This window comes from Ruegeria sp. AH12 (assembly GCF_056541465.1).
On the sequence record NZ_JBQFYL010000015.1, the window covers coordinates 1 to 92858 of the forward strand.

Sequence of the window (92858 nt, forward strand, 5' to 3'; positions counted from 1 at the left end):
ACATTCAATCCGTCGAAACGAACCAAACCGCCCACATATCTCTTCAGTTATCCATCAATGTCAAAGAACAAAACACCCAAGACCCAAAAACAAGACCATCACGCCAAAACATCAGCGCAACCGCCCAATCAACAACCTCAGATGCCCCCAGTCTCTCCTGAGCGTCTCAACCGTCTCTCCGGCCCGTCTCCGCCATCTAAAGCGTCCCAACAACAACCTCAGCGCCGCCGGTGAAGGGGTATTTACGGATTAGGTCTGACACCTGCAACCCCCATTTTGAAAAAACTTCACATTTCTCGGCAGAAACTTGTTCAGTTTAATGAAAACAACAGGTTAGCTTCAGAAACTTCGCAGAAAACCTGCTGACCCATTGCTTCGATCCCAGCAAAGACCAACCATCCAGTGGAATCGTACCCAATGCTTGGTATGCACACCAGAGCCGGGTCAAAGAAAACGCCGCCCGAGTCTCCTCGGGCGGCACAACTCGCTTGAATAATAGTAGGCTTACTTCAGATCGAAGCGGTCCGCATTCATCACCTTGTTCCAGGCCGAGACAAAGTCACAGACGAATTTGCCCTCGGCGCCGACCTGACCATAGACCTCAGCCAGCGCCCGCAGTTGCGAGTTCGAGCCGAAGACCAGATCGACGCGGGTGCCGGTCCATTTGAGCTCACCGTTGGCACGGTCACGCCCTTCATAGACGCCTTTGCCAGACGGCTTCCATTCTGTGCTCATGTCCAGAATGTTGGTGAAGAAGTCTGTGCTGAGCGTTCCAACACGATCTGTGAACACGCCATGTTTGCTATCACCAAAGTTGGCGCCCAGAACACGCAGGCCACCCACAAGCGCTGTCATCTCGGGTGCTGACAGGGTCAGCAGCTGTGCACGGTCGACCAACAGTTCCTCGGGCGAAACAGTGTATTCAGCCTTCTGATAGTTACGGAATCCGTCAGCGGCGGGCTCCATCACGGCGAAACTGTCCACATCCGTCTGCTCTTGCGTCGCATCGGTGCGGCCCGGAGTAAACGGAACCTCGACCGCCTGACCACCAGCTTTCGCTGCCTGTTCGACACCTACAGCACCGGCCAGAACGATCACATCGGCCAGAGACACTTTCTTGCCCCCAGACTGCGCACCGTTGAACGCAGACTGAACGCCTTCCAGTGCGCCCAACGCCTTGGACAGTTTCATCGGCTCGTTCACATCCCAGTCCTTCTGCGGCGCAAGGCGGATACGGGCCCCGTTGGCACCACCGCGCTTGTCCGACCCACGGAAGGTCGAGGCCGAAGCCCAGGCGGTCGAGACCAGCTCGGGCACCGACAGGCCGGTGGCGGCGATCTTGGCTTTAAGGTCGGCAACATCCGCATCATCGACCAGATCGTGATCGACGGCTGGGACGTTGTCTTGCCACAACAGCTCCTCGGTCGGGGCCTCCGGACCGATGTAGGCCGCGCGTGGGCCCATGTCGCGGTGGGTCAGTTTGAACCAGGCGCGCGCGAACGCATCTGCGAACTCGTCCGGGTTCTCGTGGAAACGCTTCGAGATCGGGCCATAGATCGGATCCATGCGCATCGCCATGTCGGCGGTTGTCATCATGGTTTTGACCTTTTTCGACGGATCATGTGCTGCCGGGGCCATATCTTCTTCTTTGACGTTCACCGGCTCCCATATCCATGCGCCTGAGGGGCTTTTGGTCAGGTTCCAGTCATAGCCAAACAGCAGGTCGAAATAGCCGTTGTCCCATTTGATGGGATTCGCCGTCCATGCGCCCTCAATGCCCGAGGTGGTGGTGTCGTCACCCTTGCCTGATCCAAATTTGTTGATCCAGCCAAAGCCCATCTCTTCAATCGGAGCGGCCTCAGGATCCGGGCCAACCAAATCGGGGTCGCCTGCGCCATGCGCCTTACCAAAGGTGTGGCCACCTGCGACCAGAGCGACGGTTTCTTCGTCATTCATCGCCATCCGGCCAAACGTGTCGCGAATATCCCGACCCGAAGCCAGCGCATCGGGCTGTCCGTCTGGACCTTCGGGGTTCACATAGATCAGACCCATCTGCACAGCGGCCAGCGGGTTTTCCAGATCGCGTTCACCCGAATAACGACTGTGCGGATTGTCGGTCGGGGCCAGCCATTCGGTTTCCGAGCCCCAATAGATGTCTTCCTCGGGGGCCCAGATGTCTTCGCGACCACCAGCGAAACCAAAGGTCTTACCACCCATTGATTCAATCGCGCAGTTACCCGCCAGGATCATCAGGTCGGCCCAGGAAATCTGGTTGCCGTATTTCTGCTTGATCGGCCACAGCAGGCGGCGCGCCTTGTCCAGGTTGCCGTTATCCGGCCAGCTGTTCAGCGGCGCAAAGCGCTGGTTGCCGGTCGAAGCCCCGCCGCGGCCATCCGCCGTACGATAGGTCCCCGCGCTGTGCCAGGCCATCCGGATGAAGAAACCACCATAGTGGCCGTAATCTGCGGGCCACCAATCCTGTGAGTCCGTCATCAGCGCATAGAGGTCGTCTTTCAGCGCCTTCATATCCAGCTTCTGGAATTCTTCGGCATAGTCGAAGTCAGCATCCATCGGGTTTGAAGCTGGCGCATGCTGATGCAAGATCGACAGGTTCAGCTGATTGGGCCACCAGTCACGATTTGATCGTGTCCCGGCACCATGCATCACGGGGCATCCGCCCGTTTTGGGGTTATCACTTCCATCCATATCGATCTCCAATGCTGGCTAAGGACTTGCGGCTTTGCGCAGTAAAACTTGCAATCAACAAGATTACAGAAAGATGTCACCGATATCGTTTTCAAGCCTAAGCCCAGAATGATGATGCGGAAACTTCACTGATCTCTTGCGTCGCGCCCCGTATACCAAAGTGAAGCCATGAGAATAAGTTCTCTTTTCGGATGGCAACAATAGGTTTTTCTTATAGCTTAGCGGCTATTGAGGCAGACCCAATCCTCGCTTTTCAAAATGACCCTGTGTCCGAACTGAAATTGGCGATTGTGTTTCTACATCCTGCTCGGGCACAGTCGGCTGCATTACCACGCGCCGTTCCCCCTGATCCCCAATATCACGCGGCGCATCCAAAACGTTAAAGGCACTTATATGGAATTTGACTATGTCATTGTCGGTGGCGGCTCGGCGGGATCTGTCCTTGCCAACCGTCTAAGCGAAGATCCGAAAAAAACGGTTTGCTTGCTCGAAGCTGGGGGGCCGGGCGATCACCTTATTATTCGAATGCCCGCCGCCATCGTCGCTGCGTTACCGGGGCGCCCAAAGATCAGCAACTGGGCGTTCGAGACAGTTCCTCAACCCGGTTTGAACGGGCGCAAAGGCTATCAGCCGCGCGGCAAGGCCTTGGGTGGATCAAGCGCCATCAACGCGATGCTTTATGTTCGAGGGCAGCGACAGGATTATGATGGCTGGGCCGATCAAGGGTGCATCGGTTGGGATTGGGACAGCGTCCTGCCCTACTTCAAAAAGTCCGAGAATAACGAACAGGGCGCTGATGATTTGCATGGCGACAAGGGCCCGCTGCAGGTGTCACATCAAAAAGAACCACGCCCAGTGACCCATGCCTTTGTAGAGGCAGCAGAACAACTGCAACATAGACGCACCCAAGATTTTAATCGGGGCGATAATGAAGGCGTGGGTCTGTATCAGGTCACCCAGTTTCATGACCCGGACAGAAATGGTGAGCGCTGTTCGACCGCAGCTGCCTATGTCCACCCGGTGATGGATCGCCCCAATCTGACGGTGATCACCTATGCGCACGCAAAGGAACTGACCTTTGAAGGCAAACGCGCCACAGGTGTGATCTACAAACGAAAGGCGAAAGGCCCCGATCTTAGTGTATCTGCCAGGCTAGAAGTGCTGATCTGCGCCGGGGCGCTTCAATCGCCACAACTGTTGCAGCTTTCGGGGATCGGCGCCGAAGATGAGCTGCGCCAAAACGGAATACCAGTCCGGCATGCGCTGCCCGGCGTGGGCAAGAACCTGCAGGATCACCTGGATTTCATTCTGGCTTACAAAAGCAAGGACACGGATAACTTCGGACTTGGTCTCGTCGGTGCGGCGCGCCTGTTGGGCCACCTCTGGCGTTGGCGTAAGACCGGCGCGTCTATGGCGGCGACACCCTTTGCCGAAGGGGGCGCTTTCTTAAAAACCTCTCCGGATCTCGACCGCCCCGATATCCAGCTGCATTTCGCCATCGCGCTGGTCGATGATCACGCCAGAAAACTGCACTATGGCTATGGCTATAGCTGCCATGTCTGCAAACTGCGCCCCCACAGCCGCGGCTCGGTTGGGCTGCACAGCGCTGACCCGTTTTCCGCCCCTGCCATTGATCCCGGGTTTCTATCCGACGACCGCGATCTTGAAACCATGATCAAAGGCGCACGCATGATGCGCGAGATTATGCAAGCGCCTGCTCTGTCCAAGTTCAGGAAATCCGAAATGTTCGGAACCGACACCGCAACCACGGATGCAGATTGGGAACAGCATATTCGCGCCCGCGCCGATACGATCTATCACCCCGTCGGAACATGCAAAATGGGCCTGGATGATATGGCCGTGGTCGACCCCGAGCTTAAGGTGCACGGTATCGACGGACTAAGAGTTGTCGATGCCTCGATCATGCCGACGCTGGTATCGGGCAACACCAACGCTCCGACTATCATGATCGCTGAAAAAGCGGCTGACATGATCAAAGCTGCGGCGCGATGAACCAGGCTATTGCCCTTTCAGCAACGCCTCAAGACCAACGCGATAATTGGGGTACAGCAGTTGCACCCCAAGCTCATCCTTGATCCGATCATTCCGAACGCGCTTGTTTTCATTGTAAAAGCTGCGCGCCATCGGGGTCAGATCAGCTTCGTCATAGGGTACGGCTGGCGGCAGAGGCAGGCCTTGTAACTCGGCTGCGTAGCCGATCACATCCTGCGGCGGCACAGGTTCATCATCACACACATTGTACACTGCGCCAGGATTGGGTGCCGTCATAGAGGTCGCCAAAACCTGCGCGATATCGTAGACATGGATGCGTGAAAACACCTGCCCTGGCTTGATGATCCGCCGCAACCCACCGCGTTTAAGCTTGGAAAACGGCCCCCGCCCCGGCCCGTAAATCCCCGCCAGGCGGAAGATATGAACGGGCAGCCCTGGAATGGCCTTCCATTGCTCCTCGGCCCGCAAACGCCAGCAGCCCCGCTTCGCCGTCGGCGCAGGTAGGGTCGCTTCGTCTACCCAGGCGCCCTGATGGTCGCCATAAATCGCCGTGGTAGACAGATAGCCCACCCAGGTGAACTGAGCCGCCCGCGCCGCAATCTCATCCCTCAACGCCGCCAGAACAGGATCGCCCTCTTCGGTCGGCGCCGTGGAAATCAGAACATGTGTCACACCGTCCAGGTCTGGCATCTCTCCGGACCAGACCAGGGGCACGGCCCCAGACGCTCGGATCGCAGCCATGCCATCCGCGTCACGCGTGGTCCCGATGATGTTCCACCCATCCGGCGCCAAGCGGCGCGATAGGGCCTGCGCCGAATAGCCGTGGCCAAAAGAGAAAAGCGTTCGTGTCATCCCCCCTAGATGATCTGGACGGAACCGGGATGCAAGCACCTCATGGACGACTTGATTCGAATCCCCTCCTGCGCCTTTCATGACAGCATGACCAACAAAACACCCGACCTGCATGCCGCCTATGCGCTGACCTCACCCGAGGACAATAAACGTCTCTATGCCGAATGGGCAGGCGACTATGATGACGGTTTCGCCATGCGCGAGGATTATCAGCTGTATATCCGCACCGCCCGCGCCTTTGTCGGCGCCTTCGGGCAGGGCCCGGTGCTGGACGTGGGCGCAGGCACCGGCCTTTGCGGAGCAGTTCTGACCCGCTTGGGCGTAGGACCAATCGATGCCACCGATATCAGCGCAGAAATGCTGGAACAGGCCATGCGCAAGGATATCTACCGTGATGCGATCGAGGCCGACCTCAACATCGGTATCCCCGTGCCGCGCCATAGCTATTCGGGCATCGTATCCTCAGGCACTTTCACCCATGGGCACCTCGGCCCCGAGGTACTGCCCAGCTTGCTACGCGTTGCTCGTCCAGGCGCTCAATTCGCGCTGTCGATTAATACGAAGCATTTTGAAAAACTGGGCTTTGCCAAAGCGCTCCGCCAGTTGGAACGGGGTCAGATCCAAAACCTCACCCTGCCCGAAGTCAAAATCTACGGCGATCTCGCCGCCGGCCCCAACAAAGACGATACCGCTTATATTGCACTGTTCGAGCGCATCTGATCCAAACTTCATCTGGCCAAAAATATCCCGGGGGAGGCGCGGCGTGCCGCGCCGGGGGCAGAGCCCCCTACCGCCCTTTCCAAACCGGATCGCGCTTTTCAGCAAAGGCGCGCGCGCCCTCCAGATTGTCCTCGGACCCGTACAGCACATCCACACTGGGCAGCTGCCGCTTTGTGATCCGGTTCATCGCGTCCTGGAACTTCGCATCCTCAGCGTCACGCACGATCTCCTTGATCGCTGCATATACCAGAGGCGGACCGCTGGCCAACAGCCGCGCTAGCTCCCAGGCGCGATCCATCAATTGATCGCCGGGCACAATCTCATTGACCAGCCCCCAACGATGCGCCTCATCCGCGTCGAACCAGCGCCCGGTCAGCAACAGCTCCATTGCGATATGATACGGGATGCGCTTGGGCAACTTGACGCTGGCCGCATCGGCCACTGTCCCTGACCGTATCTCGGGCAAGGCAAAACTGGCGTGATCTGCTGCGATGATCATGTCAGCGCTCAGCGCCAGTTCCAGCCCGCCACCGCAGGCGATACCATTGACCGCAGCGATCACAGGCTTGTTCAGGCCGCGCAGCTCCTGCAACCCTCCAAACCCGCCGACGCCATAATCGCCATCCACCGCATCCCCATCAGCGGCCGCTTTCAAATCCCAGCCGGGGCAAAAGAACTTCTCTCCGCCACCGGTCAGGATCGCCACGCGCAGCTCGGGATCATCGCGGAACTCCTGAAACGCTTCACCCATGATCCGGCTTGTGACCAGATCAATCGCATTTGCTTTGGGCCGGTCCAAAGTAACTTCGAGAATTGCGCCATCTCGGCGGGTTTTGATCGGACTCATTGGCTTGCCTTTCGGATCAGCGCATCCACTGCAACCGCGTCCTCGGTGGTGCAGATCAGCGGGTTAATCTCAACTTCTTCGACTGTTGCCGCATTGGCAATGACATAGTTCTGCACCGTCTCGACTGCGTCGAGAATGGCATCCATATCAGCGGCAGTTTTGCCACGATACCCGGCCAGCAGAGGTGCACAGGCCAGCTTGCCCAGCGCCGCCTGAACAGCGGCCCGAGAGGACGGGATCAGGACCGAAACCGTGTCGCGCAGGATTTCCGTCAGTACCCCTCCGGCCCCGAGGGTCAGAACATAGCCATGCGCCGCGTCGCGGGTCACGCCGATCAACATCTCGGCCACAGCACCATTTGCCATCTCCTCGATCAACACCGTATCGGTGCCAATCGATCTGGCGGTTTCGGTCAGATCGGATCGCGCAACGCCCAGCCGAACTGCACCATGTTCAGACTTATGCGCCAGCCCGACGCCTTTCACGGCAAAGGGCTCTTGCAGGTCGTTTGGAATTTGCTCCGCGTCTTCCGCCGCGACCTCGCAACTGCGCGGAATGCGCAGACCAAAATCCGCGAGGGCCGATTTCGCCTCTGCCTCGCTCAGAACCTGATCTGCGGGTGCATCCGAAGGCAGCAACACCGGATCAGACGCGGGCGGCAAAGGTCGCGCTGCAGCTTCAACGGCTGACAATGCCTCATGCAGCCCGGAAAAGGGCACCACCCCGCCATCTGACAATTGCTGCGCCACATGTTCAGGCATCAGCTCCGGCAAGGTCGCCGTCACCGCGAATGGCCGTCCTGTCGCAGCAACACAGTTCAACGCGGCCTGCGTGGCGCAAGCCCAATCTGTCGCATCGGTGTGCGGATAATCCACGATGGACATGGTCATGGCCTTGTCCCGCCCGGTCATCCCCGACCAGGCGCGGGTCATCGCCTCGGTATCCCGCCAAATATAGGTGTGATAATCCAGCGGATTTGCCAGCGCCACCATTGGGCCCAGGGCGGCACGTAGGTCCGTGCGCTGTTGATCGGTCAGGGGTGGAAAATACAGGTCTCGCCCTTCGGCCATGTCAGCGGCCAGGCTGGCCTCGCCCCCGGAACAGCTAATCATGCCCAAACCGTTTCCGTCCAATCGCCCCGCAACATGCAACAGCTTGAGGCATTCCAGAAAACTGGGGATATCATCCAGTCGCGCGATGCCCAGACGATCCAGAAACGCCTGCGCCCCTGCATCGCCACCCGCCAGTGAGGCTGTGTGCGAGATCGTCGCCGCCTGCGCATGATGCGACCGGCCCATCTTCAACGCTATGATGGGCACGCCACGGTTCTGAGCTTTTGCGGCCAAAGCCTCCCATTTCCGCAGATCACCGAACCCTTCGATATGAACACCAATCGCGGTGATCCGGTCATCATCCAAAAGGGCTGACGCAATATCGGCCTGATGCGTCTGCGCTTGATTCCCGCAGGTCAGCATGAAGGCCAGCGGCAGCGCGCGTTGCTGCATCGTCATGTTGATGGCGATGTTCGAGCTTTGCGTCAGGATCGCCACACCTCGGTCAACCGGCCGCATTCCGTGCTGATCCGGCCAGATTGCGGCGCGTTCCAACCCGTTGACGAAGCCATAGCAATTCGGTCCAAGAATCGGCATGTCCCCTGCCGCAGCAACCAATTGGGCCTGAAGATCAGCGCCCTGATCATCCTCGGCCTTGGCTTCGGTAAACCCGGACGCAAAGCAAACCGCACCGCCCGCGCCCGCTGCGAACAGTTCTGAAACCACAGGAATCGTGGCATGGCGATTGATGCCAATAAAGGCCACGTCCGGCGGACGCGGCAAATTCGCAATCGAGGGCACAGCACGCTCACCCGCGACCTGATCCGCCTTGGGATGAACCGGCCAGATATCCCCTGCGAACCCGAACTTTCGAGCCTGAGCGATAACGTCTGCACACCATGCCCCGCCGCCGATCACGGCCATCGATGACGGGTTCAGAACACGCCCCAGGGGCCTCATGCGCCCAGCGCCCTCAGCAGGTCCCGGCTGATGATATGGCGCTGTATCTCGCTGGTGCCGTCCCAGATACGTTCGACCCGTGCATCGCGCCAGAACCGTTCCAGCGGATAGTCATCCATCAGACCCATCCCGCCATGAACTTGAATGGCTGCATCGGTCACTCGTGCCAGCATTTCCGAGGCAAAGAGCTTGGCTGACGCAATTTCTCGGTTCGCGGGCAGGCCTTTGTCTAGCCGATCCGCCGCCGCCAAGGTCAACAAATCCGCCGCGTCGATTTCGGTGATCATGTCGGCAATCTGGAAGGATACACCCTGAAACTTGCCGATCTTCTGGCCGAACTGCTCGCGCGTGGCGGCATAGTCCAGCGCATAGTCAAAGGCCCGGCGCGCGCGCCCGACCGACATGGCGGCCACGGTGATCCGGGTGGCATAAAGCCAGGTATTCATCACCTCGAACCCGCCATCGACCTCGCCCAGAACCTGGCTGTCGGGCAAGCGACAATCATCGAAATCCAGAACCATGTTCTTGTAGCCGCGATGGCTGACCGACTTGTACCCATCCCGGATCGTGAAACCAGGCGTGCCGCGATCCACCAGAAAGGCGGTGATCCGCTTTTTCGGCCCTTTAGGCGTCTGATCCTCGCCCGTCGCGATGAAGACGATGATGAAATCCGCGTGTTCAGCGCCCGAGATGAAATGCTTGGTCCCGTTGACCACCCAATCGCCACCATCCCGAACGGCGGCACATTTCATCCCGCGCACATCCGATCCCGCGCCGGGCTCAGTCATGGCCAACGCATCCATCCGCTCACCCCGTACGGCTGGCATCAGGTACCGTTCGACCTGCTCGCCTTCGCAGGCCATCAGGATGTTCTGCGGACGTCCGAAGAAATGGTTCAACGCCATCGACCCGCGACCCAGTTCCCTCTCGACCAGCGCGAATTCAAGATGGTTCAAACCCGCACAGCCGACGCTTTCGGGAAAGTTACAGGCGTAAAAGCCCAGCTCGATCGTCTTACGCTTGATCTCAGCCGCGATCTCTTGCGGGACTTCGCCGGTGCGTTCGACCAACTCTTCATGCGGGTAAATCTCGTTCTCGACAAAGCTGCGCACGGTCGAGGCGATCATTTCCTGTTCGTCGGACAGACCATATTGCATCTGAATTCTCCAAATCTGAACCTGCGCGTATCGTGACCGGGCTTGAGAATCTGATCATGCAGAGATAGCCATTTACCATGCGAGTTTGGACTAAATCCGCTGCCGCAGCGCAGCAAATCGGTGTGCTTCTGTTCGATGGGTTCTCAAACCATTGCCTGGCCAACACGGTTGAGCCGCTGCGGGCTGCAAACATGCTGTCTGGGCGGGATCTGTATCGCTGGACGTTTCTATCCCTTAACAACGGGCCAGTGACATCTTCATCGGGTTTGCAGGTCGCACCGCATGATAGGCTGCAAAACGCAAGCGGTGACATGTTGATGGTGATGCCATCCTACGGGTTTCAGGCCCATAGCGGCTGGCATACTCTTTCGGGTCTCAGATCGGCTGCATCGCGTTATGAAACTCTGGCCGGGTTGGACACTGGCAGCTGGTTGCTGGCTTTGGCCGGTCTGCTGGATGGGCATCGCGCTACCATTCACTGGGAAGAACTGACTGGATTTACCGAGCGTTTCCCCGAGGTTGATGCAGTGCGCGAACGATTCGTGATTGATCGGAACCGCATCACCTGTTCTGGCGCGATGGCCGCGTTTGATCTGGTTTTGCACCTGATAGGACAGGCACAGGGCCAGGCATTGGCGCTAGAAGTGGCCCAGCTGTTCATGACCCGCGATTCAGCCCGATCCCATACGGGTGGCGCAGGCGCGACCAGCGGATATGTGAACAAGGCGTTGGCGCTGATGCAGGAACATCTGGAAGTACCCCTACCGGTGTCCGAGATCGCCCGCCGCGTTGGCCGGTCTCACAAGGCGCTTTCGGTGCGGATGCAATCCGAGTTAGGTGCAGGGCCGGCGCAGGTCTATCGGCGGTTGCGGCTGAACCTGGCCCGCAAACTTGTAACCGAAACGGACCTGACCATAGCCGAGATTGCCTTGCGCTCCGGGTACGAAGACCCCAGCGCCCTGACACGTGCGTTCAGGGCCGAATTCGGTATGGCTCCGCGTACATTGCGAGCGCGCTAGGTATACATTTGCTTTTTGTAAGCCCGCGTGCGGGTTGTCGCCTCAGCCGACCCGTCGTGATAGGTGCCAAACCACTTGTCGAACGGGATTTCCGAGGTGCCATAGTTGCACTCGAAATACCGGTGGTGCAGCTGGTGGAAAAAATCCCCAGCGCGCGCCGCCTCGGTGTCCCCGGCCTTGAGCTTTTCAAAGCCGGAATGCGAAAGAACCGGGCTGATCTGCTGGAAATACGTGTGGAACAGCAGATGCAACGGATGTGACGGAATGATCAGGTGGATGAAATAGGTGGTGAAGTACAGAAGGTTTTCAAACCAATGGTTCGAAATCCCAGACCACGGCCCGATATTCACATTGCGATGATGCACGGAGTGGACGTGTTTATACAGCTTCGGGTGATGCTCTAGCCGATGCACCCAATAGAAATGCAGACCTGACCACATGGGGATGAACAGCATCCATAGGACGAACCAAACCGGCGCGGTGGCCCAAGCTACGGTCGGGACATAGCCGTTGGCCATCGCCCAATAGATAACCCATTGATAGACGGTCGCCACTGTCATCGCGCTGCCCAGCGTCCACCAGATATTGTCCAGAACTTGATCGCGGAAGGTGAAGTTTCCGTTGTCGCGGGTCAGATCGCGGCGGTCGAATTTTTTGTACATGCCCTGCCCTTTGCGCATGTACAGCCACCAATGCAGGCCGCCCGCGACCAGGATTTGAGGCACCATGTTCAACAGCCAGATACGGACCATCCAACCGGGCGAAAAACTCTGCATCGACTCTAACTTTGGGAAAAACAGCGCATAGGCCGCGATGGCCAACCCCATGCATAGAGTCAAAGAGGTGATCTGCAACCACGCCCCGCTGTACCAATTCAGCACAGCAGCCGGTCGCGGCGGCCACTTGAACAACGGGTTCAATCCCACCGGGCCTTCGGGGTGATAATTCCAGCGGGCAGCTTCGGGGTCCTGAGCGGTGTCGGACATGGCAGTCACTCCGGGTATGAGGTCAGGTTGCGTAGTCCGAACCTTCGGCATCCAGCATCGCTTTAATCTCACGCAGATGCGCGGCGGCCTGATCGGGGTAGTCATCCAGTTCCTGAGCGGTCTTTTCGGCGATCTTGTCCGAGAGCACGCGCAAAGGCTGTCCGGTTTGTAGCGCGCGGATGTAGGTTTCGGCGGCGCGTTCGAAATAATAGAGTCTATTAAAGGCATCTGCCGGATCACTACCGATGATCAGAACACCATGGTTGCCCATGATCATGACCTTTTTCTTAGGGTCCGACAGCATTGAGGCACAGCGTTCACCCTCGCTTTCAAACGCGAGTCCGCCGAATTCCTCGTCAATGACATAGCGGTTGTAGAACGTGGCCGTATTCTGATCGATGGGTGGTAGATTGCTGTCTGCCAATGAGGCCAGCACAGTCGCAAAGATCGAATGCACATGCATCACGCATCGCGCGTGGGGACAGTGACGGTGGATCGAGCCGTGAAGCCCCCAAGCCGTTGGGTCCGGCGCGCCGGGTTGTGTCATCACGTCGGGATCATTCGCGTCCAGCAGCAACAGGTCCGAAGCCCGAATACGCCCGAAATAAATCTGATTGGGGTTCATCAGGAACTGCGTTCCATTCTCATTCACCGCCAGACTGAAGTGATTGGCCACGCCTTCATGCATGTTCAGACGTTCAGTCCAACGAAAAGTCGCGGCCATATCCACGCGCTGAGGCCAATGGTCGATATTGGGGCGAAGATTGGCAACACTCATGGCGTGACTCCCTAACGGCTGATACGTGTAAAGCCTGCCTCGCACGCAGAAGTTTGACCAACGAAAAAAACACCTCTATCTCATTAGTAAAACTTATGCTGAGGTTATGCACATGCAGAACTCCCTTCCACCTCTGGGCTGGCTGCGCACCTTCGAAGCAGCTGCGCGCAATCTCTCTTTCACCGGAGCAGCGCGAGATCTGAACATGACGCAAAGCGCAGTAAGTCAGCAGATCAAGTCACTGGAGGGTCATCTGGGTCAGCCTCTGTTCCTGCGTCGTCCCAAGGCGCTGGAGTTGACCGAGGCCGGAATCACCTATCTGCCCGTTGTGCGAGAGGCCTTTCGGACGCTGGTGCGTGGGACCCAGGCCGTGACGGGGGCGCAGCAGAATGCCGTTCAGGTTCAGTGCAACATCAGTTTCGCCGTGAACTGGCTGGCCCCTCGCCTGCCTGCGTTTCAGGCCGAACACCCGGATGTGCATTTGAACATCTTCACTGAATTGTGGGAGCCCCGGGAAATGGCCGAAGGCGCGTCGGTTGAAATCCGGTTCTCACTGCGCCCTGCCGATACTGTTCGAACCGAGTTGTTGCGGCAAGAATACTACTACCCTGTTTGCGCACCGGGTTTTCCGGCCACTTTGGATAGCCTGCAGAAACAGCCGCTGTTCGACTGTTCGAACCTGCTGTCAAACTGGGCAAGCTGGGCCGAAGAGCAGGGTCTAAATTGGCGGAAACCTACGATTACCTATGCGACGACATATTTAGTCTGCCTGTCGGCAGCGATGGCGGGGGGAGGGCTGTGCCTGGCTCATGACGCCATAGCGAGGCATCTGATCGAACAAGGGCAGCTGGTTGCCCCGTTCGATCATCGCGCACCCATGCCCGAGGCCTACTATCTGTTGCTCTCCCCTCAGGCCGAGGACAATCCGGGCGCGGTCGCTTTTGCGGATTGGATCAGGCGCGAGATCGGATAGCTCCCGCCCATCGTCGCTGCCCCTTGCGGGACATCTCCTCTGGTTGGGCCGGGCAGCGCTGGCGCGCTGCGGGCAGATTTTGTGATGATTTGATGACCTAAAATTACCGGGGTTGCACCCGACCGCGACTTCATGAAAGTTGAGCCATGGAATACACACCTTTCCCAAGCTGGCCCGATGTCGCCCCTCGTTTGATCGCCGTTGCCGCCGGGCGCGACGCCGCAGATATGGTTATTCGCGGCGGAGTATGGGTCAATGTACACAGCCGCGAGCTGTTGCCGGACCATTCAGTTGCCATTGCAGACGGGCGGATTGCGTTTGTCGGGCCGGATGCTTCGCATTGCATCGGCCCTGAGACGCAGATCGTCGAAGCAGAAGGGCGCTATATCCTGCCTGGTCTATGCGACGGCCACATGCATATCGAATCTGGCATGCTGACACCCGCCGAATTTGCGCGAGCCGTGATCCCGCATGGCACCACGTCAATGTTCACCGATCCGCATGAGATCGCAAATGTGCTGGGCCTAAACGGTGTGCGCATGATGCATGACGAAGCGATGATGCAGCCGGTGAACATCTTCACCCAGATGCCCTCCTGCGCGCCGTCGGCCCCGGGGTTGGAGACAACTGGCTACGAGATCACGCCCGAGGATGTCCGTGAAGCGATGGGCTGGCCCGGCATTATCGGGTTGGGTGAAATGATGAATTTCCCTGGTGTGATCCACGGTGACCCTAAGATGCTGGCCGAGATCGCAGCTACTCAACGCGCCGGGAAAACGGTAGGCGGACATTATGCTTCGCCTGATTTAGGGCCTGATTTCGCCGCATATGTCGCAGGCGGGCCTGCAGATGACCATGAAGGTACTTGCGAAGCCGATGCCATTGCCCGCGTGCGGCAGGGGATGCGCTCGATGATGCGGCTGGGCTCGGCCTGGTATGACGTGGAAAGTCAGATCACAGCCATCACCGAAAAAGGCTTGGACCCGCGCAACTTTATTCTCTGCACAGATGATTGCCACTCGGGCACTTTGGTGAACGACGGGCATATGAACCGGGTTGTGCGCCACGCGATTGCCTGCGGCTGCGATCCGCTGATTGCGCTGCAGATGGCCACGATCAACACCGCCACCCATTTCGGGTTAGAGCGTGAGATCGGTTCAGTCACTCCCGGGCGCCGGGCGGATATCATTCTCAGTTCCGACTTGACCACATTGCCGATTGAGACTGTGATTGCGCGCGGGCAGGTGGTCGCAGAGGGTGGTGAGATTACAGTTGACTGTCCACATCTGGACTGGCCTGACAACGCCCGCAATACCGTGCATCTGGGCCACGCGCTCAGCGCGGATGATTTCGAGATCAAACCCCCAGCGGGGGCCAACCGCGTACAGGCCAACGTGATCGGAGTTGTCGAAAACCAGGCCCCGACCAAAGCGCTGAAGGCGGAACTACCGATCATTGGCGGGCTGGTTGAAGGCGAAGGTGATGTCTGCCAGATCGCGCTGGTGGAACGTCACCAGGCAACAGGCGGGGTGACGAACGCTTTTGTCTCGGGCTTTGGTTATCAGGGCAAAATGGCCATGGCCTCGACCGTGGCGCATGACAGCCACCACATGATTGTGGTCGGCACTGACCGGGAACAGATGGCTCTGGCAGCCAACCGGCTGGCCGAAGTGGGCGGCGGGATCACTTTGTTCCGCAATGGGCAAGAGCTTGCGCTGGTCGAATTGCCCATCGCTGGTTTGATGTCCGACAGTCCCGCCGCCGAGGTTGCGGCCAAAGCTGAGAACATGGTCAAGTCTATGCAGGCCTGCGGCTGCACCCTGAACAACGCCTATATGCAGCACTCTCTTTTGGCGCTGGTTGTGATCCCGGAATTGCGGATCTCGGACCTTGGGCTTGTAGATGTGCGCACATTTGAAAAGATTGAACTTCTGGAACCACTGGCATGACAAAAATAAGAACACCTGATGCAATCGCACCGGAACAATTCACAGACCCCAAAGCTGCCGTAGCTCGGCTGGAAGTGCTGTACAAACAAGCCACCGAGTTTCTCTGCGACAACTTTGCCTCGGCCCTGCAAGATGGCGCGCCAGAGGAACGGATCAGAGCCTACTACCCGGAAATTCGCATCAAAACCGCGTCTTACGCGCAGGTCGACAGCCGGTTGAGCTTTGGCCACGTATCCGAGCCCGGCATTCACGCAACTACCGTCACCCGGCCCGATCTGTTCCGATCCTATCTGGTGCAACAGATCGCCCTGCTGATCAAAAATCATGGTCAACCGGTGACCATCAGCGCATCTGATACGCCCATCCCGGTCCACTTCGCAGTTGCCAACAATCCGAATTTGATGGTGCCACAACAGGGGGCCGCCGGTTTCACCCTGCGTGACGTATTCGATGTGCCCGATCTGAACACAACCAATGATGACATCGTCAACGGTGTGCTCGATCATGATACTGTCGGCCCGCTGGCCTTGTTCACGGCGCAGCGTGTAGACTATTCGCTGGCGCGACTGGCGCACTACACGGCAACGGATGCTGGGCATTTCCAAAACCACGTGTTGTTCACCAACTACCAGTTCTATGTCTCGGAGTTCGAGAAGTACGCGCGTGAACAACTGGCCGACCCCGAAAGCGGTTATACCAGTTTTGTTTCGACCGGGAATGTTGAGATCACGACCGCCGATGCAGACCTGGAACAACCCCTGAAATTACCGCAGATGCCGACTTACCACCTGAAACGCGCGGATGGGTCAGGGATCACGCTGGTCAATATCGGGGTCGGGCCATCGAACGCCAAAACCGCAACCGACCATATCGCCGTCTTGCGCCCACATGCCTGGCTGATGGTCGGGCACTGTGCCGGGCTGCGTAACACCCAGGCGTTGGGGGATTTCGTTCTGGCCCACGCTTATTTGCGCGAGGACAAAGTGCTGGACGACGATCTGCCCGTCTGGGTGCCGATCCCACCGCTGGCCGAGGTTCAGGTTGCTCTGGAACATGCCGTCGCTGAAGTGACCGAGCTGCAAGGCTACGAACTTAAGCGGATCATGCGTACAGGCACCGTGGCCTCGGTCGACAACCGAAACTGGGAGTTGCGCGATCAGTCCGGTCCGGTGCAGAGGCTCAGCCAATCCCGCGCGATTGCGCTGGATATGGAAAGCGCCACCATTGCTGCAAACGGGTATCGTTTCCGGGTGCCCTACGGCACATTGCTTTGCGTGTCTGACAAACCCCTGCACGGCGAATTAAAGCTTCCCGGCATGGCATCCTCGTTCTATACCACCCAGGTCAGCCGCCATCTGGCAATCGGAATACGGGCGATGGAACACCTGCGGGGCATGCCGCTAGAGCGTCTGCACAGTCGGAAATTGCGCTCTTTCGACGAAACAGCCTTCCTGTGACGTAAAAAAGCAACGAAATCCCCATATTTTTAGGGGTTTTGGCGCTACTATTCGTTGTGTTTAACCACAATATACCGTTACAGTTACGCGGTGAGGCCCAATTTATCGGGCACGTTAAGGAGACCAAGAAATGGCAAAGCCTATGACAAAGACTCAGCTGGTTGCTGCTCTCGCTGAGGAAATGGGGACTGACAAGAAATCAGCGAATTCCGCGCTGGAGGCCATCACCGGCCTGATCACACGCGAAGTTTCGGCTGGCGGCGCAGTCACCCTGCCCGGCGTTGGCAAAATCTACTGCCGCGAGCGCCCCGAGCGCATGGTGCGCAACCCCGCCACCGGCGAGCAGTTCAAGAAAGAGGCCGACAAGGTGGTCAAGATGACCATTGCAAAGGCGCTGAAGGACAGCGTGAACGGCTGATCCCAACTGTCACTGCGAAATGATCAAGGGCCGCCGTTTGGGGGCCCTTTTTCTTTTAGGCTAGATGCGGGTTCGAACTTTCTGGCATCGTTGCTCTTCCCTTTGGCCCGCTTAGTCCCAAATGACCCTATTGTAGTGCTTAACGTAAGAACCAACGGAATAGCTTAGGTCGATTTGATCAGAGAAGGGCCGACCTACATTAGCTGGAAAAGCACGACAAAGAGCTAGCGCAAAAAGCCAATCTTGAGATGTTGATGCACTACCATCTGCAGTTTGGAGCATCCATGATGCAATCCATTGGGTACTTCAAAGCATTGTCGATCACAAGCGACACGGATTCAAGCTTATTGGCGTCAATTCCGTTCACAGTCTGATAGTCAAACTGTAGGTTGCCGCCCTCCAGCTTCGGATTGCTGAGTGTGACGATCAATCCAACCTGTTTACCATCGCTCAGTCCGGTCAGAGCCGCATTGGGAGGATCAACCGCAAAACTGTTTTCGCCTTTGTCCCAGATCTCTACGATCGACTGCACAGGCGCATCCATTGCGTCGCGATAGGGGCGATCTGCAAAGACAACAACCTGATCGTCAACGCCTTCAAGCACCAATACACCATTGTCCAGTGTTGCGCTTTCAGCGACTTCCATAAGAAGCCAACTCTTGGGTTCTTCGGCGGCAGCTACAGAAGCACAAGCAACAAGGCCGGCAGCAAATCCCTTTTTGAGCAAGTCAAACTTCACAATATTCTCCTTCAACGAGGTCGCGGTCATCGCAGAAACAATTTCTGGTTTGAAAAACTATGGTACCAATTGTCCTATGGTTGCAAGTTAAGAAAGATTCATCGGATGGCATGATCAACGCTGCCCTGTTGCTCCCAATGACCATGGTCAAGCTTCGACAAAATTGTTTAATGATCGCGTCTGGCCACATTTAAGCACATCCGTCGCCTGCAGCTTTGCTCACATCCCTCTTTACACCGAATAAACAGCCGCTTGCACACCCTAGGAAATTCAGAAACAGTCCCGACAAATCGATAGGGGGCCGATATGGATTTACGCGCCATTGCCATGGGGCTGACATTTGCGTTCATCTGGTCTTCGGCCTTCACCTCGGCCCGTATCATCGTGGCCGATGCGTCACCTCTGTTCTCCCTTGCCCTGCGGTTTTTGATTTCTGGCCTGATCGGCGTCACCATTGCACGCGCTATGGGGCAAAGCTGGGCGCTAACGCGGGCGCAGTGGCGGGCGACTATTCTGTTCGGAATATGCCAAAATGCCCTGTATTTGGGTCTGAATTTCTATGCGATGCAAACGATCGAAGCCTCGGTTGCAGCCATCATCGCGTCGACTATGCCCTTGCTAGTGGCGCTGGCCGGTTGGCTGTTTCTTGAGGATAAACTTCGGCCCCTAGGGGTACTCGGCCTACTGGCCGGATTCGCCGGGGTCGCGCTGATCATGAGCAGCCGCGTTACCGCTGGGATCGACCTGTTTGGTGTGATGCTGTGCGGCATCGGTGCCCTGGCGCTGACTTTTGCCACGCTTGCGGTGCGGGGTGCGACCTCGGGCGGGAACTTCATGATGGTTGTTGGCCTTCAAATGCTGGTGGGGTCGGCGGTTCTATTCGTTGCGGCGCCTGTTTTCGAGAGCATCTATATCAACCCAACCGTCCCTCTGGCGCTGGCGTTCATCTACACAACCCTTTTCCCCGGCCTTCTGGCGACGTTGATCTGGTTCCTGTTGCTCGACCGTATCGGCGCCACCCGCGCGGCCACATTCCACTTTCTGAACCCGGTCTTTGGGGTTGCCGTCGCAGCGATCATACTCGGAGAGAAACTTGGGCCGTTGGACCTGTTGGGCGTTGCGGTCACGACCCTCGGCATCTTGGCCGTGCAGATGTCCCGGCAACCCGCTCAGCGCAGCAGCGCTTCGACTTGAGACAACAGTTTACGCGAGTCTGGCCTGACATTCGATCCGAAGGTCGCCGCAACCTCGCCGTTGGGATCAATCAGGATCTTGTTGAAATTCCAGTTGGGCACAAAGCCTGTCTGACTGGCAACCGCCTGATAGAACGGGTGTGCGTTTCGGCCTGTGACCGGTGTGATATCCGCCATCGGAAGGGTCAAACCATAGTTCATTTCGCAGAATTGTTTGACCTCATCTGCTGATTCCAGCTCCTGATTGAAGGAATCGGACGGAACGGCCAGAACCACAAGACCTTGGTCCGCGTAAGCCTCATACACATCTTGCAAAGCAGCATATTGCCCGGTGAACCCGCATTGAGACGCCGTGTTTACAACCAAAACCGGCTGCCCACGCCAGTCTTCGATCGACAGCGTGCCGCCATCTATCGACTCAAACTCACCCACCAGCGGGGCCGCCTGAACTACACGTCCCACCAATATCAAAGCCGTCAAAAGCAGTAGTCTCAACATTGACCATCCTCCTTTTAAGAATTCTACGTCCGAAACGGGCCGGCAGATCACTTGCACGAAGGCGAGAGGCCTCTGAAATATGACTTTGCTTTCCCGCGCTCAGACCCCAAATATTGGGCAAAAGACAAGAAAAGGAGACGACATGACCCGCTATACAAAAGACCCCGAGGCCATTGCCGCTCTTTCCCCTGAAGAGTTCCACGTGACTCAGCGCAATGGTACCGAACGACCCGGAACTGGAAAACACCTGAGCAACAAGGAACCCGGCATCTACGTGGATATCGTTTCGGGCGAACCCTTGTTTGCGTCGACCCATAAGTACGAATCCGGCTGTGGTTGGCCCAGTTTTACCAAACCCATCATCCATGAACATGTGGAGGAGTTTCGCGACACCACCCATGGTATGATCCGAACCGAGGTCCGCTCGAAACACGGTGACAGCCATCTGGGGCATGTATTCCCTGATGGCCCGCGTGACCAGGGCGGGCTGCGCTATTGCATCAACTCAGCCGCCCTACGGTTTATTCATCGCGATGAGATGGAGGCCGAAGGCTACGGCGACTACCTGAATCATGTGGAGGAAATCTGATGACCATTGAACGCGCCGTTCTGGCAGGGGGCTGCTTTTGGGGCATGCAGGACCTGATCCGCAAACTGCCCGGTGTATCGCGCACCCGCGTCGGATATACTGGTGGCGATGTGCCCAACGCCACCTATCGCAACCACGGCACCCATGCCGAAGGGATTGAAATCTGGTTTGACCCTGCAGGCATCACCTATCGGGAACTGCTGGAATTCTTCTTCCAGATCCATGATCCAACCACCCCGAACCGTCAGGGCAATGACCGCGGGATGAGCTATCGCTCGGCCATTTACTACGTCGACGAAGCACAGAAACAGGTGGCGCTGGATACGATTGCCGATGTGGATGCCAGCGGTCTGTGGCCCGGTAAGGTGGTGACCGAACTAGAACCCGTGGGTGATTTCTGGGATGCCGAGCCAGAGCATCAGGACTATCTGGAACGCATTCCCAACGGCTATACCTGCCACTTTCCGCGCCCCGATTGGGTCTTGCCCAAGCGCGACGCGGCAGAATAAACATCGGCCCCTCTCAGAGGTCTGAGGGGGCTACCCGGCCGCCACGCGCGGGCGGCCAGTGGCCTCAACGGTAAGCATCGCCTCGACAAACACGTCCCGTTCTTCAATCCGGGCTGTTCGGATGTCGCGGTCGACGACCACCCGAATATCGTCGGCCCCGGCATCCCTTACCGCACCCTCAGCCTCAGTACGCAGGACCTGCTCCAACAGCGCAAGCGCCTCATCGGATGCGCCGAAGTCCCGCGGACCATCTTCCAGATGAACGCGGTATCGCCCTTCAGAAGGCGATGTGACGGTGCCCGACCGCCGCAAGGTCAGCCGCCCGACCACCGCACCGATGGCATTGGCGACACCAGCATGTTCCGGCAACACCATCTGACAGCGCAACCGATCCCCCACAGCAGGGTAATAGCTGGGGGCGGACGCGCCCAGCCCCACCACATCCACATTCAACGCTGCGTCTAAAGCCAGCAAACCCCGGTGTTGTGCCAAACCTCGCTGGGTCAAAACATGGCAGGCAAGGTCTTTGGCGGGCAGGTCGAAATCATCAGCTTCTTCGGCAAAAGCGGTCTCTAACAAGGTCAAACTGGTCTGTTCGGTAAGTTGGTCGATGATCATCTGGGCCAACTGTTCAGGCGATGCCGCCAGCATATCACCGGACCCGACCCGCTTACGGGCCACCAGCTCCAGTGCCTTGCGCGCAGCATCGGCATCCCAGGCATCGACTCGCCCCAGCACATGGCTGGCATCTGACGGGGTAATACCCGAGATCTGTACAATCCCGCGATCCACCAGACGAGTCAGCGCCCCGTTCTCCATTCGCGTCCGCAACAAAGCGCTTAGCGGCAGAACCTGATCGCCAAGCCGATCGAGCAAAACCTCTTCTCGCGCGCCAACGCCATCCGCGTGAACCCCCGGCACGCGACGGGCAAACCGGGTATCATGCTCTCCAACCGTGGTTGAACGCAGTTGTTCGTCAAGCACCGAATGCACCACTTCAGGCGCCTCCGAAGCGATGAGGGAAACGGGCAGAACCCGTCGCGGCCCCAGGAAAACGCCACCGCCCAGCCCTTCGGTCACCACATGCACCTGGCTGTCGCCGCCTAGCCCATGGGTGCGCATTGCCACGGCCTCAACCATTGTGCGAAACCCACCAACCTGTGCCCCCGCGGGGTCAATCGCGGGCTTCCCATCGCGGATCAGTGCCACATCAGTCGTCGTCCCCCCAATATCCGAGACCAGAGCGTTTTCGGCCCCCGTCAACCAGCGCGCACCCACAATCGAAGCTGCAGGACCGCTGAGGATCGTCTCGATAGGCCTCTCACGTGCTTGTTCTGCGCTCATCAACGCGCCGTCACCGCGCACCACCATCATCGGGGCCGTGATACCCAACGCCAGCAACTGATCCTGCGCGCGCCCGATCAACCGGTCGATCATCCCGATCAGACGCGCGTTCAAAACGGCTGTCACAGCGCGTTTCGGCCCGTTCAGCTTGGCCGACAGATGATGAGAACATGTGACGGGCGCGCCCGTCTTTTCCGAGATGATCCGCGCTGCCTCCAGCTCGTGCGCCGGATTGCGTGTCGCGAACTGCGCAGCAACCGCAAAGCCGGAAACCCCTTTATGAGAGTCTAAGAAACCCTCCAAAGCCTCGATATCCAATGGCTGAGCCTCACCACCCGCGTGACTGTGCCCACCGGCCACAATCAGCGCTGGATCATCTTTCAACGCATCCCTTAGCCCATGCTTTTTAAGATCACTTTCCTTGAACCCGATATAGATCAGCGCGACCCGGCCACCTTGTCCCTCGACCAGCGCATTCGTCGCTAAGGTCGTCGAAAGCGACGCCATGGAGATCTGATCGGGCGTAACCAGCGCCTGATCCAGCACCGCCGAGATCGCCTTACCCACGCCAATCGCCAGATCAGCCCGCGTGGTCAGTGATTTGGCCGAGGCAACCACCTCAGCCTCATCCCGAATCAAGACCGCATCGGTATAGGTTCCGCCCGTATCCACCCCCAAAGCCAGCGCCATCGGGTCCTCCATTCGTTCGCTTTGGATGGGTGTAGCGGTTTGGACCGACACGTCCAGCCTGTTTGCGGCATTCAAGTCAATCGTTGAACCGCCCAGCGCGCCGCATCAGCCACTGTCGGATCAGGGTCCTCGGTCAAAGCCTTGGCAACCAAACGCAACGCTGGCTGCCCGGAGTTCCCAATTGCATACAACACATTGCGGACAAACCGATCCCGCCCGATCCTTTTGATCGGCGAGCCTGAGAACTTCGCCCGAAACCCGGCGTCATCCAGCACCGCCAGGTCCGCCAATACAGGAGCTTTCAGGTCATCGCGGGCCGCATACCGAATATCGCTCGCCGCAACGGCAAACTTGTTCCAGGGGCAGGCGGCCAGACAATCATCGCAACCGTAAATCCGGTTGCCCAGCTTATCCCTTAAATCACCGTCAACAGGACCTTTATGCTCGATGGTCAGATATGAAATACACCGCCGCGCATCCAACTGATACGGGGCCGGAAACGCATCCGTCGGGCAACTGTCCAAACACGCACGGCATGATCCACAGTGATCGACCTCAGGAATGTCCATAGGTAACTCCAACGTGGTAAAAACAGACCCTATAAAGGCCCAATTTCCCCAATCTCGACTCACCAGATTGGTGTGTTTACCTTGCCAACCCAGCCCGGCGGCATGCCCCAAGGCCTTCTCGGGCACCGGAGCCGTATCGACGAACACCTTCACCTCGCCGCCGGACTCGGCAATCAACCACCGCGCCAATCGCTTCAGGCGCTTTTTGACCAGGTCATGGTAGTCCTTGTTCTGCGCATAAACCGAAATCGCCCCGCGTTCGGGATGGGCCAAAACCTGGGTCGGATCATGCTCGGGCGTGTAGCTTTCGGCCAACATGATCACAGACCGCGCCTCAGGCCACAGCGCCGCCGGGTCTCCACGCCAATGGGTCCGTTCGGCCATCCAGCCCATCTGCCCATGATACCCGGCCTCCAAAAAGGCTTCCAACCGCGCAGGCACTTGGGGCACATCCCACGGCCGACACACCCGACAGGATACAAACCCCTCGGCCAGAGCCTGCTCGACCAGCTTGTCTTTTAAACCCGATCCACTCTTCATCTGGCTAGAAATATCCTCGGGGGTGAATTGGTCCGTAGGGCCAAGAGGGGGCAGACAGCCCCCTTACCACCTTATCAGAAATCCAGATCGGCGTAATGGGGCGGAGGCCGAAACCCTGGCACCTGATCCGCCAGGATCGACCGGAACGCAGGGCGCGACTTGATCTTGGCGTACCAATCCTTAACCGCAGCGCTGCGATTCCAATCCACATCTGAAATATAGTCCAAAGCGGACAGATGCGCCGCTGCCGCGAAATCCGCCAGGGTCATCTGATCCCCGGCCAGCCACCGCCGGTGATCCAGCAGCCACGCCATGTAATCCAGATGATACTTGATCGCCCGCGCACCTTCCTTGACGTTCTTGCTGTCCGGATAGCCCTGTCCGGTCATCTTCTTGTTCACCCGCTCATACAGAAGTTTCGATGTCACCTCATGATGAAACTTGTCATCGAACCACCCAACCAAGCGGCGCACTTCAAATCGCGCCTCGGGCGTTTTCGGCATCAGAGGCGGTTCGGGTCGCGTCTCTTCGATGTATTCACAGATTGCCGCGCTTTCTGACATGATCTGCCCATCCAACCGCAAGACAGGCACTTTACCCGCCGGATTACGGCGCAGGAAATCCGGGTCCTGTTCCCAGTATTTCTCTTCAACCAGTTCGACCTCGATCTTCTTTTCCGCCAGAGACAGCCGAACCTTGCGGCAATAAGGGGATAGGGGAACGTGAAACAGACGCGCCATGGGCTTCCAATCGAACCAGTGAGTACTTCTCAGCTTTAGCCCCGAGAGGCGATGAGTTTCAATCCTCGAAACAATCCGCGCGACCATCTGCGCGGATGGTGGCCGCCCCCTGCAGGATGGCCGCAGCCCGCCTGCGGGTAAACACCGATGGATCCGTGACCGACCGTTTGCGAGGTGAGGGCAAAATCGCCGCGACCCGCGCTGCCTGTGTCGGCGTCATGTTCGCCGCGCTGACACCGAAATTGCGCTGTGCCGCAGCCTCAACTCCAAACACACCTGTACCGGTTTCGGCGACGTTCAGGTACACCTCAAGTATCCTCTGCTTGCTCCAGAAAATCTCGACCACCGGCGTAAGCGAGGTTTCCATCGCCTTGCGCACCCAGCTGCGGCCCTGCCACAGGAACACATTTTTTACGACCTGCTGCGTAATGGTCGAGGCACCACGATTGCCGCCATCCTCCAATGCATCACGGATAGCGGCGACATCAAACCCCCAATGCAGGCAGAAATTCGCATCCTCAGCCGCAACGACCGAACGTGCCATGATCGGGTTGATTTCTTGGATGGGAACCCAATCCCGCTCGACTTTGCCCAGCCGCCGCCATTCGGACCAGATCGTATGGGTGATCGGTGGATTCACCACAGAGTAGAGCAACACCAGCGCAAAAAAGAAGCACACAACACCCAATGCTGCGCGCGTTACCCAACGGCGCAGCTTCTGACCCAATGGTTCTATCTTTTTGCGTGCCTTGCTTTTCTTACCGCTCGATTTGCGGGCTGCTTTCTTTGCCATATCCCAGCTATACGACGCGTGCCGCTGCTTTGGAACGGCCTATATTGCGATTGCCCGCGCCTCGCGCGGCGGAACCACAGGCCGGGCGGTATCAGGCAGTTTTGCATCGCGCGCATTCAGTTCTGGGAACAGCCGCAGGATTTCGGCCTGGGTGTCGCGTTCCGACGCCGTCAGCGCATGGCCGGGGTAGTAGCTTTCGCTTTTGGCCCCGTTGGCAATGACAATTTCATGCTGCTTGAACAGCAAATGGAAATAGACAACCTCGCCACCTTCGACACGTGTCACCGTATCGCCATTGACCAAGGTATGCGCGGCTACCAGCGCCTCGCTATAGCCAAACATGTAACCCGCTCGCCAATCGTCGATCAGCATCCGGTGCTGCGGAGAAACCAACAAAGGTCGTTCCAAGCCCAACACGCCCGCCGCGAACCGGATTGGGGCAAATTTACCCTGTGCCTCGACCTTGGTTTCGCCAACCCAGATCAAAGGCTGTGGACCATGATCCACCGTCATCACAAGATCACCAGCCGTCAGGCTTTCCACCGGGCGTTCGCCTTCTGGTGTTGCGATCATCGTTCCTGGCGTGAAACAGGGTGGGCCCAGATCACCAACATCCAGCGGTCCCTGCGTATTCACAAAGGTCGACGAGACAAACGTGCCAGGTTGCAACACCTGACCGTCCGTCGGTGTAAAGACCCGTGTTCCGTCAGCGAGATAAAAGGTTGTACCGGTATAGGTTACATTGCCAACACCAGTTACGTTGATCGTCACGGTATCGCCGGGCCATGACGCGGTGACGTCCTGACCGTTTACGGTATCCCCGCTAGGCGCGTCGATTTCGCCGTCATCATCCACATCGGTCAGGTTGAACTTGTCAACGACAACCGCCGTGCCACCTGGGGGCGGATTCGCAGGGTCAAACGAATAGAACTGATCAAGATATGTCGTTGGCATTTGATGCCTCCGGTGTACTCACGTGTGTTGAAACGCAATATGGCAGAAATTCCAGATCAAACTATGGCAAAATTTATATTTGGTTTATGAGGATGTGGCAAAATTGTGGCGAAAAGCCCTGATTGAGAAGAACCCCGCTTGTGTCAAAGCACACGCGGGGTCCTCAACCCAAAAAGGGCCACAGAACTATTCGGCCGGGACTGCGGTTGCCTCAATGCTCAGTGGATGGCTGAGCTTGTTCAGCATCTCTTTGGGGCAGACCTGAAGGAAATGAACCTTCTCTACATCCCAATGTTGCAAGATATCCGCGGCCTTACGACTTGAGGTTTCCCTAGCGTGACGTTCGATCAGCGATTTCAACTGATCTTCCCAATGGTCGACGGTCACCGGGCAAGTTACCAGCGTTTCCATGTTCATAAGCAATTCGGCCTTGCCCTCTGGGTCGTACAGATAGGCCATACCCCCGGTCATGCCCGCGCCAAAGTTGGCACCGATATCACCCAGAATGACGGCAACACCGCCCGTCATGTATTCACACCCGTTCGAACCGCAGCCCTCAATCACCACTTTGGCACCCGAGTTACGCACGGCAAACCGCTCACCCGCGCGGCCTGCAGCGAACAGATGGCCATCGGTGGCACCGTATAGGACGGTGTTGCCAATGATTGTGTTGTCATCTGCCTTCAACGGGCTGACTTGCGGCGGGCGCACGACGATCATGCCACCCGAGAGACCCTTGCCCACGTAATCATTGGCATCGCCCGACACTTCCAGTTTCAGACCGGGCGCCGCAAACGCGCCCAGCGACTGGCCTGCTGAACCCTGCAGTTTCACATGCAAGTGGTCATCCTGGAACGTGTTCCGCATGCCGAAATTCTGCACGATATGGCTGGAGACACGGGTGCCGACCGTCCGGTGCGTGTTCTGGATCGCGTAGGACAGTTGCATCTTTTCACCGTCTTTGAGGAACCGCGCCGCATCGCGCACGATCTCGGCGTCCAGCGTATCGGGCACCGCGTTGCGGTCCTTGTCGCGGTTGTAAACGATGTCATGCGCGCCATCGACGGTGATCAGCAGCGGGTTCAGGTCCAGATCGTCCAGATGAGCCGAGCCCCGGCTGACCTGAGCCAGAAGATCGGCCCGACCGATGATCTCATCAATCGAACGTGCACCAAGGCTGGCCAGCAACTCGCGCACTTCCTGTGCGTAGAAAGTGATCAGGTTGACGACCTTATCCGCATTGCCGGTGAATTTGGCGCGTAAGCTTTCGTCTTGGGTACACACGCCGACCGGGCAGGTGTTCGACTGGCACTGACGCACCATGATACAGCCCATCGCGATCAGCGCAGCGGTGCCGATGCCGTACTCCTCGGCCCCCATCATCGCGGCCATAACGATGTCACGACCGGTCCGCAGGCCACCATCGGTCCGCAGGGTCACGCGGTCGCGCAGATTGTTCATCGCCAGAACCTGATGCGCCTCGGTCAGGCCCATCTCCCACGGAAGTCCAGCATATTTAATTGAGGTTGCAGGCGAGGCGCCGGTGCCACCATTGTGACCCGAAATAAGGATGATATCCGCTTTTGCCTTAGCCACACCGGCTGCAATCGTGCCAACGCCCGAGGACGCCACCAGCTTCACCGTTACCTTGCAGCGCGGGTTGATCTGTTTCAGGTCATAGATCAGCTGCGCCAGATCCTCGATCGAGTAGATGTCGTGGTGCGGCGGCGGTGAAATTAGGGTCACGCCCTTGGTCGAATGCCGCAGACGCGCAATCAGGTCGGTGACCTTCATGCCGGGCAGCTGACCACCCTCACCGGGTTTCGCGCCTTGGGCGACCTTGATCTCCAGCTCTTCACACTGGTTCAGGTACTCGGCGGTCACACCAAACCGGCCCGAGGCCACCTGTTTGATCTTGGCCGATGGGTTATCACCATTGGGTTCCGGCACGAAATGGGCCGGATCTTCGCCACCTTCACCCGAGTCGGATTTCGCACCAATCCGGTTCATCGCCACGTTTAGCGTCTTATGCGCCTCGGGCGACAGCGCGCCCAGCGACATGCCAGGCGTGACGAACCGCTTGCGGATCGAGGTGATCGATTCGACCTCTTCAATCGGCACCGGCTTACCCAGCGGTTTGAAATCCATCAGATCACGCAGATGGATCGGCGGGTTCGACTGCATCTTGGCCGAATACTGCTTCCACAGCTCGTAGGACGCCTTGTTACAGGCCATCTGCATCATGTGCATCGAGGTCGCTTCCCACGCGTGGGTCTCACCCGACTTGCGCGCCTTGTAGAAACCACCGATGGGCAGCACGTCCAGACCGCTGTCCCAGCCTTTGGCATGGATTTCCTCGGCCTTGGTTTGAATACCGGTGACGCCGATACCCGAGATCCGGCTGGTCATACCGGGGAAATACTCGGCCACCATGGCGCGGCTGAGGCCCACGGCTTCAAAGTTCAGACCGCCGCGATAGGACGAGATCACCGAAATCCCCATCTTGGCCATGATTTTCAACAGGCCCTGATCGATGGCTTCGCGATACCGCGCCACGTTTTCGGTCAGCGAGCCGTCCAACAGGCCACGATCAATACGGTCGGCCAGCGAATCCTCGGCCAGATAGGCGTTCACCACGGTCGCACCACAGCCGATCAGAACCGCGAAGTAATGCGGATCGACGCATTCGGCGGACCGTACGTTCAGCGAACAGAACGTCCGCAGCCCCTGCCGCGTCAGATGCGAATGCACCGCGCTGGTCGCCAGGATCATCGGCATAGCAACACGACCCTGACCCGAGTTCAGATCAGTCAATACCAGATGCCCTGCACCCGAACGCACAGCCTCTTCTGCTTCGGCTCTGATACGAGCCAAAGCGGCATTCAGAGCACCACGCCCGGGTTCAAAGGTACAGTCGATTTCGGCCAGCGGAGAGTTGAAGTTTTCAACCAGCTTGTCCCACTGCGCGTTACCGACAAAGGGGCTTTCCAGCACGATGATCTCGGTCTGGCTGCTGTCTTCGTCCAGCACGTTCTTCAGGTTCCCGAACCGTGTTTTCAACGACATGACGCGATATTCGCGCAAACTGTCGATGGGCGGATTGGTCACTTGGCTAAAGTTCTGACGGAAGAAATGACTCAGCGGGCGATATTGCTTGGACAGAACCGCTGACGGTGTGTCATCCCCCATTGAGGCCAAAGATTCTTTGCCATCCTCGGCCATAGGGGCCAGGATTTGCTCCAACTCTTCGACAGAATAGCCCGCTGCGATCTGGCGCTTGCGCAGTTCTTCGCCCGAAAAGATCGGCGTCTCGGTCACTCCGGCAAGTGATTCATCAACATCATTGATCTTGCCGACCCATTCGCCAAAGGGCAACGCACGCGCCAGTTTGTCTTTGATCTGCTTGTCGCGGAACAGCTTGCCCTTTTTCATGTCCACAGCCAGCATCTGACCCGGCCCCAGAGCGCCTTTTTCGGTCACGCTGGCCTCGTCAATCGGCACCATCCCGGCCTCGGACCCCGCGATGACCAAGCCATCACCGGTGACGACATACCGCATCGGTCGCAGACCGTTGCGGTCCAGACCGGCACAAACCCAACGACCATCTGTCATAGCCAGAGCAGCAGGGCCATCCCACGGCTCCATCACCGAGTTGCAATAGGAATACATGTCGCGCCACGCCTGCGGCAGCTCAACCGCCTGCTTGGACCAGCTTTCCGGCACCAGCATGGTTTTCGCCATGGGCGCCGAACGGCCCGCGCGAACCAGAACCTCAAAAACAGAGTCTAATGCGGCCGAATCCGACGATCCACCTGCGATGATCGGCTTGATATCCTCGGCATAGTCACCGAAGGTTCCGCTGGCCATGCGGATCTCATGGCTTTTCATCCAGTTGATGTTGCCCTTCAGCGTGTTGATCTCGCCGTTATGAGCCAACATTCGGAACGGCTGCGCCAGCCACCATTGTGGGAAAGTGTTGGTCGAATAGCGCTGGTGATAGATCGCAAAGGCCGATTCAAAGCGTTCGTCCATCAGGTCGGGGTAGAACACCGCCACCTGCTCGGCCAACATCATGCCCTTGTAAATGATCGACCGGCAGGATAGCGACGCCAGATAGAGACCGGAAATCCCCGCTGCTGCAGCCGCTTTTTCGATACGGCGGCGGATCACATACAGCTCGCGCTCGAACGTCTCTTCATCGACGTCTTTCGAGTTCGAGATCAGAATCTGTTCGATCTCGGGCCGGGTCGCGTTGGCTTTGTCACCCAGACAGGTGACATCAACCGGCACGTGGCGCCAGCCATAGATATAGTAGCCCATACGCAGAACTTCGGTTTCCACGATGGTCCGGCATTGCTCCTGCGCACCAAAATCGGTGCGCGGCAGAAAGACCTGACCAACGGCAATCAACTCATCCAGGTTGGGTTCATGGCCGGTGCGACGGATCTGGTCGTAGAAGAACGGAACAGGGATTTGCACATGGATACCCGCACCATCGCCGGTCTTGCCATCGGCATCGACAGCGCCCCGGTGCCAAATTGCCTTAAGCGCATCGATCCCGGCATCCACCACCTTGCGCGATGGTTTGCCGTCAACCGAGACAACAAGGCCAACACCGCAGGAAGAATGCTCCTCTTCCTCGGAATAGAGACCGTGTTCGTCCATCCATTGACGTTTGGCTTCTTCGGCTCGGACCCAATCGGCATCATATTTGGTCACTGGCTGTCTCCTTCTTCCGGCAAGGCGTACATGGCTTCGACCTCTGCTTTGGTCATCTGCCGGCGTTCACCTGCGAACGCGTACCCGTCGGGCTTTTTGTCGATATAAAGTTCCAGTTGCAGCGCGTTGCCTGTGTCTGGGAACAGGCCTGCCGCCATTTGCGTTTGTCCGTGCATCTCGCCCGGCAGCGTGATCCGGTACCAGAGCGCCGATCCGCAGTCGGCGCAGAACGCCCGTTCGGCCCAATCGGACGATGTGAACGTCTTGACCGGGCCCAAAGCGGCATATCCGGTTTCGGCCGGAAACGTCACCAGCATTGAACTGGTCCACCGGCGACACTGGTCGCAATGGCACGCGCCAAGCGAATCCTTTGCTGGGGTGGCGCTGATCGTGACCGCACCGCACATACATTGGCCTTGCAATTCAGGCATCTGAACTCTCCTGTCGCGGGCGTTGGCTACTCGGCCGCAATCGCTGCCTTGGCGTTGAACCGTTCGATGATCGCGTCGGCACAATCGCGCCCATCGCGGATCGCCCAAACGACCAGAGAGGCGCCGCGCACGATATCCCCGATGGCATAGACACCGTCCATTTCGGTCTCACCCGTCTGGAACGTCGCCTTGACGGTGCCCCAGCGGGTCACGGGCAGATCGGGCTGGTCAAACAGGGTCGGCAGGTCCTCGGGCTCAAAGCCCAGCGCCTTGATCACGAGATTGGCGTCTTCGACATAGTCCGCGCCTTCGATAACCTCGGGCGCTTGGCGGCCAGACGCGTCCGGCTGACCCAAGCGCATTTTCTGTACCATCACACCGGTGACATTATCATCGCCGGTGAAGCCCTTTGGTGCGCTAAGCCATTCGAACACAACGCCTTCTTCCTCGGCGTTTTGTGTTTCGCGCTGTGAGCCGGGCATATTCGCACGGTCACGTCGATACAGGCATTTGACCGAAACCGCTCCTTGTCGGATCGAGGTGCGCACACAATCCATCGCGGTGTCGCCACCACCGATCACAACGACCTTCTTGCCCGCAGCGTTCAAGCGGCCATTGTCGAAGTCTTCGACGTCATCGCCAAAGCTTTTGCGGTTCGAGGCAGTCAGGAAATCGATGGCCTTTTCGATCCCATTCAGCCCGCTTCCCGGCATCGACAAATCGCGCGATTTGTATACTCCGGTAGCGATGATGACGGCGTCGTGCTGCGCCCGAATTTCATCAAACTTAGCTGCGTCCACATCGCAGTTCAGAACGAATTCAACCCCGCCATCGGCCAACAGGTCATTGCGGCGCTGTACGACATCTTTTTCCAGTTTAAAGCCTGGAATTCCGTACATCATCAATCCGCCCGCACGGTCATAGCGGTCATAGACTGTCACTTGAACACCCGCGCGGCGCAGCATATCCGCCGCAGCCAACCCGCCCGGGCCACCGCCGATAATGCCAACGCTTTCGCCACGCTCAGCAGCCGGTACAACGGGCTGTACCCAGCCTTTGTCCCAGGCGGTATCAGTGATGTATTTCTCGATCGTGCCGATGGTGACAGTGCCGTGTCCCGACTGTTCGATCACACAATTGCCTTCACACAAGCGGTCCTGCGGGCAAATACGACCGCAAATCTCGGGGAAGGTATTGGTGGCCTGACTGGTTTGGTACGCCTCTTCCAGGCGACCGGTTGCTGTCAGGTTCAGCCAATCAGGAATATTGTTGTGCAATGGGCAATGTGACTGGCAATAAGGTACACCACACTGGCTGCACCGGCTGGCTTGCTCTGCCGCTTTTTCTGCAGCGAATTCCGCATAGATTTCGTCAAAATCTTCTCTACGGTCATCGGCGGCACGCTTTTCGGGCATGGCGCGGTCGATCTGCACAAATTTCAGCATCGGTTGCTTGGCCACGGGTCAGACTCCATGAATTGGCTTGGTCGGCATTCTTTACGAGATGCGATTTCAGATGAAAAGTCAATTATACTGACCTAATTCAGAAAAAATGCTCGCAAGAAGAGATTCTGGCGAATTTTCGCGTTAATTTTAGTTCCGATTCGGACCTATCAACCTGCTTTCCTTTTTACGGACGCCGGAATACCCATGAACCTGAACACAAAACGGTAGCGGTACGGCAGGTTAAATGAGTCTCTTTCACTTGATTCTGGTGGCGGTCATTCAGGGACTTACAGAGTTTCTGCCAATATCTTCATCAGGTCACTTGATCCTGCTGCCAAACCTGACAGGGATGCAGGATCAGGGCCAAACCATTGATGTCGCTGTTCATGTGGGCACGCTGGGCGCGGTCGTGTTGTATTTTTGGAGCGACGTGAAAGACGCCATCCTCGGCTTACCGCGTGCCCTGTTGGGTCGTCCGGATACTCCGCAATCCCGGCTGGCACTTGGGCTTATCATCGCAACGATCCCAACGGTGATTGCTGGGCTGATCCTCTATCTAACGGGACTGGCCGAGGCATTGCGTTCTATCGCGGTAATAGGCTGGACGATGCTTTTGTTTGGCCTGTTGCTCTATTGGATGGATCAGAAGGGACCGCAAACCAAAACCGCACTGGATTGGGGCCTGCGGGATGCAATTGTCATGGGCCTGTGGCAGGCCGTCGCCCTGATCCCCGGCACTTCGCGTTCGGGCATCACGATCACCGGCGCACGCCAACTTGGATATACCCGAGAGGACGGCGCCCGGATCGCCATGCTGATGTCGATCCCGACCATCGTCGCCTCGGGGGTTTTGCTATCTGTAGATGTTATCCAGCAGGCGGATGCGCAGCTTGCAAAAGACGGAGCAATCGCTGCGGCCTTCGCCTTTGTCTCGGCACTGCTGGCCCTAAGCCTGATGATGCGCCTGTTGCGCAGCGTCAGTTTCACGCCTTACGTGATCTACCGCGTGATCTTGGGCTTCATCCTGCTGGCCATCGCCTACAGCTGATCAGGTCCGAAGATTGTTAGCTGAATTCTGAATGTCATCATACTGGCCTGAGGGACGGAATTTCCACAGATACTCCGGCAGTACCGACGCCAGTGTCGTAGGCTCGATGCCCAAATCCTCGAAGGACATAGCCCCATCCGAGACCATATTGTCGTGACGCAAGCTCTTGAGCTGGTCGCGGGTCAGGATATTGTTGGGGAACAGCTGAAAGCTGACGAATTTCACAATGTCCAACGCGCCGGCCATGATCTTTGCCACAAAGAAGGGCACACCCAAAATGATCCGGCGACGGTGGATCACCTCAAGCATCTGCTGAACCAATGCGCGGAAGGTTTTCACCTCGGGCCCGCCAAGCTCATAGACACCAGCCGCTGCCTGCCCCAAAACGCCCTTGACCGCCGCCTGCGCCACATCATCCACATAGACCGGCTGAAACTGCGTTCCCGCACCGACCAAAGGCAGGAACGGACCCATGCGCGCCATGCTGGCAAAGCGGTTAAAGAACTGATCTTCGGTGCCAAAGATGATCGATGGCCGCAGGATCACAGCACCGGGCATATGCTGAAGTACGCCAGATTCACCTTGCGCTTTGGTGCGGGAATATTCGCTCTCAGCCTCGGCATCCGCCCCAATGGATGAAAGATGCACCATACGGGAAATGCCCTGCGCGGCAGCCAATCGTGCGATCCGTTCGGCGCCTTCGGCCTGAACTGCCGGGAATTCGTTCTTGCCCAATTCGTTCAGAACGCCCACGCAGTTCACAACCGCATCCGCACCCTGCATCGCTTGCGCCACGGATGCGTCATCGCGAATGTTGCACAAGACCGGCTCGACCTGGCCAACGACGCCATAGGGTTTGACGAACATCGCCTCATTCGGGCGCCGTACCGCAACCCGGACACGCCACCCCTCACCCGCCATGCGCCGCGCGATGTAGCGACCGACAAAACCTGACCCGCCATAGATCGTGACCAGTTTGGACATGAGAGGCCTCCTGTTCGAAGTGTACGCCATAGACCTAACGCCCACATAGCCCCGGAACAAGGCGCTAAATCGCCACGCAACACCCATTGCATTTTGTCCGATCCAAGGCCTGGATCAGCGGGTTCAAAAAACTTTCAGGATTCTTCCCGAATCCGGTTGACGCCCCCCGTCGCTGGGCTTAAACGCCCCTTCACGACACCTGCCCAGGTGGCGGAATTGGTAGACGCGCTAGCTTCAGGTGCTAGTGTCCGTATGGACGTGGAGGTTCGAGTCCTCTCCTGGGCACCATTTCTTCCGAACATAGATGTTTGCGACTGCTCGGTTTCATTGAGCATTCTATTTGCGTTCCAAGTGCAGCCCATCCGAACGCCTGCTGCAATGCGCAGGCGTCAAGTTCCTCCACGTGCCTGCGCCTTGTGTAGCCAATCCGGGCGCATAGGGCTGTATAAAAGCCCGATTGAGACAATCCACGGCACCAGATACGCGCGATGGTAGATGTGGGTGAAGCTCACCATCAACGCAGCAAAGGTCAGCGTCGCTGTTATGACCGTCGTGCGCGCCGCGGTTCTATACGGCGTATCGGGACCCGCCAGCGTGGCATAGGTAACCGCTGCCAGATACAAAAACAGCAGACCCATCAGTGACATCAGGCCACCTTCGTTGGCCAGTAGCAGATACAGATTATGGACCGGCAGATCATGTGAACTGAGCTCTCGGTACTGCTCGGCCCCCATGCCCAGAACATAGTAGTCGGGTAGGAACCGCCAGGCCTCAATCATCAATTCAGCACGATCACTGAAGGTGCCGACACCCTCGATATTCCCTTGTTGAAGAGGGCTAAGAACGCGTTCGACAAATTTCTGCGGCAGGATCTTGTCGGCAAATGTAACGCCCACCCAGGCAGTCACGGCAAACACCGCCGACCAGATGAAGAAGATGCGGAATTTTCCTAGCAAGAACAGATAGATGGCGCCGCTGATCAACGCGCCTGCCAGATTCGAGTTGGAGCTGGTGAAGATGAGCCCGGTAAAGGTCAAAGCGAAGAAGCACGCAAATGTAATCATCTTATAGGCGCGCACCAAGCCGAGATACCAAAGCACCGGGAACCACAGCACAATGATCGCCGCAAAGGCGTTGGCGTTGTCGGTCAATCCTGTCAGTCGGTTGTTGCCAGCAACAAGCGCAAGCTGTCGTCGATGCCCGCCATTATACCCGATTGAATAGGCCCCAAGGCCGACAAGACAGCTGATGACAACGGACATAACGCCCATTTTGGCGAGCAATACCGCCTCTTTGTGCGGGCGGCCAAGAATGGCGAGTGGCAATGCGACAAATGAAAAGAAGTATTGGATCAGGACAACCACGGCATCCACCGGATCGCCATAGGCGATGCTGCCGATCAGCAGCCCGGTCATCAGCATCGCGATACCCAGCCACCACATCGAAGAGGCCGCCTGCATCGGGTATAGCGGGATGGCCCTGATAAATCGAAACAAAAGCCCGAAGGTGATGAAAAAGTCGCTGACCGTGAAGGAGGCGCCAGGATGACGCAAAGACGCAAAAGACGAAAACAGCACACCCAGGACGACGCAGAAAAACTCGGCGCTTTCCAGCGATGACCGAGGTCGCTTGAGTGTTTCGCTGCTGATCATCTTGTCATTCAACCTATGTGATCGCGTGGATGTCACCTTCCCCGGTCGAGCCTGCTAACCGCCGATCTCCAAGGCGCTATTTGTAATAGTCATAGTGCCCATAGTAGCCTTCATACCCGATCCAGCGGAACTTTTTGGGATCGACATCGTTCAAGATGGTTCCGATGACATTGACATCGGCCTGAGATAGGCGCCGCGTGACCGCCTGCACGGCATCCTGGGGCGATCTGCCCCAACGGACCACAAGGATCGCGGCGTCAATCAATGTGTTGTTCCGATAGACCTCATCCATGACTAGCGCGGGCGGGGTATCGATCACCACCAGATCGTACCTGGATGTCAGCGTGTCCTTCAGCTTGCGCAGCTTCATTTCGGCATCATCTGTCAGCTCGCGCGTTGGGGATTCGACCGTGATCAGGTCCAACTTACCCGGCGCATCCTGAGCACCAACAACCTGTTGCGGGACGATGTCATGGGAATAGAGATCCGAGCATTTGATATCGGCACTGTCCGGGATCAGAAGCTTGGTTGCCCCTTTGCGGTACACATCCAGATCAACAAGGGCGACATTCATGCCATCTGCGGCCGCCGTGGTCGCCAACACCGTACTGATGAACGATTTTCCTTCGTTGGGCAGCGCCGATGAAACCAGTACCACCTTCGAGTGTTGAAACTTGATGCAGTTGGTTAAAATCCCGCGTGCCGTTTCTGCCAGCGGAGTCCGCGGGTTCTCAATCGGCTCAAACACTGCTGCGGCACGCCCTTTGGGCCCGTATTTCTGCTTTATGAAATAGCCAAGGTTCTGCAGCCCCGTCGCATTGAAGATCTGTTTCTCGGTCTTGATTGTTCGATCAAGCCCTTCCCGGATCAGTGCCAGAACAAAGCCGATCATGATCGACATCGCTCCGGCCAGCGCAACGGTCAGCGCACGATTGGGCGCGTATGGCACTTGTGGAACGCGGGCGACCGACACCTGGCTTGTGCCAGCTTCGATCTGGCCGCTTCGGGTTTCCAGCAGATTCAATTCATCAACCGAGGCCTGATACCGCGATCTGAGCAGCTCGATTTCCCGCTCTTTGCGCAGCAGCGTCAGCTCCTGCCGGGTTCTGAGTTGAAGCCGTTCCTCAGCGGCGGCAAGTTCTTCACGCAACGCCAGTTCTTCTTCCGGCGGAACGTTTTGCTCCAGACCAATGGACAGGATGGTGCGGGCCCGCTCGGCCGCGCTGCGCAATTGATCCAACAGCTGCTCGTCATCCAGATTGTCCGAGCGGATGAAATTCGCCAGGTCCGCTTCGTTGCTGGTAAGTTCTTCGCCCAGCAAATTGACACGCCGCCGTACGTCATCGATGTTTTTATCCAAACGATCAATGCGTTCGCCAAGCTCGTTACTTATGTACTGCGTGATGACCGTATTGGCCAAAGCAGCAGACAGTTCGGCATCTGTGGACCGACCCTCCACCGAAATCGCTAAGCTTTCGCCAGCGCGGGACAGGCTGTATGAGCCCAGAACTTTGTCAATCACAGCCTCGCGATGCAGCGCCGCAGGTTGTTCGAGCCCGGTATCGGGGTTTATGCGAGAAACGAAACTATCATCCTCAAACAAGCCCAGTGTTTCCGCTACTTGACCCGCGAAATCGCGGGATTTGAGCTTTTCGATCTCGGTCTCGATACTCGATCGACCCAGTTCAATGGTTTCAAGACGCCCCGTCGTGTCACTGTATCGTGTCTCTGACAAAGACAGCACCATCTGGGCGACAGTGCGATACCTGTCGGGAACCGTCCGCATGTACAGAGACGTCAAAATCACTGCGATTCCAAACAGGAAGGCCACCGGAAGCAGATTGCGCCGGATCACCAGCCATATGCTGACGAACTCTCCCGGGTCGCTCTGACCACCTTGAAAACCATTGTTGGAAAGCACAGGAATACTCCAAAATTTCAGATACAATCTTCAACTGGCCCAGAGGCGCTGCGCGCAAGAAGATTGAAATACCGGGTGTTTGTAAAGCTACTTTAACGGCCTTGAATTACGATCTGTAGGCGTCATCAATCACCTGTCATGATGCCGCTATTCGGTTTGGTAGAACTTATTACAATACTGGGCGGAAATAGAAAGCTCTGCAGCGCAGCTTTTGAAACTGGCCGTCGCTGTTGAACAAAGATTGGGAACGCCAGATTTAAGAGAATGCGAAGCCGTGCACAGGTGCGGCGACCGCTAATCAAAAATCGGATATGCAGTGTCGAGTGTTCTCTGAGCGCGTTCGACAATCTTTGCATCAGACAACTTCGCCAGGTCCCGCGCAGGTTGTGCGCCGTTAAAGGCCATGATGATCGGCTGCCCGGTATAGGGATAAAGGTTTAGCCATTGGTTGAATTGGCCCTGCGGCAAACCGGTTTCCGGCGTTATGATCCATGTATTGTCGGCATCCCAAAAGACATCTTCATACCGCAGATACACCTTGTCTAACGTCCCCATACCAAGACTTTCGATGGCGCTTTGCTTTTTATTTGGTAAAGGCGGGGAAAAGGTGATCGAACCCTGTTTCAGCACACCCAACGGAACCGTCACGATGACTGTGTCGAACCTGTCCGATTGCCCGGTCTTATCTTCCAACCGAACCCCTTCGCCATCAAACTCGACACGCGCCAATTCGCGGTTCAACTGGATGTCGAAATCGCTGGCAAACGCATCGAGCAGCTGTGCATAGCCTCCCGGGAAGACCACCTCTTCCCCGCCATAATCGGTATCCCGCAGATAGGCCAAGACATTAATCTCGGCGCTGTCCGCGCCAGCGCTGTGCTGAACGGACACAACATTATCAATCCAATCAGGGGTATCATCATCCGGTATTTCGCGCCCATCACTGCCACGAATGATATAGCTATCCGTCGTTGCCAGGGTTGATACACCCTGTGATTTCGCAAGCTGGGTTAGCGGATTGCCATCGGTGCCGTGTATCCAGCTCGCGCCCAGATCAAGTGCTGCGCCAAGGCGATTGTCGGTCCAGATGCGCCCACCGATACGGTCGCGCGCTTCCCAGATCGTGACATCATATCCGTGCCTTGTTAGCGCATCCGCGGCGGCAAGGCCGCTCATCCCTGCGCTAATGATGGCTACGGTTTTGGCACCTGTTTCAAAAACCGCCTCTGACGCGATAATCCCGGATTCATAGGCGGCATGCACCGTGCTGTTATAGGATGGATGCGTGGCCTCGCCCGCAAAAAACAGGCGATCACCGACTGGACGGCCAAGGGCTGCGTGATCCTTACGCCACGATCCTTTGGCAAGATAGGTATAAGACCCAAGGCTATGTGGATCGCGGCTCCAATTTGTTCGGATGTATCCGGTTGCAGTACGTGTGCCTTGTGCAGCCCCGGCAATGGGCACAAAACCAGACGTCAAGGCACCCAATGCTGCGGCTATGAAATCTCTGCGATCCATTGCAACCCCGCGTCTGATCACTTGTTCGGCTCCCAGCCCGGCGGCCTGATCAAAGTAGAGAAAGCTTCTCGGATGCTCTTTGACCGGGCAATATCCCGGATCAGGTCCGGCCATTCCGAGAACCAGACTTTGATCGGGTTCTGGCTGTCAAAATCGCGTGTCAGGCCATAGCGGGGGGTCTCTTCCTCGATCTGGAATGTCCCCCAAATCCGATCCCAGATGATGAAGATACCGCCATAGTTTTTATCCAGATACTTGTCATCACACCCATGGTGGACACGGTGATGAGACGGCGTGTTCATCACATATTCAACCGGCCCCAGCTTGCCGATCAGTTCCGTGTGCAGCCATGTCTGATAAGCCAGCACTGCGATCACGCCAAACACAATCGCCTCGGGTGCAAACCCCATCAGGGCCAACGGAATATGGGCGATCAGGGACCATACACCTTCCAGCGGGCCAAACCGGATACCGGTGATGATGTTCATATCGCGTGAGGAATGATGCACCGCATGCTGGGTCCAAAGCAGGCGCACCTCGTGGGCAATCCGGTGTTCCCAATAATAGGTGATGTCGGCCAGCACAATCACCAGGATCACGCTCCACCACGTCACGGGGATAGCCCATGGCAGACCCTGAGAGATGATCCAGTACAGCCCGTAGGCCCCAGTTAGAACAAAGGTTTCGACCAACAGATACGGGATCTGGGTCGATGCGCTTGCTAGCATTTCGCCAAAGGTCTTGGCTTTGAAATCGCCTTTGAAAATCATCTCGGCGATTTCGATCAACAAGATCGCAGCGCCAATCAGAAAGAACACCTCGTCGATCTGTGTGGTCAGGGTTTCGAGGTTCATTGCGCCCCTCCTTTCAATCCTTGGGAAAGTGTCCGCCAGGCCAGATCGGCAGCTTGCTTGGCCGTAGCCTCACCAGACCGCACGAGGGACCAGGCGGCGTAGATGAGGTTTTCATAGGCCTCAACAATCCAGTCAGTTGGAACGTTCGGGTCAAACGCGCCTTCTTGTTTGGCCGCGTCGACATCGCGTCGAAGCTCCTGCAAACCTTTTTCATAGGCTGCGGCTATTTCAGGGTCTGCTTCCAATCCTTCATTGGCTAAGAACAACTGACGGTTTGCCAGTGGAACAATTGCGTGCAGTGACAGCCGAAAGCCTTCTTCATAGCTTGTTGCACCTGCCGTGGCCTGTTCAACGGCTTCATCAAGTTCGGCTATTGCGATCTTTGCTAAGGCGCGCATCAGTTCGGGCCGTCCGGGGAAATGCCGATGCAGCGTCGCACGGCCCACACCGGCATGCTGTGCGACATCGCCAAGTGAGGAGGCCTGGTTCTTCGAAAAAACCTCGAACGCGGCTTCGATTATGGCATCTTTGGTGGTTGGACGAATTACACTCATGAGACACAGATGTATCATATGAGACTTGAATTCAACCCCACCCTCGATCTTAAATGCTTACCCGGTCGGCAAGCCCGCAATCAGCATGGATTTTTTTGGAATCGAGCCAAAGAAGACCCCAAGCATGTCTCTGCCAGTCGCCCTTACCGGACACCCCTATCGCTGTTCGACATTCCCGATACGCGGCGCATGAACATGGGTGCGGATCACAAGGGCTGCAACGGCTCCGGCCAGGGCACCAAACAGATGCGCCTCCCACGAAATGCCGGGTTGGCCGGGCAAAACACCCCAGATGATCGAACCATAGACCAAAGCCACCAAGAGGGCGGCCCCGAGCGTAACCGGAGACCTGTCGACCACACCACGCGCAACAAGAAACCCGAACCATCCAAACACCAGACCAGATGCGCCGATATGGATGGCGTTGCTGCCAAAAAGCCAAACGAGCGCGCCGCCCAGGGCGATAATGACGGCATTCACCAACAGAAGCGCGCGCGTTGCGGTCAGCGCAAGCAACGTGCCCATCAACACAAGTGGCGGTGTGTTTGACATGAGATGAGAGAAGCTGGCGTGCAGAACCGGCATCCCAAAGATCCCGTCAATCCCGCCGATATGCCGGGGGATCAAACCGAAGGCCAGGTTCAAACGATAGCCTAGCGCCCAGTTGATGACCTGTATCGCCCATAGCGCTCCAATGAAGATTGCCAGCGCCCAAAGTCGTTTTCGAACCACACTGTTGTTGTTCTGAACTGTCATCTGGACCAGATAATTCCTTCGCAAAAACCGATCAAGAAGTGCTGGGTTTGACCGTCTCGTCCAACCGAATGGCAATCGCCAGATCGCTCATGGCGTCTTCAACAACACGTCTGGGTATCTCAGCCAAACACGGGCGAGCACCTGAACGCGGTTTGACAGTCCCGCGCAGGATTGCACGACAGGTGATACCCGGCACAAACGGGCCATCTCCGTCCTCGGCGATCAGAGTCCATGTACGGGTGATGCTCTGACCGTTCTTTCGCCCCGTGACATGCACCTGCATCCCCCCGCGATCTGTTCCGAACGGATAGAGCGCTTTCGACAACCAGTAGAGCGCGGAATAGGCCAAGTCTGGCAGGGAAAGACGCCAGCGTTGGCGGAACCAGGCCAATGCGGACAGCGACGCATTCATCACGGCCAGTTCCAAACCCGCCCGAAACATAACTGCTGAAGCCGCAATTCTATTAGGCAGCAGGTGTATGTCGGGGACGTCCACGAAATACCCAGCACGCCGCAACCCCGGCGCAAGCGAGTAGATTTTGCGATCTGTCCAGCCCCGCACGGTCTGCCAACTACCATCCCGAAGAACCTGTGAGGGGCGGCCAACGCCGCTGACAATGCTCTTGATCACCGACATTCCGCGCGGCGCCCGGTTGCCCGGCAGTATTGCAATGTCGATAAGGTCGATCTTGTCCAGCCCGTCGATCAAATCCTCAACGATTATCGAGGACAGGCCCGGTACGCTGGACGCGCCCGAAAGCACAAAGACATTTGCGGCTTCTGCGTGTGCGTTCAGCCCCGCGATACCCATTGTGAATTCTGAACTGTCGGACAAATCCAGATAGTGGCAGCCGTGCTGAATACATAAGCGCGGGACAAGATATGGATCCAGGCCATAGTGTTGGAACGGCCCCGCCGCATCGATGACAACATCCGGCGCGACGTCAAAAATGACCTCGGGCGATGAATGAATATCGACCGTCAGGGTCTCTGCCCCGAGTTCGCGGGCAAGGGCGCGACCCTTCGAAGGTTGCCGCCCGGCCAACCACAGTTGATGCCCGTCGCGCGCGAGCAAACGAGCAGTCAGCGCACCAAAGACACCATATCCACCGATGATCACAACCTTCATGGTGTGGTTTTTGAGGTCAGCCATCGGTCGCCTCAACGATCTCGGCATCGAAGAAGACCGCATCCTGATATACGACCGAGCCCAACAGCCGATGAGTCAGTGCCAGTGTGAACTTGAACTGCCCATCACCCAGTTCTTCATGCCCGATGACCAGATTGCCTGGGCACACCCATTTGGGCAAAGGAATGCGCCAGCGACCCAATTTCACAAAGTAGCTGTCACTGATGAACAACAAAGCGTTTGGGGTGCTTTGCAACCGCAAAGCTATTCCGATGCCATAGCCAATGTATTCCTCTAACCCGGTCGGGCCGTCGAAGCGTTTGGAACTGCTGACAATCTGCGGAAACCCCGAGGACCGGCCATATTGCCTAATCCAGAATTGACCCCCGGTTGCAACATCTTCGGTAACAACCACAACGGCAGAGCGCCCGGCAGATGTGCGATCAAACGGCAGCGGCGCGCCTATGGCTCGCATGACAAAAGCCAGGAAACGCCCAGCCAGATTCATCTGCATTTCGGACACGCGACCCTGATAGACAAGACTGGCACCGCCCGACAATCGTTTGCTAAAGCGCCGCCTGATCGCCGCGGGCAATCGGTTCCATCCGTCTTGCCCCAACAGCTCAAAGAAACGGGTATCCCTTTTGTGCCGATCACATGGCTGCGCTTTGACATCAGTCTCAATAGGCTGCACGTTTTGAAAGGGTTGTACTTCGTGTTTTTCGAACATTCTGTTATTTCCGTCAGAAGAGAAATTAGAGGCCAAAATTTTTAGCCGCTTGGCTTGCCCCCTGTAAGCTTCAGGAATGAGGCGACTTTGCTGCCCATCTTCATAAGCATGATCAGCTTAGGCCGAGGAACCGTCAGCATATCGTGATACCACTTGTCAGCCGTGCTCAGGAAATCCTGCATGGCCCGCATACGCTGCAGCACCTCCGGCTCTAGCCCACTTTCGCTTTCAGCCTGCGCGACACATGTGCGTATGGCTGCAGCAGCGGGGTCAATCTCTCGCTCTTTGCGGCCTTGCGCGATGCGGATCACCATCTCCCAAACGTCGGTCTCGGCCTCGAAATGTTCGCGCCGCTCACCCGGAATCGGCACCCGCCGGATCAGACGCCAGCTGACAAGTTCTTTCAAAGAGTTCGACACATTTGAACGTGCGATACCAAGCGCGTCGGAGATTTGTTCCGCATTCATCGGCTTGGTGCTGAGGAACAGCAGCGCGTGGATCTGCGCCACCGACCGATTGACCCCCCACTGAGTCCCCATATCGCCCCAATACAGGATGAACTGGCTGGAGGCGTTGGATTTCGATATGTCAATAATTTCTGTCATAACAGAAATATCAGATTAAATGAAACAAATGTCAAGCTTTTGATCTGATCTGTGATCTCTTTGCCGTGTTCTTTGATCCGGTATACTCTGATCAGACGAGCCGTTGCCGAAAGCCGTGCAATGGTCGATTTGAGTGAATGTATTGAGCTGAACCAAGCCGTGCTTACGGAAGTGTTCGACCCGCACCTGAGTCGGTGTGACCCAATTCTAGGCGGAACGCCCCATCCACCATTGCGCTTTGTAGATAACAATCACAGCGACGGCCGGAACATGCCGAAGCAATTTAAGGAGATTGGGTATGGAGATTTTGGACTCGGAATGGCGCAAAGATGAGGGCCGAGCATGAGGCAATTGCAGATTCACACGTGAAAGTTCTGGCGATCTTTGCAGACCAAGACAGCACCATACCCCATCCTGATGCGCAAAGGCGCCTTGACCGATGGAATCGGAACCGTGTGAGCCACGTGATCAAAGGCGCAGGCCATGCAGTGACCTATACCCACGCAAAGGAATTCATGACAGAGGCCGACAACTTCCTGTAGGTCTTCCGCCACCGCAAAGAACTACGGTGGCGAACAAGGTCGTTAAATCAGATCAAGCGTCAGAGTTTGATCCGGAACGCGGCAAACCCGTCTGCACCTTCGCCGGCATCCTCGATCGTGACCCCTTTGACATCGCCCATGTAATCGCGGGCTTTGGGGCCAGTTTCGAACAGGACCGTAGTGCCCTCAAGCGGCGCAAAGGACCAATTGGCGTCTGCTTTCGGATCGATGGTGCCCTGCTCGACGATGTAGCGCACGATCACATCGCGGTTGGTATCGGGCGCTTCGAACACGACCGTATCACCCAACGCGCCAGGGAAGGAACCCCCACCCGAGGCACGATAGTTGTTGGTAGCGATGATGAATTCCATGTCATCTGTGACCGGCTCACCGTTGAAGGCAAGGTTCACGATCCGGGCGGTATCTGGGTTGATCTCTTCCCCTTTCGGTCCAAAGCGCGAGGGCTGTGACAGGTCGATCTGATAGGTCACGCCGTCCATCACGTCGAAGTTGTAGGACGGGAATTCCGGGTTCAGCAGGATCGCATCTTCTGCACCAACTTCAACTTGATTGAACATGCCCGCCGACCGCTCCAGCCAGCCCCGGACCTGAGCGCCGTTCACACGCACCGCACGCACCGTGTTGGGGTACAGATACAGGTCAGCCACGTTTTTGATCGCCACATCACCGACCGGAACATCGGTGTAGTATTCAGGACCGCCCCGGCCACCGGCCTTGAACGGAGCCGCTGCTGACAGAATGGGCAGGCCTTCGTGCTCGGTGCCCTTCATCATCTCTTCGACATACCATTTCTGCGCGATTGAGACGATCTGGACGGACGGATCATCCGCGACCAGCGCAAAATAGCTGTGCAGCGGGGCCGAGGTTTTGCCAACAGCGCGCCGAACATAGGCCAGCGTTTCATCATGATCCTGCGCAACCGAGTCGAGCACTGTCTGATCGTCACCCACCAAGGCAGTGATGGAACGATCTTCGTTGCGTTTGGAAATCGGACGCGCCTCGGAGGTAGTGGTGACCACCCGCCATTCATTTCCATCCCGCTCCAACAGCAGATCAAGCAGACCAAGATGCGAGCCCCAGAAGCCGCCCATGACAGCGGGCTTGCCCATCAACGTGCCCTTTTCCACATCAATGCCGGGGCGATCTGCAAAGGTCGGTGATGGGAAGACAAGGTGATTGTGGCCGGTGACCAGCGCGTCGATGCCATCAACCCCGGCCAGCACGACCGAAGCATTCTCCATCCCGTCCGCATGAGCGGCCTCGCCAATCCCCGAATGCGACAGCGCAATGATCAGATCGCAACCCTGTTCTTTCATCTCGGGCACATAGGCTTGCGCGGTCTCGATGATGTCACGCGCCTCAACATTGCCCTCAAGGTGCTTGCGATCCCAGTTCATGACCTGCGGCGGGGTAAAGCCGATCACCCCGATCTTGATCGGATGCTTGGTGCCGTCACCCATTTCAATCTCACGATCCAGGATCGCGTAGGGTTTCATCAAGGTCTTGTCATCGCGCGGGTTTGCGCCTTTTTCCTTCGCAACATTGGCCAGAACAACCGGGAATTCGGCCCCGGCCAAGGCTTTGTCCAAAAACTCCAGACCGTAGTTGAACTCGTGATTGCCCAGGGTCGCGGCATCATATCCAACCGTGTTGAAGGCACTGATGATCGGGTGGCTGTCACCTTCTTTCATGCCGCGTTCATAGGCGATGTAGTCACCCATCGGATTGCCCTGCAGAAAGTCACCATTATCGACCAGCAGAGAGTTCGTCGCCTCTGACCGGATCTCATTGATGATCGACGCGGTGCGGGACAGGCCAACCGTATCGCGGGGTTTGTCCGCGTAATAGTCGTAGGGGAAGACATGGACGTGGATGTCCGTGGTTTCCATGATCCTCAGATGTGCCTGGTTGCTCGCTGCAGCCGCCGAGAACGGGTGCAACGTAATGGCCGCAACACTTGCTGTTGTCGTGGCGAGGAACTGGCGGCGAGAAATCTGATTGCAGCTGGAGAAAGACATAGGTCACCTTTCGAGTTTGTGAATCAACGCGCCTTTTCTGAACTTTTGACTTCACGCGTATGACAAGAACGGTCAGATTTTCGCGCAGGTCAAAAGCAAGGGCATTACTCTGCACCATATCTCAATATGACATGATTCCCAGAGCATCACGGGATGAAGAACGGAATTCTGCCGAGGGATCCCAACAACTCGGCAAAGGGTACAAACCGCCAGAGTGAGCCGGTTCCACACTAAGCCAGTTCGCAATCGTTCAGGCCCGGAATTGCCACGTCAAACATGTTCTTTGAAAAAGTGGTGAGCCGTGCAGGACTACGTGCAGAGAGAGAATTCAAAGGGTTACGCTGGCGAACCTCAAATTTCCACCCACTGAAATCATTAGCCATTCTGGGGCTTTGACGAACCTCGCATGGCTCCCAAGAAAGCAAAAAAACCGCTGAGGGGGCGGCCACCCACCTCAACGGCAATGCAAATCTTTCTGCTCCGTTAAGCTACCAAGTTTTCGCGCCAACCGCAATCGCGGGAGGTCTCGATGGCTAGACTAAATCGGTTTGAATGGCTCAAAGCTGTCATGCAGTGCAGCGAGGTAAACTCATCTACGAAGGTGGTAGCGTCGGCCCTAGCGGTACAGTTCGCAAATGACAAAACCGGCGACCTGAACCCGTCCCAGGAAACCTTAGTCGAATATCTCGGCAACTTGTCGTTAGCGACGATCAAGCGGTGCATCCGTCAGCTCGTTGAACTTGGCTGGCTGTTTCGTACCGAGGGGCGCGGCGCTGGCAACTTCACCAAATATGACCTTCGCGCGCCCTGCAAAATCATCCCGTTTCGCCAAAAGAAAAAGGGGTCGCCAGCGAGCCTTTGCGATGACGAAAAGGGGTCACTGGTGGCTCACAAAGCGGTCACCAGTGAGCTTTCCTATATAGAAGAAGAACAATCCCAAGAACAAAAGGCTGAGGTTGAACCGAATTTGCCCAACGAAAGGCAATCCGATCCATCGCAGCCATGCAGCGAGCAATTGATCTTCGTTCCAAGAGGCATCTGCTTTGTTCGGGATTGGGATAAGCGACTGGAATGCGCAGGTATGCAGACACTCGAACGCAGCCTGCCTTTGTCTCCACACAAGCATCATCTCGGATTTTGGCTGCCCGCCCACACCCCTGCACCAATGGGCAGCGCTGAATGGCAATCACAGCTCCGGTTTGTTCGGGCTGCGATAGCCGAGGCGTAGAGTATTGGCGCGCGGCGCTTGGCAGGCTGAGCGAAGAAAACCCGGGGCTGTCTGCCCCGGACCCCGAAGATATTTCCCGAAGGTGAGAGACATGTTGGAAGAGAAATCAGCGCTGGATGAAGCCTATCGTCGGCGCATTACCAAAACGAAAGGCGGAGGCGGCTACGGCAAGCCACGGCCTGCTGGCCCCGCCAACGGCAGTGGTTTTGTCATTCTGAGAACGACCAAGATCAAGACACTCGGGAACATGGGCGCAAGCCTCCAACACACGTTCAGAGAACGTGAAACACCAAATGCTGACGATGCGCGGCGAACGCAAAACCAGGTCGTCATCGGGCCTGACAATAGCCAAGAGATATTGGACGACTGGAAAGCGAACGCGCCGGAAAAAGTACGCAAGAATGCGGTTGTCGGTATCGAGTATCTGGTCACAGGCAGCCCTGACGCGATGGCGCGCATGAGCCGGTCAGAACAAGACGAGTACTTTGCCAAGAGCATTAACTGGCTGAAAACCCGACACGGGGCCGAGAACATCCTGTCGGCAGTTATCCACCGGGACGAGACCACACCGCACCTGACCGCCATGGTGATGCCCAAGGATGCGAGAGGCAAGCTGAATGCTCGCCATTTTCTCGGGGGCGCATCCAAATTGCGCGTAATGCAAAGCGACTTTGCCGAGCGCGTCGGAAAATCACATGGCCTAGTCAGGGGCGTTCAGGGCAGCAAGGCAAAACATCAACGGGTCAAATCCTACTATGCAGCGCTGAACCGCTCTGAGGCTGATACCATTCAGCTCCCAGCTCGGCAAAAGAGCAGCATGATGGGTCGCGGGGGCGAATCCGATGAAGAGTACCGTCAGCGTATATCTTCCACCGTCAACGCCATGGTTCGCGGCGCAGCCGACCGCACCCATGCTCTGATCGAGGAACTGAGAACGCGGGCAAATCAGGACGAAGCACTGCTTCGCGCCCTGAAATCCGAACGCGATGTGGCGCGCGAAGACACCGAGCACATCAAGCAAATGGGCACAACGATCTATGCCGTTGAACGCCTTCTCAACGCGTTCGAGCGTGAGACGAATCCTATTGAGCAAGAGGCTTTAGCGACGGTTGCGCAGGCGATCAGAAGCTTGAAGATCAAGCCGGCCGAGGAAGTCCAAAAAGATATTTCTCAGCGCCTCATAAGTCTTGGCTACCGAGAATTTTCGGACCGCAAAGCGGATCAAATCGACCAACGCAGAGACGAAGTGGGGCAAGCGCCGCCTCAGCGCAATGACCCAGGGCGGTCACGATAAAACAACTTTCAATTTCTTAGAGATCAAAATGCTTAGAAAACAAACTGCCTCCACGCGCAATTCCAGCGCCTCGGCTATGCCAGACGACCTCATTCTGTGGGCCGATATTGATGGTCAGAGAAAAGTTGTCGCTCAGCGATACCGCTCACCCAAAGGCAAACTCCGCATCGACTGGTTTGTGTCGCGCCCTCAACGTCAAAACCTTCTCAGCGTTTATTTGCAAGATGCGAACCCTCCGACATGACCATGGCGATGTGCAAGACCATTGTGACGCGACTTCGTTTGATGGCACGGGTCTGGTCGCGTCTGTGTGGCGGCTATGGCTTTTGGGGCCAATGGCGGGGCGTCATGCGATGCGTTTGGGTCAGCAGCATTTCATGGACCGCTCTTATCGCCGTCCCTAGCTTGTTTCAGCTCAGCCACCAAGGTGGCTGCCAGTCCGGTGGATGCACCCCGAGCGCTGATGATTTGCAGGCCCTGGTGGCGCTCTCGATCCCGCTAGCCGCTAGTCTCCTGATCACCGATGTTGAGGATACCCTGGCTGGCACAGAAAGCCGGATGCAGGTTAGTACGGCGCCCGTTTCCGACGAGGAAATTTGGGAAAATACGCCAAAGCAATGGCGACACTTGCTGCCTCCCGAAATTGTAGAACGGTTCGAAAAGTAAGCTTAGCAGTCTGCCAAAAAGCCAACTTTCGATCTGCATATGTTGAAAGTCAGAGATGATTGACTTTTTCGTCACGACATTGACCCAACAGAACGCTGGTGGATCTCTGCGATTCCCAGCATCGAACTTCGGAATTTATGCGAGTGGTACGGCTCTTCACGTCGAAGACTGCTCGCCAGAGGACTGGCATTGGCTCACAGCGCCTAGATTTCGAGTTGCACTCGACCAAGGCGTCTTAATGCTTGGAATCGGCTATGAGGCGCTCACTTGGATTGTAAGATTTGTCGAGGACGCCGAGTCACCGCCCGCTGTTCCGCATTCCATAATAGTTTCAGCTTTCATGCGGTGTGGGCCCGTAACCGCGGGTGAAAAACGCAATTCACCTACGGCACGCCAGTTTAGTCTATCGCCGTCGCCAACGGAACGCGTTTCTACGCTTTCGAACTTGTCGTCTCCGCGGTCGTGGCTTATCCGGTAGGTGATCCTGCACGAGACCGTGGAACCGGTAGTGTTTGTCAACCGCGCCGTGTGCGAACTTGTTACAGTGACCGTTTCCTCAATCTTTGCGGATGCTGGACCCGATTCTATCAGTGCTCCTGCGTTCGGTGGCATGTCTAATCTCCTTTATTTCATACGCTTTCAATTCTTAGATTTCGTTGACTTCGAACTGTGTCGAAAATGGCGGTTTTAAGAGTGGTTTATTTTAAGCTATAATGGTACCTCTTGATGTCTTGTTTTGACTGGGCAGCACTGTGGACGAGGCGGATCAATCTCGTCTTATCCTGCTATCCCACGACCCAAACGTAGCAAGTATCTCGATCCAATCGCTCGATAGCTAATGGCTGGTTTCAATTTGCATAGACTTCCAGCGTATTTCCTTCGTCTACCTTGTCGGTGTCCGAATGCGTGACAGATGAGTTATTCGTAGAAACCGCAGTCCACTCGAGGTGTGCCTGGTAATCGCCGTCAATTTCGCAGGTTAACGCTTGGGTATCATCTTCGTTTAGCCGCTTCTTGTCCCAAAGGATGTCATTTCCGGCCGTGTTCAGATCCTTGATGGTGACGTACAGATCCTCTGAGTCCGCATTCCTGACGTACACTGTACCTAGCGCCATGTTTGTCTCCTTTCGCGTCGCATATGATTAAGAGTCACTTTTTACCATTCTTTCCCGGCAAGGGAATGTCGGGGCCGACATCGTCCAGTTCGAATATCGCGGCTGTCCTTGTACTGCCCCTTACGACAGCTGACAGCCCGTCAGTGCTTCGACCGAATTCTTCGACCACGTATAGACCGCCATTCTTTTTCATCCTCGCATCAGCAAGCGGGTTACCGTCGGCCGGGACTTTTTCGAATTCCTCGATGGCCAGCGCGTATTCGAGGCGAGGGTCGAGTTCCGGCAGGTCAACATCGAATTCCCATAGGTGATTGGATATCGAGTTTCCTGGGTCGTCGGCTTGACGCTCGACGGGCGGGATATCCAGGCGCATTTTCCATCCGCGGCGGCTCGGCTTACCCACCACTGTTAAGCGTTTGCGCTCTAGAAATCTGACAATTAGCCAAGGTCGCGCTACCAGGTGAGCGTGCTCAGTCAACTCTATTCCGGGGGCCCGTGCGCGGAAAGCCGCCCCGTCAACCACAATGCGCAGGCGACCCGGTGCGGATGTACTACGTGAGACCGAGATCCACCGCTCGGGTGGTACTTGGGTGTCTATAACCATGGGCGGTGACAGCTCCAAGCCTCGCAAGCACTGCGCCTGATAGGCCGCAATTCCAAGGCGCACGAATGGCATGTAAGTTTCACGTGCCTTGATGCCGATGTCCGCGATCCAGATGTCTCTCGTGCGATCGGCGACCACGTCAAATATGGCTGCCGCGACCTCGACACTGTTCGGTCCACCTAAGTTCTTATTGGCCTGTTCGGGACCTATTGGCAAATACAATCTCGGGCGAACCATGCTTGGGTCGTGTCCGAATAAGTCGGCGCCATTCAAAAAATTCGGTAGACTTCCAGAAGAGTAGGTTGGATCGCGACCGCGCATGGTGACAATAGAGTGAAGCGGATTTCCTTGTAGTTCCTCGAGGCCAATCGCGTTGCCGCTTCCTTTTGGTGAGTTGCCGTCAAAAGGTTGAAACGCCTCGTTCTGAAACATAAGAAGAGCCAGCTTCTGGCCCTCACCACTGCCGAACCAGGGCCGGTTCAAGAAAACCCGGATCAAGGCCTGACGGTAAAGCTGTATGCCCACATAAGTCACGCCACTGGCGGGGTCTGTTAGAGTGGCCTGAGTTCTCTGTTCACGATAAAGCGGTAAAGGATCTTCGTCCTTCGAAAGGCTTGGCGGTCGCGCGGTCGCCGGGATTCGCAGGATGCGTACGTCGCCAACGTCCAATTCGTCCGTAGCATCGGGTCGTTCGAAGAAGTGCCGATTGCGTCCCTCGGTTGGCGCTTCTGCATCTCTGCTTTCATTGGTGGCGGCTTCTGGGTCCTTGTAGAACGAGTCGAAGCGCGAGGTACCGACAGGACGGAGGGAGACGTTTCGCGCCCGGGTGTCACCGAAGTCGATATACGAGCAAGCTGGAGTACCATCCAGCTTTGTCAGGAGATCGACGGGCTGGTCTTGATCAATGGGACTTTCGCTTACTGATCGACGGGTCGTTTCCACCGAACCCCATCGGCCGATACGCGGCTTGAAACGGCGCAACGGATCATCAACATCACGGCGCATTGGGCGGGTTGGCGAATCGTCGTACTCGTCCCACCTGGCTTGGAATTCGAGCTGCTCTGTTGAGGGGCGGTGCAGGTCGATCTCACCCCCAAACCAAGCGATCGTCGCTCCTGGATCGTGTGCCTCGCGCCAATCATTAGGGTGCTTCTCGACGAAATCAGCCCATTCATGGCAAGCGATCTCAGCAGGGTCACGTTGATCGCCGTTTTCGATCTTTTCTTCTACCTTTGCCGAGAAATCCTTCAAGACGTAGGATTGGGAATTCTCGCTCCCGCCTTTGGTGGCTTCTTCCCACCCGATCCCGAACGAAGGCGCCAACAACGGTTTTTGCAAGGCGTTGACGAGGCGCAAAGTGCGGTACCCGTTCAGAGCCGGTATGGGCCAATGTGTCATTAGGTCATGTATTTTCTCATGCCGCACGCCTTCTCCCATGTCGACGTAGGTCGATGACTCGATATCCGCCATCGTGAAAGCTTGTTCAAAAACAGGCCAAAGCCCATGCTTGGAAAGTGAATTCGCGCTTTCGGGCACAGACCAGCAACAGAGTGTTACTTCCTCGCCTCTTGGGACGCGGTAGATCAGTGTTTCGAAACCAGGCATCCCTCCATAAATGGCGGTTTTGTCACGATCAACGGAAAGCGGCTCCCCCTCGGTCGCGGAGATCATTCGAATTACTATCGGTAGTATTTCGTCACGCCTGTCCGGCCCTTCACCGGCCGCAGAGGGCGCATAAAGCACCCTTTGCAAGTGATCGAATAGCGGGACGTTCCGGCGGAAGGGCAGGACGCAGCAAACCTGCGCCATCGGGTCGGGGTAGTAGGGCTGGTCAACACCTCGAGTTCCGGGCTGGAGGACTTGACCTCGCGATGGCCTCTCGCTCCGCGCGGCCAGGTCCGGGTCTTCCCTAACGAGAGATCCGGGATTAAGAGCATGCTCTGCGTTGGTTTTTGTCGGCTTTGGCTTTCTTGTAGCGCCACTTCCGATCGCTTCAGGGAACCCACCGCTCCACCTGACCCTGTCGAAACCGCGCTTGTCGAACATGCCGCGCGGGACCAGCTCGTTTCCGGATGTACGGTCGAAAGTGCCGCCGATCTTGGCAATTGGATGCCCAACACGGGGCGGGACAAGGTAGCGCTCGACGCGGCGATTCTCACGGAGTGCGCGACTGCTTTCCAAAAAGTTGTTGTTGGTCTCGATGTTAGCTTCTCCATCTCGCAGAACCAGGGTCTGATCGTTGCTCCCAGGCATCAGAGCCATGTCCCTCGCCTGGAAAAGCGGTTCCCAGGGCTCTGATCTCAGCAGGATTTCAGGAGGATGGACTGGTTCCTTTGCACCGAATCTTAACGCTTTGTCCGGTGTCGATCCCATGCGCATTCCCGTATCGTAGAGCGGATACGCTTCCGCCAGGCTCGGTCCTCCGCGATGAACATAGACCGGGCGACCACCAACGAAGTAACCGAAGCGATCTCTTAGCAACGCGTAACCGCGCGCGCGTCCGACCTCGGGAGATCCTTTCCGGGGAGTACGCTTGCTAAACTTTACATGCATGCTCAACGGCAACGTGCCGCTTCCCTCTGGCTCGTAAGTGTCGTTGCTGTCGTGTTTCCTTCGCGCAGGAAGACCAAGGTTACCACCGTCCCAGGACAACACGGTTTCCTGGGCAACTATGCTCAGGTCTTCCTTGTGCCGGTTGCTGGGAACGGCGTAGCCATAGCTTCGCTCAATAAGACGAGCACCCGAGTTACGCGTGGAAAGATCGTAGGGCGGTGTTTTCCTGCCGTCAAAACGGTAATCGATGTCCCGCTCGTAAGGACAAAACCATTCAACTGGGTCATTTTCGTCAACCTTGATGCCTATATCAAAACGGATACCGACCATGAGCATCTCGGCCGTTAGGAAACCATCTCCGAGTTTATCAGCCACCACGGCCATGGCCTGTTGTGAGATTGCCTCAGCCCAACGTTCCGTGTCGAGAACTTCGAGTCCGGTCGTCCGCAGGGGCGGCAGGTTTCCATTGATTGCCTTGGTCAACTCTCCCGCTCCCACCGCGGTATCCGCGGCCAAGGCAGCGTTTGCAAAAGCGTTCAGGCCCTGCTTTCCGTCGACCGCCATCAGCCGGAAGCGTGTTCCCTCCTTGCTATCTGCGGCCTCCACACCCACGTGGACCAACCCTTCCTGGAGCGCGGCAGGCGACTTCAGTCCCAGTCCGAGATCGCCGAGGGAGGCCGGTCGAAAGGCCAGGCTCGGCAACCGGTCTGCCTTCTCTTCATCAACTTTGGCGACGGTCCACATAGCGGACGGTTTTTCTTCGGCCTGAAGCGTCACCTCCCCCAGCTTCGCTAGGCGAACGGCAATTAGGTCAGTTTCGAGCTCTGCGTCCAATTCCCATTCGAAGTCAATCACGAGACCGAAGTACTTCGCGAGAACAGGGTTACCGCGGATATCCATGAAGCGCCGATACTGGTCAGACGCGTGGAACTCCATGCCCGTAGCGGCATAGGCACTGCGCAAAGCTTCCCGCGAAGCCGGGGTTGCCCGCGATTGGGCCAACAACTCGAGTGCCAGAGCTGAACGAAACGAGGCGCTGGATTCCTCTGCACCGCTCAGGAGCGTCGCGGCATTCTCCAGCGTCTTGATGACGTCCAGTGCCACTTGGCCAGGGTTCGGGTTCGGGCTAACCTGCACCTCCTTTGACAGAAGTTTTTCGAGATCTCCCGCCAAGACATCCGCCCAAGCGGATTCCGCGAAGGTTCGCTCGGACTGTTCGTACTCGAAAATCAACTTCTCGCGCTCGATCAAAGTGCGAACAACGTCTTCGGGCACCCAGCCGACGCGCTTGCCATCAACGATCTCGAGATCACGCACCGTCTGGATAACCGTTTCCAACCAGGCCGGTGGATTCTCCTCCTCCAGGCCTATTCCTGCAAAGCGCCTGACCCGAACGTTTACGCTGTCACGATCACCAAGTACCCGCCAGTAGTCAGTGTCTCCGTCCCGCACCGTGTCTGGCGGCCGAGGGCGTGTCGCACCCAACAGACTTTCTTGCACGGTTCGGGCCAAAACGTCGGCTCCAAGTGACAAGGACAATGGATCCGCGATCAAGCCTAATCCGTGCTCTTGCGTGACTTTCACCAGGCGATCAGGAGACACCGAACCGTTCAAAACCTCATCCTGCACGCCCCGGCCAACAAGGCCAATCGCAAGCTCGGCAGCCTTCATGGCGCTGATCCCTTCGGTCAGCGCCGCTCGACCATCCGGTCGCACCCGGAACCATGGGCGTTTTCCAGTGTTCTTGTCGACCAAAGTCGTGAAGTTTACGGCCGCGACAAGCTCGCCAAACCCGTCTTTGAAAAGTTCGCTCCACCTTGCCGGCGCTTTCTTGTCGAGCACCCAATCAGTTTTCAGTTCACCAACGGCTCCTTGCTGTGTCGTCCACCCAGCCCCGTTTCTCGTCATGGTCCGCAATTCGAGCTGGGGCACCAATGAAGCTATTGTTTGAGGCCAATTCTCCAGCAACGCTTCCTTCGAACCCTCGCCGGGCTTGAAACATGCAGCCAGGTTCAAGACGGGCCTGTCATTGCGAATGGTGTAGCCGTCAGGCACCACAGTGATCTGGATGCCTTCGATCAAGTGTCCCACCCCCTGTTCAAGAGATTGGCACCGTAAAGACTTCGATACCGCGACCAGGCCGCGACCTCGGATGGTTGATCCACGGTCACGGTTCCCGTGGCATTTGGGCTTTCTTCACCTGAAACCGCGTGCAGGCGGTACTCGTTGCGTTCTGCTTCGCTACGACCGCTAATATTGTACTCGGCGTCGAACGAATAGTTGAACTCGACAAATTTCACCTTGAAAGTCAGGGAAATAAACGTCGTACCCGTCATCTCACCGTTCTTGCTCTCGAGTGCGATTTCAATACAAACGGCTAGGGAGAAGATTGCGATTGTTCCCTCTCCGAGAGCTCTGACGAAACCGCGGATGATGGTCAGGCCGTCGGCGGTTTTGGCAATGTATATACCTGCGGTAATCTGGCCGTATCCTTTGATCGGACCAAAGCTCAAACCGACCATCGCACCAAACTCGATCGAGGCTTCGAAACCAACAATGCCCTTCAGATTTGCAGTGCATCCCACGTGACCTCCGCCGCCGTATGGAGGTACCGAGATGATGAAGGGAAGTTCGCGCCTTGCGAATGTGAAACGGAACCGAGCATCGCGGTCGTCCAGCGGCAATTCGGCAGAAATGTTGAGCGAAATATTGTAGAAAATCAGAGCACCAAGGACCACCTGGTCAAGGGAAAGGCGGAAACCAACTTCGACAGTCGGCGGTAAGAGGGTAATCTCGTAGTAAGGCCCTTGCTCTCCCCCGCCCGAGAGAAAGCTGCCGAGCGCCTGAATGTAACTTAGGTCATCGCCGATTGTGACATCCACCGGCGTGGCTCGAAACTTGGAAGATCGGCCTGAACCGGCACCAAAGGTGGCGGCCGAGAACTTTAGGGTGACGATGTCGGCAAAGCCTGGCAGAATGTTGACTGTGAACGGATGCAGGTAGCCTTCCGCTCGTGCCTCCCGCTCTCCGTTAACGAGGTTAATGCCCGCACCCGCCTCTATTATCAGGTGATCTTGGGCCGGCTTGTCTTCGACTGGGTAGAACTTTTTGCGAAGTTGCTCGCCCGACACTGGCCCATCGACCTTCCAATACCTGTCGTCCAGTTCCTGTTTGGGGGTTATCAAAAACACCGGGTTCGAGGCTGGGTAGTTGCCGATCTCGGTCGCCCAGTCGTAGCTGAGGTTCACACGGGTCGGCAGGATGTCGAGTATTGCGCTCTCGAGTTCGTTTCTCAACCCGCGCAAGTCAACAAGTGCGGACAGCCTGCCGTTCAAAAGACTGTCAGCGAGCTTCTGCATGAGCGCGACGGCGCCAAGAACTGGCGGTGGATTCTCGACCCAAAACCCCTTGACGAACATACCTGCTGCGAAAACGTCGAAGGGACTAGTCGCTACGAGCGCGCTAATCCTCAATTCTTCGGCGCGCAGGCCCACGAGACTACTTGATAGCGCCTCGGTCACCTCGGCGCGGATCAAGATCTCGAGGCCCTGGTTTTTCTGGATCGCGTCCAAGACATTTTCAAGAACACTAATAGCGGTTCGATCGACCGTAAGCGCGATCTCCAAAACCGCCTTGGCCTGTTCCTCAGCCCAATTTGCCCAACCCTTCACAAGGTCTTGGACCTCGCCTCCGGACATTGTTAGCCACCCTGCTAGCGGCTTGCTATGTTTCGCTACGAAGTTGATCGTTTCCTGCGCAACTGCATTGACCTCGGCGACCGCAACTTCAGGATTCGTATGATCGATACTTCCGATACGATTGCTCAAGCTTTTGAACGCAATCTCAAATTCACTTAGAGCAAATCCGAGGTCAGACTTGTAGACCTCCAAGCCTGTCTTAAGGGCTGCGACTTCCGTCTTGAAATCTTCGACTTTGAAATCCGACGCTCCTATAAGCGCCTTAAGCGCTCCCTTGATTGCCAACAATGCATCTTTCAGCGCTTTTTCCATCGCGTCGAGTTCGCCTCGGACGAGCGATTCCGGCGCATTCACCGTTTGCGCAAACGCATCCTTGATCTGGCGTTGGATGTCCGCCATGGCAGATGCCAAATCGCGCACCCGGTCCAAGGCGCGGGACCGCAAACGAAAAAGCTGTGTCACTGGATCCAGTTCGCTGATACTAGCGCATGGTTTCCCCGCGATGGCTTCGCGCAGTTCTCCATTGAGCCCGCGTCCTTCGCCGACCAGTTCCATTACTTCGTTCGCTGCGATCAACGCCCGTGCTCGCGCGGCATCAAGATCGCCGAACTGCGCAGGAATACGTGGTCTTGCTAATGCAGATCGAACTTTCTGAATCTCCACTTCTGCTCGGTCGAACTCCGCTGTCAGCCCCTCGCTGCCGTCTACCAATATCTTTGTGGCTTTCTCGCAAAAGTCTTGTGCATCCTGCAGGAGCTCGGAGACCCTTTGAAGGTAACCAAGGTTGAGGATTGCCTGCGTCGCCTTGACGACGAGGTCAGTTAGTTTGCCGATCAGCGCTTCACGCGCTTCTGCCGACGAGTCCTTCAACGCTTTTTCGAAAGCGATCAAGGCCTCGATTGCTTTGGAAAGCGGCAATCCAAAGTGCTGGGCAACCAAGCTGTCGCCGTGATACTTTAGCAGCTGTGTGACCTCTTGTCCCAGCTCCTGACCATCTACCGAGACAAACGACGCGTAGTCCGCCTTAACTTCTTCTAAAAGCTGGGAGTTTCTCCGTTTTAACGCTTCCTCTTGCGCGGTGGAGTCAAGATAAGGTCGCGGAAATCCAAAGAAGACCGCATAAAAATGCTCCCATGTTGGATTGGCTTGGGACGGGACAGGCAACGTCTTGCGCAACTCGTTGAGTAGGCCATTCTTAACATGTCTCTCAAGATCGGCTTTAAGGTCAGAGAGCAGGTCTCCGGTCACTGTCGCGCGCAGGATGTTCCATTGTGCCGTTATGAGCGTGATCGTTTCTCCGACAATGGCAGGGACCGGATTGTCGATCACTGCTTCGGCAGCGTTGCGAACACTCTCAACGGCAGCGGCGAGTTCCCCGATCTTTCCGGTGATTTTTGTGTATTCCTTTGCCAGCCTTGTCTTGGCCTCGTTGGGATCGTCAATCTCGCCGACCTTCGAAATCGATTCATCAATCTGCGTCACTAGCCCAAGGCCAGCCGGTTCCACGGCATGTAAAGCCCGGTCGAGTTCGGGGTAGAAGTCAGACAAGGACAGGTCGCTGGACTGAAGTTTTGCAATTGCAGCATCCACACTCTCAAGAAAAGCGACGATCACCCTGTCCAGCGTAGCTAGTGTTTCCTCGGCAATGCGCTTGATGTTGGTCAGGTCAACCGCTCCTGCGGCTTCTCCGAACTCGTAGGCAACCGATTCAAGTAGCTTCGGCGCGCCAGTGGCGAGGCTGACAACCTTCAACACGTCCTTCAGAGAGATAAGCCCGAGTATCTTCGCGTCGTTCAGAGCCCCGCCCAACATGTCGAGTGGATCGAAACGCCCAGCTTCTGCGGGCGTGGTAGCAAGTGCGGTGCTTGAAGCGCGTTCGGCTGGATACGAATCCATGCCGCGCAACGCACCGGAAGAAGGAGTCGGCAATGGAAGTGCCGGACCGCCAATCGGTCCCACTGTGCGCGACAACTGCGCAATGCGCATGTTGGGCTTGGCTATGCCGCCCGAAGCAGTGCCGTCAGATGCAAGGTCTAGAAAAAGGGTTCGTGTTTTAACATTGAGGAAGACCTCGGAGGGATTGGCAACGGTGTCGAAACCGTGCGCCACGTAGAGCGGGTTCATACCCAGTTCTACTGTACCCGCAGACCGACTTAGGAGCCGGTTTACCGACTGCACGCGTGCCCTAGCTGTCTCGAGAACCCCATAAAATGGTGGCTGGTCAGCCCCTTCCATTACCCCATCCATCGCGAAATTCTCAACGGATGGTAGGCCTGGAATACTTCCTTGCTTGACAGGACTGGTTTCGTCGTCTGCTTGAGCACGGCCGGAGACTGACATGTCGATGGCGACAGTCTCGAATGCAGTCTCATCCCGCCGCCTTCCTGGGGCGTATTTGAACGCCTTACCTGGCGCTAAAATCTGACGTTGTTCGACCGGAACGCTCGATCGATACATTTCGGCAAGCGCCCGCATTGTTGGCGCGTGGTGAACTGCCGCATTGTCAGCGAATATGAGTGGCGCTTTCAAGGGAGTGTCTTCGTCATCACGCAAGTACTCGAAAAAAACATCGGTGCCGTGCGTATCCGCTGACTTACGTCTGATGCGTGGCCAAAAAACCAACCCTGCCTCGCTCGGAGCCCCGGTCTTGATCCGGCCATTCACTGCGACCGTGCCAGGAACTGCTGTACGCGGGTTTAGTAGGTCGGGTGAACGCGTCGTAAGCATTCGTATCGATGAAAGCGCAAGTCCGGCGCGCCCATCAAAGGGTTGGCCCAACGAAGGGAATGCCTTGTCTGGTCGCCCGATGACCAGGAAATGTCGACGCACTAGGTAGGACGTGGGATCCTGCTCTCGAGCGCCTGGCTTACGCGAGGCGTGTGGCATAAACATCCTCTCGCTCAGCTTTATGAGGCTGGCTCGATGGCCCAAGGGGAACATATACCCTTTACTCGCAACCGTCACCCTGATGTCGCGCCCCAGTACAGAGTAAGCTTCGAACTTCTCCATCGTGGTTGCCGCGTGCCAGTCATCCGGAGGCGATGGCTCGTCCAGCGTCGGGTCGACTTTCTTTAGGTAGTATGGCGCAAAAGGTGTAAACCCGCTGGTCGTCGCGAAGCTTGCCCCCTGCGATGTCATCACAACGCGGGAGTGGCCCAGCGTGGTGGCAACGGCAACACCTGCATCCGGTGGCCGCTTTCCATCGACGAGGGTGCCGTTGTCCACGAACGCGTACCCATCGGGTTGCGGCACCACTTGGCCGGGCACGGCCTGATACTTCTTCTCCCCTTCACCAAGGCTCGGGTCCTCTTGGGCTACGTCTTGATTCTTAACTTCCACTAGGCCAAGGACCGCGTTTAGGGCGACCCACGAAGTATTCATCGCCAATTCCCGCGCGTCCTGCATGCTGTGAGCAGCAGGAAAATTGCGCCCATCGCGCGTACTAGTCCATGAAGCTTTATCTTCTTCTGGAATGGCCCGCCCGGACAAGAAACCCAAGTCCATGCCCTTTGCCCATACCACTCGGAGATCGTGGGGTTCTTCTCGCGAAATCGCTTGCCGGGTCGCTGCCGCTACCGCGTCGTCGTCCGCGGCATCATCTTCGTCGTCTTCCTTGCCGTTTACCGGTGGCAAAGACATCGCGTTGCGCGGGCGCAGCCGGGTACTAAACAACTGCGCTCCGCGTGAAGCCAGTTCATCTGGATGCGACTGAACCGCTTCGGGGTGCGAGCCTTCCCGGGATGGGCTTACAAAGGTATTGAACCTAAGCTCGAGGACGGTTTCGAGGTACTGGTCGCCGCCCGGGTTCGGGTCCTCAAGGTCGCGGTCCGCCTCGATTGACGAACGCAGCAACTCCATTGCCTTGCTGCGCGTAGTTCCAGGACGAATGCCGACATAGTCGAGTTGTTCAAGCACATCGCTACCAGGCTTGAACGCCCTACCGGTGACGCGAAGCGACAGGTCTGACCACGCCGTGAGTTCTCCAACCGTCAGCGGGATACGCGCTTTGTCGACCAGGTCGAAAACCAGGCGGCTAGGACCAGACGCCCGCGCTTCAACGATCTCGTCTGGACCTTCACCGTCCGACCAAGTGACACTACCGTCGTCGTGAACCTGTGCATCTTCTGCCCACTCGTAGACGTGTTGAGCACCGAAGTGCACGACAAGTGCCGGGGGCACCTCGACTTGTCCGCGCACACGGAGTTCAGGCAGTTGACCCGCAACGCCCGTGCCGCTGAAATACAGGCCCGAAAACCCGAACTTCAGGTCCAGGAGATCCCGGGAACGCAGCACGCGTAGAAGCGAGTTTTGAGCGTCGATTGTGAAAGTTTCGTCCGCTCCGCCCAGCATAACGCCTGAGATCGGGTCGTCAGGGTTTTCCGGATCGAAACCGGGAACCGGGTCACCAGAACTGGCTTCGTTGTCTCCACTGGTGGCCAAGAACAGACGCTCGGACGACGCTTCGCTTGGCCGGTATGTTGACCTAACGTTCAACCTTAACGGCGTCGCTGGAAACTCCCAGTCGACCAAGTCGCTATCCTCGATCGGAAGAGACGCGCGCGCAAGCAAGAGCTCCATGTCAAAAGGCGCCGCTCTCCCATTGCGTATCGCTAGGGCACTGAAACGGTCTTTGCGTCCTCTGAGCGCGAAAGTCACGTCTTCCAGGTCCAGCGTTCCCGTCGCGTTGGCGAGGTCAACAAGGATACGTGTGGGGCGTTCGCGCAACGACACAACGCGTACCATCTTCGAATCGGCTATTTCGATAGCCGCGCCCCGGCCACTGGTGTCGAAGTGCAAGCGCACACCACCCTGGATGTAAAGCAAGGCACGCGCACCCCGGGTGATCTCGACTGCGAAACGCGAGATGTTCGCGGGTGTAACTCGCAGATTCCGCTCAGCTCCCAAGGCCGCTGAGATCTTCGTGTCATCCAGCGTTTCCGGATTGTCCGCATGGAAGACCCAGCCCCGGCGCGGCGTTCGTGGTACCCAGCGCACTGACATCGCGCGAACCCGCAATCCGTCGACCTCGATCGTGACAGGATTTCGCGCGGAACCCCGCCACGTGCCGTCGGCGAACAACGACATTCGCATTGGCCCTGGACCGAGGTTAACGTGGCGCAACGTTCCCACATTGACGTCGGTTTCGAATTGCAGCCCGGTCAATCCGGACAACCAATCGGTTAACGGGACCGCCGACGCAGGGCCAAGCATTCCCCCCTTGCCTGCGACATGCCAAGAACCTCTTTGTCGTGAGAAACGCAGATCGAGTTCAGCGCCCGGTGCGAGTGGTGCAGAATTCAATCGATATGCGCGGAAACGCCAAGCGCTCCCATCGCGAGCCACTTCAAACCTTGCTTTGTGACCGTATTGACCAAGCGGTACAACGTTCGCATTCCCCCCCAGTTTGATGACTAGGGATTGGTGCCGCAACTCCAGCATCAGGGATTCGAAGCGCGTGCCTGCGGTGGCAAGCGATGCGAGGCCCGCTAGCAAGAAGCCACGCCGTCCGATCGGGAAGGCGCTTGCAACACCGCGTCCAAAAAGCGCGCGCCAATGGCTGTCATTCAACCTTTCATCAAGATCAGTCAGCCACGACGTCATCTTTCAAGCATCCGATACAATAAAGCCAAGCGAATCCATCGCTCAAGCATCCGCATAAAAAAGCTCAGCGGTCGTCCTAAAATGCCTGCCACAAAATGCGCGGATAAATTCCCGCATTCAATAAATCGCCATTGGTTGGGCGAACCGTCACCCGCTGGCTTGTTTCCAAGGCTGCGTGATGCGAAGCTGAAAATCAATAGTGTTTACAAATTTTAAGGAAATCAAAATGACCCGCGACAACACAGATCATACTGCAACGGCTCGCAACGAGGACATGGAAAACTGTGCGCCGCCTCCGCAGCCGTCCTAAGCCACAGGTGATCCTCTACCTGCGGAAGAGAGTGATTTTGAAGCTTTGCGCAATAGTCTAGTCGTGAACAAATCCATCGCTGGCGCTGCAGCGGCTTTCAACGATGCCTGTGTAGGCGCTGACAGCGGCAATTACAATAACAACTGCGCCCACAAGCTCTCAGATGCGTTTATCCGTGCTGGATACACGGAACTCCTACCACCGCATGCGTGCATAGACGGCGGCGCGCGCTGCAACCCGTCGAAGCGTCCACTTCGAGCACGCAACATGTGGTGCTGGTTCAAAGAAATGAAAGATGACTACCGAACAACGATTCCGACGAACATGGGATTCTGGGCGGTGTTTCAACTCAAAGAGAGCGCCTATTGGGGCGGACATGTCGTGATCATCGATACCGATAATAACCGTTACTATGGAACCGGGTGGTATCGGGATTGGGATCAACACGCTTACAAGTGGTGATCGTGAGATCCACAAGCGACAGCACATGAGCAACACGCAAATGTCGAGTAAACAGGATCGACCGACGTAGGGCGCCTACGCGTTCGAACATCGCCTGACCAAACCGAATGCGCGTCGATTAACATTGCAAATGTGTACTCACTACACAATTTCGCACGCAAAATTTTCCGCTCGCTTCGGCATCACTGAAACAAGGAATGCCGACGTCGAGAAAGCACATGAGTTGTTCAAACTCTGAACAAAGTAGCTTGCGCCTGACAGCTGCTTACGTGGAAAGCCGCACCGCCCGGATTGTATCTAGAAACAAACTCATGCGCCGTCACAGTCATGCCTTCAAGTGGCACGCTGGGATGAATGCTCTCACCGTTTGTTTCGTTTATTTTCCCACAGTCAACGGATTGTTTACGCGTTTCACTTATTTCGGTTATTGCGTTTATTTCGTTTGTGCCTATGTTGTCCACATAACAAACGACAAAAATATACGTCGGAACGAGGCAAAACCCGGGAGATAGAGGACATGACGGAAGCCCTACAAGAAAGGCTCCCAACGCACACGGAGTCTGAAATAGCATCGCGTACGCTTGACGTTATTGCGAGAGCACTTGACGAAGCTGGCAAGCTAAATTTCACCGTGAAGACAAACGGTGAAACCAGCACGATTGAACTGCCACAAAGCATGGCAAATTTTGTTGTGGAAATGCTACATCACGTTGCTCGTGGTGAGATGGTTACGCTGGTTCCCTATGCAAGCGAGCTGTCCACTCAAAAAGCCGCAGACTTGCTGAACATCAGCCGCCCCCACTTGGTAAAGCTGTTGGATGCAGGAGAAATTCGCTACCACAAAGCTGGAACGCATAGGCGCGTGCTAGCGGCAGATTTGTTGGATTACAAAAGCAAGCGGGACGCAGAGCGTAAGAGTGCGCTGAGGACCTTGCAACGACTAGGACAGGAATTTGACGCTGAATGAGCAACATTAGTGACCGCTTCACGGTATTTTTTGGACGCAAATGTTCTATACCCTTTCCACACCCGAGACGTGTTGTTGCGTTTCGGGGAAGCGGGCTTGTTTCGCCCTCGCTGGTCTGAGGAGGTTTTGGACGAGTGGAGGCGAAACTTGCTAAAGAAACGACCAGATAGGGAGCAAAGTATCGCCTCCCAGATTGACGCGATGGGGAGAGCGTTCCCGGAGGCATTGATTGAAAATTACAACGTTTTGACGCCTGCACTAGAGTTGCCCGACGAGAACGATTGTCACGTCTTGGCGGCTGCTATCAAAGCCGATGCTCAACACATTATCACGAACAACCTCAAGGATTTCCCTGATGATGCGTTGGCAGACTGGGACATTACCGCAGTGCCACCTGATGTATTTCTTGAGAGCACATTTGAGCTTTATCCAGAAGCGGCGGCTTCCGCTTTGGCGGAAATGCGTAGGGGCTACGAGAAGCCACCATATGATCCCGCAGAGTTCTTACTTATGCTGACACGTGTTGGACTGCCGCGATTGTCTGCAACGCTGAGACCGTACATCGACATCTTGTGACATCGAGCGCGACTCAGCACGCTGGCCGTGACACACTGTAGATGCGAAAAAGGCCCAATTAAGTGGCCTTTTTGATATCGGTACGGTCCAGTGTGCCGGTGATTTGAATGTGCATATTCTAAGGTTGCGGAGCGAATTTCACTGACTAAAGAACTCGCTAGCCGCGCAAGCCGTTAAACCAAAGCAGGCGATGGCTAATAGTGTTGCGGTAGTGAAATCCCATTTCCAAGCGTCAGTCCCGACGATCATAACGGCTGCCGCCGATGAGACCATCAAAGCAAAAACTCCTGCTATCCGCCACTTCTGCACCTTCGTGAATTCCTCATGGTCTTCAGCAGGTGGGCTTGGAAACTTAATGCAACGTTGGACGGAAGAGGCCAAGCTACCGCATTGCTCTGCCCATGGCCTGCGTAAGGCTTGCGCGCGGCGTTTGGCTGAGGCAGGCGCTACTGCCCATGAAATCGGCGCTGTCACTGGACACAAAACGCTTGCGCTCGTGCAGCGTTACACTGAGGCTGCTGGTCGCGAAGGTATGGCGGATTCCGCTATGGAGAAGCTGATATCTCGCCCCAATGGAGATCGAAACTTGGCGAACCTATCAGAACGGTTCGTCAATTCATTAACTAACCCCTCACAGGGAAAGGATAAATTATGAAAAGTGGTGAGCCGTGCAGGATTCGAACCTGCGACCCACTGATTAAAAGTCAGTTGCTCTACCAACTGAGCTAACGGCCCACTCTTTTGTTGGATCTTGATGATCCGTGGCGCTCTGTAAGGTATTTTCCCGATCAGGTTCAAGACCTTATTTCACACCTCGTTTCGCCTGTGTTTTAGATGTTTCCGGCGACCCGATAGGCGGCCTACTTAGGCAGGTGGCGCGGGGGGGTCAAGACCTTTTTTCACGAATCGTGGCGACAGGGTGGATTCATCATTCCACCGACGTTATATGCCCGCCATGCAACAGAGACTCGATACCGGTTTGCCCTTCATGAAGATGCATGGGCTGGGCAATGACTTCGTCATTGTAGATGCGCGCGAACATGCGTCATCGATCACTCCGGCTATGGCCAAGGCCATCGGGCATCGCCAGTTCGGCGTTGGCTTCGATCAGCTGGCCGTCATCGAAAACGGCCCTGAGGATGCGCATCTGGTGTTCTATAACGCCGATGGCTCTACTTCGGCCGCCTGCGGCAACGCCACGCGCTGCATTGCCCGGTTTCTAATGGACGAAGCTGGAAAATCCGAGCTCTCACTGACCACCGAACGGGGCTCTCTCGCGGCCAAAGATGCGGGCGATGGGCTGACCTCAGTCAATATGGGCCAACCGCAGCTCGTTTGGCGTGACATCCCTTTGGCCGAAGAGATGGATACGCTGGAATTGCCAATCGAAGGCGCGCCCACGGCCACCGGCATGGGCAATCCGCATTGCACGTTTTTTGTTGAAGACGCCGAGGCGATTCCGCTCACTGAATTCGGGTCACGGTACGAGTACCACCCGCTCTACCCCCAGCGCACAAATGTGCAGGTGGCGCAGATCATCGGTAAAGACCATATCCGGATGCGGGTGTGGGAGCGGGGCGTTGGCATCACTCTGGCCTCGGGCTCGTCCTCCTGCGCTACAGCCGTTGCCGCCGCGCGCCGTGGCCTGACAGACCGCAAGGTCCAAATCGAACTGGATGGCGGTACCATCTGGATCGACTGGCGCGACGATGGCGTCTGGATGACAGGACCAACGGCCCATGTGTTTTTCGGCACCCTGACACCCGAATTCCTAAGGTCTTTCGGATGAGCGCCCCAAAGTTCACCACCCTAGGCTGCCGCCTCAACGCCTATGAAACCGAGGCGATGAAGGAACTGTCCCAGCAAGCTGGCCTGACCGACGCGGTCGTGGTGAACACATGCGCGGTGACGGCCGAGGCCGTCCGCAAAGCCCGTCAGGAAATCCGAAGATTGCGGCGGGAAAACCCTGACGCGCGCCTGATTGTCACCGGCTGCGCGGCACAAACCGAACCTGAGACCTTTGCGAAAATGGAAGAGGTCGACGCGGTCATCGGCAACACCGAAAAGATGCGGCCCGATACCTGGAAGGGGATGGCCGCCGATTTCATAGGTGAGACCGAAGCGCTTCAGGTTGATGACATCATGTCCGTCACTGAAACCGCCGGTCATCTGATCGATGGCTTCGGCACACGATCCCGGGCCTACGTGCAGGTGCAGAACGGATGTGACCATCGCTGTACTTTCTGCATCATCCCCTATGGCCGCGGCAACTCTCGCAGTGTGCCCGCAGGCGTCGTAGTGGATCAGATCAAGCGGTTGGTTGATAGGGGCTATAACGAGGTTGTGCTGACCGGCGTTGATCTGACCTCATGGGGTGCGGACCTGCCCGCGAAGCCCAAGTTGGGTGATCTGGTTATGCGCATTCTGAAGCTGGTGCCGGATCTGCCGCGCCTGCGGATCAGCTCGATCGATTCCATCGAAGTGGACGAGAACCTGATGCAGGCGATCGCGACCGAGCCCCGCCTGATGCCGCATCTACACCTGTCCCTGCAACACGGCGACGACCTGATCCTGAAACGGATGAAACGCCGCCACCTGCGCGACAACGCCATCCGCTTCACCGAAGAGGCGCGCAAACTGCGACCCGAGATGACTTTTGGCGCCGACATCATCGCCGGGTTCCCCACTGAATCCGACGCTCATTTCGAGAATTCTATGAAACTGGTCACTGAATGCGACCTGACCTGGCTGCATATCTTTCCTTACTCAAAACGCGACGGCACTCCGGCCGCCCGCATTCCACAGCAGGTCAACGGCACAATCATCAAGTCCCGCGCCGCCCGTCTGCGCAAAGCAGGTGAGACACAGGTCGCCAAACATCTCGCTGCCCAGATCGGCAAAACCCATCGCATCCTAATGGAGAATCCGCATATGGGCCGGACCGAGCAGTTTACCGAAGTGGCTTTTGACACACCCCAACCCGAAGGTCAGATCGTAACTGCAGTGATCACCGGTCACACCGCGACGCAGCTCACAGCTTGATCCATTCTTCATCTGGCCAAAAATATCCCGGGGTTGAATTGGCCAAAGGCCAAGAAGGGGCTGGCCCCTTCAGCCCATCCTTAAAGCAAAAAACCCCCGCGACCTGATGGTGCGGGGGTTTCCAATTCCAATCCGATAAGAACGATCAGTCCTTACGCACTTTGCCCTTATGCGGTGCCCAAAGGCGCTTGTTCACCAGATACAGCAGCACAGACAGAACCGTCAGGAAGATCACGCCGACAAAACCGGCATTCTTACGGTCGATCAACTTTGGCTCGGCTGTCCACATCAGGAACGCAGCCAGGTCTTCCGACATATGCTCAACGTCATTCGCGTGACCATCGGCAAACTCGACCTGCTCATCCGACAGAGGCGGTGCCATCGAGATCCAACCGCCAGGGAAGGCTTTGTTCTCGTACAGGATGGTTCCCGCCTCTTCTTTCTCTTCTCCCGTATAGCCATTCAACAGGGACGCGATGTATTCTGCGCCACCCATGCCTTTGACCAGCTGGTTGATCCCCAGACCATAAGGTCCGTGGAATCCTGCACGCGCCTTGGCCATAAGGCTCAGGTCAGGTGCGCCAGCCGCTGTGTTGGCCGGGAAATGATCGGTGGGAATCGCCGGGCGAAAATCTTCAAGCTCAGGATCTAACACCTCGAAGTTGGCGGCCGCATAAGCGATCACCTGTTCTTCCGAATACCCCAGCGCTTCGAGATCACGCAGAGGCACATATTGCAGGCCATGACAAGCTGCGCAAACCTCGGTGTAGATCTGAAGACCGCGCTGCAGCTGGAATTCATCCCAAGTACCAAACGGCCCTTCGAACGAGAACGCATAGTCTTCGATATGCTGCTCACCGCCACCTGCCGCAAAGGTCGAGGCGGGCGCAAGGGCCAGGGCAAACGCGGCACCGATTGCAAGTTTCTTGAACATGTTTCCGGTCCCTCTTCTTACTCGGCCGGCGTGGCTTCGGCGTCAGCCTTGCCATAATGCGCGTTGAAGTCTTCTTCGATCGTTTCAGGCTGTGGCAGCGGCTTCTCGATCACACCAAGTACGGGCAGGATCACGAAGAAATAGGCAAACCAGTAGGCCGAGGCGATCAACGAGAAGGTCGCATAGGGTTCTTCCGCAGGCATCGCACCCAGCCACATCAGGGCAAAGAAGTCGACGATCAGCAGCAGGAACCACCATTTGAACATCGGGCGATACTGACCCGAACGCACGTTCGACGTGTCCAGCCACGGAGCCAGCGCCATCGCCAGGATCGCACCGAACATGGCAACCACACCAAAGAACTTGGCATCGACGATGCCGCCGGTGATGAAGCTGGCGAACTGAACCACCCAGACCTCGCCGGTGAAGGCACGCAGGATCGCGTAGAAGGGCAGGAAGTACCATTCGGGAACGATATGCGCAGGCGTGACCAGCGGGTTCGCTTCGATATAGTTATCGGGGTGACCCAGATAGTTCGGCATGTAACCGACGATGGCCCAGAACACGACCATGATAACAGCCAGTGCGAACAGATCCTTGATCACGAAGTAGGGCCAGAAGGGCAGCGTATCTTTCTCGGCCTCGGCTTTCGAGCCACGGCGAACCTCAACACCCGTTGGGTTGTTGTTGCCAGTGGTGTGGAAGGCCCAGATATGCACGATCACCAGTGCCGCAATGATAAACGGCAGCAGATAGTGCAGCGAGAAGAAGCGGTTCAGCGTGGCATTGTCCACCGCCGGTCCGCCCAGCAGCCAGGTCTGGATCGCATCACCCACAAACGGGATCGCGCCAAACAGGCCAGTGATCACGGTCGCACCCCAGAAGGACATCTGACCCCAGGGCAGAACGTAGCCCATGAACGCGGTGCCCATCATCATCAGGTAGATGAGCATCCCGATGATCCACGTGATCTCACGCGGGGCTTTGTACGAGCCATAGTAGAGACCGCGGAACATGTGGATATAGACCGCAACAAAGAAAAGCGACGCGCCGTTCATGTGTAGATAGCGGATGAAGTAACCACCATTCACGTTGCGCATAATGTGCTCGACACTGGCGAAGGCCAGATCAACATGCGGGGTGTAGTGCATCACCAGAATGATACCGGTAACGATTTGCAGCACCAGGCAGAACGCAAGAACGATGCCCCAAATCCACCACCAGTTCAGGTTCTTGGGGGTCGGGATCATCAGAGTGTCATACAGCAGGCCTACGATGGGAAGGCGGCTATGCAGCCACTTTTCGCCATTTGTCTTCGGCTCGTAGTGATCGTGGGGAATTCCGGACATAAGTTGGGTCTCCCTTAGCCGAGTCGGATTGTCGAATTGTCGACCCATTCCGCAGGCGGAACAGGCAGGTTTTCAGGCGCGGGACCCTTGCGGATACGACCGGCCAGATCATAGTGCGAGCCGTGGCAGGGGCAGAACCAGCCACCAAAGTCCCCAGCATCACCCAGCGGCACACAGCCCAAGTGCGTGCACACACCCATCTGAACAATCCATGCGCCCGGCGCTTCGCCTTCGGGCGACGGCATAACGCGGTTCGCGTCAGTCGCGGGAGCATCGGCGTTCAGGTTAAAGTTACGCGCCAGCGGATCCGGCAGGGCATCCACACCCTCGGCATCCTGCTCTTGCGCTTCGGCGATTTCTGCGCCGGTGCGGTGACGAATGAAAACCGGCTTGCCCAACCACTTGACGGTCAATTGCGTACCCGGCTCAACCCCGCTTACATCCACGCGGATCGAGGACAGGGCCTGAACATCTGCGGATGGGTTCATCTGGTTGATCAGGGGCCATACGGCTGCCCCGGTGGCAACGACACCTGCGCCGCCAGCGACGTAGTACAGGAAATCTCTGCGGGTGCCTTCGTGGTCTTCTGCGTGGGACACGAGGTAATCTCCGATTGTCTGGCGCCCGCGTGCGGGCAAATAGCTCGTACACCGCACGAATGCGGTGTCTTAACCGCGTTGTCTACCGACGCAATTAGTATTCGTCCAGCGGTCATAAACGCGCAATACGCCGCATCTGTGTATTTTGTCACGACACACCGGGTTTTTTGGTGATTCTATATCACTCTGCTTGCCAACAAAACGAATCGAATGGGCCTGATTCGGGCCAGCTTTCTGCACGTCCCGGCATCAGCTTTGCCTGTTTCACTGTCCTTAGCTTTTGTAAGATTGGTTCGAAACCGGGCACGATCAGGTATGTGAATATCCCTTTGTTTCGCAACAAATAATACCCCTGAAATAGATGATTTTGGCGGCGCAAAATCCGGCGGATTCTCGTTGCGCTTCGCTCAGATACATCAGACATCAACCCCTGCGCGAACGTCAATCAGGAGACTACGATGTCAAAACCCCCCTTGGCTGCCGTTCTGTTAACGATTGCCCTGTCTTCCCAGGCCGCCGCCTCCGGTGATCCTGTCAAAGGCGAACAGCTTTATAACCGTTGTTCATCCTGCCACGCGATTATCAAGGATGGCGAAGTTCTGGTGAAAGGTGGAATCACCGGCCCCAATCTATATGGCGTAGTCGGCCGTGTTGCCGGAACCGAGAACGACTACCGCTATGGCAGTGAACGTCTACCTATCGGCATGTTCACCGATGACATGATCCGCGCTGGCGAGGAAGGTCTGGTTTGGACCGAAGCCAACATTATCGCCTATTCGCAGGACCCGATCGGTTTCATTAAAGAGTATCTGAACGACGATTCAGCCCGCCCGAACATGAGCGTTAAGCTCAAAAAAGGCGCGGAAGATATTACCGCCTATCTGGCCACCTTCGGCGACTAGGCAGTGTGGTCTTAAGTGAAGGTGCCCCGATTTCGCGCGGGGTATTACGACCTGACATATCTGGCAATTGCGGCGCGGCTCCCATTTTGCCAGATACAATCCAGCCAATCGGTGAAGGCCTGGGCAAACCGTTGGTCCTGCCCTATCTCACCATAGAGGTTGGCCACATCCAGCCATTGTGCGGGATTTGCCCGAGCCGCGTGTGCAGCGGCCTGCAAGTCTGGCCAAATAGGGTCATTAGGCGCAATCGTGATCCCATCCTCGCGCACGCCAGCGCACATGCGGCACCAGAAGGCTTCGGCCAGGGCCAACCCTGACAACGACGCACCCGAGGATATTGCGTCGCGAAGCGATGGAAACAGAAACCCCGGATGCCGGGCTGATCCATCAAAGGCCACACGGCGTGTTGAGTCGCGGATCGTCGGGTTCAGGAACCTGCGCTCAACCTGCTTTAGATACGCATCTGGGCTGGTCTCGGGCACGCCTTTGATATGAGGCAGTATCTCTTCGATCTGGACCTTGCGAAAAAAGGCCGAGAGGTCTGCATCCTGCAGGCAGTCCAAAATCGTGGGCAGGTTCAGAATCTCACCCGCGTTGGCCAATATCTGGTGACCGGCATTCAGAATGCGCAGCTTCAACGCCTCATAGGCATGCACATCTTTGGTGATCGCCACCCCAAGCGTTTCCAAAGGTGGACGTCCGGCGCAGAAATCATCCTCGATCACCCATTGGCGGAAGTTCTCGTGCGAAACCGGGGCGGCGTCTGTGATGCCCAGCGCCTGGCATTGGCTGCGAAGGTCTTCCGACGTGGCAGGCACGATGCAATCCACCATCGAGTTTGGAAAGGCCCCAGCCTGGTCGATCCACTCCGCAAGACCGGGATCGGACAAGCGCGCAAGCCCGACCACACAGTCACGCAGGATCGCACCGTTGCCTTGCAGGTTATCGCAGCTGAGCGCCGTGAAGGGCGCATGCCCGGCAGCGCGCCGACGCTTCAGCGCGGCAACAAGTGCGCCGAAAACGGTGCGCGGCTGTTCCAGGTTTTGCGCATCATGGCGAATATCATCATGCTCCGTATCGAACGCCCCCGTTTTGGCGTCCAGATAATATCCGCCCTCGGTAATGGTAAGCGACACGATGCGGATGGCGGGGTCTGACATCCGTTCGATCAGCGGCCCGTTGCGGGGCTCAATCGGCACATAGTCGATCATCGGGCCAATCACTTCGGCGGATAAGGCGGCCGGATCAAGTTCAACCAATGTTGTCAGGCAATCCTGCTGAATCAGCTTTGCCCGCAACTCTGCATCATAGCTGCGGACACCTGCACCGATGATGGCCCAGTCCAGCGCCAGACCCTGCTGCATTAGCCGGTGGATATACCAGGCCTGATGCGCGCGGTGAAAATTGCCAAGACCGATATGGACAATACCGGGCGTCAGATCTTCGCGCCGGTAGCGGGGCGTTTTAACATCCACGGGAAGCCGGGACAGATTGTCCAACCGCAACTTCACTGGTGTATGAGTGCGCGCCAATGGATCCATTAGCTCATCCAATTTCCACCATCCACGTTGTAGGTTTGTGCGACGACATAGTCCGCTTCATCTGAGGCCAGAAATACCGCCATCCCGGTCAGGTCCTCGGCACGCCCCATACGGCCATGTGGAACTGCGGCGGCGACCTCGCGCTTTTTCTGTCCCGGTGGCTTGCCCTCGTGCTTTGCGAAGAATGCATCGACCCCGTCCCAATGCTCGCCATCCACCACACCCGGCGCGATCGCGTTCACATTGATGCCGTGTTTGATCAGGTTCAGGCCAGCGGATTGGGTCAACGAGATAACGGCCGCCTTGCTGGCGCAATAAACCGCGACCAAGGGCTCTCCGCGTCGCCCGGCCTGTGATGCCATGTTGATAATGCGGCCTTTGATCCCCTGTTCGATCATGTGCCGTGCGACAGCCTGCAGGGTGAACAAACTGCCGGAGACATTGATATCGAAGACGCGCTGATAGTCGGTACGCTCAATCTCAACGACCGGCGCGGCAGTGAATATCGCGGCGTTGTTGATCAGGATGTCGACCTGACCAAAGCGATCCACCGTCTGCGCGATTGCACTGTCAATGCTGTGTTGGTTGGTGACATCCATCTCAACCGCAATCGCGGCTTCGCCGATCTCCTGTGCGGCCATTTGCGAGCGGGCGATATCGATATCAGCCAATGCCACGCGCGCGCCTTCAGAGACATAGGCTTTGGCAAAAGCCAGCCCAATCCCGCGCGCCGCGCCTGTGATCAACGCCGTTTTGCCCGCCAAGCGTTTCATTCAATCCGCAATCCTTTGGTGTCAAATCGGTGAATGACGTCCGAGCGCGGGGTCAGGTGAATACGATCCCCGTGCCGGAACCCGACCTCACCATCCGCGCGGACGGTTATGGTTTCGGCCAGCCCGGTTTCATGGATGTGGAAGAACGTGTCCGATCCAAGATGTTCGGACACGCCGACAACACCGGACCACGTACCGCCGCTCTCGGACACAGTGATATGCTCGGGCCGGATACCAATCGTCTGCGCGCCATGTTTTGCAGCTTCTTCGCCTTCGATGAAATTCATTTTGGGCGAGCCGATGAAGCCTGCCACAAACAAGTTTCGCGGGGTACGATAGAGCTCCAGAGGCGAGCCCACCTGTTCGATCACACCGGCCTGAAGGACGACGATCTTGTCGGCCATTGTCATCGCCTCGACCTGATCGTGGGTCACGTAAATCATAGTGGTGGCGAGGCGTTCGTGCAGTTCGCTGATCTCTAGCCGCATGCCAACGCGAAGGGCCGCGTCGAGGTTCGACAGAGGTTCGTCGAACAGAAACGCCGCCGGTTCGCGCACGATAGCGCGCCCAATGGCAACGCGCTGGCGCTGTCCGCCGGATAGCTGTCCGGGACGGCGGTCCAGATAATCGGTCAGGTTCAAGACGCTGGCGGCCCCTTCAACGCGCTTGTCGATCTCAGCCTGGTCCAGCTTGGCCATACGCAACGGGAACGCGATGTTCTTACGTACTGTCATATGCGGATAAAGCGCATAGGACTGGAACACCATCGCTAGACCCCGCTTGGCGGGCGGGACATCGGTGGCGTCCGCGCCGTCAATGTCGATGGAGCCCGAGGTGATATCCTCCAACCCCGCGATCAGCCGCAGCAGGGTGGACTTACCGCAGCCCGAGGGGCCGACGAAGACGGTGAACTCGCCGTCTTCGATGGTCAGGTCCAACGGTGGAATGACCTCAACGTCGCCGAAGCTTTTGGTCACGGACTTGAGTTGTATGCGTCCCATGAGGAGTGCTCCTTATTTCACAGCGCCGAAGGTCAGGCCGCGGACAAGTTGTTTCTGGCTGAACCAGCCAAGGATCAGGATTGGCGCAATCGCCATAGTCGAGGCCGCGCTGAGCTTGGCAAAGAACAGGCCCTCGGGGCTGGAATAGCTAGCGATGAACGCCGTTAGCGGAGCCGCGTCGACGGCAGTCAGGTTGAGGGTCCAGAACGCCTCGTTCCAGGCCAGAATGAAGTTCAGCAACACGGTCGAGGCAATGCCGGGAATGGCCATGGGCGTCAGGACGTAGAGGATTTCCTCTTTCAACGTCGCTCCGTCCATCCGTGCGGCTTCCAGAATTTCGCCGGGAATTTCACGGAAGTACGTGTAGAGCATCCAGACGATGATCGGCAGGTTGATCAGCATCAGAACAACCACCAGCCCGCCGCGCGTATCCAGCAGCCCAAGCCGAATGAACAGCAAGTAGATCGGATACAGAACACCGACTGCAGGCAACATCTTGGTAGACAGCATCCACAGCAGGATGTCCTTGGTTCGCTTGGATGGTACAAAGGCCATCGCCCACGCGGCAGGCACGGCGATGATCACGCCCAGAATGGTTGAACCACCCGCGATGATGACCGAGTTCCACAGGAACCGCATATAGTCCGAACGTTCCTGCACGACGGCATAGTTCTCAAGCGTCCAGTTGAAGTTCAGGAACAGCGGCGGGCTGGCAATGGCCTCTGCCTCGGTCTTGAAGCTGGTCAGGATGGTCCAGAGGATCGGGAAGAAGATCAGCAGGCCGATCCCCCAGGCAATGGCGGTGTTCAGTGTTTTGCGTTGTGTCGTGACGGCGCGGGCCATGGTCTTACCTCCTCACGCGTCCAGGTTCTTGCCGACGATGCGCATCAGGAAGATCGCAACGATATTGGCTAAAATGATGGCGTATACACCTCCGGCTGATCCGAGGCCGACGTTCTGGCTTTCCAACACGCGCTGGAAGATCAGGTAGGTGAGGGTGCGGGTGCCGAATGCGCCGCCGGTGGTCACGAAGATCTCGGCGAAGATCGACAACAGGAAGATCGTCTGGATCAGGATCACGATGGTAATCGCGCGGCTCAGATGCGGCAGGACGATGTGATAAAATCGTTTCAGGACCGGCGCGCCGTCCATCTCGGCCGCTTCCAACTGCTCACTGTCCAGCGATTGGATCGCGGTCAGCAGGATCAGCGTTGCAAAGGGCAACCACTGCCAAGATACAATCATGATGATCGAGGTCATCGACGCCTCGGACAGCCACGAGATCGGCTCGGCCCCGAAGAAGCGCCACAGATGCGCCAGCAGGCCGTTGACCGGATCCATGAACATGTTCTTCCAGACCAGCGCAGACACTGTGGGCATGACGAAGAAGGGCGCGATCACGAGGATGCGGACAACTCCTTGGCCCCACATCGGTTGGTCCAGAAGCATCGCCAGAAGGATGCCTAGGACAACGGTGATCACCAGAACCCCTCCGACGATCATCAGCGTTGCTTGAACCGCGGGCCAGAAAGAGCTGGATGATACGAACCGGACGTAGTTGTCGAAGCCGACCCAGCCCAGATCACCACCGCGCAGGGGCAGGTATTTCTTGAAGGAAAAATACAGGGTCATCGTCAGAGGCACGAGCATCCAGCCAAGCAGCAAGACCACTGCAGGTGCCATCATCAGCCGGGCAACGGATCGGGAATGTTGGGTCGCCATGATGCAATACCTCTCTGTTCAGGCACTGGGTTAGCCTGCGAGAAAAACGCGAATTGTGAAAGTGGGGAGCGGGGGACAGATCGCCTGTCCCCCACGGGAGGGAAGCCTTAGTAACCTGCGGCTTCCATTTCTTCGGCTGTGAAGGCCTGCGCTTTGGCAAGGGCTTCTTCCACCGTCTGCTGTCCGGCATAAACTGCCGAGAACTCTTGGCTTACCTGTGTTGCGATGCCCGCAAACTCAGGGATCGCGGCAAATTGAATACCAACGTAAGGCACTGGCTTTACAGTCGGATTGTTCGGATCAGCTGACAGGATCGATTCCAACGTCATCTTGGCGAACGGAACAGCCTGATAGTCCGGATTTTCGTACAGCGAGGTACGCGCGCCAGGAGGTACGTTGGCCCAACCTTCGTTTTCCGCCACCAACTCGATGTAGTCTTTTGAAGTAGCCCACTCGATAAACTGTTTGGCTGCGTCAGCCTGTTCAGTACCAGCTGGAATTGCCAGAGCCCAGGCCCACAACCAATTCGAACGTTTGCCAAGCCCGGTGTCTGGTGCAAGTGCAAAACCGACGCTATCCGCGACTGTCGAGTCAGTCGGATTGGTCACGAAAGATGCCGCAACTGTTGCGTCGATCCACATGCCGCATTTGCCCTGCTGGAACAGCGACAGATTCTCGTTAAATCCGTTAGTGGCGTAACCTGCGGGACCGGATTCGTTCATCATTCCCACGTAGAAGTTCAGCGTGTCTGCCCATTCAGGCTGATCAAACTGTGGCTTCCAATCTTCATCGAACCAGCGCGCACCAAAGGAATTGGACATCGCAGTGATGAAGGCACCGCCCTCACCCCAACCGGCTTTACCGCGAAGGCAGATGCCGTTGATGTCAGCGTCGCGATCGGTCATCGCCGCGGCAGCTTCGCGGATGAACTCCCATGTCGGAGCATCTGGCATTTCCATACCAGCTTTTTCCATCAGGTCGGTGCGGTACATGATCATTGAGCTTTCGCCGTAGAACGGGGCCGCGTACAACGTTCCGTCATGGCTCAGACCGCCTGACATTGCGGGCAGGATGTCGCCAACATCATAGTCTTCCGACAGACCATCCAGCGGCACCAACCAACCATTGGCACCCCAGATCGGGGTCTCGTACATGCCGATGGTCATGATGTCGAACTGACCGCCCTTGGTGGTGATGTCAGTGGTCACGCGCTGACGCAGCACGTTTTCTTCCAGCGTCACCCATTCCACATCAATGCCGGTCGCTTCGGTGAAATTGTCGGTATAGCCCTGCATCCGGATCATGTCGCCGTTGTTGACGGTGGCGATCGTTATGGTTTGTGCATGGGCCGCTGCCGTAGCGACGAATGTCAGTGCAGTCGCCGCACGAAGTGCGTTCTTCAGATACATCCCTGTCCTCCCTGAGCTTGGATGTCGTGCAGAGAGGGTAGTTCCAAAATTGTCGCGACGTCAATAAAAACTTTACGCGCGTTAAGTTTATTGACTCATGCAGATTCTCGAAGCACCAGCCGCGCAGGGAACAAGGTTTCGGTCCTCTTGCCAGAATTTCCCGCATTTTCAACAAGTTCAAACAGGGCCTCGACGCTGCGCGCAGCCACGTTGTCATAGTCATGTGCAGCAGTTGTGAGGGACGGACAGGTAAACTTGGCAAAGGGATGATCGTCATTTGATGCAACGCGAAGCGCGCAATCCGGACGCCGTCCCACGCGAATCCCCTGCTCGTAACACGCCGCCAGAAAGCCAATGGCAAGGCGGTCATTGCTGCACAGGACCGAGTCCGTGCGCAGCAGACCTTGATCCAAAACTTTCAAAGCCCCCTGATGGCCGATCTCTTCGAAGGCCCAGCCTTCACCATCGATCTTGATGACATGGGGTTCGAACCCCAAACGCTCCATCACCTGGACATAGGCTTTGCGGCGTTTGTTGGCATTGGGGTTTGCGGGCGTCCGCATCTCGAAGAATGACGGCGGCTCACCCGTTCGGGTCATGTATTCCACGGTCTGAGAGACAAAGCTGAAATTGTCCGATCCAATAAATGCAGCGCCCAAACCTTCGAGGTTACTGTCAAACAGCACAGTCGGGACATTGGCGCAGAACTTTTCGATCTGAGACCGATCCGATGCGCGCCCCAAGGGGGCCAGCAGCACGCCCGCCGGCTTCAGCGACCGCAAACTGTCGAGAATCTCATTCTCCAATTTCTGTTCGCCATGCGAGCTGAACAAGGACGGTCGATACCCCGCAGCGATACAGCTTTGTTCCAGATACCTCGCGATCTCGGCAAAAAACGGGTCAGCTAGATAAGGCACCACGATGCCGATATTCTTGGTCAGCTTACGGTTCTGGTTCACCGCATAGATGTTGGGACGATAATCAAACTGCTCCAGCGCTTCTTCGATCCGTGCCCGCGTCGAGGGCCGAACGCTCTCGGGGTCGTGGAAGTATTTCGAAACCGTCGGCCTTGAGATACCGCTCAGCGCCGCGAATTCTTCCATGTTCTTGATTTTCGTCATGCCTACCGCTTGCGGACCCTTGCTGCCTGTATCTTGTCACAGCTTTTCATTTTCTTTACGCGCGGTAAAAAATCAATAGCGGCGCGTGCCGCTATTTCTGTCCTGTTGGCTGAACGGTGTTATGGTCTGTATCTTGCTCGCGTCAGGAAGCCCCCTGCTCTGACACAATCTCACCAAACCGTGTGAAGAACTTTCCCGACAGTTTCTTGGCTGTTCCGGCGATCAAACGGCTGCCCAGCTGTGCGATTTTGCCGCCGATATCCACCTTCGCGGTATAGGCAAGCACTGTCTCATCCCCGTCCTCGGTCAGGGTCACGTCGGCCCCGCCCTTGGCAAACCCAGCAGCCCCGCCTTTGCCTTCGCCAGTAAGCGAAAATCCATCGGGCGCCTTGGCGGTATCCAGCGTCACCTGACCCGCAAACTTGGCTTTGACCGGACCAATCTTCAGAACCACCTTCGCCTCAAGCTCCTCGGGCGACGTTTGCGTCAACTCTTCACAGCCGGGAATACATTCCCGCAAAATCTCCGGGTCGTTCAGGGCCTTGTACACCACGTCACGCGGGGCCGAGATACGGATTTCGTCACTCAGTTCCATTTAGGTCTTTCCTCTTTCAACAGCATCTCGGGAACAGGATCAGCGCCAGCTCTTCTTTTTCCTTCGCACTAAGATCAGGGCGTTTCGGCCACATCGTGCGGCACAGCTTAAGCAAGTCTTTCATCATGCGAAACCTCCTGTGCGGTATCACTGTTCCGCCAAAGCACGATCTCAGCCAGGATCGACAGGGCGATCTCGTGCGGGTCAATTGCATGAATATCCAACCCTGCTGGGGACTTAAGGCGCGCAGCGCGCACTGGGTCCATGCCCTGACCAATAAGTTTCGCCAACAGCGTATCAGCCTTGCGGCGGCTGGCGACCATCGACACTCGATCGGCAGAACTATTCAGCGCAGCCCGAAGTGCGGCACCATCATTGCGACCTTGAGAGGCGACAACCACAAAATCGCGCCCCTCAATTCCCAAATCTTTGACCTGATCGAGTGAAAACCGGTCATAGTCGTCCGAGGCAACAGCGCCATCCTCAAGATAAATACGCAGCCCTGCCAATGCGCCATGGGCGGCCAAGGCCGAAGCAATGGGCGAGTCACCGAAGATCACCAATCGCGGGGCCTGTTGGTAGGGTTCGACCAAAAGATCAACGGTGCCGCCAGATGGGCACCCGCTTTTGAAGGTTTGCACATCATCCGGGTCCGTCATGCTCACCACCTTTTCCGCAGGTTTCACGCGAATTATCTGCGGTACACCACTCGCCAGCGCTTCTTGCGCCGATGTGCGAACAGCCCGCTGTACACAGGCACCGCCCAGATGGCCCAATATCTCTCCATCGCAATTGATCACAGCCTTGCCCCCCGCCTTGGCCGAGGTCGCATCCGCCGTTCGCAGAACTGTCGCTACGCAGAAAGGCTGACCGCTCTGTCGCAACTGCTCAATTCTGTCAAAAATGTCAAAATTAGCCATATTAGAGCCTTTCAAAGCTTGCGGAACTCGGGTTCAAGTGCCGCCAAAGCGTCGAGCGTATTGGCGGGTAGATGCGCATCCAGATGAGGTTCTGCCACCTGCATGGCAGTCGCGATGGGCTGATAGTCTTTCCATCCTTTGAGAGGGTTCAGCCAAACAATGCGCTGTGCTTTGCGCCGGACACGTGCAAGGGCATGGCCCAGCGCCTCGGGATCTCGGCTGCAATAGCCATCTGACAGGATCAGCACGATCGTACGCCCATTCAGGGCACGCGCGCCATACCCGTTCAGAAAGGTCTCAAGACTTCCCGAGATATCGGTGCCGCCACCAAATCCCTCGGCCATAAGCGACAACCGCCCAGCGGCCCGCAATGTGTCATGATCCCGCAACGCATCGGTGACCCGCATCAGCCGTGTATGAAACAGATAAGCGTCGGCTTCAGTCCCGCTGCCGACAAGGCCTTTTAGAAAGGCAAGGAACACGCGGGAGTACACGGTCATCGACCCGCTCACATCACACAACGCAACGATCCGCATCGGGCGCGGTGGCCGGGCGCGGCGATACAGGTCCAATGGCTCTCCACCTCGCGCAAGGCTTGCCCGCTGAATACGTCGCATGTCTAGCACAGGTCCTTTCAGCGCCTGCTTTCGCCTGCGAGAGCGTCGATCCCGCATAGCACGCGCAAGCCTCAAAGCAGCTGTTTCCGCCTGTTTTAGACTCTCTTCATCCATCAATTCACGAAGATCGCGGCGGGATAGGTTTGTCGTCTGGGTCGCAATCAGCTGCCCATCGATCCCCTCAGCCTCACCCGCGCCTGTTTCCGGTACAGCAGCTTCTGCATCCGCTTCAGCCTGAGGCTCTGCTGCCCCTGTGTTTTGAATTTGCCAGATCATGGGCTTTGCCGATTGTACCCTGACATGTGTGGTTTTGGACGAACCCGAGCGCTGTTTGCCAGCGTTGAACCAGTACGCGTCAAACAGGTCGTCGAACCGACGCCAATCTTCTGCATCACCCGCCAAAAGCGCGCACAAAGCCTGACGTGCCTGTTCGGAATCCGTTGCCTCAACCGCGGACAAAGCCGCCATCGCATCACCAGTTTCCCGCGGCCCCACATGAAGGCCGTTCATGCGCAGATGTGCAATGAAGCCCGACATACGGTCTGCAAACCCTGCGGCGCGCGAGGGGAACCGAGTGACTTGCATCACGCCACCTTCCCAATCAGCCGATCCATCACTTCGGGTGGGGCAGCATCATAGTCAGCAGCTGTCTTGAGCAAACACACCAATGTTGCCTGCACCTCATCCCGGGATTTCGCCAGATCATTGACCCCAAGACCAGACAAGGCCGCCGCCCAGTCCAGCATCTCGGCAATACCTGGTGTTTTTTCCAGTTCTTCTTTGCGCAATGCTTGCACGACCCCGATGATCTGCCGCGCCAGAATCCCTTCGACCTCTGGCATCCGTGCGCGAAGGATCGCCATTTCGGTTTCCTTCGACGGATAGTCGAGGAAACTGTACAGACACCGTCGTCGCAACGCGTCAGACAAGTCCCGCGTTCCGTTGGCCGTCAAGATCACGGTTGGCCGTGATCGGGCTGTAACGGTTCCTAGCTCCGGAATCGTGATCTGAAAATCCGACAGTATCTCCAGCAGATACGCCTCAAACTCCTCGTCCGCCCGATCAATCTCATCAATCAACAAAACCGGGGGCGTTTCTTCAGATATAGCCTCTAACAAAGGCCGTTTAAGCAGGTAGGCATCCGAAAATAGCTCTGCCTCACCAACTCCACCTTTTGCTTCACTCGCTCGGATAGCTAAAAGTTGACGCTGATAGTTCCACTCATAGATGGCGTGACTCGCATCCAACCCTTCATAGCATTGCAAACGGATCAAACGCGCCCCACGCCACGCGGCCATTGCCTTGGCCACCTCGGTCTTCCCGACGCCCGCAGGACCTTCCAGCAACAAGGGACGCCCCAGGGCTCGCGCCAGATGCAGCGCCATCGCCAACCGATCATCGGCAACGTAGCCCTGCGCGGCCAACCCGTTCTGCACATCCGCTAAAGTCAAAACCAGGACCCAATCTTCATCTGGCTAAAAATATCCCGGGGGTCCAAGGGGGCAGAGCCCCCTTGCCTCGGTCGGATCGGTCAAGCCGATCCAAACCCAATCACCCGTGCATCCCCAACCCGTTGGCAATCTTCCAGATCCGCCAATGGTCATGCGGCATATGGCTCTGGACAAGTCCAAAGGGCCGGAAGGCATCATGAACCGCGTTCGAGAACGCCGGCACACCGCCAACATTCGGGCTTTCGCCCACACCCTTTGCACCAATGGGATGGTGCGGAGAGGGCGTGACTGTATGATCGGTCGTATAGTTCGGCGTCTCCCACGCGGTCGGCAGGAAAAAGTCCATTAACGTACCGGTCTTCACATTGCCCATCTCATCATAGGCAATTTCCTGTCCCATAGCGATGGCCAGCGCTTCAGTCACGCCACCGTGGACCTGCCCCTCGATAATCATCGGGTTGATCCGGGTGCCGCAATCGTCGAGCGCATAGAACTGCCGAACGTCCCATTCGCCGGTATCCACGTCGATCTCCATGACGCAGATATAGGCTCCGAACGGATAGGTCATGTTCGGTGGGTCGTAATAGCTGACGGCCTCCAGACCAGGTTCCAGCCCCGGAATGGCCTGATTATAGGCGGCGAAGGCGATTTCCTTCATCGTCTTGAACCGCTCGGGCGCGCCTTTGACGGCGAAGCGATCCACATCCCATTCGACGTCATTGTCGTGGACCTCAAGCAGGTAAGCCGCGATCATCTGTGCCTTGGCGCGGATTTTGCGGGCAGCCATTGCCGTTGCAGCCCCGGCCACAGGTGTCGACCGAGACCCATAGGTTCCAAGACCATAAGGAGCCGTATCGGTATCACCCTCCTCCAGCGTGATGTCATCGGCGGGCAGGCCAATCTCACTGGCGATGATCTGGGCAAAGGTCGTGGCATGGCCCTGGCCCTGAGAGATCGTCCCCAGCCGCGCGATGGCTGAACCCGTGGGGTGAATGCGGATTTCGCAGCTGTCGAACATCCCCAGCCCGAGGATGTCACAGTTCTTCACCGGGCCAGCGCCAACAATCTCGGTAAAGTGCGTCAGACCAATACCCAGCAGTTTGCGGGTCTTTCCGGCCCTGAAATCCTCAACCCGCTGCACCTGTTCCGCCCGCAGACCTTCATAGTCCACGGCCTTCAGCGCCTTGTCCCAAGCGGTGTGATAATCGCCCGAGTCATATTCCCAGCCCAGCGCGGACTGATACGGGAACTGATCGGCCTTGATGAAGTTGATCCGACGCAGTTCAGCCGCGTCCATGTTCAGCTTGATCGCCAGAACCTCGATCATGCGTTCAATGAAATACGCCGCCTCGGTTACCCGGAACGAACAGCGATAGGCGACCCCGCCCGGAGCTTTATTGGTATAGACCCCATCCACGGCCAGATAGGCAGTTGGGATGTCATAGGACCCGGTGCAGATATTCATGAATCCGGCAGGGAACTTCGTCGGATCGGCGCAAGCGTCAAACCCACCGTGATCCGCGGTCGTATGGCACCAAAGGCCGGTGATCTTGCCATCCTTGGTGGCCGCAATCTTGCCCTGCATCCAGTAGTCGCGGGCAAACGCGGTGGACATCAGGTTCTCCATCCGGTTTTCGACCCATTTCACCGGCTGGCCAGTGACGATCGAGGCGACAACCGAGCAGACATAGCCCGCATAAGCCCCCACCTTATTGCCGAAACCACCGCCAATATCGGGGCTGATCACCCGGATGTTGTGCTCAGCCAGACCAGAAATCAGCGACACGACGGTGCGGATCGCGTGCGGAGCCTGGAAGGTACCGTATAGCGTCAGCTTGCCGGTCACTTTGTCCATTGAGGCAACACATCCGCAGGTTTCCAGCGGGCAAGGGTGGGTGCGGTGGTAGTAAACCATCTCTTCGGCGACCACATCGGCCTCACCCAGAACGGCCTCAGTCGCGTCTTTGTCGCCCTGTTCCCAGGTGAAGATATGATTGTGATGCTTGCGCGGCCCATGGGCACCCTCGGTCTGACCCTCCAGGTCTTCACGTAGGACCACATCTGATTTCAACGCCTCGAACGGGTCGGTCAGGACGGGTAGTTCTTCGTACTCAACCTCGACCAACTCTGCCGCGTCTGCTGCGATATACCGGTTTTCAGCAACGACATAAGCAACCTCCTGGCCCTGGAACAAAACCTTTCCATCTGCCAGAACCATCTGCTTGTCACCCGCCAGTGTCGGCATCCAATGCAAGCCCAATGGCGCGAGATCTTCGGCGGTCAACACGGCAACCACACCGGGCACGGCCAGCGCGGCGTCTTTATTCACGCTGACGACGCGGGCATGGGCATAAGGCGAGCGGACGAAGGCGCCGAACAGCATCCCGTCCAGTTTGATGTCATCGACATAATTGCCTTTGCCTTGTGTAAAACGCACGTCTTCCACGCGTTTGCGGGCGCAACCCATCCCTTTAAGATTGGCGGCGCGTTCTTCGGGGGTCAGAGTTTGGTCGTTCATTCCGCAGCCTCCTTCTGAGCGTTCAGCATGTCAGCCGAGGCCGAGATCGCCTTAACGATATTCTGATAGCCGGTGCAGCGGCACAGGTTTCCAGCCATGCCAAAGCGGATATCTTCTTCGGTCGGGTTCGGATTTTCCTGCAGCAAGCGATGCGCTCGAGTAATCATCCCCGGCGTGCAGAAGCCGCATTGCAATCCGTGATGTTCTCGGAACATTTCCTGCAAAACGCCAAGGCTGCCATCGTCATTGGTGAGGCCTTCGACGGTGGTGATATCGGCTCCGTTTACCTGCGCCACAAAGGTGGTGCAGGATTTGACGGACTTACCGTCGATATCCACGGTGCAGGCCCCGCAATGGCTGGTCTCGCACCCGATGTGAGGACCGGTGATTTTCAAATCTTCCCGCAAGAAGTGGATCAGTAGCGTGCGCGGTTCAGCCAGCCCTTCGACTTCTTTGCCGTTCACGGTGAGTTTGACGTGCATTTTTGACATGGTTTCCTCCCCTCAACCCGCGCGATTCTGCGCACGGTCGATGGCGCGGCGCAGCATCACGGCGGCCACGTGTTTTTTGAATTCGACGGGGCCGCGGTTGTCGGCTACCGGGTCGATCGCATCGAGCATTGCCGCAACGCAGCCATTTACATCGCCATCGGCCAGCGCATTGCTTGCGCTTTCTGACCAGATGGGCGTATCGGCCAGATTGGTCATTGCGACCGAGGCTGTGCCATTGCCAACCATCACCGCTGCGGCCGCAGTCGCATAGTCGCCGATCTTGCGCTTTTGCTTCTCGTAGGCCTGACCGACACCCGCACCCGGCACGGGAATGGAGATGCGGGTCAGAATTTCCTCATCTTCACGCGCTGTGAAATAGGCCGCCTCGTAAAACTCGCGCGCAGCGACGTCGCGCGCTCCGTCCGGGCCCGATAGATGAAAGGTCGCGTTCAGGCATTGCATCAGACCCGGCATGTCATTGCCCGGATCGCCATTGGCCACATTGCCGCCAACAGTGCCCATGTAACGCACTTGCGGATCAGCGATCTGTAACGCCGCTTCGCGGATCAGAGGGATCGCCGCGGCCAGGCCCTCATGCGTGATCAGCTCATGCTGTGTGACCATGGCACCCAAAGCCACAGTGTCGGACCCAACCTCGATGCCCTTCAGCTCATCAATCGCCTGAAGATCGATCAGATGACCCATCTCTGCCATGCGCAGCTTCATCATCGGGATCAGGCTGTGCCCGCCCGCGATCACGCGCGCCTCGTCTCCATGTTCTTGCAGAATGCCAATGGCCGAGGCGATGTCGCCTGGCCGGTGATACTCAAAACCGGCTGGTATCATGTTTTCCTCCCTGGGTCCGAGCGGTATGCCGTGGGGGACCTGAGGTAAGAAAAGAGGACCCGGCGCTATCGCCGCCAGTGGCGTGAAACAGGGCGCGCCGGTTGTTTCACGAATTGCGAATAAGCTGCACGAGTTGCGATCATAGGCCCAGTGCGTCGCGAATGTCCGTCAGTCTGGATCGGCTGACTGGAACCTTTGGCAAGGCATCAACACCGTCGAAATAGCAGGTTCCGTTGTCCTTGTGCCGCTCAAAACTCGACACATGTTTCGGGTTTACCAGATAACTGCGATGCGCCCGCAAGAACCCGTCGGGTTTCAGGCGCGTTTCAGCCTCGGTGATGGACCAGGGACAGAAGAGTTTCTCGCCCCCCATGTACAGCACCGTATAATGTCCTTCGGCCCGGATGGCGGCCACGCTACCGGCGTCTGTAAAGAAGGTCTGTCCTTCGCGCTCGAACGGAACACCTGCGCGCAACGCCGTTGGCTGAGGTTCGGGCGCGGGATCTGGCATCGGGGCTACATCAGCGGGCTGAGGCCCGATGAAGGTGATTCCGGTCAACAGGAAAGCCCCACAAATCAGGAAAACCGAGACGGTCACCCCCATCGCTAGCACCTGATTGTTCAGCGCAGGCCCTGCTCCACCCGTGTTGTCGCTGGCTACAAAATCGGTCAGACCAGTGGCCACGAAATGCATCGTGAAGACGGCGAGACCAAAACACACAGTGCCCAGCAAAATGTTGCGCTGGGTACGGTTGTCATAGGCCACCCAGATCGCGAGCACCGACAGAACCACCGAAGCCACGGTCGAAATCGCAATGTCCCAGAAGGTATAGACGGGGCGGCACAGCTCCATCCCGGCCATGCCGACATAATGCATCACCACAATGCCAAGGCCGACGATCACACCTGCCGTCACCATTGTCTGCATCGTGCGAGGTCGGAAATGCAGCAGCAGCAACGCAAGTCCCACCATCAGGATCGCCACAAGGGCTGAGATCAATGTGATCAACGCGTCATAATAAAACAGGATCGGCAGTTGCAGGCCCAGCATCGCAACAAAATGCATCGACCAGATACCGCCGCCCAAAATAACCGCGGCCAGCGCGACCACAAATTTGCGCTTTTGATCATCCAGTTTCGATGCGCCATGCGTCAGGTACAGCCCGGTAAAGCCGGCCATCAACGCCACAGCCAGTGACGCAGCCACCAGCCAGGGGTTATGCGAATAGTCCAACATTCAGATTTGGGTGCCCTCCCCTACACGAGGGCGACGTTAGCAAACGGAATTGGTTGGGACAATCATCTGCCCACCAGGAGTGTCAGGCCTGTTTCTCGACCTTTTCGTCGACCGTTTCGACATCCAATTCGATCACATCCGCTGTTTCTGCTTCGCCAGCGTCGGTCTCGTCCTCGGTCTCGGAGTTGTCTTCCAGCGCGCCGACGATCAACGGCAACATGTGAACACCGGTTGCACTGGTGATCTCGGGTGTTTGCGGAACCTTCCAACTGAGCGTGTCAAAGCTGCCGCAATTGTCGCAGACCGGGGTCCACTCTGCCTGAATATGCTGGCAATTGTCGCAGACCCATTGCGGCCCACGCGGCGCGGTCAGGGCTTTTGCAAGCCAGCCCTGCACCACGGCGTCCGAAGCACCTTCGCCCCGTTCAATCGCCGCCATCAAAGTGTAGCCACGCGCATCTGCCTGCTGTTTGACCACGTCACCCAGTGCGCGGCGCGCCTCGGGGAAGTCTTCGGCAACGATGTTCAGCTCGGCCAGGATCAGGCGGGTTTCTGGGTGTTCAGGATGAATGCGGGTCAACGCCGCAAAGCGTTTGATCCGGTCCTGAGCAGACTCATCCGGCGCGATCTCGGCAAACGCATGGGCGAGGTCGGGATGCGGCTGAGCCTCCCACGCCTTTTTGATGATCTTCGTTGCGGCGCGGGGTTTGCCTTTTTCGATATAGGCCCGCGCGGCCATTGCAGCGGCAGGCACCAGATCGGGCGACATACGGTTGGCCTCAATCGCGCGTTCCTGCTGTTCCACACTGGCGTCTTCGTTCAGGATATCCTTGGCCTCGGACAGGGCCAGAACCGCATCGCGCCGCTTAAACACATCGCGCGGCAGATACCCCGCCTTGAGCTTTGCGTTCAAAGTAGACCGCGCACCAGCCCAATCCTGGGCCTTGGTCTGAAGGTTCAACAATACGTCCTGCGTTTCCTCGTGGCGCGGTTTGATCGCCAGGGCTTTCTCAGCCAGTTTGCGCGCGGTGTCCTGATCCCCTTCGGCCAGCTTCTGCTTCATGATGCCCCGCACACCAACAAACCTGGTCGCGCTATTGGTCACCAGCTTCTTGTAGGTCTCTGAGGCTTTCTTGGTGTCGCCGGTCATTTCGGCAGCTTGAGCAACCAGCAGGTTGGTCAGTTCCGGCTTGCTCAGCAATCTCTCGGCCTTGTTCGCCTTGGTCATTGCCACGCGCCCCTCGCCCGAAGCCAACGCCATCAGACCGTCAGACAGCGCCTGATAGCCGCGCTGTTCGCGGCTGCGATCGAAATAACGCGACAAGGCGGTTTCGTCGCCGTTGAGGAATTTTAGCGTCGCAATCAGAAGGCTGAGCAGTTTGAAGAACAGCCACACCGCAAAAACCAGCACGCCCAGCGCGATGACCGATTGCAGCGGGCCCAGCGTGTATTCAGTTCCCGCGACAGTGATCTGCACGCCTCCGCTGGTCTGCATTAAGAACTGGGCGCCGAGGGCCAACAGTCCGATAATCGCAACGAAAACAAGGATTTTAAACAATGACCACAGCATGGAAGGTCCCTCAGTTCGAATTCAGGCTGGACGCGAGCGTATTCGCGGCCTCTACGGCAGAGACCCGCGTCTGTGCCGCCTGCTCCCACTCGGCCACTGCGGTCTGCGCCGCTTCGGGCAGTGATTTCAGTTCCGTCAACGCCCCGTTCAGATCGCCCGAGGCAAGAGCGGCTTGCGCACGCGACAGAATGGCATCCGGGTCGTCCCCATCCTGAGGCGTCACCGACCGCGCACCGGTCTGACGCTGCAGGAAGGCGACAAAGCCTGTGCCCTTATCCGCGTCCCGGGCATCGGCCAACGCTGTCCGCGCAACCGGATCAAAAGACGCGCGCAATGACGAAAGTGTTTCAACGCCGCTTTCTGCCGGGCCGGCCAAAGCATCCGGAACGTCCACACCACCTGCTTTCAGCTCAGTCACAAGGTCTTGATACGGCTCGCCCGCCTCCATCTGACCACGTAGGCGCGACAAGATCGCGGCATTGGTCGCCGCACGCGCCTCGGCCGAGGCTTTGGCCTCAAGCGCTTGCGCATCTGCAACCATCTTTTCAACCTCAGCCCGCTGCGCTGCCAATGAGTCTTGCAGCTTGGACAATTCGGCCTCAAATGCGGCGGTTGCTTCGGGCGACGCGTTTGAGGTGACCGGGTTCGCTTCGAGCGTATTCAACCGATCTGATAACGGTCCAACTTGCGCACTCAGCGCTTCTACGCTGGATTTCACTGCGCCCAAGTCGGTTTCGACCGGGCTTAGCTTGTCAGACAAGGCTTTGATTTGATCCGTAAGACCCGAGGTTTCAGACGCCTGGGCAAGTTTCGCAATCTGATCGGATTGATCTGCCAACTTGGCCTCCAGCGCTGCAATAGCCTGGGCCGGGTCGGCTTCGCCCGATGGGATCAGGTCGGCTCGCCCCGCGATAAAACCGATTGCCGCGGCGATGATGCCTCCGATCAGTGCGGGCACAAACCCGCCGCGCTTTTCAACAACGCGTTCGTCAGTTTTTTCCGGCGCCGGATGTGTTTCCTCCACCGGCGCTTCGGCTTCGGCTTCGGCTTCGGCTTCGGCTTCGGCTTCGGCTCCGGCTCCGGCTTCGGCTTCGGCTTCGGCTTCGGCTTCGGCTTCGGCTTCGGCTTCGGCTTCGGCTTCGGCTTCGGCTTCGGCTTCGGCTTCGGCTTC

Annotated in this window: 73 protein-coding genes and 2 tRNA genes; 23 read left to right on the forward strand and 52 right to left on the reverse strand. The window is 57.1% G+C overall.

Annotated elements, in window-relative coordinates:
• Positions 1 to 504: 504 nt before the first annotated feature.
• A complete protein-coding gene (gene katG / locus ACR0EL_RS17645) occupies positions 505 to 2706 on the reverse strand; it encodes a catalase/peroxidase HPI (RefSeq protein WP_480501379.1) in 2202 nt (733 codons plus the stop codon).
• A gap of 393 nt (positions 2707 to 3099) precedes the next feature.
• On the opposite strand from katG, the gene ACR0EL_RS17650 reads away from it, so the two are divergent.
• Positions 3100 to 4719, forward strand: coding sequence for a GMC family oxidoreductase (locus ACR0EL_RS17650; protein ID WP_480501380.1), 1620 nt, complete (start codon positions 3100 to 3102; stop codon positions 4717 to 4719).
• A 6-nt stretch (positions 4720 to 4725) separates the two neighbouring features.
• Here ACR0EL_RS17650 and ACR0EL_RS17655 read toward each other — a convergent pair whose 3' ends face one another.
• The gene (locus ACR0EL_RS17655; protein ID WP_480501381.1) at positions 4726 to 5571 is read right to left on the reverse strand and encodes an SDR family oxidoreductase; all 846 of its coding nucleotides are present in this window, start codon (positions 5569 to 5571) and stop codon (positions 4726 to 4728) included.
• Positions 5572 to 5658: 87 nt separating this feature from the next.
• On the opposite strand from ACR0EL_RS17655, the gene ACR0EL_RS17660 reads away from it, so the two are divergent.
• Positions 5659 to 6291, forward strand: coding sequence for a class I SAM-dependent DNA methyltransferase (locus ACR0EL_RS17660; protein WP_480501439.1), 633 nt, complete (start codon positions 5659 to 5661; stop codon positions 6289 to 6291).
• Between the two features lie 67 nt (positions 6292 to 6358).
• Here the strand turns inward: ACR0EL_RS17660 and ACR0EL_RS17665 are convergent, their stop codons facing one another.
• Genes ACR0EL_RS17665 through ACR0EL_RS17675 form a run of 3 tightly spaced genes read right to left on the reverse strand, consistent with a single transcriptional unit; the run spans position 6359 to position 10307 of the window.
• Positions 6359 to 7138 carry a carnitinyl-CoA dehydratase gene (locus ACR0EL_RS17665; protein WP_480501382.1) on the reverse strand — a complete coding sequence of 260 codons (780 nt, stop codon included), beginning with the start codon at positions 7136 to 7138 and terminating at the stop codon, positions 6359 to 6361.
• Positions 7135 to 9150, reverse strand: a complete 2016-nt coding sequence (locus tag ACR0EL_RS17670; protein ID WP_480501383.1) for an acetate--CoA ligase family protein — start codon at positions 9148 to 9150, stop codon at positions 7135 to 7137. The genes ACR0EL_RS17665 and ACR0EL_RS17670 overlap by 4 nt, the downstream gene beginning before the upstream one ends.
• Positions 9147 to 10307, reverse strand: a complete 1161-nt coding sequence (locus tag ACR0EL_RS17675) for an acyl-CoA dehydrogenase family protein (RefSeq protein ID WP_480501384.1) — start codon at positions 10305 to 10307, stop codon at positions 9147 to 9149. Before ACR0EL_RS17675 ends, ACR0EL_RS17670 begins: the two co-directional genes overlap by 4 nt.
• A gap of 77 nt (positions 10308 to 10384) precedes the next feature.
• Here ACR0EL_RS17675 and ACR0EL_RS17680 point away from each other — a divergent pair, with 77 nt between their 5' ends.
• Entirely contained in the window at positions 10385 to 11326 is a 942-nt protein-coding gene (locus ACR0EL_RS17680) for a GlxA family transcriptional regulator (protein ID WP_480501385.1), read from the forward strand.
• On the opposite strand, the gene ACR0EL_RS17685 is transcribed toward ACR0EL_RS17680, so the two are convergent.
• Together ACR0EL_RS17685 and ACR0EL_RS17690 are read right to left on the reverse strand one after the other, a co-directional pair.
• Positions 11323 to 12312, reverse strand: a complete 990-nt coding sequence (locus ACR0EL_RS17685) for a sterol desaturase family protein (RefSeq protein WP_480501386.1) — start codon at positions 12310 to 12312, stop codon at positions 11323 to 11325. The two genes, ACR0EL_RS17680 and ACR0EL_RS17685, sit on opposite strands and share 4 nt — an antisense overlap.
• Positions 12313 to 12334: 22 nt before the next feature.
• A complete protein-coding gene (locus tag ACR0EL_RS17690) occupies positions 12335 to 13090 on the reverse strand; it encodes a class II aldolase and adducin N-terminal domain-containing protein (RefSeq protein WP_480501387.1) in 756 nt (251 codons plus the stop codon).
• Between the two features lie 112 nt (positions 13091 to 13202).
• On the opposite strand from ACR0EL_RS17690, the gene ACR0EL_RS17695 reads away from it, so the two are divergent.
• From ACR0EL_RS17695 to ACR0EL_RS17710, 4 genes are all read left to right on the forward strand, one after another.
• The gene (locus ACR0EL_RS17695) at positions 13203 to 14063 is read left to right on the forward strand and encodes a LysR family transcriptional regulator (RefSeq protein ID WP_480501388.1); all 861 of its coding nucleotides are present in this window, start codon (positions 13203 to 13205) and stop codon (positions 14061 to 14063) included.
• A 146-nt stretch (positions 14064 to 14209) separates the two neighbouring features.
• Positions 14210 to 16012 carry an adenine deaminase gene (gene ade, locus ACR0EL_RS17700; RefSeq protein WP_480501389.1) on the forward strand — a complete coding sequence of 601 codons (1803 nt, stop codon included), beginning with the start codon at positions 14210 to 14212 and terminating at the stop codon, positions 16010 to 16012.
• Complete coding sequence (locus ACR0EL_RS17705; RefSeq protein WP_353013844.1) at positions 16009 to 17469, forward strand: AMP nucleosidase; 1461 nt, start codon at positions 16009 to 16011, stop codon at positions 17467 to 17469. The genes ade and ACR0EL_RS17705 overlap by 4 nt, the downstream gene beginning before the upstream one ends.
• Positions 17470 to 17599: 130 nt before the next feature.
• Positions 17600 to 17887 carry an HU family DNA-binding protein gene (locus ACR0EL_RS17710; RefSeq protein ID WP_170453278.1) on the forward strand — a complete coding sequence of 96 codons (288 nt, stop codon included), beginning with the start codon at positions 17600 to 17602 and terminating at the stop codon, positions 17885 to 17887.
• A gap of 259 nt (positions 17888 to 18146) precedes the next feature.
• Here ACR0EL_RS17710 and ACR0EL_RS17715 read toward each other — a convergent pair whose 3' ends face one another.
• Positions 18147 to 18626 (reverse strand): hypothetical protein, encoded by a 480-nt coding sequence (locus ACR0EL_RS17715; RefSeq protein ID WP_353013842.1) that lies wholly within the window; start codon positions 18624 to 18626, stop codon positions 18147 to 18149.
• A 306-nt stretch (positions 18627 to 18932) separates the two neighbouring features.
• On the opposite strand from ACR0EL_RS17715, the gene ACR0EL_RS17720 reads away from it, so the two are divergent.
• Positions 18933 to 19820 (forward strand): DMT family transporter, encoded by an 888-nt coding sequence (locus tag ACR0EL_RS17720; RefSeq protein WP_353013840.1) that lies wholly within the window; start codon positions 18933 to 18935, stop codon positions 19818 to 19820.
• Here the strand turns inward: ACR0EL_RS17720 and ACR0EL_RS17725 are convergent.
• Positions 19796 to 20317: a glutathione peroxidase gene (locus ACR0EL_RS17725; RefSeq protein WP_480501390.1), complete on the reverse strand. Its 522-nt coding sequence runs from the start codon at positions 20315 to 20317 to the stop codon at positions 19796 to 19798. The two genes, ACR0EL_RS17720 and ACR0EL_RS17725, sit on opposite strands and share 25 nt — an antisense overlap.
• 142 nt (positions 20318 to 20459) lie before the next feature.
• Between ACR0EL_RS17725 and msrB the strand changes: the two genes are divergently transcribed.
• Positions 20460 to 20906, forward strand: a complete 447-nt coding sequence (gene msrB, locus ACR0EL_RS17730; protein WP_480501391.1) for a peptide-methionine (R)-S-oxide reductase MsrB — start codon at positions 20460 to 20462, stop codon at positions 20904 to 20906.
• Positions 20906 to 21415 carry a peptide-methionine (S)-S-oxide reductase MsrA gene (gene msrA / locus ACR0EL_RS17735; RefSeq protein WP_353013836.1) on the forward strand — a complete coding sequence of 170 codons (510 nt, stop codon included), beginning with the start codon at positions 20906 to 20908 and terminating at the stop codon, positions 21413 to 21415. The genes msrB and msrA overlap by 1 nt, the downstream gene beginning before the upstream one ends.
• A gap of 30 nt (positions 21416 to 21445) precedes the next feature.
• Here msrA and ACR0EL_RS17740 read toward each other — a convergent pair whose 3' ends face one another.
• The 8 genes from ACR0EL_RS17740 to ACR0EL_RS17775 all read right to left on the reverse strand — a co-directional run bounded on the left by ACR0EL_RS17740 (position 21446) and on the right by ACR0EL_RS17775 (position 33655).
• A complete protein-coding gene (locus ACR0EL_RS17740) occupies positions 21446 to 23449 on the reverse strand; it encodes a hydantoinase/oxoprolinase family protein (RefSeq protein ID WP_480501392.1) in 2004 nt (667 codons plus the stop codon).
• Between the two features lie 71 nt (positions 23450 to 23520).
• A complete protein-coding gene (queG, locus tag ACR0EL_RS17745) occupies positions 23521 to 24558 on the reverse strand; it encodes a tRNA epoxyqueuosine(34) reductase QueG (RefSeq protein ID WP_480501393.1) in 1038 nt (345 codons plus the stop codon).
• A gap of 74 nt (positions 24559 to 24632) precedes the next feature.
• Positions 24633 to 25298: an FtsZ-binding protein FzlA gene (fzlA, locus tag ACR0EL_RS17750; protein ID WP_170534489.1), complete on the reverse strand. Its 666-nt coding sequence runs from the start codon at positions 25296 to 25298 to the stop codon at positions 24633 to 24635.
• Between the two features lie 58 nt (positions 25299 to 25356).
• On the reverse strand, positions 25357 to 26091 hold the full coding sequence (mtgA, locus tag ACR0EL_RS17755) for a monofunctional biosynthetic peptidoglycan transglycosylase (RefSeq protein ID WP_480501394.1): 735 nt from the start codon (positions 26089 to 26091) through the stop codon (positions 25357 to 25359).
• A gap of 39 nt (positions 26092 to 26130) precedes the next feature.
• Positions 26131 to 27045 carry a Hint domain-containing protein gene (locus ACR0EL_RS17760; protein ID WP_480501395.1) on the reverse strand — a complete coding sequence of 305 codons (915 nt, stop codon included), beginning with the start codon at positions 27043 to 27045 and terminating at the stop codon, positions 26131 to 26133.
• Between the two features lie 186 nt (positions 27046 to 27231).
• Positions 27232 to 31764: a glutamate synthase large subunit gene (gene gltB, locus ACR0EL_RS17765; RefSeq protein ID WP_480501396.1), complete on the reverse strand. Its 4533-nt coding sequence runs from the start codon at positions 31762 to 31764 to the stop codon at positions 27232 to 27234.
• Positions 31761 to 32195 (reverse strand): GFA family protein, encoded by a 435-nt coding sequence (locus ACR0EL_RS17770; protein WP_480501397.1) that lies wholly within the window; start codon positions 32193 to 32195, stop codon positions 31761 to 31763. Before ACR0EL_RS17770 ends, gltB begins: the two co-directional genes overlap by 4 nt.
• A 26-nt stretch (positions 32196 to 32221) precedes the next feature.
• Positions 32222 to 33655: an NAD(P)-dependent oxidoreductase gene (locus ACR0EL_RS17775; protein WP_480501398.1), complete on the reverse strand. Its 1434-nt coding sequence runs from the start codon at positions 33653 to 33655 to the stop codon at positions 32222 to 32224.
• A gap of 229 nt (positions 33656 to 33884) precedes the next feature.
• Here ACR0EL_RS17775 and ACR0EL_RS17780 point away from each other — a divergent pair, with 229 nt between their 5' ends.
• Positions 33885 to 34688, forward strand: coding sequence for an undecaprenyl-diphosphate phosphatase (locus ACR0EL_RS17780; RefSeq protein WP_480501399.1), 804 nt, complete (start codon positions 33885 to 33887; stop codon positions 34686 to 34688).
• On the opposite strand, the gene ACR0EL_RS17785 is transcribed toward ACR0EL_RS17780, so the two are convergent.
• Entirely contained in the window at positions 34689 to 35672 is a 984-nt protein-coding gene (locus ACR0EL_RS17785) for a complex I NDUFA9 subunit family protein (RefSeq protein ID WP_480501400.1), read from the reverse strand.
• Positions 35673 to 35873: 201 nt separating this feature from the next.
• Between ACR0EL_RS17785 and ACR0EL_RS17790 the strand changes: the two genes are divergently transcribed.
• Positions 35874 to 35960: transfer RNA gene (locus ACR0EL_RS17790), tRNA-Leu, on the forward strand.
• Between the two features lie 101 nt (positions 35961 to 36061).
• Here ACR0EL_RS17790 and ACR0EL_RS17795 read toward each other — a convergent pair.
• From ACR0EL_RS17795 to ACR0EL_RS17835, 9 genes are all read right to left on the reverse strand, one after another.
• Positions 36062 to 37324: an O-antigen ligase family protein gene (locus ACR0EL_RS17795; RefSeq protein WP_480501401.1), complete on the reverse strand. Its 1263-nt coding sequence runs from the start codon at positions 37322 to 37324 to the stop codon at positions 36062 to 36064.
• 76 nt (positions 37325 to 37400) lie between these two features.
• Entirely contained in the window at positions 37401 to 39245 is a 1845-nt protein-coding gene (locus tag ACR0EL_RS17800; RefSeq protein ID WP_480501402.1) for a GumC family protein, read from the reverse strand.
• A 294-nt stretch (positions 39246 to 39539) separates the two neighbouring features.
• Entirely contained in the window at positions 39540 to 40766 is a 1227-nt protein-coding gene (locus ACR0EL_RS17805; protein WP_480501403.1) for a flavin monoamine oxidase family protein, read from the reverse strand.
• A gap of 17 nt (positions 40767 to 40783) precedes the next feature.
• A complete protein-coding gene (locus ACR0EL_RS17810; RefSeq protein WP_480501404.1) occupies positions 40784 to 41620 on the reverse strand; it encodes a sterol desaturase family protein in 837 nt (278 codons plus the stop codon).
• Positions 41617 to 42174 (reverse strand): TetR/AcrR family transcriptional regulator, encoded by a 558-nt coding sequence (locus tag ACR0EL_RS17815; protein ID WP_480501405.1) that lies wholly within the window; start codon positions 42172 to 42174, stop codon positions 41617 to 41619. Before ACR0EL_RS17815 ends, ACR0EL_RS17810 begins: the two co-directional genes overlap by 4 nt.
• Before the next feature lie 156 nt (positions 42175 to 42330).
• Complete coding sequence (locus tag ACR0EL_RS17820; RefSeq protein WP_480501406.1) at positions 42331 to 42930, reverse strand: rhomboid family intramembrane serine protease; 600 nt, start codon at positions 42928 to 42930, stop codon at positions 42331 to 42333.
• 31 nt (positions 42931 to 42961) lie between these two features.
• The gene (locus ACR0EL_RS17825; RefSeq protein WP_480501407.1) at positions 42962 to 44083 is read right to left on the reverse strand and encodes a saccharopine dehydrogenase family protein; all 1122 of its coding nucleotides are present in this window, start codon (positions 44081 to 44083) and stop codon (positions 42962 to 42964) included.
• Positions 44076 to 44789, reverse strand: coding sequence for a DUF4166 domain-containing protein (locus tag ACR0EL_RS17830; protein ID WP_480501408.1), 714 nt, complete (start codon positions 44787 to 44789; stop codon positions 44076 to 44078). Before ACR0EL_RS17830 ends, ACR0EL_RS17825 begins: the two co-directional genes overlap by 8 nt.
• 41 nt (positions 44790 to 44830) lie before the next feature.
• Positions 44831 to 45394, reverse strand: a complete 564-nt coding sequence (locus ACR0EL_RS17835) for a GbsR/MarR family transcriptional regulator (protein WP_480501409.1) — start codon at positions 45392 to 45394, stop codon at positions 44831 to 44833.
• Positions 45395 to 45723: 329 nt separating this feature from the next.
• On the opposite strand from ACR0EL_RS17835, the gene ACR0EL_RS17840 reads away from it, so the two are divergent.
• Positions 45724 to 45936 carry an alpha/beta fold hydrolase gene (locus ACR0EL_RS17840; RefSeq protein ID WP_480501410.1) on the forward strand — a complete coding sequence of 71 codons (213 nt, stop codon included), beginning with the start codon at positions 45724 to 45726 and terminating at the stop codon, positions 45934 to 45936.
• Between the two features lie 59 nt (positions 45937 to 45995).
• Here ACR0EL_RS17840 and ACR0EL_RS17845 read toward each other — a convergent pair whose 3' ends face one another.
• Positions 45996 to 47975, reverse strand: coding sequence for a bifunctional 2',3'-cyclic-nucleotide 2'-phosphodiesterase/3'-nucleotidase (locus ACR0EL_RS17845; RefSeq protein WP_480501411.1), 1980 nt, complete (start codon positions 47973 to 47975; stop codon positions 45996 to 45998).
• Between the two features lie 529 nt (positions 47976 to 48504).
• Between ACR0EL_RS17845 and ACR0EL_RS17850 the strand changes: the two genes are divergently transcribed.
• The 3 genes from ACR0EL_RS17850 (at position 48505) to ACR0EL_RS17860 (ending at position 51163) form a co-directional block, all read left to right on the forward strand.
• Positions 48505 to 49203, forward strand: coding sequence for a helix-turn-helix domain-containing protein (locus tag ACR0EL_RS17850; RefSeq protein WP_480501412.1), 699 nt, complete (start codon positions 48505 to 48507; stop codon positions 49201 to 49203).
• Between the two features lie 91 nt (positions 49204 to 49294).
• The gene (gene mobV, locus ACR0EL_RS17855; protein ID WP_480501413.1) at positions 49295 to 50497 is read left to right on the forward strand and encodes a MobV family relaxase; all 1203 of its coding nucleotides are present in this window, start codon (positions 49295 to 49297) and stop codon (positions 50495 to 50497) included.
• 240 nt (positions 50498 to 50737) lie between these two features.
• Entirely contained in the window at positions 50738 to 51163 is a 426-nt protein-coding gene (locus ACR0EL_RS17860) for a hypothetical protein (protein WP_480501414.1), read from the forward strand.
• An 848-nt stretch (positions 51164 to 52011) separates the two neighbouring features.
• On the opposite strand, the gene ACR0EL_RS17865 is transcribed toward ACR0EL_RS17860, so the two are convergent.
• From ACR0EL_RS17865 to ACR0EL_RS17875, 3 genes are read right to left on the reverse strand one after another with little or no spacing between them, the layout of a single operon-like run.
• On the reverse strand, positions 52012 to 52278 hold the full coding sequence (locus ACR0EL_RS17865; RefSeq protein WP_480501415.1) for a hypothetical protein: 267 nt from the start codon (positions 52276 to 52278) through the stop codon (positions 52012 to 52014).
• A 34-nt stretch (positions 52279 to 52312) separates the two neighbouring features.
• A complete protein-coding gene (locus tag ACR0EL_RS17870) occupies positions 52313 to 57517 on the reverse strand; it encodes a hypothetical protein (protein ID WP_480501416.1) in 5205 nt (1734 codons plus the stop codon).
• Positions 57514 to 64734 carry a hypothetical protein gene (locus tag ACR0EL_RS17875; RefSeq protein WP_480501417.1) on the reverse strand — a complete coding sequence of 2407 codons (7221 nt, stop codon included), beginning with the start codon at positions 64732 to 64734 and terminating at the stop codon, positions 57514 to 57516. The genes ACR0EL_RS17870 and ACR0EL_RS17875 overlap by 4 nt, the downstream gene beginning before the upstream one ends.
• Before the next feature lie 373 nt (positions 64735 to 65107).
• On the opposite strand from ACR0EL_RS17875, the gene ACR0EL_RS17880 reads away from it, so the two are divergent.
• The 4 genes from ACR0EL_RS17880 to ACR0EL_RS17895 all read left to right on the forward strand — a co-directional run bounded on the left by ACR0EL_RS17880 (position 65108) and on the right by ACR0EL_RS17895 (position 67704).
• The gene (locus ACR0EL_RS17880) at positions 65108 to 65506 is read left to right on the forward strand and encodes a hypothetical protein (protein ID WP_480501418.1); all 399 of its coding nucleotides are present in this window, start codon (positions 65108 to 65110) and stop codon (positions 65504 to 65506) included.
• Positions 65507 to 66023: 517 nt separating this feature from the next.
• Positions 66024 to 66473, forward strand: coding sequence for an excisionase family DNA-binding protein (locus ACR0EL_RS17885; protein ID WP_480501419.1), 450 nt, complete (start codon positions 66024 to 66026; stop codon positions 66471 to 66473).
• Between the two features lie 69 nt (positions 66474 to 66542).
• Positions 66543 to 67049, forward strand: coding sequence for a PIN domain-containing protein (locus tag ACR0EL_RS17890; RefSeq protein ID WP_480501440.1), 507 nt, complete (start codon positions 66543 to 66545; stop codon positions 67047 to 67049).
• A gap of 190 nt (positions 67050 to 67239) precedes the next feature.
• Positions 67240 to 67704, forward strand: coding sequence for a tyrosine-type recombinase/integrase (locus tag ACR0EL_RS17895; RefSeq protein WP_480501420.1), 465 nt, complete (start codon positions 67240 to 67242; stop codon positions 67702 to 67704).
• A 4-nt stretch (positions 67705 to 67708) separates the two neighbouring features.
• Here ACR0EL_RS17895 and ACR0EL_RS17900 read toward each other — a convergent pair.
• Positions 67709 to 67784 (reverse strand) — tRNA-Lys (locus ACR0EL_RS17900).
• Positions 67785 to 67995: 211 nt separating this feature from the next.
• On the opposite strand from ACR0EL_RS17900, the gene dapF reads away from it, so the two are divergent.
• Positions 67996 to 68838 carry a diaminopimelate epimerase gene (gene dapF, locus ACR0EL_RS17905; RefSeq protein WP_480501421.1) on the forward strand — a complete coding sequence of 281 codons (843 nt, stop codon included), beginning with the start codon at positions 67996 to 67998 and terminating at the stop codon, positions 68836 to 68838.
• Complete coding sequence (gene mtaB / locus ACR0EL_RS17910; protein ID WP_480501422.1) at positions 68835 to 70091, forward strand: tRNA (N(6)-L-threonylcarbamoyladenosine(37)-C(2))-methylthiotransferase MtaB; 1257 nt, start codon at positions 68835 to 68837, stop codon at positions 70089 to 70091. Before dapF ends, mtaB begins: the two co-directional genes overlap by 4 nt.
• A gap of 145 nt (positions 70092 to 70236) precedes the next feature.
• On the opposite strand, the gene ACR0EL_RS17915 is transcribed toward mtaB, so the two are convergent.
• The 3 genes from ACR0EL_RS17915 to petA are packed head-to-tail and all read right to left on the reverse strand — an operon-like array spanning position 70237 to position 72973.
• Complete coding sequence (locus tag ACR0EL_RS17915) at positions 70237 to 71025, reverse strand: cytochrome c1 (protein WP_480501423.1); 789 nt, start codon at positions 71023 to 71025, stop codon at positions 70237 to 70239.
• A 17-nt stretch (positions 71026 to 71042) separates the two neighbouring features.
• Complete coding sequence (gene petB / locus ACR0EL_RS17920) at positions 71043 to 72374, reverse strand: cytochrome b (RefSeq protein ID WP_170534382.1); 1332 nt, start codon at positions 72372 to 72374, stop codon at positions 71043 to 71045.
• A gap of 14 nt (positions 72375 to 72388) precedes the next feature.
• A complete protein-coding gene (petA, locus tag ACR0EL_RS17925) occupies positions 72389 to 72973 on the reverse strand; it encodes a ubiquinol-cytochrome c reductase iron-sulfur subunit (RefSeq protein WP_170534380.1) in 585 nt (194 codons plus the stop codon).
• A 458-nt stretch (positions 72974 to 73431) separates the two neighbouring features.
• Between petA and ACR0EL_RS17930 the strand changes: the two genes are divergently transcribed.
• Positions 73432 to 73875, forward strand: coding sequence for a c-type cytochrome (locus ACR0EL_RS17930; protein ID WP_480501424.1), 444 nt, complete (start codon positions 73432 to 73434; stop codon positions 73873 to 73875).
• Positions 73876 to 73919: 44 nt separating this feature from the next.
• Here the strand turns inward: ACR0EL_RS17930 and ACR0EL_RS17935 are convergent, their stop codons facing one another.
• The 17 genes from ACR0EL_RS17935 to ACR0EL_RS18015 all read right to left on the reverse strand — a co-directional run.
• A complete protein-coding gene (locus ACR0EL_RS17935; protein WP_480501425.1) occupies positions 73920 to 75416 on the reverse strand; it encodes a mannitol dehydrogenase family protein in 1497 nt (498 codons plus the stop codon).
• Positions 75416 to 76189, reverse strand: coding sequence for an L-iditol 2-dehydrogenase (locus ACR0EL_RS17940; RefSeq protein ID WP_480501426.1), 774 nt, complete (start codon positions 76187 to 76189; stop codon positions 75416 to 75418). The genes ACR0EL_RS17935 and ACR0EL_RS17940 overlap by 1 nt, the downstream gene beginning before the upstream one ends.
• Positions 76186 to 77190, reverse strand: a complete 1005-nt coding sequence (locus tag ACR0EL_RS17945; RefSeq protein WP_480501427.1) for an ABC transporter ATP-binding protein — start codon at positions 77188 to 77190, stop codon at positions 76186 to 76188. Before ACR0EL_RS17945 ends, ACR0EL_RS17940 begins: the two co-directional genes overlap by 4 nt.
• A 12-nt stretch (positions 77191 to 77202) precedes the next feature.
• Entirely contained in the window at positions 77203 to 78033 is an 831-nt protein-coding gene (locus ACR0EL_RS17950) for a carbohydrate ABC transporter permease (protein ID WP_353008412.1), read from the reverse strand.
• Positions 78034 to 78045: 12 nt separating this feature from the next.
• Positions 78046 to 78912: a carbohydrate ABC transporter permease gene (locus ACR0EL_RS17955; RefSeq protein WP_170435930.1), complete on the reverse strand. Its 867-nt coding sequence runs from the start codon at positions 78910 to 78912 to the stop codon at positions 78046 to 78048.
• Between the two features lie 107 nt (positions 78913 to 79019).
• A complete protein-coding gene (locus tag ACR0EL_RS17960; RefSeq protein ID WP_480501428.1) occupies positions 79020 to 80321 on the reverse strand; it encodes an ABC transporter substrate-binding protein in 1302 nt (433 codons plus the stop codon).
• 95 nt (positions 80322 to 80416) lie between these two features.
• Entirely contained in the window at positions 80417 to 81442 is a 1026-nt protein-coding gene (locus ACR0EL_RS17965) for a LacI family DNA-binding transcriptional regulator (protein WP_480501429.1), read from the reverse strand.
• Positions 81443 to 81584: 142 nt separating this feature from the next.
• Positions 81585 to 82037, reverse strand: coding sequence for an SRPBCC family protein (locus ACR0EL_RS17970; RefSeq protein ID WP_480501430.1), 453 nt, complete (start codon positions 82035 to 82037; stop codon positions 81585 to 81587).
• Positions 82038 to 82144: 107 nt separating this feature from the next.
• A complete protein-coding gene (locus ACR0EL_RS17975; protein WP_480501431.1) occupies positions 82145 to 82957 on the reverse strand; it encodes an XdhC family protein in 813 nt (270 codons plus the stop codon).
• An 11-nt stretch (positions 82958 to 82968) separates the two neighbouring features.
• Positions 82969 to 84159, reverse strand: a complete 1191-nt coding sequence (locus ACR0EL_RS17980; RefSeq protein WP_480501432.1) for a vWA domain-containing protein — start codon at positions 84157 to 84159, stop codon at positions 82969 to 82971.
• Positions 84159 to 85025: an AAA family ATPase gene (locus ACR0EL_RS17985; protein WP_480501433.1), complete on the reverse strand. Its 867-nt coding sequence runs from the start codon at positions 85023 to 85025 to the stop codon at positions 84159 to 84161. Before ACR0EL_RS17985 ends, ACR0EL_RS17980 begins: the two co-directional genes overlap by 1 nt.
• A gap of 100 nt (positions 85026 to 85125) precedes the next feature.
• Complete coding sequence (locus ACR0EL_RS17990) at positions 85126 to 87543, reverse strand: aerobic carbon-monoxide dehydrogenase large subunit (RefSeq protein ID WP_480501434.1); 2418 nt, start codon at positions 87541 to 87543, stop codon at positions 85126 to 85128.
• Positions 87540 to 88034, reverse strand: coding sequence for a (2Fe-2S)-binding protein (locus ACR0EL_RS17995; protein WP_170473684.1), 495 nt, complete (start codon positions 88032 to 88034; stop codon positions 87540 to 87542). Before ACR0EL_RS17995 ends, ACR0EL_RS17990 begins: the two co-directional genes overlap by 4 nt.
• Positions 88035 to 88046: 12 nt before the next feature.
• Positions 88047 to 88880 (reverse strand): FAD binding domain-containing protein, encoded by an 834-nt coding sequence (locus ACR0EL_RS18000; protein ID WP_480501435.1) that lies wholly within the window; start codon positions 88878 to 88880, stop codon positions 88047 to 88049.
• A 139-nt stretch (positions 88881 to 89019) separates the two neighbouring features.
• Entirely contained in the window at positions 89020 to 90117 is a 1098-nt protein-coding gene (locus ACR0EL_RS18005; RefSeq protein ID WP_480501436.1) for an MHYT domain-containing protein, read from the reverse strand.
• 82 nt (positions 90118 to 90199) lie between these two features.
• The gene (locus tag ACR0EL_RS18010; protein ID WP_480501437.1) at positions 90200 to 91687 is read right to left on the reverse strand and encodes a heme biosynthesis HemY N-terminal domain-containing protein; all 1488 of its coding nucleotides are present in this window, start codon (positions 91685 to 91687) and stop codon (positions 90200 to 90202) included.
• 10 nt (positions 91688 to 91697) lie between these two features.
• A partial coding sequence (locus ACR0EL_RS18015) for a COG4223 family protein (RefSeq protein WP_480501438.1) occupies positions 91698 to 92858 on the reverse strand: 1161 nt, incomplete at its 5' end.

Coding starts and splice junctions, on each gene's coding strand:
- ACR0EL_RS17690 (WP_480501387.1), bottom strand. CDS start 13,090: ATGAGTGTTGCCAATCTTCGCCCCAATATCGACCATTGGCCTCAGCGC.
- ACR0EL_RS17830 (WP_480501408.1), bottom strand. CDS start 44,789: ATGTTCGAAAAACACGAAGTACAACCCTTTCAAAACGTGCAGCCTATT.
- ACR0EL_RS17760 (WP_480501395.1), bottom strand. CDS start 27,045: ATGCCAACGACATATCTTGATCAGTTCTATTCGTTTGACCCTGCGAAT.
- ACR0EL_RS17875 (WP_480501417.1), bottom strand. CDS start 64,734: ATGACGTCGTGGCTGACTGATCTTGATGAAAGGTTGAATGACAGCCAT.
- ACR0EL_RS17995 (WP_170473684.1), bottom strand. CDS start 88,034: ATGTCAAAAATGCACGTCAAACTCACCGTGAACGGCAAAGAAGTCGAA.
- ACR0EL_RS17865 (WP_480501415.1), bottom strand. CDS start 52,278: ATGGCGCTAGGTACAGTGTACGTCAGGAATGCGGACTCAGAGGATCTG.
- ACR0EL_RS17845 (WP_480501411.1), bottom strand. CDS start 47,975: ATGTCTTTCTCCAGCTGCAATCAGATTTCTCGCCGCCAGTTCCTCGCC.
- ACR0EL_RS18010 (WP_480501437.1), bottom strand. CDS start 91,687: ATGCTGTGGTCATTGTTTAAAATCCTTGTTTTCGTTGCGATTATCGGA.
- ACR0EL_RS17990 (WP_480501434.1), bottom strand. CDS start 87,543: ATGAACGACCAAACTCTGACCCCCGAAGAACGCGCCGCCAATCTTAAA.
- ACR0EL_RS17970 (WP_480501430.1), bottom strand. CDS start 82,037: ATGGAACTGAGTGACGAAATCCGTATCTCGGCCCCGCGTGACGTGGTG.
- ACR0EL_RS17820 (WP_480501406.1), bottom strand. CDS start 42,930: ATGACAGTTCAGAACAACAACAGTGTGGTTCGAAAACGACTTTGGGCG.
- ACR0EL_RS17685 (WP_480501386.1), bottom strand. CDS start 12,312: ATGTCCGACACCGCTCAGGACCCCGAAGCTGCCCGCTGGAATTATCAC.
- ACR0EL_RS17950 (WP_353008412.1), bottom strand. CDS start 78,033: ATGGCCCGCGCCGTCACGACACAACGCAAAACACTGAACACCGCCATT.
- ACR0EL_RS17815 (WP_480501405.1), bottom strand. CDS start 42,174: ATGAGTGTAATTCGTCCAACCACCAAAGATGCCATAATCGAAGCCGCG.
- mtgA (WP_480501394.1), bottom strand. CDS start 26,091: ATGGCAAAGAAAGCAGCCCGCAAATCGAGCGGTAAGAAAAGCAAGGCA.
- ACR0EL_RS17720 (WP_353013840.1), top strand. CDS start 18,933: ATGGATTTACGCGCCATTGCCATGGGGCTGACATTTGCGTTCATCTGG.
- ACR0EL_RS17670 (WP_480501383.1), bottom strand. CDS start 9,150: ATGAGGCCCCTGGGGCGTGTTCTGAACCCGTCATCGATGGCCGTGATC.
- ACR0EL_RS17665 (WP_480501382.1), bottom strand. CDS start 7,138: ATGAGTCCGATCAAAACCCGCCGAGATGGCGCAATTCTCGAAGTTACT.
- petB (WP_170534382.1), bottom strand. CDS start 72,374: ATGTCCGGAATTCCCCACGATCACTACGAGCCGAAGACAAATGGCGAA.
- ACR0EL_RS17850 (WP_480501412.1), top strand. CDS start 48,505: ATGGCTAGACTAAATCGGTTTGAATGGCTCAAAGCTGTCATGCAGTGC.
- ACR0EL_RS17725 (WP_480501390.1), bottom strand. CDS start 20,317: ATGTTGAGACTACTGCTTTTGACGGCTTTGATATTGGTGGGACGTGTA.
- katG (WP_480501379.1), bottom strand. CDS start 2,706: ATGGATGGAAGTGATAACCCCAAAACGGGCGGATGCCCCGTGATGCAT.
- ACR0EL_RS17940 (WP_480501426.1), bottom strand. CDS start 76,189: ATGAAACGCTTGGCGGGCAAAACGGCGTTGATCACAGGCGCGGCGCGC.
- ACR0EL_RS17945 (WP_480501427.1), bottom strand. CDS start 77,190: ATGGGACGCATACAACTCAAGTCCGTGACCAAAAGCTTCGGCGACGTT.
- ACR0EL_RS17740 (WP_480501392.1), bottom strand. CDS start 23,449: ATGGCGCTGGCTTTGGGGGTGGATACGGGCGGAACCTATACCGATGCG.
- ACR0EL_RS17955 (WP_170435930.1), bottom strand. CDS start 78,912: ATGGCGACCCAACATTCCCGATCCGTTGCCCGGCTGATGATGGCACCT.
- fzlA (WP_170534489.1), bottom strand. CDS start 25,298: ATGGCGCGTCTGTTTCACGTTCCCCTATCCCCTTATTGCCGCAAGGTT.
- ACR0EL_RS17965 (WP_480501429.1), bottom strand. CDS start 81,442: ATGACGAAAATCAAGAACATGGAAGAATTCGCGGCGCTGAGCGGTATC.
- dapF (WP_480501421.1), top strand. CDS start 67,996: ATGCCCGCCATGCAACAGAGACTCGATACCGGTTTGCCCTTCATGAAG.
- ACR0EL_RS17785 (WP_480501400.1), bottom strand. CDS start 35,672: ATGTCCAAACTGGTCACGATCTATGGCGGGTCAGGTTTTGTCGGTCGC.
- ACR0EL_RS17825 (WP_480501407.1), bottom strand. CDS start 44,083: ATGGCTGACCTCAAAAACCACACCATGAAGGTTGTGATCATCGGTGGA.
- ACR0EL_RS17980 (WP_480501432.1), bottom strand. CDS start 84,159: ATGCAAGTCACTCGGTTCCCCTCGCGCGCCGCAGGGTTTGCAGACCGT.
- ACR0EL_RS17860 (WP_480501414.1), top strand. CDS start 50,738: ATGACCATGGCGATGTGCAAGACCATTGTGACGCGACTTCGTTTGATG.
- msrB (WP_480501391.1), top strand. CDS start 20,460: ATGACCCGCTATACAAAAGACCCCGAGGCCATTGCCGCTCTTTCCCCT.
- ACR0EL_RS17930 (WP_480501424.1), top strand. CDS start 73,432: ATGTCAAAACCCCCCTTGGCTGCCGTTCTGTTAACGATTGCCCTGTCT.
- mobV (WP_480501413.1), top strand. CDS start 49,295: ATGTTGGAAGAGAAATCAGCGCTGGATGAAGCCTATCGTCGGCGCATT.
- msrA (WP_353013836.1), top strand. CDS start 20,906: ATGACCATTGAACGCGCCGTTCTGGCAGGGGGCTGCTTTTGGGGCATG.
- queG (WP_480501393.1), bottom strand. CDS start 24,558: ATGAAGAGTGGATCGGGTTTAAAAGACAAGCTGGTCGAGCAGGCTCTG.
- ACR0EL_RS17680 (WP_480501385.1), top strand. CDS start 10,385: ATGCGAGTTTGGACTAAATCCGCTGCCGCAGCGCAGCAAATCGGTGTG.
- ade (WP_480501389.1), top strand. CDS start 14,210: ATGGAATACACACCTTTCCCAAGCTGGCCCGATGTCGCCCCTCGTTTG.
- ACR0EL_RS17710 (WP_170453278.1), top strand. CDS start 17,600: ATGGCAAAGCCTATGACAAAGACTCAGCTGGTTGCTGCTCTCGCTGAG.
- ACR0EL_RS17705 (WP_353013844.1), top strand. CDS start 16,009: ATGACAAAAATAAGAACACCTGATGCAATCGCACCGGAACAATTCACA.
- mtaB (WP_480501422.1), top strand. CDS start 68,835: ATGAGCGCCCCAAAGTTCACCACCCTAGGCTGCCGCCTCAACGCCTAT.
- ACR0EL_RS17885 (WP_480501419.1), top strand. CDS start 66,024: ATGACGGAAGCCCTACAAGAAAGGCTCCCAACGCACACGGAGTCTGAA.
- ACR0EL_RS17795 (WP_480501401.1), bottom strand. CDS start 37,324: ATGATCAGCAGCGAAACACTCAAGCGACCTCGGTCATCGCTGGAAAGC.
- ACR0EL_RS17960 (WP_480501428.1), bottom strand. CDS start 80,321: ATGTATCTGAAGAACGCACTTCGTGCGGCGACTGCACTGACATTCGTC.
- ACR0EL_RS17810 (WP_480501404.1), bottom strand. CDS start 41,620: ATGAACCTCGAAACCCTGACCACACAGATCGACGAGGTGTTCTTTCTG.
- ACR0EL_RS17915 (WP_480501423.1), bottom strand. CDS start 71,025: ATGTTCAAGAAACTTGCAATCGGTGCCGCGTTTGCCCTGGCCCTTGCG.
- ACR0EL_RS17655 (WP_480501381.1), bottom strand. CDS start 5,571: ATGACACGAACGCTTTTCTCTTTTGGCCACGGCTATTCGGCGCAGGCC.
- ACR0EL_RS17695 (WP_480501388.1), top strand. CDS start 13,203: ATGCAGAACTCCCTTCCACCTCTGGGCTGGCTGCGCACCTTCGAAGCA.
- ACR0EL_RS17935 (WP_480501425.1), bottom strand. CDS start 75,416: ATGGATCCATTGGCGCGCACTCATACACCAGTGAAGTTGCGGTTGGAC.
- ACR0EL_RS17660 (WP_480501439.1), top strand. CDS start 5,659: ATGACCAACAAAACACCCGACCTGCATGCCGCCTATGCGCTGACCTCA.
- ACR0EL_RS17650 (WP_480501380.1), top strand. CDS start 3,100: ATGGAATTTGACTATGTCATTGTCGGTGGCGGCTCGGCGGGATCTGTC.
- ACR0EL_RS17675 (WP_480501384.1), bottom strand. CDS start 10,307: ATGCAATATGGTCTGTCCGACGAACAGGAAATGATCGCCTCGACCGTG.
- ACR0EL_RS17975 (WP_480501431.1), bottom strand. CDS start 82,957: ATGGCTAATTTTGACATTTTTGACAGAATTGAGCAGTTGCGACAGAGC.
- ACR0EL_RS17835 (WP_480501409.1), bottom strand. CDS start 45,394: ATGACAGAAATTATTGACATATCGAAATCCAACGCCTCCAGCCAGTTC.
- ACR0EL_RS17780 (WP_480501399.1), top strand. CDS start 33,885: ATGAGTCTCTTTCACTTGATTCTGGTGGCGGTCATTCAGGGACTTACA.
- ACR0EL_RS18000 (WP_480501435.1), bottom strand. CDS start 88,880: ATGATACCAGCCGGTTTTGAGTATCACCGGCCAGGCGACATCGCCTCG.
- ACR0EL_RS17805 (WP_480501403.1), bottom strand. CDS start 40,766: ATGGATCGCAGAGATTTCATAGCCGCAGCATTGGGTGCCTTGACGTCT.
- ACR0EL_RS17895 (WP_480501420.1), top strand. CDS start 67,240: ATGGCTAATAGTGTTGCGGTAGTGAAATCCCATTTCCAAGCGTCAGTC.
- ACR0EL_RS17840 (WP_480501410.1), top strand. CDS start 45,724: ATGAGGGCCGAGCATGAGGCAATTGCAGATTCACACGTGAAAGTTCTG.
- ACR0EL_RS17770 (WP_480501397.1), bottom strand. CDS start 32,195: ATGCCTGAATTGCAAGGCCAATGTATGTGCGGTGCGGTCACGATCAGC.
- ACR0EL_RS18005 (WP_480501436.1), bottom strand. CDS start 90,117: ATGTTGGACTATTCGCATAACCCCTGGCTGGTGGCTGCGTCACTGGCT.